This is a genomic window from Streptomyces sp. NPDC101227 (genome assembly GCF_044767545.1).
In the GTDB taxonomy this organism is placed as follows: domain Bacteria; phylum Actinomycetota; class Actinomycetes; order Streptomycetales; family Streptomycetaceae; genus Streptomyces.
Genome location: NZ_JBIWOD010000003.1, coordinates 296,971 through 409,069, shown reverse-complemented (window position 1 = coordinate 409,069; position 112,099 = coordinate 296,971). Strand labels below are relative to the sequence as shown.

Genomic DNA, 112,099 nt, shown 5'->3' with positions numbered 1-112,099 from the left:
GCCGGGGGCTCGCGCGGCGCATGGGCGAGGGCGCGCGCCGGATACGGCTGCCGCGGACCCGGCGCGGGTGGCGCCGCACCTATCAGGCCGTCGTGGCGCTGACGGTGCTGGCGCTGGCGCCCGCGACGTGGATGAACGCCACGGCCGGCCCCCGCATCCGTACGGTCGCCGAGGCACCCGCCGCGCCGGTTGCCGTGGTCTTCGGGGCGGGTCTGTGGAACGGCGAGCCGTCGCCCTACCTCGCCCACCGCCTGGACGCGGCGGCCGACCTCTACGCCCGCGGTACGGTCCGCGCCATCCTGGTAACCGGCGACAACAGCACCCACGACTACGACGAGCCGGACGCGATGCGCGGCTATCTGCTGCGGCACGGCGTCCCGTCCCGGAAGATCGTCAGCGATTACGCGGGCTTCGACACCTGGGACTCGTGCAGCCGCGCGCACCGGATCTTCGGCGTGAACCGGGCGGTGCTGGTCAGCCAGGGCTTTCACATCCGGCGGGCGCTGGCCCTGTGCGAGGCGGCCGGGATCGACGCGTACGGCGTCGGGGTCGCCGCCAAGCACGATGTGACCTGGGCCTATGGCGGCGTACGGGAGATCTTCGCGGCGGGGAAGGCGGCGGCGGACGCGGCGCTGCGGCCCGATCCGCACTTCCTGGGACCGCACGAGAAGGGTGTGGCGGAGGCGCTCCGCTAGGGCGTGTCCCATCGGACAGGTCCTGGCGCCTCCGCCGGCCCTTGTCAGCTCTCCTGGATGGCGCGGGCGTACAGGTCGAAGATGGCGGCGTCGAAATAGGGGCTGTAGGAGGTGCGGTCGCTGTGCGGGCCGGTCGGGCCGCCGCCGTTGAGGCCGCCGATCAGGCCGATGATCTGGCCCGTCCGGGTGCGCTCGTCGAAGTGCGTCAGCCAGGGGCTGCCCGAGGTGCCGCCGTAGAACCCGCCGCATTCCATGCGCAGTTGACGGGTGCCGGTCAGCCGGGTGGTGCGGGTGTCGCAGCGTACGGCGCGGTCCTGCGGGTCGTTGCGGACGCTGGGATAGCCGATGACGGTGACCTTGTTGGTGTAACCGGGGGTGGCGGCAAGGGTGTTGCCGCCGGTGACCGATTCGACGGTACGGCCCCGGGCATCCGGGGCGACGGTCGCGAACGCGAAGTCGAGGTCCGCGCCGTCCCCGGTGGTGCCGCGGTCGGCGTAGTCGAAGGTCTCGCCGATCGCCCAGATCCCGTACGGCTGGGTGGTCGCGCCGGACCGGTACTGCGGGACGAAGGCGGCGCGCGTGCCCGGGTTGCAGTGGCCCGCGGTGAGGATCAGATTGCCTTGCGGGCTGTGCACCACGCTGGCGGTGCAGTGGTGCGTCTTCGCGTCGGAGTCGACGGTGAACAGCACGCCGACGGAGGGGACGCCGCCGAAGTGGCGTGCGGTGGGCGCGAGTTGGGGCTTGGCCGGGGGCCGTGCGGCGGCCCCGGCGGGCGGTACGGGCGTGGTCCGGGGCCGGGCTCTGCCGGGCGCGTGCGCTATGGCGGCGGCCATCCGTTCGGGCGTCCAGTAGGCGGCGGCGTCCTTGCTTGTCCAGGAGGGGCGGGCGGGCGCGTCGTGGCCGCCGTCGGCCGGGGGGTCGAGCACTCCGTCCACCACTCCGTCGACCGGGCCGTCGGCCGTGCCGGCGGCCATGGCCACGCCGCCGACCGGTGCCGCCGCCAGGCCCAGCGTGACGCCGAGCGCCACCGCCGCCGTCCTCCCCCATCGCTGCCGCATCAGTTCGTCTCCTTCGCAACCCAGGCCAGGTAGCCGGCGCCGCCCCGAGCGATGGGGGTGGCGATGATCTCGGGCGTCTCGTAGTCGTGCGCGTCGAGGAGATAGGCCTCCAGCGCCTCGTACCGCGCGGCCGCCGTCTTGAACAGCACCTGCCATTCCTGGCCGGTCTCGACGGCGTTCTCCCACCGGTAGACCGAGGTCACCGGCGCACCGATCTGCGCACAGGCCGCGAGCCGGCCCTCGATCGCGCCGCGCGCCAGCCGCTCGGCCTTGCGCGCGCTGTCGATGGTCGTCATGACGGTCAGGAAACGGGCCGACGGCCCGCCCGGATCGGTCAGTTCGGCGGGCTGCAACGGCTCGGGGTCGGCCACGGGTGCGCATCCTTCGCGGTGGGGAACAGAAGCGGATCTCGGTCGACGGCGTACGGGTGATCGCCCGCAATCGTACGGACCGTGATCACCGCTGGGGCCATGACGGGCCGCCCTCTGGCGGGCATGCACCCGTACGCCCCTGTTTGCTCCGATCGCCCCGCCCATAGCGGAACGCCCCGGTTGCGGCAACCGGTGCAGCGGGAAGGATGGAAGGGGAGCGTGTCACCGGCTCACACGGAAAGGCCCGCGCCATGAACGACCTGAATGCCCTCACCCGTGACCAGCTCGACGACGCCAGGGCCTCCGCACACGGCCGCAGCGCCCATCTCTTCCTGCATGACGGCCCGCTGCGGCAGACCGTGATCGCGCTGATCGCGGGCGCCTCGCTGGACGAGCACAATGCGCCGCCGGCGGCGAGTCTGCAGGTGCTGAAGGGGCAGGTCCGGCTGGTCGGGCCGCACGGGAGCCAGGAGCTGAGAGCGGGTCAGGTCATCGCGATCCCGCACGAGCGGCACGGACTGCGGGCCCTCGAGGACTCGGTGGTGATGCTGACGGCCGTGACGGAGGTGGCGCCACGGGCGCGCGGCGCGGCGATGGCGGTGGCCGCACGGGGGTGAGGGGCGCACGCCCGGACCCGGCTCCGGCTCCGGGCCCCCACGGCCGCGCCCGCCCCCGCCTTACGAGATTCTCACTCTTCACGATTTTCTGAATGTTGTGTAGCATCGGCAACATGAACCCGAAGCCGGACACAAAGGTGCAGCTGACCGAGGAGAAGGAAACCCTCCTCGCCACTCTCTACGGCCGCGCGGTCGACAGCCGCGCGAAGAAGCCGATACTCGGCGACACCACGGCCGCCGACACCGTGCGGCGGCTCGACTACGACTTCGGCAAGCTGCGCATGGGCCCCGGCGACGCGGCCGGAGTGGCGCTGCGGGCCCGGCAGTTGGACGTATGGACCGCGCGCTTCCTCGCCGCGCACGACGAGGCCACGGTCGTCCACCTGGGCTGCGGGCTCGACACCCGCGTGCACCGCCTCGCCCCCGGGCCCGGCGTGCGGTGGTACGACGTCGACTACCCCGAAGTCATGGAGCTGCGCGCCACGTTGTACCCGGAGTACGCGGAGCGCGCGGGCTACGCCACCATCGCCTCGTCCGTCACCGACCCCGCGTGGCCGGCGGCCCTGCCCGCCGACCGCCCGACGATGATCGTCGCCGAGGGCCTGCTGATGTATCTGACCGAGGAGGACGGCACGGCCCTGCTGCGGCGGCTGATGGCACACGTACCGGGCGGGGAGCTGGCCTTCGACGCCTTCAGCAGGTTCGCCATCCGCACGCAGTGGCTCAACCGTGTGGTGGTCGACGCCGGCGCGACCCTGCACTGGGGCACGGACGCGGCGGGCGTGGCGGCGCTCAGCCCGGAGCTGGAGATCGTCGAGAACATCAGTGCCCTGGAGATACCCGGGACCGAGAAGCTGCCGACGGGCTACCGGACGGCGGCGCGGCTGACGGCGCTCCTGCCGGGCGTGCGGGACATGGCCCGGATGTACCGCTGCCGCTTCTGAGCGGGCGACCGCTCCCCCGGTCTCAGGCCAGCCACTGGTCGAAGGCCAGCTTGCACAGCAGCGCGATGACCACGGCCACCAGCACCCCCCGCACGAACCCGGCGCCACGCTTGAGGGCCATCCGGGCTCCCACCAGGCCGCCGACGAGATTGAACACCGCGAACAGCGCGCCCAGTTGCCACAGCACGGTGCCCTGAATCGCGAACATGGTCAGCGCGCCGATGTTGGTGCAGACATTGACGATCTTGGACATGGCGGAGGAGGTGACCAGGTCCATGTGCAGCACGGCGGTGAGGGCGACGACCAGGAAGGCACCGGTTCCCGGTCCGATCAGGCCGTCGTAGAAGCCGATGCCCAGTCCCGCGACGAGGATCGCGGCCGCCACCCGCCGCCGGGTGACCGGCTCCGAGGGCGCGGGCGCGGTCCCGAAGGCCGGCCGGAACAGGATGAACGCCAGCACCGCGAGGAGTACGACCATGATCAGCGGCCGCAGCACCGCGCTGCTGATCCCCGCCGCGAAGAACGCCCCGCCCAGCGATCCCGCCATCGCGGCCAGACCGATCCGCAGCGCCATCCGTACGTCGATCGGCGTCTTGCGGACGTAGGTGACGGCGGCCGCGGTGGTGCCGACGATGGCCGTGGACTTGTTGGTGCCCAGTACATAAGCGGCGGGGGTGTGCGGCAGTCCGACCAACAGGGCGGGAAGGAAGAGGAGTCCGCCGCCGCCCACCACGGCGTCGATCCAGCCGGCGGCGAGGGCGGCCACGGAGAGCAGGCTCAGGGTGAGCAGCGATATGTCATGGGGCACCGGTTGATCTTACGGACGGGGCGGCGTCGTCACCCGGGCCCGGCGATATCGGGTCCGGTACCGGCGCGGCGGTCGGGGCTCGGTGAGCGGCTACGGCGCGGCCTGCGGCTCGGGGGCGGTGTGGCCCGCAGGGGCCCGGTCCGGGGCGGGCGGGGCGGCGGGGGTCACCGTCAGGGAGAGCAGGGTGGCGGTGAGGGCGCTCACCCCCGCCAGGCAGGCGGCGAGCTGCCGGCGGGCCCGGAGGGTGGCGGCCGGGATGACCTGCGGTTTGCGGTGTCTGGCCATGGTGTCCAAGTCCTGGAGGAGCAGCGGCGGTTCAGAAGGCGAAGCGTTCCATGTGGATGCGGGGAGCGGGGACGCCCGCCCGTTTCAGGGCGCTGACGGCGGCCCTGGTCATGCCGGGCGGGCCGCACAGGTACACATCGTGTTCGGGCAGGTCGGGGACGAGGTTGCGCAGGGCGCGCGGGGCCAGGGGGTCGAAGGGGGCGTCGGAGGGGCCGAGGAGGTAGTGGAGGGCGGCGCCACGGGCGGCGGCGATGGCTTCGAGTTCGTCGCGCAGCACCAACTGGTCGGCGCTGCCGGCGCGGTAGAGCAGGGTGAGGTCGCCGGGGCCGCCGGGGAGGGATTCGAAGAGGGCGCGCATCGCGGTGATGCCGACGCCGCCGGCGAGGAGCAGGACCTTGCGGCGGGTGCGCCGGTGGGCGGTCATGGCGCCGAACGGGCCGGTGGCCAGCACCCGTACGCCGGGGCGCAGTCGGCGGATCCGGCGGGTGTGGTCGCCGCACACCTTGACGGTGATACGGAGCGTGTCGTTCCGGGGCGGGGCGGAGAGGGAGAAGGGCAGCGCCGTACGCCACAGGCGGCGGTCCAGGAAGCGCCAGCGGAAGAACTGCCCCGGCTCGGCGCGCAGCGCGTCCAGGGCGAGGCCCTGCATGACCACCGAGACGACGTCCGGCCCCTCGGTGCGGACCTCGACGATGCGCAGGCTGTGGCGCAGGGCCTGGCGTACGGGCACGATCAGCCGGTACCAGGCCAACAGGACCCCGACGCCGGTGTGCAGCAGCGTCCACAGCCAGGCGGCGAGCGGCCCGCCGGCCAGGTCGGGGCCGGCGAGCTGGTGGCCGAAGGCGAGGGCGGCGCCGAGATAGGCCAGCAGGTGGAGGGCGCGCCAGGTCTCGTGGCGGACGCGGCGGCGCAGCGCACGGGCGGAGGACAGGCCGACCGCGGCCAGCAGCGCCGTACCGGCGACGGACGCGGCCAGGGCCGGGTAGCTCAGCAGGTCGGCGGTGGCGGCGGGCAAGTCGGTGCCGGTGTGCGCGGTGTAGGCGCAGAGCGCGAGGGCCGCGTGCGCCAGGCACAGGGTGAGGACATAGCGTCCGCCGAGGGCGTGCAGACGGGCCAGCCGGTCGGCGCCGACGCCGTGTTCGAGGGCGGGTACGCGGGCCATCAGCAGCAGCATGACGAGGATGCCGTACGCCGCGAGCAGTCCGCTGAGGTGCGCGAAGGTGGCGAACAGCGCGTCGAGGCGCAGTGACGGGGCGGCCTGCGCCAGCCAGAGTGCGACGACCGTCCCGGCGCCCGCGGCCAGCCCGGTGAGCAGGGCGCGCGGCGAGGTACGCAGCGGCGGCGCGGGGGTGCGCGGCGCACGGGTGGGCAGGGGCGGTACGGCCTGGGGGATGAGCCGCGAGTACAGCGGATGGCGGGAGCTGGTGCGCGGCTGCGCGGTGTCGGGCTGGCTGGTCACACGCCGAAACTACGGCCGCGGACGGCGATGAAACAGCAGGTCAGGCCGTAATTCGCGATCCTTAAGGCGGCCTTGAGGAACGGCTGACCGCGCGTTAAGAACCGGGGGTGACGGTGGTCGCCGTCCGGGGTTTGCCGGTGGCGCGACGTCGGTACCGGTCCGTTGTCGGACCCCTGCGCCATGATCGGGGCAGGGAGAGCAGGGAGAGAGGAAAGGCGGACTTCAGAGCAGAATCACCGGACCACTCCCTGCCGGTCACCGCCCCGCATCTGCCAGACAGGAGCGCCCCGATGAACCTCCGCGACGACGCCCACGCCCTGACCGACGACCTCGTACGGATGCGCCGCACCCTGCACCGCACCCCCGAGCTGGGCCTTGACCTCCCCCGTACCCAGGAGGTGGTGCTGACCGAACTGGACGGCCTGCCGCTGGAGGTGCGTACCGGCGACGGGCTCAGCTCGGTGACGGCGGTGCTGCGCGGCGGGCGGCCCGGACCGGCCGTGCTGCTGCGCGGCGACATGGACGCGCTGCCGGTCGCCGAGCGCACCGGACTGGACTTCGCGGCCGACAACGGCCGGATGCACGCCTGCGGCCACGATCTGCACACGGCCATGCTCGCCGGCGCCGCCAAGCTGCTCTGTGCGCACCGCGACCAACTGGCGGGCGATGTGCTGTTCATGTTCCAGCCCGGCGAGGAGGGCCACGACGGCGCGCGGCACATGCTGGCCGAGGGGCTGCTGGACGCGGCGGGGCGGCGGCCGGTCGCGGCGTATGCGATCCATGTGCTGTCGGCCGGGCTGCCCGGCGGCGTCTTCCGCACCCGCGGCGGACCGGCGATGGCCGCGTCCAATGTGCTGCGGGTGACGGTGCGCGGCGAGGGCGGGCACGGCTCGATGCCGTACCGCGCCAAGGACCCGGTGCAGGCTGCGTGTGCGATGGTGACGGCGCTCCAGGCGTGGATCACCCGCAGCTTCGATGTCTTCGACCCGGTGGTCCTGACGGTGGGCACCTTCCACGCCGGGACGCAGACGAACGTCATCCCGGAGACCGCGGAGTTCCATGCGACCGTCCGCAGCTTCTCGGACGCCGCGCAGGCGCGGGTCAAGGACGGCACGGTGGAGGTGTGCCGGGGGATCGCTGCGGCGTACGGGGTGGGCGTGGACGCGGAGTTCGCCGAGCTGTATCCGGTGACCGTCAACGACCACGACGAGGCGGCCTTCGTGGGGGCCACGGTCCGCGAGGCGCTGGGCGAGGAGCGCTTCGCGCCGCAGGCGCAGCCGCTGCCGGGTTCGGAGGACTTCTCCCGTGTGCTCTCCGAGGTCCCCGGCGCGATGACCTTTCTGGGCGCGCCGCCGGCCGGCGCCGACCACGAGCGCAGCCCCAACAACCATTCCCCGCTCGCCGAGTTCGACGATGCCGTGCTGCCGGACGGGGCGGCGGTGTATGCGGAGCTGGCGGCGCGGCGGCTCGCCGCGGCTGCCGGTGGCGGCTCTTAGAAGGTTCTTAGCCCCGGTCACTATCCAGGACGCATGACATCCAAGATCACCCGAGCGGTCGCGGCGTCCCTCGCGCTGACCGCCACGACGCTGGGCCTGGCCGGCTGCGACAGCGCCGCCGCCGGGTCGCTCCGGGGCAGCCGTCTCGAACTCCCCGTCACCGGCGGCACCGCCGTCGTCGACACCGCTTCCCTGGCGGTGACCGCGCGCACCGGCGACGGACGGCGCATGGTGCTGTCGGAGGCGGCCGCCGGCGGGCTGGGCAAGCCCGGCCCGGTGACCCGTACGGCCGACGGGGCGCGCTGGAGCTATCCCGCCAAGGGGCTGAGCGTCCGGGCGCGTGCGGAGCACGGCCGGCTGCGGATCACGCTGCGGTCGGACCGCGACGGCTCCGTCAGCTGGCCGGTCACCGGCACCGACCGGGCCGCCTCCGCCGTCCAGCTCCCACGCGGCGAGGGCCTGGACATCCCCGTACGGGACGCCTTCTGGAACGGCGAGAAGGGCGGACTGGCGGGCAGCACGGTCGATGTGGGCGCCGATCTGGCCCTGCCCCTGTGGGGGTATTCCCTGAAGGGCGCGGAGAAGGGGACCACGGGCGGCCACGGCGTCAGCTACCTCACCCCCACCGACATCGGTACCTCGCTCCGCTTCGCCTCCACCGGCGGCCGGCTGCGCACCACCGCCGCGCACGCCTTCTCCGCCGGCGAGGGCACCCGCGACTACGACGTCTCCTTCGCCCTCACCGACGGCAACCCGGTCGCCGCCGCCGCCGACTACCGCTCCTACCTCTCGCAGCACGGCGAGCTCGGCAGCCTGCGCGAGAAGATCCGCCGCAATCCGGCCAACGGCAAGCTGCTCGGGGCCTTCCACGCGTATGTGTGGGGCGACGCCCGGACCGCCTCCGGCATCGCCCGCCTGAAGAAGCTGGGCGTGGACCGGATGTGGCTCGGTTATGACGCGGGCGCCCACCCGATGGACGCCCAGGCCGTCCGCGCCGCCGAGCAGGCGGGCTATCTGGCCGGCCCGTACGACTCGTTCGCCAACGGCCAGGACCCCGAGAGCGCCGACAGCCCCACCTCGGCGTGGCCGGACCGGGTCTACCCCGACTTCTGTATACGGAAGGCGGACGGCACCCCGGAGACCGGGTTCGGCGGCCGCGGCTGCTATCTCAGCTCGCGGGCCTTCGAGAAGGCCGAGCCGGGCAAGCACTATCTGGCCGACCGCACCCGCACGATGGTCGCCAACGGCGCGGACAGCTACTTCCTGGACGTGGACGCGACCGGCGAGGTGTTCCGCGATCACGGCAAGGGCCACGAGATGACCAAGGCCGGCGACCGCGCGAACCGGCTCGCCCGGATGCGGCGCCTGTCGCAGCGCCTCGTCCTCGGCTCGGAGTCCGCCCAGCCCTGGGCCAACCAGGTGCTGGCCTTCGACCACGGCTCGGGCACCCCGGTCGCCGACGGCCTGTGGAAGCTGGAGCGCGACAAGCGGAAGTGGGGCGGCTACTACCCCGAGAACGCCCCGAAGAACTTCTTCCAGCCGGTCCGGCTGCCCGCCGATCTGGCCACCGCGATGTACGACCCGAAGTACCGCGTGCCGCTCTACGAGACCGCGCTGCACGGCTCGCTCGTCAACGCGGAGCGCTGGGAGCTGTCGTACGACAAGCTGCCGCGGCAGAAGACCACCCGCGCGTTGCTCGCGATGCTCTACAACACCCCGCTCAACTACGTCCTGGACGGCCCGACGATCCAGCGGAACGGCCCCGAACTCGCGGCGCTGCAACGGTACTTCTCACCCCTGCACCGCGCCGCGGGCACCGACCGGATGACGTCGTTCCGGTGGCTCACGGACGACCGGACCGTACAGCGCACGGTCTTCGGCGACGGCAGCCTCACCGTCACCGCCAACTTCGGCACCGAGGCCCATGACGGCCTGCCGGGCGGCTGCGTCGACGCCAGGCTCCGTACGGACGCGCAGCCGCGGCGGCTGTGCCCGGCGCGGATCACCGGGTGACGGGCGCCGGCTACGGCAGTCGCCGGTGCCCCGCCCGCCCCGTGAGGCGTGCCTCCGGCCTCACAGGGCGGCCGCCCCGCCACTGAGGGCAGCGTTCCGCCGGGGAAACAGTGGGGATGCGGGCGGGTAACAGCCGGACCGCAGGCTGACGGACATGACCTTGGCACTGCGTGTGGTGGTGATCGGCGGCGGGCCGCTCGGCGTCTCGGCGGCCCGCGCGCCGGTCGGCGGCGACCTCCCGGGCGATCTCGGCGCCGTGGGCGCATTCGCCCGTACCCGGGAGGGCGCCGCCCGGCCGCCCGCCGCCCCGCTGCTCCACCCGCTCACCACCGACGGAGGCTTCTGATCATGGCCGCAGCCGCCAGCCCCACCAGCACCGGCACCACCCGCCCCACCATCGTCCTCATCGGGCACGGCATGGTCGGCCAGCGCTTCCTGGAGGAGCTCGCCGACCGGGGCGTCACCGAGCGGGCCCGGGTGGTCGTGCTCTGCGAGGAGCCCCGGCCGGCCTACGACCGCGTCCAGCTGACCTCGTACTTCGCCGGCCGCACCGCGGACGACCTGAGCGTGACCGCGCCGGACTTCATGGCCCGGCACGGCATCGAACTGCACCTGGGCGACCCGGCCACCGCCGTCGACCGCACCACCCGCACGGTCACCGCCCGCTCCGGCCTGACCGTCGGCTACGACACGCTGGTGCTGGCCACCGGCTCGTACCCCTTCGTCCCGCCGGTGCCCGGCAAGGACAGCGCGGGCTGCTTCGTCTACCGCACCATCGAGGATCTGCTCGCCATCGAGGAGTACGCCAAGAACGCCACCACCGGTGTGGTCGTCGGCGGGGGGCTGCTCGGCCTGGAGGCGGCCGGCGCCCTCAAGGGGCTCGGACTGCGCACCCACATCGTGGAGTTCAACGCCCGGCTGATGGCCCTCCAGGTGGACGAGGGCGGCGGCGCCGCGCTGCGCCGTACGGTCGAGGAGATGGGCCTGGAGGTGCACACCGGCGTCGGCGGCAAGGAGATCGTCACGGACGCCGCGGGCGCGACGGTGGCCATGGAGCTGTCCGACGGCTCCCGTGTCGACACCGACCTGGTCATCTTCTCCGCCGGGGTCCGCCCCCGCGACCAACTCGCCCGGGACTGCGGCCTCGCGGTCGGCGAGCGCGGCGGCATCGTCATCGACGAGCAGTGCCGCACCAGCGACCCCGCCGTCTACGCGATCGGCGAATGCGCGCTGGCGAGCGACGGCCGGGTCTACGGCCTGGTGGCGCCCGGCTACGACATGGCCCGTACGGCCGCCGACACCCTCGCGGGCGGGGCGGGCAGCTTCACCGGCGCCGACCTCTCCACCAAGCTCAAGCTGCTCGGCGTGGACGTGGCCTCTTTCGGCGACGCGCACGGCACCACCGAGGGCTGCCTGGACGTCGTCTACGCCGACTCCCGCAGCGGCGTCTACAAGAAGCTGGTCATCGGCCGGGAGGGCGAGCTGCTGGGCGGCGTCCTGGTCGGCGACGCGGAGGCGTACGGCATGCTGCGGCCGCTGACCGGCAGCGTCCCCCCGGTGGCGCCCGAGCAGCTGGTGATGCCCGCCGGTGCCGGCGCACCGGCCGCCCTCGGTCCCTCCGCGCTCCCCGACGACGCGGTGATCTGCAACTGCCACAACGTCACCAAGGGCGCGATCCGCGGCGCGGTCACCGAGCACTCCTGCACCACCGTGCCCGAGGTCAAGAAGTGCACCAAGGCCGGCAGCGGCTGCGGCTCCTGCGTCAAGGCGCTGACCACCCTGGTCAACGACGAGCTGGAGGCGAGCGGCGTCAGCGTCGACAAGGGCCTGTGCGGCTGCTTCCCGCACACCCGCGCCGAGCTCTACGAGGTCGTCCGCACCCTGCGGCTCACCTCGTACGAGGCGCTGCTGGCCTCGCACGGCCGCCCGGAGGCGCGCGCCGGCGACGGCTGCGAGATCTGCAAGCCCACCATCGGCTCCATCATCGCCTCCCTCGCGCCGTCCGTCGGCGCCGACGGCTACATCCTGGACGGCGAACAGGCCGCCCTCCAGGACACCAACGACCACTTCCTGGCCAACCTCCAGCGCAACGGCTCGTACTCGATCGTGCCGCGCATCCCCGGCGGCGAGGTCACCCCGGAGAAGCTGATCGTGATCGGCGAGGTGGCCCGCGACTTCGGCCTCTACACCAAGATCACCGGCGGCCAGCGGATCGACCTGTTCGGCGCCCGCGTCGACCAACTCCCGCTGATCTGGACCCGGTTGGTGGATGCCGGCTTCGAGTCCGGGCACGCGTACGGCAAGGCGCTGCGCACCGTGAAGTCCTGCGTCGGCCAGACCTGGTGCCGCTACGGCGTGCAGGACTCGGTCCGGATGGCCATCGATCTGGAGCTGCGCTACCGGGGCCTGCGCTCCCCGCACAAGCTCAAGTCCGCGGTCTCCGGCTGCGCCCGCGAGTGCGCGGAGGCGCGCGGCAAGGACTTCGGCGTCATCGCCACCTCCAACGGCTGGAACCTGTACGTCGGCGGCAACGGCGGCGCGGACCCGCGGCATGCGGATCTGCTGGCGCAGGACCTGTCCGACGCCGAGCTGATCCGCCTGATCGACCGCTTCCTGATGTTCTACATCCGCACCGCCGACCGCCTGGAGCGCACCTCCGCCTGGCTGGAGCGGATCGAGGGCGGCCTCGACCACGTACGCGATGTCGTCGTGCACGACTCCCTCGGCCTGTGCGACGAGCTCGAGGCACTGATGGCCGCCCATGTCTCCCACTACCGCGACGAATGGGCCGAGACCCTCAACGACCCCGAGCGACTGGCCCGCTTCGTCTCCTTCGTCAACGCGCCCGACTCGCCGGACCCCTCCGTCCGCTTCGTGCCCGAGCGCGACCAGGTCAAGCCGGACCTGACGGTGCTGGCCGGCCCGACCCTGCCCATTCGCACCCTGGAAGGGACTTCCGTCTGATGTCCACCGCCATCGACACCACCACCGAGACCACCACCGAGACCGCCACCGGGACCGCCACCGGGACGGCCACCGGGACGGCCACGGTCGAGATTCTCGGCCCCGACGGCTGGCTCGCCCTCTGCCCCCTGGGGGCCCTGATCCCCGGGCGCGGCGTCGCCGCCCTCCTCCCCGACGGCACCCAGGCCGCCCTCTTCATCGACCGCGGCGGCCGGGCCTACGCCATCGGCAACCGCGACCCGTTCACCGGCGCACAGGTCCTCTCGCGCGGCCTGACGGGCAGCGCATCCGACCGCCCCTTCGTGGCATCGCCGCTGCTCAAGCAGCGTTTCGACCTCGCCACGGGGGCCTGCCTGGACGACCCGTCGGTCTCCGTACCGGCGTATCGCGTGCGGACCCGCAGCGGGGACGCCGCCTGACGCCCAACGCGCAACCTAGCGGTTGCACCTCCCGCCGTAACGTGCAACCATCGAGTAGCACGTAAGGTTCGACGGAACGGCGGGAGGCCCCCTCATGACCACCAACAGCGGCAGCAACACCGACAGCGCCGACAACTCCGGAAACAACCAAAGCGGCGACGCCAAGGACCGCATCGAGCGGGAGATCACCATCGCCGCTCCCGTGGAACGGGTCTGGGCGGTGCTGACCGAGCCCGAGCACGTCGGCTCGTGGTTCGGACAGGGCGAGCCGACCCCCGTCGATCTGCGGCCGGGCGGCATCATGCACCTCGACCACGGCGAGTACGGCCAGTTCCCGACGGTGATCGTGAAGGTGGAACCGCCGCACCACTTCTCGTACCGCTGGGCCAGCGCGCACCCTGGAGACGTGGCGACCGAGCGCAACTCCACCCTCGTCGAGTTCACCCTCACCCCGGAGGGCGAGGGCACCCGCCTGCGCGTGGTGGAGTCCGGTTTCGCGGGCCTGCACATCCCGGAGGAGCGCACGAAGACCGCCTCGTACGAGAGCCACTCCGAGGGCTGGTCGGGGCAGGTCAAGAACATCAAGCAGTACGCGGAGCGGCTCACCGCATGACGCAGCGGCCCACCGCACACGAGGGCGCGGACACCGTGGCGGAGGTGCTGTCCGCGCTGGCGGATCCGACCCGCCGCCGGATACTCGACGCCCTCGCCGACCGCGGCGAGGCGACCGCCACGGCACTGGCGGCACAACTTCCCGTCAGCCGCCAGGCCATCGTCAAACACCTGGGCATCCTGGACCGGGCCGGCCTGGTCGCCGGACACCGGGAGGGCCGCGAGTCCCGCTACCGGGTCATACCGGAGCGGCTCGGGGTCACCGCCCGGTGGATGGACCGGGTCGCCGCCGACTGGGACTCCCGGCTGTCGGCCATCAAGCGCCTGGCGGAAGGCGAGTGACCACCGGCCCGGCCGAGGGCACCCGGCTCCCGGCCGGCCGACCACGCGTTCCCCCCGGGGCGTACGCTGATCCTCCCCTACCGAGGAGTACGGCGTGACCCGGTGGAACACCAGCCACATCCCCGACCAGACCGGCCGCTCGGTGGTCGTCACGGGCGCCAACAGCGGCATCGGATACGTCACCGCCCGCGAACTCGCGCGGCGCGGCGCCCGCGTGGTGCTGGCCTGCCGCAACGAAACGCGCGGCGCCGCGGCGCTGGACCGGCTGCGCACCGAAGTCCCCACCGCCGAGGCCGAGTTCCGGAAGCTGGACCTGGCCGACCTGTCCTCCGTACGGGACTTCGCGGCCGGGCTCGACAGCTTCGACGCCGAACGCCTCGACCTGCTCATCAACAACGCGGGCGTGATGGCGCTGCCGTACCGCACCACCGCCGACGGCTTCGAGATGCAGTTCGGCACCAACCACCTCGGCCACTTCGCGCTGACCGGCCTGCTGCTGCCCAGACTCCTCGCCACCCCGGGCGCGCGCGTCGTCACCGTCTCCAGCATGATGCACGCCCTCGGCAGGCTCGACCTCGCCGACCTCAGCGACGTCACCGGCCACGCCGATCTCTCCGGCCTCAGCAGCGAACGCACTTACCGCCGTTGGATCGCCTACGCCCGCTCCAAGAGCGCCAACCTCCTCTTCACCCACGAGCTGTCCCGCCGGCTGGCGGCGGCCGGCTCGGGGGTCGTCGCGGCGGCGTCGCACCCCGGCTACGCCGCCACGAACCTCCAGGCGGCGGGCGCCCGCATGGAGGGCCGCTCCTCCGCCGAGCGCTTCATGGACCTCGGCAACCGCCTCGTCGCCCAGCCCGCGGACGGCGGCGCCCTGGGCACGCTCTGCGCCGCCACCGCGCCCCATATGCGCCCGGATTCCTTCGTCGGGCCGAGGAGCGGTCTTCGGGGAGCCCCGGCGCCGTCGATCCGGGCGCCGTGGACGACGAAGGACGCGGTCGGCGAACGACTGTGGGCCGCGTCCGAGGAATGCACCGGTGTGCGGTACGCCTTCGAGGGGCGCGGGGCGTCGGCGCTGCACTAGGCCGTGCCCGATGGGTGGTGCCCGATGGGTCGTGCCCGATGGGTCGTGTGCGTGTTTCCCCACCAGGCGCCCGCGGACCGGTTCTTCGGTTCTCCTTGGCGTCTTTCCCCTGCTCACACCCGTGTTAGCCGGACGTTAGCGGAGCTGCAGCCCTGCGATAGCGGTCCCGGCCAAAGTGGTTGTCGTACCGAGGAAACAGCGACACCGACCGCCCTGGGGGACCCGAAATGAGCGCCAACACCACTGCCCGCACCGCCCGCCGCCGCACCCTGCGCATCGCCGCAGCGGCCCTGACCGCGGCCGCCGGCCTCACCCTGACCGCCTGCTCCGGCTCGGACGCCGCCACCTCCAAGCCCGCGGCCCACACGGACACGGGCACCGGCACGGCCGCCGAGTCGGGCGGCGCGGGCTCCTCCGCCGGAGCACAGGGCTCCGACACCAAGGCGGACGCCGGCGCCCAGGCGGACTCCGGTGCCAAGGGCGGCACGGACGCCGGCACCAAGGCCGGCACCAAGCCGGGCGCTGCGGGCAAGCAGTCGGGCGGCGCGCAGGCCACCGGCGGTGGCGGGGCGGCCTCGGGCGTCGAGCGCTGCCACACCTCCGGCCTGAAGGCGGCGTTCGCCACGGGCGACGACGCGGCCCCGGACCCCAACGCGAGCGGGGCGACGACCACCAGCGTCGTGCTGACCAACAAGGGCAGCCGCGCCTGCAAGATCGGCGGCTTCCCGGGTGTGGACCTCAAGTCCGTCAACGGCGGCGAGCGCTGGTCGCTGGTCCGCTCGTCGGCCAAGCACGGCTCGATCACCCTGGGGCCCGGCGACAGCACCGACTTCACGATCAACGTCGCCCTGACCAAGGAAGACAAGGGTTTCTACCAGCCCGCCTACGCGGACGTCACCCCGCCCAACGAGACCAAGTCGATCACCATCGAGTGGCCCTGGGGCACGCTCGTCGACCAGCGCAGCGCCACCCACCCGGCCACCTTCGTCAACCCCATCGGCTGACCGTCCCCGGCTCCGCCCTGGACATGAGCCGAGAACATCTCTGCCGCGGGACCGGCTCAGAACGCAGAGCCGGTCCGGCGGCACCCGGCCGGGCCGCGGCTCCTCGAAACCGACCGCGCGCCCGGCGCGACGACCGGCGCCCGCGCGTCGGGATGACCGGCGCCCGCGCGTCAAGAGTCCGTGAAAAACGCCCCCTCACCCGCCAAGGGCACGCCAGGACGGCGAGCGCACGGCATCCGTGCCCCACACGCTGAGCTGAACCAGCACCACACAGCACAGCACAGCCCAGTGCGGTACGGAGGTACGACGAACCATGTCGACGGTGTCCCAGTCCGACAGCCGGCCCGAAGAGCCGCCGGATACCGCCACCGAAGCCGGGGCACGAGGCGAACGGCTCGCGGACCCCGCGGACCGGCCGGCGCCCACCGCCGCCGGCCCCGGCGCACCCGACCCCGACGCCCGCTACCGGCTGACCGCGCTCCAGGGCCTGGCCGCCCTCTCGCTCGACGCGATGGCGTCCGTCGCGTACGGCCCCGAGTCGATCGTCCTGGTCCTGGCGGCCGCGGGCGCCTACGGCCTCGGATTCACCCTCCCCGTCACGCTGGCCATCGCCGCCCTCCTCGCCGTACTGGTCGCCTCGTACCGCCAGGTGATCGCCGCCTTCCCCAACGGCGGCGGCTCCTACGCGGTCGCCAGGACCCACCTCGGCCGCCGTACCGCCCTGGTGGCCGCCGCCTCGCTCATCCTCGACTACGTCCTGAACGTCGCCGTCTCCGTGACCGCGGGCGTAGCGGCCCTGACCTCGGCCTTCCCCACCCTCTACGACGACCGCGTCGGGATCTGCCTCGCCGTCCTCGTCCTCATCACCGGCATCAACCTGCGCGGCATCGTCGACTCGGCGAAGGCCTTCCTCGTCCCCACCGCCGTCTTCATCGCGGCCATCCTCACCATGGTCGTCGTCGGCCTCTTCCGCGACGCCCCGGCCTCCACGGTGACGGCCGACGGCCACCCCTCCGTCCTGGCGCACAACGCGACCGCCGTCGGCGCCCTGCTCCTCCTCAAGGCGTTCGCCTCCGGCTGCTCGGCGCTGACCGGCGTGGAGGCGGTCGCCAATGCGGTGCCCTCCTTCCGCGCCCCGGCCACCAAGCGCGCCCAGCGCACCGAGGTCGCCCTCGGCGCCCTGCTCGGCATCATGCTGATCGGCCTGTCCGTCCTCATCGGCCGCTTCCACCTCCAGCCGGTCGAGGGCGTCACCGTCCTCGCCCAGCTGGCGGACGCCTCCCTCGGCCACAACTGGGCGTTCTACGTGGTCCAGTTCGCCACCATGGTCCTCCTCGCCCTGGCGGCGAACACCTCCTTCGGCGGCCTGCCCGTCCTGATGGGCCTGCTCGCCCGGGACAACCACCTCCCGCACGTCTTCGGCCTGAAGGCGGACCGTCAGGTCCACCGCCACGGCGTCCTCGCCCTCGCCGCCGTGGCGGCGGCCCTCCTCGTCCTCTCCGGCGGCGACGTCAACACCCTCGTCCCCCTCTTCGCCATCGGGGTCTTCGTCGGGTTCACCCTCTGCCAGGTGGGCATGGTCCGGCACTGGCGCCGCGACCGCTCCCCCGGATGGCGCGCCAAGGCCGCCCTGAACGGCTTCGGCGCCCTCCTCACCGGCGTCTCGGCGGTCATCGTCACCGCCACCAAGTTCACCGAGGGCGCCTGGCTGATCGTCATCGCCCTGCCGCTCCTCGTCGTCGCCTTCGAGGCCGTCCACCGCGCCTACGCCCGGATCGGCGAGCGTCTCGGCCTGGGCCGCGTTCCCGAACCGCCGCGCGCCGCCCGCTCCCTCGTCATCGTCCCCGTCTCCCACCTCTCCCTCCTCACCTCCGAGGCCCTGAACGCGGCGGTGTCCCTGGGCAATGAGGTGGTGGCGGTCACCGTCACCCACGGCGACCCCGAGGACCGCCCGGCCACCGAGGCCCTGCGCCGCGACTGGGAACTGTGGAACCCCGGCGTGGAACTCCTCGAACTCCCCTCCCCCGCCCGCTCCGTCGGCCGCCCCATAGCCGAGTACGTGCGCGACCTGACCCACCGCCGGCCCGGCACCCGGGTCACCGTCCTCATCCCCGAGGCCGAACCCGCCCACCTGTGGCAGCGCCTGCTCCAGAACCAGCGCGGCGCGGTCGTCGCCCATGCGGTCCGCCGCAACACCGACGCGGTCATCTGCCGCCTGCGCTTCCGCCTCAAGACGTCGTCCCCCCGCGCGCGGTAGCGGCTTGCCCCTTGTGCCGACGGCCCATTGTCAGTGGCTCCCTTTACCGTGAGACACATGAATCTCACTCTGAGCTACGAAGACCACTGCGCCGAAATCACCCACCAGGCCGCCGCGCTGGCGTCCTCCCTCACGGACGGCGCCGACCTGTCCGCCTCGGTGCCGTCCTGCCCGGACTGGAACCTCGCCCAGCTGCTACGCCATCTGGGCGAGGCCCACCGCTGGGTCGAGGAGATCGTCCGCACCCGGGCCACCCAGCCCCCGCCCGACACCGCCCTGCGCACCCTCCCCCGCGAGACCACGACCACGCCCGCCGAGCTCGCCACCTGGCTCACCGAAGGCGCCCAACGGCTCTCCGACACCCTCCGCACCACCGGCCCCGACGCCCGCATCTGGACACCGCTACCCTCCGGTTCCCCCCGCTTCTTCGCCCGCCGCATGGCCCACGAAACGGTCATCCACCGCGCCGACGCCTCCCTGACCCTCGGCACGGATTTCACCGTCGGCCAACGCGTGGCCCTCGACGCCCTCGACGAATGGATGGAACTGGGCTCCCTGCCCGAAATGCTCGACTACCACCCCGAACGCCGCGAACTCCTCGGCCCCGGCCGCACCCTCCACTTCCACGCCACCGACACCCCGCCAGAAGCCACCGCCGACTGGCTCGTCGACCTCACCGGCACCACCCTCGCCTGGCGCCGCTCCCCCGAACCGGCCACCGTCTCGGTCCGCGCCCCCCTGACCGACCTCCTGCTCCTGATCTACGGCCGACGACCGGCCGACACGGCCACGTTCGAGATCCAGGGGGACACGGATCTGCTGGAGTTCTGGCTGGCAGAGGTCATCTTCGCGTGACGCTGCGGTAGACCCCCTGCGGGAGGCGGCAACCGGCGAATTGCTGCTTCCCCCCTTGGCCCGGCGGTGAACGGCCTTCCGAGGCTGTGGGCCCCTTCTTCCTCATCGGTCGGTGGTGGGGCGGGGCCGTCGTGATTGATGGCGCCACCGGAATGGTCCTGCGTGCCCAGGCTGAAGACGAGCCCGAGTCCTGGAGCCCGGGCAGGGTGACCGCTTCAAACCTCCTTTCGTTCGTGAGAATGCTGCAACTCCGCAAGCTCGCCTCACACTTCATGGCCATGGCACCGTGTGATCCCGAACAGCTGGATCTCCGCTATCAACTGGAAGACGGCCTGGCGGGGATCGACAAGAGAGGCGCCGGGTCGCCCGCCTGGATGCGGGGCCTGTTGCACGACTCCGTGTGGTGATGTGGGCGCTTGGTCGGCGATGCGCACAGGCGTCGACCCAACCGGCGTTGCCCACCGCCACCGTCCCCATGGCAGCCGGCGGGACGGCGAGGGCCCATGAGGTGATCGCGACCGGGGCGGGCGGGTGCGTCACCAGGTTTTCGGTGGAGTTGTCCGTGTCGCCGGATCTCGCGCCTTGTCCGTTCGCACAGAGCTTGGGGCTGTAGTGACAACGCGCTGACGGGGCGTAACCGGTCGTGGAATTCTGGATGTATGACGATGCCGCCCGAAGTGCCGTGTGAGGAGTGCCGGGGTGCCGGCACCGTCGAGTGGGAGACGCAGGACGGCAACCTCACCACGACGCAATGTTCCCGGTGCATGGGCACCGGGACGGTCCCGGCGTAGGAGGCGGACGACGACGTGGCGACTCCCCGTGAGGGCAACCGGCTGCATGCGCTGCCCCCCGAGTACGTCGACAGAGTGCGCTGTACACGCTGTGAGCTGCGGAATATGAAGTTGCCGGGGACGGCGGGGGGGTTGTGCATTCCCTGCTATGCGCTGGAGCGGCAGGCGGCTCCTCGGCGGACGAGCCAGGGGATGCAGCTGGCCAACTTCGTGTCCGATCCCTGCATGGGGTGCGGGTCGCATGCGGTGGATGCCAATGGGTGGGCGTTTTGGTGTGACTCGTGTGGGATGCAGGTCGCGGTGGCGTATCCGCTTCCGTGAGGCGGCTCTCCTTCGGTTGCTTGCAGCGGGTTTCGGAAGACGGATTCGCACAGTTGCCATGCGCCTTTCATGTGTCTGAGGCACAGTGGTCGGGCGCAGCACACCTTGATCGACGAGCACTGCGGGGCTACGACCACAGGGGGCGATATGCGGATGGGCGGAAGCAGCGGAAGCAGCGGAAGCAGCGGAAGTGGCGGGAGAATCGGGAGTGGTGGGAGTGATCAGAGTGGTGGGAGTAACCGGAGCGATTTAGGCGTCGGTAGGCGGCGGGTGTTGGCTGCGGGCGGGGGTCTGGTGGCCGGCGGGGCGTTGGCCGCATGTGGGTCCAACACCGGTCGTGGGGGTGGGGGTTCGGGGCCGGAGATCAGCCAGTGGTACCACCAGTACGGCGAGCCGGGGACGCAGGGTGCCGTGCAGCGCTATGCGGCCGCGTACAAGAAGGCCGATGTGCGGGTGCAGTGGCGGCCGGGGGACTACGACCGGCAGACGGCGGCCGCGTTGCTGACCGACTCCGGGCCGGATGTGTTCGAGGTCAACGGGCCGTTGCTGGAACAGATTCAGGGTGGGCAGGTCGAGGATCTGACCGCCGAAATCGAGTCGGTCAAGAACGACTTCAACCAAGCCGTGCTGGCGCCGAAGATCTGGCAGGACAAGGTCTGGGGCATTCCGCAAGTCGTTGACATGCAGATGCTCTATTACCGCAAGAGTTTGCTGAAGGAAGCCGGGGTTCGGCCTCCGCAGACGCTCGATGAGCTGGTGGATACGGCGAAGAAGCTCAGCAGCAAGAAGACCAAGGGGCTGTTCCTCGGGAACGACGGCGGGGTCGGGGTGCTTAGCGGGACGCCGTTGCACGCGGCGGGGCTGAGCCTGATCGATGAGGACGGCAAGGTCGGGTTCGATGATCCGGCGGCGGCGCGGGCGCTCGGCAAGATCCGGCAGTTGTATGCGGACAAGTCGTTGCTGCTGGGCGCGCCCACGGACTGGTCCGATCCGGCCGCCTTCGTCCAGGGGCTGACCGCGATGCAGTGGTCGGGGCTGTGGGCGCTGCCGGGGATCAAGAAGGCGCTGGGGGACGACTTCGGGGTGCTGCCCTTTCCGAAGGACGGCAGCGGGGGCAAGCCGGCCGTGCCGGTCGGTGCATACGGTTCCGCCGTCAGTGCACGGAGCAAGCGCAAGGCGGATGCAAAGGCTTTCGTGAAGTGGCTGTGGGTGGAGCGGAGGGACTTTCAGCAAGACTTTGCGCTGTCGTACGGGTTCCACATCCCGGCGCGGATCTCGCTTGCAAAGAAGGCCAAGCAGTTGCAGCAAGGTGCGGCGGCGGATGCGACGCGGTTCGCCACCGAGTACGGCCATGCCGAGCCGCTGCTGTGGACGACCGCCGCCCGTAACGCCTACCAGGACGCGCTGAGCCGGATCATCAAGGACGGCGCGAACCCGGAGAGCGAGCTGAAGAGCGTGGTGCGCAAGGTCAACGCCGAGCTGCAGCAGGTCAAGAAGAAGACGGCGAAGTGAGCGCACGGGCATCCGGGACCGCGGGGAGCGCCGCGCCCGGCTTCGTCGCCCGGCTGCTCGGGCCGCAGCGGCGGAATCTCTGGTTCTGGGTCTTCGTCGGGCCGTTCACGATCGGGCTGGGCCTGTTCACCTACGTACCGCTGCTGTGGAGCCTCTACCTCAGCCTCTTCGACGCGCACAACACCGTGACGCCCACGGGCAAGGACTTCGTGGGGCTGGGAAATTACACGGCGATGCTGGGTGACGATGCGTTCCTCGGCAGCCTGGGGACGTTCCTGCTGTTCACCGCGTTCATCGTGCCGGCGACCTATGTGCTGTCGCTCTCGCTCGCGCTGATGGTCAACCGGCTGCGCGTCGCCCAGGCGTTCTTCCGGTCGGTGTTCTTCCTGCCGACCGCGTGCTCGTATGTCGTCGCGGCGGTGATCTGGAAGCTGTCCATCTTCAACGGGGTGCGGTTCGGGCTGGCCAATACGGTGCTGGGGTGGTTCGGGGCCGATCAGACCGCTTGGCTGTCCACCACCGACCCGCCGTGGTACTGGCTCGTCATCGTCACCGTACGGCTGTGGCTGCAAGCCGGTTTCTACATGATTTTGTTTCTTGCGGGGCTGCAAAGGATTTCACCGCAGTTGTATGAGGCCGCGGCGGTGGACGGGGCGCGGCCGGGCCGGCAGGTCTTTCGGCACATCACCTTTCCGCAGTTGCGGGCCACGTCCGTGGCGGTGGTGCTGCTGCTGGTGATCAATGCGTTCCAGGCGTTCGACGAGTTCTACAACCTGCTGAGCGATGCGCGGGGCTATCCGCCCTATGCCCGGCCGCCGTTGGTCTACCTCTACTACACGGCGCTCGGGCGGGATCAGAACCTCGGGCTCGGCAGTGCGGGCGCGGTGATCCTGGCGCTGATCATCGCGGTGGCGACGGTCGTCCAGGCCCGTTGGTTCGGCCTCGGCCGGAAGGAGGACTGAGGATGCCGAAGCCGATGCCGAAGCAGGACACGCACGCTGCGCTGACCAAGGCCGGGCGTGCGCTGCGGGTGGTGATACTCATCGCCCTCGCGCTGCTGTTCCTCGTGCCGTTCTATCTGCTGGTACGGAACGGACTGGCGACCGAGCGGGAGATCACCTCGCCCGACTGGACGTTCTTCCCCCGCGAGCTCCGGTGGTCGAATCTGACCGAGGTGTTCCGGGACCCGAGCCTGCCCATGGCGCGGGCGCTGCTCAACTCGACGCTGATCGCGGTGTCGACGACCGTCGGCACGATCGTGCTCGCCTCACTGGCGGGGTACGGGCTGGCGCGGATTCCCTACCGCTACGCCAATGTCGTCTTCTACGTGATCCTGGGGACGCTGATGGTCCCGGCGGCCGTGACGTTCGTGCCGAGCTTTGTGCTGGTGTCGTCGCTCGGCTGGATCTCGACGTTGCGGGGGCTGGTGATTCCGACGCTGTTCAGCGCCTTCGCCTGCTTCATCTTCCGGCAGTACTTCCTGGGCTTCCCCAAGGAGCTGGAGGACGCGGCACGGGTGGACGGGCTCGGGTACTGGCGGACGTACTGGCGGATCGTCGTGCCCAACACGCGGCCGGTCTTTGCCGCGGTCGGGACGATCGTGTTCATCGGGGCCTGGAACGCGTTTCTGTGGCCGCTGGTGATCGGGCAGGACCAGGAGGCATGGACGGTACAGGTGGCGCTGTCCACGTTCACCACGGCGCAGAACCTGAATCTGCATGAGCTGTTCGTGGCGGCGGCCGTGTCGATCGCGCCGCTGGTGGTCGTCTTTCTGCTGCTCCAGCGGTACATCGTGGCGGGGGTGGAACGCAGCGGCATCGACGACTGACGGGCGGGGCGGGCGCGGCCTCGGCGGTCGTGGCCTCGGTGGTGTCCTGACGGTCGACGGACACCGCGGCGGCCGGACCCACCGGACCACAGCCGGACAGCTGAAGGGCTGGACGGCTGGACGGCTGGACGGCTGGACGGCTGGACGGCTGGACGGCTGGACGGCTGGACGGCTGGACGGCAGAACGGCTAGTGCACGCAGAACTCGTTGTCCTCCGGATCCGTCATGACCACCCACTCGCCGCCCTGCTCCTTGACGTGGCTCTGGATCCGGGCACCGAGGACGCGCAGGCGCTCAACCTCGGCGTCCCGCTCGCCCGCGGGGCCGTGCAGGTCGATATGCAGGCGATTCTTGGCCGTCTTCCGTTCCGACCCCGGTACGCGGTTGAAGAGCAGCCGACGCCCCAGCCCCGTGCCGCTCTCCGCGTCGTACGGGTCGTCGGGATGGCGTACCGCCGCCGCGTCCCGCCAGGCGCGCCGGTCGTGGTGGTCGATGAGGATCTCGGGCTGGATGGCGCCGAAACCGAGGAGCTTGCCGATGAGGGCGCCGTGGTCCTCGATTTCGTAGTGGAGTGCGGCCGCCCAGAAGTCGGCCTGGGCGTGCGGGTCTTGGGCGTCGATGACGAGTTTCCAGTGCAGCGGAGTCGAGGTCATGGTCACCACTTATAGACCCAGGCACTGACATCGGGGCCGCGGGACGGGGTGCCGCCCGCCTAGTCGGGCAGCGCGGCGCGCTCGGACGTGGTCATGAACACCGCGGCGGCACCGGTGGTCACGATGAGGACGACGGCCACCCAGAACGCGTGCCGGGCCCCGGCGGACGCGCCGGCGTGGAAGAAGACCGTGCCGAGCAGGGCGACGCCCAGGGTGCCGCCGAGTTGCTGGACGGCGTTGAGCAGACCGGCGGCCGAACCGGTTTCGTGCGGGCGGACCCGGTGCAGGGCGGTGGTGAAGTACGGGACGGCGAACAGCCCTTGCCCCAGGCCGCAGACGGCGAGCGCCACGGGCAGCGGCCACCGGAGGCTGCCGGCCGGGCTGGTGGCGTAGACGAGGATGGCCGCCAGCGCGCCGAGCAGGAGGACGGTGAGACCGGCGAACATCACGGGGGCACCGAAGCGCGGCACCAGGCGGCTGCCGGCGGTCCAGGACGCCACCGCCATCGCAGCGGACCACGGCAGCAGCGTCAGCCCGGCGGACCGGACGTCGAGGTGGAGCCCGAGCTCCAGCTGGAGGACGACGACGAGCGTCAGGCCGTTGACCACCGCGAAGAACAGCGTGGACGCGGCCAGTGCGGCGGGGAAGCCGTGGTGACGGAACAGACTGGCCTCGACCAGCGGGTTGCGGCCGCGCCGGGCGCGATGGCGCTGGTGGTACCCGAAGACCACGAGGACGGCGAGGCCGAGGACGAGGGCGGCCACGTTGCGGGCCGGCCATCCGGCCGTGCCGGCCTCGATCAGGGGGAACACGGTCAGGCCGATGGCGAGGACGGCGAGCGCCGTGCCGAGGAGATCGAGGCGCGGCCGGTGCGCGGACCGGTCCTCGCGCAGCAGCGACGACGCGATGAGTACGCCGACGCCGAGCGGAATATTGACCAGGAAGACCGATCGCCACGAGGACCCGAGCACATCGGCGTGCGTCAGCACCCCGCCGAGTACGGGGCCGCAGACCGCGGCCAGGCCCATGACCGGGCCGATGCTTCCCATGGCCTTGGCGAGCTCCCGGCCGTCGAACATGCCGCGGATCATGCCGATGGTCTGCGGGATCACCAGGGCGGCCGCGGCGCCCTGAACGGCCCGCGCGGCGATCAGCATCCCGGGCGAACCGGCCGCGGCGCAGGCCAGCGAGCCGAGCAGGAACCCCACGACGCCGATCCGGAAGACCCTCTTGCGCCCGGCCGTGTCCCCGAGGCGTCCCCCCGTGACCAGCAGCACCGCGAACGGCAGGGTGTAGGCGGCGCCGAACCACTGGATGTCGGATGCGGGCCCGCCGAGGTCGGCGTGGATCACCGGTGCGGCGACCGGGGTGATCGTGGCGTCGAGCAGATTCATCGCCTCGGCGATCAGCAGCGTCACCAGCGCGCCCCAGCGCCATCGGTACGGCACGGCCGACGCATCGGCCTCGTCGTGCACCGCGGCACCTTTCGCCGCACCCTGCTCCTCGTGCGCACCGTTCACCACATCCTGAGCATCCTGCGCATCGACTTTCTCCATGGGCCCTTCCCTTCGTGACGTTTCGGCGAGTGCACGACCGAGGGTGCCGAGCCACCTCGCACCCGTTCCATCTGTCACGTGGGATTCATTGGTTTCTTCCGCAGCGCCGTGGAGTGCAGAGGTTTTCTTCCATGCGGGAGCCGTCTCCGAGCCCGGTCCGAACCCCTCCGAGCCATACTCGAGCCATGCCGGACTCCCCACTGGACGACGTGGACCGCGGCCTGGTGCACGCCTTGCACATCGACGGCCGGGCGCCCTTCAGCCGGATCGCCGACGCGCTCGGCGTATCGACGCAGACCGTGGCCCGCCGCTACCGGCGGCTGCGGGCCGATGCCGGACTGCGGGTCGTCGGGCTGCCCGAACCGCATCGCGCGGGCCGGGCCCAATGGCTGGTCCGGCTCACCGCTGGCCCGCGCGCCGCCCAGGACCTCGCCCAGGCCTTGGCCCGGCGGGCCGACACCTCATGGGTCAAGCTCGCTTCCGGCGGCACCGAGATCGTCGCGGTCGTCGATACGTCGAGCGGCGCCGACGGCGGGCACTCGCTCGTACTGGACGACATTCCGCGGACCTCGGGCATCACAGCGGTCTCGTCCCACTATCTGCTGCACACCTACCTCGGCGGCCCCACCGCCTGGCGTGGGCGGGCCACCGCCCTCACCGATCGGCAGCAACGTCAACTCCGGCCGCCCGAGCGGGCCGACGCCGACCGCATCCCCGTCGACCGGCGGCGCGTGGCCGCCACCGACCATGACCTGTTGCGCGCGCTTGAACGGGACGGCCGCGCCGGGCAGGCCGAACTGGCCGCCGCCACCGGCTGGTCGCCGGCCACCGTCGCGCGCCGGCTCACCGAACTCCGGGCCTCCGGCGCGATCTTCTTCGATGTGGAGGTGGATGACGCGCTGTTCGGCGCGCCCACCCGGGCCCTGCTGTGGATGGCCGTCCCTCCGGCGCACCTCGAGTACGTCGCGACCGCCCTGGCCGAGCACGACGAGCTCGCCTTCGTCGCGGCCACCACCGGCCCGACGAATCTGGTCGCCCAGGCCCTGTGCCCCGATCCGGCCGCCTTGCACCGCTACCTCACCCGCCGCCTCGGCGCCCTCGAAGCGATCCACACCCTGGAGACCTCCCCCCTGCTGCGCACCGTCAAGGCGGCGGGTTCGTTCCTGCCCGGGGCAGTGGGCTCCCGCCGGGCGGACCGTGGCCGCCGCTGACGGCATGCGGTACGGTGCCTGGCATGAGCATGTACTCGATCTTCCGTGAGGCGGAGCCGCGCGACGGCGGCCCCCACGGCGAGTGCGCGCCCCGCGGCCTGACCTTTCTGCGCCGCCGCGGCCGGGTGGGATCTCCCCCGGCCGGTTGTCGCCGCACGTCCTGACGCCCCCGGCGTCCTCGGCCCCCTCGGCGACCCCACGGCGTTCCCCCGCCCGACGGCTTCCCTCTAGGACGCCACGTACGGCTTCCCCCGGGATCGTCCCGTACGACGGCTCCGCTACCTCCCCACACGTCTCCCCCCGTCTCTCCCCGTCTCTCCCCGCATCGCTTGCCGCATCCCTTGCCGCATCGCTTGCCATCTCTCCCGCCAGGAGGACCAGTTGACGGCCATTGCCAACCCCACCGCTCCCACGGCCCCCACGGCCCCCGTGGACTCCCCCACCCTCCGCCCCCACCGCATCCCCGCCGACGGGCTGTACGAGGGCCACCGCATCCTGCGCCGCACCCCCGGCGGCTGGACGGACCGGCCGTACGAGCTCTTCGAGGTGGTGCCGCAGGCCGCCACCATCGGGGCCGAAATTCGCGGTCTGGACCTCTCCGGGCCGCTGCCCGAGAAGCTTCGGGCGGAGCTGAACCGGGCGCTGCTGGAGTGGAAGGTGCTGTTCTTCCGCGGTCAGCATCTGGCCTCCGATGCACAGCGGGAATTCGCCCGTAATTGGGGAGAGCTGGAGACCAATCCGTTGCTCGCGCGGGGCGACGCGAAGGATGTGGTGCGGTTCGACAAGGCGGACGGTGCGGTGCCGACGTTCGAGAACGTATGGCACACGGATGTCACCTTCCGCGAACGGCCCGCGATGGGCGCGGTGTTGCAGCTGCGCGAGGTTCCACCGGCCGGCGGGGACACGATGTGGGCCGATATGGCCGCCGCGTACGACAATTTGCCGGAGAAAATCCGGGCACGGATTAATAAGGCGCGGGCGGTGCACGACTATCTCCCGGGGTTCGCGCGCTTCTACTCCGCCGCCCAACTGGCGCCATTTCAGGGGGAGTTCCCGCCGGTCGAGCATCCGGTGGTGCGCCGCCACCCCGAGACCGGGCGGCGGATGCTGTTCGTCAACGCGTCCTTCACCACGCGGATCGTGGGACTGACGGAGGCGGAGAGCGACCGGCTGTTGCGGGTGCTGTTCCAGCAAGCGCAGGTACCGGAGTTCCAGGTGCGGTGGAAGTGGCGGGCGGGGGACGTCGCGTTCTGGGACAACCGCGCCACGCAGCACTATGCGGTGAACGACTACGGGACGCACCGCCGGGTAGCCGAGCGGGTCGCCATCGCGGGCGACCGGCCGCACTGAGAAAGAGAACCGCCGCGCCGAGCAAGGGAACGGCCGTACCGGGCAAGGGCCCGGCCGCGATGAGCGAAGGAACGGCCGCGCCGTCCTCTCATCCCTGCATCTCCGCCGTGCGCGCCCCGCGCAACAGCGCCGCGCCCAGCGGGGTCAGGGTGTGGAGGACGGCGTTGCCCTGGCGCAGGGTGAGCAGGAGGCCGGCGTCGCGCAGTACGGTCGCGTGCTGGCTGGCGGAGGCCAGGGAGACATCGACGCGGCGGGCGAGTTCGCTGGTGGTGCAGCCGATGCCGATGCCCTGGAGGATCGCGGAACGGGTGTGGCCGACGAGCCGGCTCAGGGAGCGTTCCGGCGGTACGGGCGGCGTCAGGCGGGGCGTCTGGTGCTCGACGGGGTAGACCAGGACGGGTGTCAGGTCCGGGTTGTGGAACGTGACCGGGGTGCGGCGGCAGAAGTACGACGGCAGGAGGAGCAGGCCGCGGCCGTTCAGATGGAGGTCGCGGTCCACCGGGTAGTCGGCTTCCAGCACGGGCGCCCGCCAGCGCAGCATCGGCGGCAGCGAGGCGAGCAGCCGGTCCGCGCCGCCGTCCAGGAGGGCCCGGCCGCGGGCGGCCCGGTCGGCCTCGATACGGCCCTGGACGCGCGACCAGCACGGGGCGACCGCGGCCTCGTAATAGCGCTGGAGGACGCCCGCGAGGCGGCCGAGCGAGCGGCTGCTGCCCTCGGCCATGTCCCGTATCCAGCCCGGCAGCGGGCGGGCGGCGGTGGGCAGGCGGGAGAGCTCGTCGTGCAGCCGGGCCGCTGGGGTTTCGCGCAGCGCGGCGAGCGCCTCGTCCATGCCGAGGAGCCCTTCGGCGGGCGTGAGGAAATCGGGGAAATAGCCGCGGGTGGGCACCAGCGGAGCCAGCAGCCGCGTTTCGCCATTCAACCTTCCCCGCGTTTCCGATCGCCATCTGCCGAATGCGGAATCGTCGCGTCTGTCTCGCAGTCGGTGAAAGCTCAAAACGGTCTCCCACAGTGCGTCCGGGCGTGCGGCAATGCGCACCCGAGCCAGGTCGAGTCCACTGAAATGGACGCGTAGCACCGAACCCCCACCTTGCTTTCCTCGGTTGACCCCCCGGTACGCCCTGAGTATGCACGCCAACACGCGCGGTCACCATGCCCTTTTGGCCAGAGTTGAAAAGGGTCGCGCCACCGGCCGGGCGACCGGAATGCTGTAGTCAATTCAACGGCGGTGCGAACGGAACGGATTGCTCGATCCCGTGGGGGGTGATGGGCAAATAACCGGCCGCTCAGCGTTCCGTTGAAGAGCCGCCTTCCCACGCCGACAGGGGTGGCGGCAGCTCCCGAGGGGGGAGCCCGGAGAAAGAGTGAGGGCGGTACCTCCGCACAGGTGCCGCCCTTGCCCTCCGTCCGCGGCGAGTTGGGATCATGCGGGGCATGCCCCGCAGCCCGACCCGCATCCTGACACACATCGATCTGCCGGCCGTCCTCGATCCCGCGTCCGGTACGGCCGCCCTGCGCGAGGGCTTCTGCCGCGCGATTCCGCCTCGGTCGTCGGGCAGCGGGTGCGCACCGATCTGCCGTCCCCCGGTACGGCCACGGCCCTGATGCCCGGTGTACTGCCAGGAGTCGAGGCGTACACGGTCAAGGTCAACGCCAAGTTCCCGGGCGCCCGGCCCGCGTTGCGCGGCGTGATCTGCCTGCACGGCGGCGCCGATGACGCCCTCGGCGAGGTCCTGCGCGGCGCACACCCCGGCCGTACGACGGCCGCGGCCCGCGCCGTCTGCGCGCCCGTCGGCCTCCCCTGGCAGGACCTCGCGCTCGCCTGGACCGCGCACCGGCGGGCGGAGCGGCTGGACATCGGGGCCACGGTCGATCCGCTCGGGTGAGAACGGGATACGCGAACGGACCGGCAGAGGGGCACAGCGCCAGACGCCCACACCGGCACAGCGCCGGCCCAAGCCCCGGGAAAGGCTGAGGGCGGCACCTCCGCACAAGGTGCCGCCCTCATTGGGGTGCCGGAGCCGACAGCCAGGCGGCTGAGGGTGAGGTGCCGGGCGGGGCCGGCTCCGGTGGTCGAGCGGGGTGGTGCCGCGGACGTTGGGGCGTCCGCGGCACCCGTAGGGTCAGCGGCTGTCGCTGCCCTGGGACTCGGCTGCCGCGCGGCCCGCCTCCAGGCGCGCGACCGGGATGCGGAACGGGGAGCAGGAGACGTAGTCCAGGCCGACCTCGTGGAAGAAGTGGACCGACTCCGGGTCGCCGCCGTGCTCGCCGCAGACGCCGAGCTTGAGGTCCGGGCGGGTGGCCCGGCCGGCCGCGGCGGCGTTGCGGACGAGCGCGCCCACGCCGTCCCTGTCGATGGTCTCGAACGGGCTGACGCCGAAGATGCCCTTCTCCAGGTACGCGGTGAAGAAGCTGGCCTCGACGTCGTCGCGGGAGAAGCCCCAGACCGTCTGCGTGAGGTCGTTCGTACCGAAGGAGAAGAAGTCGGCCGACTCGGCGATCTGGCCGGCCGTCAGGGCGGCGCGGGGCAGCTCGATCATCGTGCCGAGGGTGAGCGAGAGGCTGACACCGGAGGCCTTTTCGACCTCGGCGATGACCTGCTCGGCCTCCTCGCGGACGATCTCCAGCTCCTGGACCGTGCCGACCAGCGGGATCATGATCTCGGCGCGCGGGTCGCCGCCCGCCTTCTTGCGCTCGGCCGACGCCTCGGCGATCGCCCGTACCTGCATGGCGAACAGGCCGGGGATGACCAGGCCGAGACGGACGCCGCGCAGACCCAGCATCGGGTTCTGCTCGTGCAGCTTGTGCACGGCCTGGAGGAGGCGCAGGTCGTTCTCGTTGGCGTCCTTGCGGGCCTCGGCGAGCGCGACCCGGACCGACAGCTCGGTGATGTCGGGCAGGAACTCGTGCAGCGGCGGGTCCAGCAGCCGCACGGTCACCGGCAGCCCGTCCATCGCCTCGAACAGCTCGGTGAAGTCGGACTGCTGGAGCGGCAGCAGCTCGGCGAGCGCGGCGTCCCGGTCGGCTTCGGTGTCGGCCAGGATGAGGCGCTCGACCATCTCGCGGCGCTCACCGAGGAACATGTGCTCGGTGCGGCACAGGCCGATGCCCTGGGCGCCGAACCGGCGGGCGCGGGCGGCGTCCTCGGCGTTGTCGGCGTTGGTACGCACGGCCAGCCGGCGCTGCGAGTCCGCGTACGTCATCAGACGGTGCACGGACCGCACCAGCTCGTCGGCGCCCTCCGCTTCCGTGTCGACCTTGCCCTCGAAGTACTCGACGACCGGGGACGGCACGACCGGCACCTCGCCGGCGTAGACCTTGCCGGTGGAACCGTCGATGGAGACGACGTCGCCCTCCTCTATGACGGTCCCCTCGCGGGTCGTCATCCGGCGCGACTTGGTGTCGACCTCCAGCTCCTCGGCGCCGCAGACACAGGTCTTGCCCATGCCGCGGGCGACGACGGCGGCGTGCGAGGTCTTGCCGCCGCGGGAGGTGAGGATGCCCTCGGCGGCGATCATGCCGTTGAGGTCGTCCGGGTTGGTCTCGCGGCGGATCAGGATGACCTTCTCGCCCGAACGCGACCACTTGACGGCGGTGTACGAGTCGAAGACGGCCTTGCCGACCGCCGCGCCCGGGGAGGCGGCGATGCCGCGGCCGATCGTGGTGGACTTCGCGTCCAGGTCGAAGCGGGGGAACATCAGCTGCGCCAGCTGCCCGCCGGTGACCCGCTGGAGGGCCTCGGCCTCATCGATCAGGCCCTGGTCGACGAGCTGGGTGGCGATGCGGAAGGCGGCACCGGCGGTGCGCTTGCCGACCCGGGTCTGCAGCATCCACAGCTTGCCGCGCTCGATGGTGAACTCGATGTCGCACAGGTCCTTGTAGTGCGTCTCGAGCGTCTCCATGATCTGCATCAGCTGGTCGTACGAGGCCTTGTCGATCCCCTCGAGATCGGCCAGCGGCACGGTGTTGCGGATACCGGCGACGACGTCCTCGCCCTGGGCGTTCTGCAGGTAGTCGCCGTAGACGCCCTGGTGGCCGCTGGCGGGGTCGCGGGTGAAGGCGACGCCGGTGCCGGAGTCGGGGCCGAGGTTGCCGAAGACCATGGAGCAGACGTTGACGGCCGTGCCGAGGTCGCCCGGGATCCGCTCCTGGCGGCGGTAGAGCTTCGCCCGGTCGGTGTTCCACGAGTCGAAGACCGCGCGCACCGCGAGGTCCATCTGCTCGCGCGGCTCCTGCGGGAAGTCGCGGCCGGTCTCCTTGGCGACGATGTCCTTGAAGTGCCCGACGAGGCCCTGAAGGTCGGCCGCGTCCAGATCGACGTCGATGACGACGCCCTTGGCGCGCTTGGCGTCGTCGAGCGCCTCCTCGAAGAGCTCGCCGTCCACGCCGAGCACGGTCTTGCCGAACATCTGGATGAGGCGGCGGTAGGAGTCCCACGCGAACCGCTCGTCACCGGCCTGCGTGGCAAGGCCGGAAACCGATGCATCGGAGAGGCCGATGTTGAGGACGGTGTCCATCATGCCGGGCATGGAGAACTTCGCACCGGAACGCACCGATACGAGCAGCGGGTCGTCGGCCTGGCCGAGCTTCTTGCCCATCTGCCGCTCAAGCGCGTCGAGGTGCTCGGAGACCTCGGCACGCAGTGCCGCGGGCTCGGAGCCGCTCTCGAGGTAGACCTTGCAGGCTTCGGTGGTGATCGTGAAGCCGGGAGGGACGGGAAGTCCCAGGTTGGTCATCTCCGCGAGGTTGGCGCCCTTGCCACCGAGGAGGTCCTTGAGGCCCTTGTGGCCCTCGGTGAAGTCATAGACGAACTTCACCGGCGTCGACACGGACGCGGACTGGCTTACGTGGGGATCTTGTGTTTCCGGCACGGGACTGGCTCCTCGCCGACGGGCTGCCCTGACGGCGAGGAACATACCCAGATCGAAGGCGTATGGGTACGTCCACTTGGTCGACATACGTGCGTAACCGGGTGTCGGCCAGCGGATCGAAAGTGATCTGGCCTTCTGGCTTAACTTCAATACCTGAACACATGATTCCGCTGTGCAGTCAGGAGAGCGCCATTGCGTTACTCATTGCGACCGTTCACTTGATCAGTCGAACACACTGAGCGTGGCACCCAGTGCCATCATTGGAGAGGTGGAGCCGGACCGTGAACGCTCATGTGAGCGGACCCCCTATCAGGGGTGGCGAGAATCACGCGCTCATGTGTGACGCGGTTCCATCATTTGGACCCTCTTCGACTAAACGATCAAGGGGTGACTTCGCCTCGACTCCCCCTCAGCTCCACCTCGATGCGGTCGCCCCTTCCCCACCACGAAGCGTGAGCGTCGGGATCCGGCCATTAGTTCGGAGCCGAAGGGACCCCCGCCCGGTCCGGCCGGCTTCGTATACGGCGCGGCGCCCTGTTCCTCGGCCGCGGGCGCCCCGGCCGCCTCAGGCGCGCCTGCGCAGCAGCGGCACCACCGCCAGCGCACTGACCAGCGTTCCGGCCGCGATGGGCAGCGCGGTCATATAGAGGGCGTGCGCGGACGAGGCCCGGTCGGCCGTGGCCAGGAACACGCTGCCGTACGCCGCGACGCCGACCACCTGGGCGATCTGCGGCACGGTCGTGAGCACCCCGCTGGCGTCGGAGGCATCGGCGGGATCGACCCCGGACAGGGCGAGGGTCAGCAGCGGGCTGGTGGTGTAGCCCATGCCGAGACCGACGACGAGTTGGAGGGCGGGGAGCGCGAGGCCGCCCTGGGTGCCCGTCCGCATGACGAGGGCGATGCCGAGATAGCCGGCCGCAGCGAGCGCCCAGGCCGCGGCGATCATCGCCCGGTGGCTGCGGGCGGGCAGCTTCTGCCAGGTGAGGCTGCCGACGGCGACGCCGACGGCCAGCGGGACGAAGGTCAGTCCGGCGCGGGTCGGTGACTCGCCGAGCCCCGACTGCAGATGCTGGGAGAAGGCGAAGAGGAAGCCCGCGTAGCCGGCCATGCCGAAGAAGAGCGAGCCGGCGCCGCACACCAGGTCCCGTGACCCCAGTACCCGGCCGGGCACCAGCGGTGCGCCGCCCCGGCGCGCGACCGCCCGTTCCACCAGCACGAACACCCCGAACACCGGGGCCGCGGCGGCCAGGCAGAGCCGCGTCCACAGCGGCCAGTGCTGCTCATGGCCGAGGACCAGCGGTACGACCAGCAGGAGCAGCGCCGCGGTCAGCGTGAGCACGCCGGGCAGGTCCAGGCCCTTGGGCGACGGGGCCACCTCGCGCGGCAGCAGCCGCGCCGCCGCGGCCAGCAGCGCCAGACCGACCGGCACATTGATCAGGAAGACCGGCCGCCAGCCGGTGCCCCACAGATCGGCGCTGACCAGCAGCCCGCCGGCCACCTGGCCGACCACCACGGCCAGCGCGACCACCGCCGCGTACAGGCTCAACGCCCGTGCCCTGGCGGCCCCTTGGAACGACAGCTGAATCAGGCTGTAGATCTGCGGGATCATCAGCCCCGCGCCGATTCCCTGCACCACGCGGGCGCCGATCAGCGGGCCCGCGCCGGGCGCGAGACCGCAGGCGAAGGAGGCCGCGGTGAAGAGGGCGAGGCCGGTCAGGAATATCGCCCGGTATCCGTTGCGGGCGCCGAGCCGGGCCCCCGTAATCAGCAGCGCGGCGTAGGAAATCGTATAGCCGGAGACGATCAACTGCAGTGCGGAGCCGGTGGTGTGGAGATCGGTCCGCATGGCGGGAGTGGCGACATTGACGATCGTCGAGTCCAGCAGGGCCATGAATACCGCGCCGAGGACGACGAGGAGGATGCCGTTGTTGTTGCGGCCGTTTTTGTTGCCGCCGCCGTCCGGCCGTTTCCGTGGAGCGGCCGGAGTGTGTTCGGGTACCGGAATTCGGGTGGAAAGGGAGTCCCGGCCGGATGCGGGAATGGGGTCCGGTGCGGGATTCGGGTCGTACGTCGTCTCGCTCATGACGGCGATCTTCGCGACCCGCTTATGGGGGTACCAGTATCCAGCGATCCTGGTACCGGCGGTATCTGGCACCGCGCCACGGCGTCCCGCAAGATGGTCCGGTGCCGACCACCACCACGAGGACCACCGCCCGTACCGCAGCCGCCCGTTCCGCGGCCGCCGCGTCCACGCGGCGCGGCGAACTCGCCGCGTTTCTGCGGCTGCGCCGGGAGCGCATCGCGCCCGAGGACGTGGGCCTGCCCGCCGGACCACGGCGCCGTACGCCGGGGCTGCGCCGTGAGGAGGTCGCCGAGCGTGCCGGGGTCGGAGTGGCCTGGTACACCTGGCTCGAACAGGGACGGGCGATCAACCCGAGCGTTCAGGTGCTCGACGCCATCGCCCGCGCGCTGCTGCTCGACGCGGCGGAGCGCGAGCATCTGCACCGCCTCGCGGACGTCCCCGGAGCCGCCCCGCCGCCGCCGGCGCCACAGCCACCGCCGGGGGCGCTGCCGCCCGAGGCCCAGACCATTCTGGATTCACTGACGCCGTTGCCGGCGAGCATGGTCTGCGCCCGCTATGACGTACTCGCTTTCAATGACGCATACGCCGCGCTCGATCCCCGTATGGCGATCCTGCCGCCGTCGGACCGCAATGTGCTGTGGCGCCTCTTCACCGAGGATGCGGAATCCCAGCCGCTGGTGGACTGGAAGTGCGAGGTCGCTTTTATGGTCAGCCATTTGCGGGGCGAATACGGGCGGCGGCTGGGCGACCCGCGCTGGCGGGCGTATATCCGCAAACTCTCCGACGCCAGCCCGCTGTTCGCGGAGATGTGGGCCCGGCATGAGGTGTCCGCGCCGGTCACGCACCGCAAGAAGTTCCGGACGGTGTACGGCGACGAGGTCGCCATTACCGCGACCGGCTTTACGACGACCGCCGCCCCCGGCACCAAAATGTGGATCTATACGCCGGCGGACGAGAACGCGGTCCGCGCGATCGATGAACTCCTGTGCCGGTTCCGGGAGATCGGGGCGGCGGGGATGGTGGCCGCGGCCACTCGGTGACCCCCGCGGGCCGGCCCGGCCGCCAGGGCCGTCATCAGCCCTTCGGCCGGCGGCCGCTGCGCCGCGGGTGGGGGTCCTGGCCGTTCAGGAGCTCCAGCCGACGATCCTCGCCGTGCGTCTCGACCTGCACGACGATGCGGCGCAGCAGATCCGCCAGGCTCACCGCCTCCTCGTCGCTCAGCGGGTCCGTGACAAAGCCTTCCTCCGCGTTGAACTGCGGGAAGACCTGCGTCATCAGCGCCTCGCCCGCGGGGGTGAGCGCGAGCAGCGCGAGCCGTCCGTCCGTCGGGTGGGTGCTGCGCGCCACCAGGCCGCGGCCCTGGAGCGTGCGGGCGACGCCGGTGAGCGTGCCCTTGGAGATCCCGGCCTCCTCGGCCACCCGGCGGGTCTCCATCTCGCCCCAGATCCACACCACCCACAGCACGACGAAGGACGTCCAGGTCAGCTCGACCCCGCGCAGCACGGAGTTCTCGAAGTGCTGCCGTACGGTGGCCGCGGCGCGGTAGATGTTGGCCACCGCGGCCATCTGCTGGTGGTGGACGGGAAGGTCGCCGAGCTTGGCCCGGACGGCCTTCTCCGTGTCCCCGATGGAACGGTGTCCGCTGACCACGGCGTCTCCCTCGATCGCGCCCGGTCCCCTGTCGGGACCCGTACGGGCTCCATCGATATCGCGGCCGAGGCCTCGCGGGCCGGATCACCCGCCCGATGTCACCCGCCCGACGTGTCCAGCTCCGCGTCCTCGCTGACGCCGGCGCAGTCGTAGGGGTCCTTGAGCCAGCCGTCGGGCAGCACGACCCGGTTGTTGCCGGAGGTACGGCCGCGGGGGCCGTCCGCGCCCTGCGGCCAGGGCTGGTCGAGGTCGAGCTCGCCGAGGCCGTCCTCGAGCTCGGCCAGCGAGCCCGTCATGGCCAGCCGCTTGCGCATGTCGGAGCCGACCGCAAAACCCTTCAGGTACCAGGCGACGTGCTTGCGGAAATCGATGACGCCGCGTTTCTCGTCGCCGATCCATTCGCCGAGGAGCGCGGCGTGCCGCAGCATGACGGCGGCGACCTCGCGCATGCCGGGCGCCTTGGGTGCGCCGCTGCCCTCGAAGGCGGCCACCAGATCGCCGAAGAGCCAGGGGCGGCCGAGGCAGCCGCGGCCCACGACCACGCCGTCGCAGCCGGTCTCGCGCATCATCCGGAGGGCGTCGCCGGCGGACCAGATGTCGCCGTTGCCGAGCACCGGGATCTCCGGGACATGCTCCTTCAGGCGCGCGATGGCGTCCCAGTCGGCGGTGCCGCCGTAGTGCTGGGCGGCGGTGCGGCCGTGCAGGGCGATGGCGGTGACGCCTTCCTCGACGGCGATCCGGCCGGCGTCGAGGAAGGTGATGTGATCGTCGTCGATGCCCTTGCGCATCTTCATCGTGACGGGCAGGTCGCCGGCGCCGGTGACCGCCTCGCGCAGGATGGCGCGCAGCAGATTGCGCTTGTACGGGAGCGCGGAGCCGCCGCCCTTGCGGGTGACCTTGGGGACCGGGCAGCCGAAGTTCAGATCGATGTGGTCGGCCAGGTCCTCTTCCGCGATCATGCGGACGGCCTTGCCGACGGTGGCCGGGTCGACGCCGTACAGCTGGATCGAGCGCGGCTTCTCGGTCGCGTCGAAGTGGATCAGCTGCATGGTCTTCTCGTTGCGTTCGACCAGCGCGCGGGTGGTGATCATCTCGCTGACGAACAGCCCCTTGCCGCCGGAGAACTCCCGGCACAGCGTCCGGAACGGGGCATTGGTGATCCCGGCCATCGGCGCGAGCACCACGGGGGGCTGCACCGTATGCGGACCGATTCGCAGCGAAGTCATGGGGTCCATTGTCCCGCACCGCTCGGGTGCCCCTGCCAGGGCCGGAAGTCCCGGATCGTTGTAGCGTTCAACCATGGCCGAGCTCAACCGCCGACGACGTCTGCTGGTGCTGGCGATCTGCTGTATGAGCCTGCTGATCGTCAGCCTCGACAACACCGTCCTCAATGTCGCCCTGCCGTCCATGCAGCACGAGCTGGGCGCCTCGGTGTCCGGTATGCAGTGGACGATCGACGCCTACACGCTGGTCCTGGCGTCGCTGCTGATGCTGTCGGGGTCGACCGCGGACCGGCTGGGGCGGCGGCGGATCTTCCTGGTCGGGCTGGTGGTGTTCTCGATCGGTTCGCTGCTGTGCAGCCTGGCGCCCGGCCTCGAGTGGCTGGTGGCGTTCCGGATGCTGCAGGCGGTGGGCGGCTCGATGCTCAATCCCGTCGCGATGTCGATCATCACCAATACGTTCACCGAACCGCGCGAGAGGGCGCGGGCCATCGGGGTGTGGGGCGGGGTCGTCGGCATCAGCATGGCGGCCGGGCCGGTGATCGGCGGGCTGCTGGTGCAGTCCGTCGGCTGGCGCTCGATCTTCTGGGTGAACGTCCCGATAGGCGCCCTCGCGCTCTTCCTCACCCTGCGCTACGTCCCCGAATCGCGCGCCCCCAAGCCGCGCCGCGTCGACCCCGTGGGTCAGCTGCTGGTGATCGCGCTGCTGGGCTCGCTGACGTACGCGATCATCGAGGCGCCGGGGGCGGGCTGGGCGTCGCCGGAGATCCTGGCGTTGGTGGTGGTGGCGCTGGTGTCGCTGGTGGCCCTGGTCGGCTACGAGCGCCGGCGCCGCGAGCCCCTCGTCGATCTCCGGTTCTTCCACAGCGCGCCGTTCAGCGGGGCCACCGTCATAGCGGTCTGCGCCTTTGCCTCGCTCGCCGGCTTCCTCTTCATCAACACCCTGTATCTGCAGAACGTGCGCGGGCTGTCCGCCCTGGATGCCGGGCTCTACATGATCCCCATGGCGGGCATGTCGCTGATCTTCGCGCCGCTGTCGGGGCGGCTGGTCGGCGCCCGCGGGCCCCGGCTCCCGTTGCTGCTGGCGGGGACGTTCATGGGGGCGAGCGGGCTGCTCTTCGCGGCGTTCGACGCGCAGGCGACGACGGCGCTGCTGTTCACCGGGTATGTGGTGTTCGGTATCGGGTTCGGGCTGGTCAACGCGCCGATCACCAACACCGCGGTATCGGGGATGCCGCGCACCCAGGCCGGGGTGGCGGCCGCGGTCGCCTCGACCAGCCGCCAGGTGGGGCAGTCGCTGGGCGTTGCGGTGATCGGCGCCGTACTGGCGGGTGGGGCGCGGGCCGGCGCCACCGGGGAGGAGTTCCTCGCGGCCGGACGTCCGGCCTGGTGGATCATCGCCGGGTGCGGCGCGGCCATTCTGCTGCTGGGCGCGCTGACGACCGGGCGCTGGGCGCTGGGGACGGCGCGGAAGACCGCGGAGCTGTTCGAGGACGAGCCCCCGCGGGGCGGGCATGCGACGGCGCGTACGGGGGCCCAGTAGCCGGGTGGCGCGCCGGGCCAACGCACACGGGGCGCCCGTCCGCATCGGAACGGCGGATCGGGAGGGCGGATCGGAGCGGCGGACCGGAACCGCGCACCAGCCTGTCCGCGTCCCTCCCGGCATCCGCAAGATCGATGCTGACAGAGGATCTCGCCCATGACCGGGACGGCCCCCCGCTATCTGTACCTGGCGCGACACGGTGAGGCTTCACCGGATGAGACAGAGCTGACGGACAACGGCCGACGTCAGGCGGTACTGCTCGGTGAACGGCTTCGGCGCAGCCCTCTCTCGGCGATCCGGCACGGCCCGCTGCCGCGAGCGGAGCAGACCGCGCGGCTGATCTGCGACCAGCTCGACGACGTTCCCCTGCAGGCGTCGGAACTGGCCGGCGACTACATCCCCTACCTGCCGCAGAAGGGGGAACTGCCTTCGGAGTCGGCCGATGCGATGCTCCGCCGCCTGGCGCAGTTCCCGGCGGAAGAGCGCGAACGGGGTCCGGAGCTGGCTCGGGGAGCCCTCGCACGGTTCACCGGACCCGTTGCCGGTGACGAGCCTCGCCACGAACTCGTCGTCACCCATAACTTCCTCATCGGCTGGCTCGTCCGGGACGCGCTCGATGCTCCGAAGTGGCGTTGGATGGGTCTTCACCACGCCAATGCCGCGCTGACCGTCATCCACTACGCGCCCGGCCGGCCCGCTTCCGTGCTCTTCTACAACGACCTGGGGCACCTTCCCGCAGAGCTCCGCTGGACCGGCTTCCCGCCCGGTCTCCGCATCTGAGCAGCGGCCACATCCAAATCCGAGGGGCGGACCCGTCCGACGTGTACGCTGCGGGATCGATCTTGCGTCGACGGCATCGGGGGATGGGCAATGGACAGCATGTCGGGCATACGTCAGATGCGGGCCGTGACACGGGTGGTGGGCCGGCGTACCGCGTTGCGGTACCTGGCCGTCGGTGTCGGAGCGTCGCTCCTCGCCGCGTGCGGCAAGGAGCAGGACAACGGCAGGGATCGGGACAACGGCGGGGGCGCCGGTCCCGCGCCCGGGGCGGGGGCCGGTCCGGTCGGGCAGGCGGTGAGCGCCTTCCTGCGGGGCAAGTGGCGGGTCGAGGTCGTCCCGGCGGGGCACGGTTCGGCCGGCACCCTCTTCGCGGAGATCACGGCGAGCAGCTGGACCATCGGGAAGAACCCGCGGGATTCCTCGTGGGGCGGCCAATGGGCCCTCCTGGGCGACAAGCTGGCCATCCAGGGCCCGGAATCCCCCACTGACCTGGACGAACTGGTGGAGGTGGCCGCGCTGAACGTTCCCCGCAAGGTCGGCCCGACCGAGTCGTTGCTGCTTCCGTGGCGGCCCCCTGGCGACAGCTCCGCCGACGCGGGCCAGAAGCTGAAGGTCACGTACGCCAAGGGCACCTTGCACATCGCCCATATCGAAGGCGAGAGCCGTACGGAGTTCACCTGCACGCGGATGTAGGCGGGCGGGCCGACCGGCCGCCGTCGATCGTGGCTCGGCGTCCGGGACGCCCCGAACGAGCTTGGTCAGGCGGCCGGTTCTCGCGCGTCGGAGTAGATCACCAGCGTTTGTTCCGGCTGTTCGGCCAGGTGGAATGCGGTGTAGGCGAATTCGACCGGCGCGCCTCCGGGGCACCGTAGCCGCTTTCGTCCGCTGTGCCGGGGCTGTACGTCGTACCGCGGCCACCAGTCACGCACTTGCGGGCTGGCCGCGTTGAGTTCGTCGATCAGCTGGGTGTAGCGGGGGTCGCCGGGGTGGCGTCCGGCCAGCGTCCGCAGCCGGGCGAGCAGGCCGCGTGCCTCGGGCTCCCAGTCGACCAGGACGTCACGGGCCGCGGGTTCGAGGAACACCCAGCGCGCGAAGTTCGCCGGCCGGCCGGCCGCCGCGGTGAGGTTCACGAACAGCTCGTCGGCCGCCTGGTTGTGGCTGAGCACGTCGTAGTTGCCGTCGATGATGTACGCCGGGTGGGGCTGGAGCAGGAGCGGTACGGCGGCGGCCTCGGCGGCGAGCGGCTCCGGTTCCCCGGTCTCGGCCACCGGCGCGTGACCGGCGAGCTGGAAGAGGTGCCCGCGCTCGTGCGGGCTGAGCCGCAGCGCCGAGGCGAGGGCGTCGAGCACCTGGTCCGAGGCCCGGATGTCCCGGCCCTGCTCCAGGTAGGTGTACCAAGTGGCGCTGATTCCGGCGAGCAGCGCGAGCTCCTCCCGGCGGAGCCCCGGCGTCCGGCGTCGGCCGGTCGACGGGAGGCCCGTCTCTTCGGGGGTGATCCGCTCTCTGCGAGTGCGCAGGAAGGCGCCCAGCTCGCGGCGTTGATCCGGCTGCTTCGGCATCGTGGATGGCACCTCTGGTTCCAGAATAAATGCGCTCTGGATACCAGGCTAAATCTCCAACAGGCTGGTGGCCGAACGGGGTTGCGACCCTCACCGAGGGCCGGGACGGCTCATGCCGGCGCCGGTCGGCCCGGCCCTGGCGCGCGGAGGGATTTCGGGCAACCGACCGCACCCGGTACCGAGAAGCGGAGGAAGAAATCATGGCGGGAATCGACGGCAAGGTCGTGGCGATCACGGGGGCCGGCAGCGGCATCGGCGAGGCGACCGCGCTGCTGCTGGCGGAGCGCGGTGCGCGGCTCGTCCTGGGGGCGCGCCGGTCCGAGCGCCTCGCGGATCTGGTGGCCCGGATCGAGGAGGCGGGTGGCGCGGCCGTGCAGATCCGCACGGACGTGACCCGGCGGGAGGACCTGCGCTCCCTGGTCGCGTTGGCGGGTGAACGGTTCGGCCGGCTCGACGTGCTGGTCAGCAACGCCGGGGTCGGGACGGTCTCGCCGCTCGACGATCTGCGCGTCGACGAGTGGGACGAGATGGTCGACGTCAACATCAAGGGTGTGCTGCACGGAATCGGCGCCGCGCTGCCGGTCTTCCGGGCGCAGGGCACCGGTCACTTCATCACCACTGCCTCCACGGCCGCGTTCCGCATCGTGCCGGCGATGGCGGTCTACGCCGCTACGAAGTTCGCGGTCCGCGCCCTCTGCGAAGGCCTGCGCCAGGAGGCCGGTGACGCGCTGCGGGTGACGACCGTATCGCCCGGCGCAGTCGCCACCGACTTCGCCGAGGCATCGGCGAACGAGCAGGTCAGGGCGCGGATCATGGAAACCCGGGACCGGATCGCGATCCCGCCGGAGGCGATCGCGCGGGCCATCGCGTTCGCGATCGAGCAGCCGGCCACCGTCGATGTGAACGAGATCGTCGTCCGGCCCACCGCCCAGAGTTGAGCATCGCTCCACGGACCCTCCGCCGGCTCACACCGATGCGGTGTCGCAGCAAGGGGGTTGGGACTCCGCGCGAGAGCCTCGGACGCTCCGGCCCCGGCCGCTCACCCCGCGCCGAGCACCAGCTTCTGCAGCTGTTCGAGGCGCTCCTGGGTCGTGTCGTCGGCCGGGGCGTAGGTCAGCACCTTCGGCCCGGGGTTGGGGCCCGTCCACAGGCTGCTGGCGGAGAGCTGGAGGATCCCCACCTGGGGGTGCCGGATGACCTTGATGGAGCTCACCGGGCGGACCACCTCGTGCTGGGCCCAGATCTCGCGGAACTCCGACGACGCCTCCGTCAGCCGCGCGAGCAGCGCCTTCCAGGCGGGTTCCGCGACATGTTCGGCCATCGCGGCCCGGAACTTGGCGGCCATCACCCGCTTCGAGGCCTCCAGATCGACGGTCCTCGCCCGCCACTCGGCGTTGGTGAACGCCAGCCACATGCAGTTGCGGTCCTCTTCCGGCAGCTCGTCGAAGTCGCACATCAGCCGCCCGTAGGTGCTGTTGTAGGCGAGGACGTCGAACCGGCTGTTCTGGACGACCGCCGGGAACGGAGCGAGCTGGTCCAGGACCTGCCGCAGGGCACGCGGCACGCCCGTGCACTCGGTGCCGCGCAGCGGGTCGACGGCTCCGGCGAGTGCGAAGAGGTGGCTGCGCTCGGCGCGGTCCAGCAGCAGCGCGCGGGCCACCGCGTCCAGGACCTGGGGCGATACGTGGATGTCCCGGGCCTGTTCGAGCCAGGTGTACCAGGTGACGCCGACGGCGCCGAGGTGTGCGACCTCCTCACGGCGAAGCCCGGGGGTGCGGCGGCGGGCGCCCCGCGGCAGGCCGACCTGTTCGGGTGTGATCCGTTCCCGCCGGCTGCGCAGAAAGGCGGCCAGTTCGGCCCGGCGGGCGGCGTCGTCGCGCGGGGCGACGCCGTACGGCGGGGCGGCGGGGGCGCCCTGCGGTGTGGCAGCCTGCACCGGGGCCGTCTCGACGGTCATGCTTCCGCTCATGCCTCCAGCGTGCCGCAGGCCGCAGCCCATTGCCAGGTAGCACCGGTACCAGGATAAGAACACTCTGGTACCCGTCTGAGCTGTCCACGATCGTCGGTGTCGTGAGCGATACCCGAGTTCCGACCACCGCCCCCGCAGCCCCACCCGCGACTGCCCGGACCCGGCCGGCGGCCACCCCGCTGCTGACCCCGACAGGCCTGCTGACCGTCCTCCTGGGCGCGGCCCTGCCGATGATCGACTTCTTTATCGTCAATGTCGCGCTGCCGACCATCGACCGCGATCTGCACGCGGGCCCCGCGCTGCTGGAGATGGTGGTGGCGGGTTACGGCGTCGCCTACGCCATGCTGCTGGTCCTCGGCGGCCGGCTCGGCGACATGGTCGGCCGCCGCCGGCTGTTCCTGTGGGGCCTGGCCGCCTTCGGGCTGACCTCGCTCGCCTGCGGGCTGGCCCCGGACGCCTGGACGCTGGTGGCCGCGCGGGTGGCCCAGGGCGCCGCGTCCGCGCTGCTGCTGCCGCAGGTGCTGGCCACCATCCAGGCCACGACCACCGGCAAGCGCCGCGCCAGGGCCCTCAGCCTGTACGGCGGGACGGCGGGCGTCTCCAGCGCGGTGGGCCAGGTGCTCGGCGGGCTGCTGGTCTCCGCCGATCTCGCGGGCACCGGCTGGCGCGCGGTGTTCCTGGTGAACGTCCCGATCGCCGCCGTGGCCTGGCTGCTGGCCGCCCGTACGGTCCCCGAGACCCGCTCCCCGCATCCGAGCCGGGTCGACGGACCGGGCACCGCGCTGCTCGCCGTCACCCTGATCACCCTGCTGCTGCCGCTGACCGAGGGCCGCGCGGCCGGCTGGCCGCTGTGGTCGTGGCTCCTCCTGGCCGTCTTCCCGTTCGCCGCCACGGCGTTCGTCCTCTTCGAGCGCCGGGCCGAACGCGCCGGCCGCACCCCGCTCGTGCCGCCCTCCCTGCTGCGCATCCCGTCGGTCCGCAGCGGTCTGACCATGATCGTCCCGTTCTCGATCGGCTTCGGCGGCTTCATGTTCGTGGTGGCCGTGGCCCTCCAGAACGGCCTGCATTACGGCCCGTTCGCGGCCGGCCTGTCCCTCGTCCCGCTCTGCCTCACCTTCTTCTTCGCCTCGCTCGCCGGGCCGCGGCTGGTGCAGCGCTTCGGGCGGCGCGTGGTGATCGCCGGTTCGATGATCCAGGGCGCCGGGCTGATCGCCCTGGCGCTGACCGTGCACGCGGGCTGGCCCGGCGTCTCGGTGCTGGGCCTCGCGCCGAGCATGGCGGTGCTGGGCGTGGGCCAGGGCATGGTGCTGCCGATATTGCTGCGCATCGTGCTGAGCGAGCTGCCGGCGGCGCAGGCGGGCGTGGGCGGCGGCGTCATGGTCACCACCCAGCAGTCCGGTCTCGCCCTCGGCGTGGCCACCCTCGGCACGCTCTTCCTCGCGCTGCTGCCGTCGGTCGGCATCCGCGATGCGCTGCTCGCCGCGCTGCTGACTCAGCTGGTGATCGTCGTGGGGACGACCGTGCTCGCGCTACGACTGCCGCGCACACTGCGCTGACCTGCGGGAACACGCTGGGAGACAACCGGCTCACATATGACGACTGACAGATATTGAAATCTGTCAGTCGTCATGCCATAGTGAGTGCACCGGCCGACCGAGGCCTCCGCTTCGACCGCCGCCGTCCCCTCCCGCACCCCTTCAGGAGCCCGCCGTGCAGACCCGCACTCTTGGCACCACCGGCCCGCAGACCTCCACCCTCGGCCTCGGCTGCATGGGCATGTCCGCCCTCTACGGCGACGCCGACCGCACCGAATCCATCGCCACGATCCACGCCGCCCTCGAAGCGGGCATCACCCTGCTCGACACCGGCGACTTCTACGGCATGGGCCATAACGAACTCCTCCTCAACGAAGCCCTCAGGACGGCCCCCGCCGCCGCCCGCGAAAAGGCCCTGACCAGCGTCAAATTCGGTGCCCTGCGTACCGTCGAAGGCGGCTTCACCGGCTACGACGGCCGGCCGAACGCGGTGAAGAACTTCGCCGCGTACTCCCTCCAGCGCCTGGGCCGCGACCACATCGACATCTACCGCATCGCCCGGATCGATCCGGACGTCCCGGTCGAGGAGACCGTCGGCGCCATCGCCGAGCTGGTCGAGGCCGGACACGTCCGCCATATCGGCCTCTCCGAGGTCGGCGCCGAGACCCTGCGCCGGGCCGCCGCCGTCGCCCCGATCTCCGACCTCCAGATCGAGTACTCCCTCATCTCCCGCGGCATCGAGGACGACATCCTGCCCACCGCCCGCGAGCTGGGCATCGGCATCACGGCATACGGCGTCCTCTCCCGGGGCCTGATCAGCGGCCATTTCGCCCGCGACCGCAAGCTCGCCGCCAACGACTTCCGCGGAATGTCGCCGCGGTTCCAGGGCGAGAATCTGGAGCGCAACCTCGATCTGGTGGATGCGCTCCGCAAGATCGCGGAGCAGAAGGGCGTCTCGGTCGCCCAGACCGCGATCGCCTGGGTTCTCTCGCGCGGTGAGGACATCGTCCCGCTGGTCGGCGCCCGCCGCCGCGACCGCCTGACCGAGGCGCTCGGCGCCGTGGACGTGACGCTGGACACCGACGACCTGGCCTCCATCGAGCGAGCGGTCCCGGCCGACGCCGCCGCGGGCGAGCGCTACCCGGCCGAACAGATGGCCCACCTGGACAGCGAGCGATGACCGCCCGGGACGGCGGGCGCGGCCGCCAGGTACGGTCCGTAGTACCTGGCGGGCACGTACCCGGTGCGCCGGCGCCCGGCGTGCGCATGCCCGATGCGGACGTACGCGGCGGGTGCCGTGCATGCGGTGTACGCCGTGTACTCGGTGTACGCGCCCATCGGGCGCCTGCCAGGCGTCCCCGCCCGTCGTCCCCGCCCGCTCCCCCGAAAGGCCGGCCCGTCCCATGGCCCCCGAGACACTGACCCCCGAGCGCATCCTCGAAGCCACCGAGGAGGTGCTGCGCCGCTACGGCCCGGCCAAGGCCACGGTCGTGGACGTGGCACGCGCCCTGGGGGTGAGCCATGGCAGCGTCTACCGCCACTTCCGCACCAAGGCGGCGCTGCGGGAGGCGGTCACGGCGCGCTGGCTGGACCGCACGAGCCAGCAGCTGTCCGCCATCGTCACGGACGAGGGCCCGGCCGACGACCGGCTGCGCCGCTGGCTGGCCGCCCTCTTCGAGGCCAAGCGGCACAAGGCCGGCGACGACCCCGAACTCTTCGCCACATACATGGCGTTGATCGGCGAGAGCGGCGGCGTGGTCGACCGCCATGTCACCGATCTCGAATCCCAGCTGTCCACCATCATCGAAGCCGGCGTCTCGCAGGGCACCTTCCACACCCCCTCCCCCGCCACCGCCGCGCACGCCGTCTTCTCCGCCACCGGCCGCTTCCACGACCCCTGCTACGCCGCCGAATGGTCCCGCCCGGACATCACCGCCGACTTCGAGGCCGTACGCGATCTGGTCCTGCGGGGTTTGCAGGCCTAGGCGGGCAGGGAGGTAAGAGGGGCAGGAGGGTTGGTGAGGGGGTCGTCATAGCCTCCTTGGGAAACCTTGTGGTCATGCCCCCCGCCGGCCCATAGCATCCGTGCGTGATCCGGAACGCGACGCAAGAGACGCCGGAAGGAACGGCAGCGGGGGCAGCGATGGAGACGGCGGCGAAGATAACCCGAGAGGTGACCTGGCGGGGGCGGGGAGTCGGCCTCGTCCCGCTCGAGGCCGATGACACCGAGCTGATGGGGACCTGGCGATCCGACCCGACGGCCGCCCATGCGATCGGGTTCTGGCCGCGTCCCCTCTCCTCCCTCCGCGAACGCATCGAGCGCGACATCGACGACGCGGACCGCGACGACTTCGTCGTGGTCCTCCCCGACGGCACCCCGATCGGCCATATCGCCCTCGCCAACCAGAACTTCGCCGACGCCACGGCGGAGGTCCACCTGATGCTGGACGCGCAATACCGCGGCCAGGGTCACGGCACCGACGCCCTCGACGCACTGACCGACCTGGCCTTCGGCGAACTACCCCTGCACCGCCTCCAGGCGGACACCCACACCGACAACACCGCCGCGCTCACCGTCCTGGCCAGGTCGGGCTACGTCCGGGAGGGCGTGGCCCGCTCGGCGTGCCTGCACCGCGGGCGCCGCTATGACATGGCGATGCTGTCCCTGCTGCGCGAGGAGTGGGAGGGGCTGGACCGGCCCAGGTCATGGGAGCTGTGACCGCTCCGGGGGCGTGACCACACCGATCCGCCCCACCCCCGCCCCATCCCTGCCCTGCCCACCTTTGCCCCGCCCTGCCGTCTACCCCCGCCCCCCGACCCCCAGGAACTGCAACACCGCCAGTACCCGCCGGTGGTCCGCGTCCGCCTTCGGCAGGTCCAGCTTGGCCAGGATGTTGTTGATGTGCTTGGCCACCGCGCTCTCGCTCACCACCAGCTGCGCGGCGATCCCCGCATTCGACCGGCCCTCGGCCATCAGGGCCAGGACGTCGCGCTCGCGGCCGGTGAGGCGTTCCAGGGGATCGCTGGAGCGCCGTACCAGAAGCTGGGCGACGACCTGCGGGTCGAGGGCCGTACCGCCCGCCGCGACCCGCCGCAGCGCGTCGATGAACTCCTCGACGTCCGCGACCCGTTGCTTGAGGAGATAGCCCACACCGCTGGTGTTCGTCGCCAGCAGATCGGCGGCGTAGCGCTCCTCGACGTACTGGGAGAGCAGCAGCACCGAGGTGCCGGGCCACCGCTGCCGGATCGACAGGGCGGCCCGCACCCCCTCGTCCGTGAAGCCCGGCGGCATCCGGACATCGACCAGCGCAATGTCCGGCCGGTGCTCCTCGACCGCCGCCAGCAGCCCCTGCGCCTCCCCCGCCTCCGCCGCCACCTCGAAGCCGGCCATTTCCAGCACCTTGACCAGCCCGATCCGCAGCAGCACGGAGTCCTCGGCGATCACGGCACGCCGCACGGCGGTCTCCCTCTGCGGGCTCACATCGGGCACGGCAGCTCCACGCTCATCATCGTCGGGCCCCCCACAGGGCTGCTCATCCGGAATGTTCCGTCCACGGACCCCACCCGCTGCGCGAGCCCCTTGAGACCGGTCCCCTTGGACGGATCGGCCCCGCCCACACCGTCGTCGGCGATCACCACCCGCAGTATCCCGCCGAGCCGGGTGACCGTCACATCGGCGCGGGTCGCCTCCCGCGCGTGCTTGGCGATATTGGTCAGCGCCTCGGAGACCACGAAGTACGCGACCGCCTCGATGGCCGGTGAGGTGCGCTGCGGGAGGTCCGCCGGTATGTCGACCCGCAGGCGTACGGGCAACGGGGCGCGGGCCGCCAGCCCCGACAGCGCCGCGTCCAGCCCGAGTTCGTCGAGGACCGAGGGGTGCAGCCCGCGGACGAGGCTGTTCAGCTCCTCGATCGCGTCCTTCGCCTCGCGGTGCGCCGCATCGATGACCTCCCGCGCCGCAGGAGGCAGGTCGGACAGGGTCGCCTTGGCCAGGCCCAGGTTCAGGGCGAGGGAGACCAGCCGCTGCTGGGCGCCGTCATGCAGATCCCGCTCGATTCGGCGGCGTTCGGCATCGGCGGCGTCCACGGCGCCCGCCCGGCTCTCGGTCAGGTCCTCGACCCGCCGCGTCAGCTCCTCCTCCCTGCTGCGCCCCAGCAGCGTGGGCACCAGCCGGGTCTCCAGCCGTACGAGGCCCCCGGCCAGGCCCGGTACGGCCGCCAGCGCGGCCAGCCCCGCCGCGGAGACGTACCCCACCTGGGTCGCATAGCCGAGGTGCGCGATCCGCCACTGCCAGGGCAGCGCGTAGATCCACACACAGCTCAGCGACGCGACCAGCCCGGCCACCAGCAGCCCCACCACCAGCGCTTCGAGCGCGCCCAGCAGCGGCGCGGCCAGACAGTGGTAGCGGTACTGCTGACGCGCATGCCCTTTCCCCGGCCGGGGCATGTCGATGCCGCACAGCTGCCGGAAGCGCCAGCGCTGGGCCTGGGTCAGCACGTAGTTGGAGGACAGCACGAGGACGACCGGCACCGGCACGATGAGCGTGGTGGGGTCGTCGTCGCCGTGCACGATGTCGCCGAGGAGCACCACGAGCCAGTAGAAGAGCGCGGCGGTCACGAGGTGCAGCGGCACTCCGGCGGCGATGAAGAGGATGTCGCGCCGCAGCCGCACCGCAGCGCGTCGCAGCCGGGGTGAAATGGTCATGATCACAACGGTATGCGAGCGCGGTGCCCGGCAGCCATGAAGAAGCTGCCCGGAACGGGGGTGTAGCCAGTGCCACCCCAGGTCGGAAAGCGGCGTTACTGACTGTGGCCGCCGCGAAATGGAGTGTTGATCTCGAACCCGACGGCCGGGTTCGCGACAGCCGAAAGAGGCACATTCCATGGCGCTCATCGCGTTCAACACCCCTGCTGCGGAAGGCAGTTCACTCACCCGTGCGGCCGCGCGGATCGCCCCCTCCCGCCGCCGGCAGGGCCGGATCCTCACCGGCGCCGGACTCCTCCTCCTGCCCTGGCTCGGCTACCTCGCCGGCACCCTGCCGCCCGCCGAGGCGGCGGCCTGGGTCGCCCTGGACGCCCTCGAGGCCGCCTGCCTGCTGGCCGCCGGCACCCGCCTCCTGCGCGGCGACGCCCGATACCGCGCCCCCGCGGCGGCCGCGGCCGTCCTCCTCCTGGCCGACGCCTGCATCGACATGGCGACGGCCGCCCCCGGTACGGAACTGGCCACCGCGATAGCCATGGCGATCGGCGCGGAGCTGCCGCTGGCGGCGCTGTGCGGGACACTGGCGGCGCGCCCGGCGAAGGCTGTGCGCGCCGGCCACTGACCGTCAACCGCCCTGGACAGCGGGCCGCTTGTCAGTGCCGGGAGTTACCTTCGGGGCATGGACACCGTGGGCACGGACACCGTCGCGGTCAGCGAGTCCGCACGCGAACCGGCAGGCCTGGCCCTCCAGTTCTACTGGGAAGGCGCCGCGCACGAGCCACCGGAGGACGCGGCGCTGACGGAGCTGGAGGCGGAGATACGGATGCACTGCGCCGCCCTCCGGCGGGCCGCCCCGGACGACACCTCCCCCGCCACCCTTCTGGTCTTCCTCGCCCTCGGCAAGCTGCGCGCCCATCTGGACGAGCCGGTGGATCACTCCGGCCACTGGCGCGCCGCCCCCGTCCGCCTGGCCGACGCTGACGCCACCGGCCGCGCCCTGGCCACCGAGGTCGTAGGGGCGGCCCGGCGCGCCCTCGCCCTCCGCACCGAGGACAACATCGCCGCCTTCTCCCTCGCCTGCGCCCTGGAGTGGCTCGGCGATGCCGAGGCGGCGGTTGCCGCATACGTCGACGCCTTCCGACTCGACCCCCAGGACGTCATCGCCGGGGCCCGCGCGGAGGTCCTCGAAGAGGGGCTCAAGCTGCCCTGTCCCGTACCCGGCCGCCGCGCTCTCCAGCCGTACGGCTTCTACCACTTGGAGCGGACCCGGCCCGTCGGGCCGAGCGGGGGCACCCGGAGCGCGGAGTGGCTGTCGAGCGACCGCGCCGCGATACGGCGGGCCGCGGAGGACCAGCTCGACGCCTGGCCGTCCGCCACCGCCACCGCCACCGGCACCGGCATCGGCATCGGCACCGGCATCGGCATCGGCACGGGCCCGGCCGGGGACTTCGCGCTACGGACCTGGCTGCCCGGGGAGACACCGGAGCCGTCGCCCGGCGAGCTGTTGGGCGTCGATGTGCGCGCGGCGCTGACACGGACACCGGACGGCGGTCGGGCCATCGACTGGTCGAAGATCCCCCTGCCCGCCCTCCGCAACCCGCTCCCCGCCGGCCTCCCGATCCGCTGGTACGGCCGTTGGCGCTTCTACGGCGACACCGAACACCACGCCTGACCGCTCCGAGCACCACGGCTGACGCATCGAACACCACGCCTGACCGCTCCGAGCACCACGGCCCACCGCCCCCGCCATCTGCGCACAACCGTCCGACGACGCACCCCGGCCGGGCCGCCGGCACGCACAAAAGCGCCGGCCGGGCCCGAAAGATCCGAGCCCGACCGGCGCCTGAGGTGGTCACCGAGCGGGAGCATCGCCCGCGCCCATCCGGCCGCGGCGCCCCCGCAAGGAGCTAGCAGCCGAGCAGACGCCCGCCCAGGTACGACTGGATCTGGTCCAGGCTGACCCGCTCCTGCTTCATCGTGTCGCGCTCGCGCACCGTGACGGCGTTGTCGTCGAGGGTGTCGAAGTCGACGGTGACGCAGAACGGCGTGCCGATCTCGTCCTGACGACGGTAGCGGCGGCCGATGGCGCCCGCGTCATCGAAGTCGATGTTCCAGTTCTTGCGCAGGTCGGTGGCGAGCCCCTTGGCCTTCGGGGAGAGCTGCGGGTTGCGCGACAGCGGCAGGACCGCGACCTTGACCGGCGCCAGGCGCGGGTCGAGGCGCATGACCGTGCGCTTCTCCATCTTGCCCTTGGCGTTGGGGGCCTCGTCCTCGGTGTACGCGTCGAGCATGAAGGCGAGCATCGCGCGGTTCACACCGGCCGCGGGCTCGATGACGTACGGGGTGTAGCGCTCGCCGGCCTCCTGGTCGAAGTAGGAGAGGTCCTGGCCGGAGGCCTTGGAGTGAGCGGTGAGGTCGAAGTCCGTGCGGTTGGCCACGCCCTCGAGTTCGGAGAACTCGGTGCCGCCGAAGTTGAAGCGGTACTCGATGTCAGCGGTCCGCTTGGAGTAGTGGGACAGCTTCTCGGCGGGGTGCTCGTACCAGCGGATGTTCTCCTCGCGGATACCGAGGTCGCGGTACCAGTTCCACCGCTGCTCCATCCAGTATTCCTGCCACTGGTCGTCCTCGCCCGGCTTGACGAAGAACTCCATCTCCATCTGCTCGAACTCGCGGGTGCGGAAGATGAAGTTGCCCGGAGTGATCTCGTTCCGGAAGGACTTGCCCATCTGCGCGATGCCGAACGGGGGCTTCTTGCGCGAGGTCTGCTGGACCTGGGCGAAGTTGGTGAAGATGCCCTGGGCGGTCTCGGGGCGCAGGTAGGCGACCGAGGCGGTGTCCTGGGACGGGCCGAGGTGGGTTGAGAGCAGACCGGAGAACTGCTTGGGCTCGGTGAAGCCGCCCTTGTTGCCGCAGTGCGGGCAGTTGATGTCGGCGAGGCCGTTCTCGGGGAGCTTGCCGTGCTTGGCCTCGTACGCCTCCTCCAGGTGGTCGGCGCGGAAGCGCTTGTGGCAGGAGGTGCACTCGGTGAGCGGGTCGGTGAAGGTAGCGACGTGGCCGGACGCCTGCCAGACCTCGGGAGCCAGGATCACGGAGGAGTCGATACCGACGACGTCTTCACGCGAGGTGACCATGGCGCGCCACCACTGGCGCTTGATGTTCTCCTTGAGCTCGACGCCCAGCGGACCGTAATCCCAGGCAGCCCGGGAGCCGCCGTAGATCTCACTGCAGGGGTAGACGAAGCCACGGCGCTTGCTCAGGCTGACGATGGTATCGATCTTGTCGGCGGCCACGGTGCTCTCTTCATTACGACGACGAACGATGAATAGGGCGGCGCCCAGCGCCTCCGCGGGGGGTGGTGATCCGGAGGCGGGCGGGCGAATAGCTCAGGGTACCGGCGGTCATGCCCCCCGGATCAAATCGATACCTGGCCACTGTCTGGCCGCTCACACCCACCCCCAACGCTGTTGACAATCGTTTCCACTATTGTTGAAAATGACTGTCATGAACGTACGCCGTCAGATATCCATCGCCGCGGTAGCCGGAGCCACGGCGCTCGGCCTGCTGGCCCTCTCCTCCTGCTCCACCGCCGGCAGCGGCCGCACCGCCGACGGCAGGCTGCGGGTGACGGCGTCGTTCTATCCCATGCAGTTCCTGGCCGAGCAGATCGGCGGCAAGCACGTCCAGGTGGCCAACCTCACCAAGCCGGGCGTCGAGCCGCACGACCTGGAGCTCACCCCGAAGCAGACCGCCCAGCTCGGCGAGTCCGGCGCGATCGTCTACCTCAAGGGCCTGCAGCCCGCCGTGGACGAAGCGATCAAGCAGTCCGGCGTCAAGAACGTCGCCGACGCGGCCTCCCTCACCCGCCTCGAAGAACACGGCAACGAGGTCGACGGCCACCACCACACCACGGGCGACAACCACAGCGGCCACTCCGAAGAAGGCGAAGAGGGCGGCAACGACCCGCACATCTGGCTCGACCCGGTGAAGTTCGCCGAGGTCGCCAAGGGCGTGGGCAAGACCCTCACCAAGGCCGACCCGGCCCACAAGGCCGACTACCGAAAGAACACCGACGCCCTGGTGGCGAAGCTGAACGGGCTGAACAACGACTTCCGGGACGGGCTGAAGAACAAGGCGTCCGACACCTTCCTCACCACCCACGCGGCCTTCGGCTATCTCGCCGAGCGCTACGGGCTGACCGAGGAGGCCATCAGCGGCGTCGACCCCGAGTCCGAGCCCAGCGCCCACCGCATCAAGGACCTGCACACCCTCGCCGTCAAGCACCACGTCTCCACGGTCTTCTTCGAGACGATCGCCAACCCGGCCACGGCCCAGGCGCTGGCCGGCGATCTGCATCTGAAGACCGATGTCCTCGACCCGCTCGAGGGGATCACCGACAAATCGCGCGGCAAGGACTACTTCGGCGTGCAGCGGGCCAACCTCGCCGCCCTCCAGAAGGCACTCGGCAGCAAATGACGGAGGTCACCGTGAACGAGCCGCTCCCGGCGCAGATCATCAATCTGCGCGCCGCCACCGCCTCGCTGGGCGCCCGCCCCGTGCTGCGCGGCGTCGACCTGACCGTCCGCTCCGGCGAGGTCGTCGCGCTGCTCGGCGCCAACGGCTCCGGCAAGTCGACCGCCGTGCGGTCCGTCATCGGCCAGGTCCCGCTCACCGGCGGCGAGCTGTCCCTCTTCGGTACGGAGTTCCGCCGCTTCAAGGACTGGGCCCGCATCGGCTACGTCCCCCAGCGCACCACCGCCTCCAGCGGCGTCCCCGCCACCGTCCGCGAGGTCGTCACGGCCGGCCGGCTGGCCCGTACGAAGCTGGGCATCCTGCGCAAGGCCGACCGGGCCGCCGTCCACCACGCCCTGGAGCTGGTGGGCATGGCGGACCGCGCCAAGGACTCCGTCAACGCGCTCTCCGGCGGGCAGCACCAGCGGGTGCTGATAGCCCGCGCCCTGGCGGGCGAACCGGAACTGCTGATCATGGACGAGCCGATGGCCGGCGTCGACCTCGCCAGCCAGGAGGTGCTCGCGAGCGCGCTGCGCGAACAGGTCTCCCGCGGCACCACCGTCCTTCTCGTCCTGCACGAGCTGGGCCCGCTGGAGCCGCTGATCGACCGCGCGGTGGTGCTGCGCGACGGCTGCGTCGTCCACGACGGCCCGCCGCCGGAGGCCGTGGGCCAGCACGCGCTGCCCGGCCATGACCATGTCCACCCGCACGCCGACCCGGCCGCGGAACCGATCCGGACGGGGCTGCTGACCTGATGGAAATCCTCGACTACGCCTTTATGCAGCGGGCCCTGCTGGCCGCCCTGATCGTCGGCGTCACCGCACCCGCCATCGGCATCTACCTCGTCCAGCGCCGCCAGGCCCTGATGGGCGACGGCATCGGCCATGTCGCCCTCACCGGCGTCGGCCTCGGCTTCCTGCTCAACACCAGCCCGGTCTGGATGGCCACCCTCGTCGCCGTCGCCGGCTCGGTCGTCATGGAGCTGATCCGCTGGTACGGCAAGACCCGCGGCGACCTCGCGCTGGCCATGCTGTTCTACGGCGGTATGGCGGGCGGCGTGATGCTGATGAACCTCTCCGACGCGGGCTCCAACGCCAACCTCAGCACGTACCTCTTCGGTTCGATCACCACGGTCTCGCCGCAGGACATGACCACGATCTGCGTGCTCGCCGCCCTGGTCCTGGCGATCACCGTCGGGCTGCGCCGCCAGCTGTTCGCGGTCTGCCAGGACGAGGAGTTCGCCCGTGTGACGGGCCTGCCCGTGCGGCTGCTGAACCTCCTGGTCGCCGTCACCGCCGCGGTCACCGTCACCGTCGCCATGCGCGTCGTCGGCCTGCTGCTGGTCAGCGCCCTGATGGTGATCCCGGTCGCGGCCGCCCAGCAGATCAGCCGCAGCTTCGCGGTGACCTTCGCGGCCGCCCTCGGGATCGGCGTGACGGTCACCCTCACCGGCACCGCCACCTCGTACTACGTCGACGTCCCGTCCGGCGCGACCATCGTCCTCTTCGCGATCGGCCTCTTCGTGATCTTCACGGCGCTCGCCGCGCCGCTGGCAAAAAAGCGCGCGAGGGCTGCCGCGAGTACGGGCGAGGGGTGCACCCTGGAGGTACCCGGCAGCCGCACCTCTGCCGCGGACGATGTCAGCGTGTGACGGAGAGATCCAAGAGCTGTAGACGGAACGACCCGATCGCTCCGGACGGAGAGACTCGATAGCTGTAGGTGTAAGCGTCCACCCAAGGTTCCAGTCATCACCTGGCACAATGGCCGACGCACGTGCAGGGGGAATTCCTGACAGTCCTGACGTCCTAGGGAGGCAACGGTGGCGACGAGCGCGGGATCTCCGGTACGCGGCCGGTCGACGCGGCAGCGAACCGCGGTGTCGGCCGCACTCGACGAGGTCGACGAGTTCCGCAGCGCCCAGGAGCTGCATGACATGCTCAAGCACCGGGGCGATTCGGTCGGGCTGACCACCGTCTACCGGACGCTCCAGTCGCTCGCGGACGCCGGCGAGGTCGACGTACTGCGCACCAGCGAGGGCGAGGCCGTCTACCGCCGGTGCAGCACCGACGATCACCATCACCACCTGGTGTGCCGCGCCTGCGGCAAGGCCGTCGAGGTGGAGGGCCCGGCGGTCGAGAAGTGGGCCGACCAGATCGCCGCCGAGCACGGCTTCCGCGATGTCGCGCACACCATCGAGATCTTCGGGACGTGCGGGGACTGCGCGCAGCGCGCGGCGCAGGGGACCGCGGACCAGAAGAAGTAGCGGCAAGCACACGAGCGAAGGCCGCCTCCCACGGGAGGCGGCCTTCGCTGTGTCTCACCGGTCTCAGGTGGCGGACTCGCCCGCCGCCAGCTGTGCGCCGCCGAACCGGCGGTCCCGCTTCGCGTACTCCAGGCACGCCTCCCACAGGTTCCGGCGGTCGAAGTCCGGCCACAGGATGTCCTGGAAGACCATCTCGGCGTAGGCGCTCTGCCAGATCAGGTAATTCGAGGTCCGCTGCTCACCGGACGGCCGCACGAAGAGATCCACATCCGGCATGTCCGGGTAGTACATGTACTTCGCGACGGTCTTCTCGTTCACCTTCGACGGGTCCAGCTTTCCGGCCCGTACGTCCGCGGCGATGGCCGCCGCCGCGTCCGCGATCTCCGCGCGACCGCCGTAATTCACGCAGAAATACAGCGTCATCGCGTCATTGTCCTTGGTCTGCTCCTGGGCGATCTGGAGCTCCTGGACCACGGACTTCCACAGCTTCGGCATCCGCCCGACCCAGCGGATACGAATACCGAGCGCATCCATTTCGTCACGGCGCCGGCGGATGACGTCCCGGTTGAAGTTCATGAGGAACTTGACCTCGTCGGGCGACCGCTTCCAGTTCTCCGTGGAGAAGGCGTAGAGCGAGAGGTTCTTCACGCCCATTTCGATGCAGCCCTTGAGGACATCCAGGACGACGCCCTCGCCGACCTTGTGGCCCTCGGTACGCGGCAGCCCGCGCTCCTTGGCCCAGCGGCCGTTGCCGTCCATCACGACCGCCACGTGATTCGGGACGAGTTCGCCGGGAATCTTCGGCGGACGCGCACCGGACGGGTGCGGCTCGGGCGTCTCGTACTCGCGCCGCTTACGCCCCAGAATCCCGCGTCGTGCCATGCGCCCCACAACTCCTATGTCGTTCGCTACTTCTCTACGTACCGGAGGGAGCGCAGGCCCCGCTCCAGGTGCCACTGCAAATACGCCGCGACCAGCCCGCTGCCCTCCCGGACATGCCGCGCCTCACACGCATCAGCCGTCTCCCAGTCACCCGTGAGCAGCGCGCCGAGGAGGACGATGGCCTCCGAGGAGGGTACGACGCTCCCCGGCACCCGGCAGTCGCCGCAGATCACGCCGCCGGACGCGACCGAGAAGAACCGGTTGGGACCGGGCATTCCGCACCGCGCGCAGCTGTCGAAACTTGGCGCATAACCGTTCACGGCGAGCGAGCGCAGCAGGAACGCGTCCAGCACGAGGTGCGCCGCATGCTCGCCGCGGGAGAGCGTCCGCAGCGCGCCGACGAGCAGCAGGTACTGCTGTACGGCCGGCTCGCCCTCGTGATCGGTGAACCGCTCGGCCGTCTCCAGCATCGCCGTACCGGCCGTATAGCGGGCGTAGTCCGTCACGATCCCGCCGCCGTACGCCGCGATCGTCTCGCTCTGCGTACACAGCGGCAGCCCGCGGCCGATCAGCTCGCCGCCCCGCGCGAAGAACTGCACATCGACGTGCGAGAACGGCTCCAGCCGCGCCCCGAACTTCGACTTCGTCCGCCGTACGCCGCGGGCCACGGCCCGCACCCGCCCGTTGCCCCGGGTCAGCAGCGTGATGATCCGGTCCGCCTCACCCAGCTTCTGGGTGCGCAGCACGATGCCGTCGTCGCGGAACAGACTCATGGCGTCATTCTCGCGCATGGGCGCGCGGGCGCCCGCACCGGAGGGATTTCACTGTTCGTATCTTCGCGGTGACGCAGCGGCACTAGCCTGCCTCGGGAAAGGAATGGTGATGCCCATGTCCAAACGCCGACCTCGCGAGTCGCAGGAGGCCGGGTGGGAGTTCCTGGCCTCGGAACTCAGAGATCGCCGACTGGCGGCCGGCTTGACGCAGGAGGAGTTGGGGGAGCGGGTTTTCGTCTCCGCCTCCTACATCGGCGCATTCGAGGCGGTACGGCGCAGGCCGTCGCCGGAATTGGCGGCCCAGATCGATGCTGCCCTGGAGACGGACGGATTTTTTGAGCGGCTGTCCCGCAAGCTGCTCGATGAATCGCCGTACGAGTCCTACTTCACGAAGATCGCCGAGCTGGAAACCCTCGCCACCAAGATCTGCGAGCACGAGGTCACGCTCGTACCCGGCTTGCTGCAAACGCCGACATACGCCAGAGCGGTGATGCAGGCGGCCGCCCCGTACGCCTGCGGCGAGGAGCTGAGCAAAAGGGTCGCAGCGCGGATGGAGCGTGCACGGATCTTCAAGGGCCCGGGAAAGCCCGAGCATTGGGCGATCGTGCACGAGAACGCGTTACGCATCCCGGTCGGCGGCGCGGCCTGCATGGCCGAGCAGCTGGATCACCTCGCGGCCCTCGTCCGCGGTCGGCAGACGGTGATTCAGGTGATCCCCTGTGCGCAAGGCGCACACGCTGCCATGTCCCACCCCATGAAGCTCATGCACTTCGCGGACGGACCGCCCATCGTCTATACGGAGGCCCTGTTTTGGGGCCGACCGTTCGAAGAGCCAGCAATGGTGAGACGCGCCACGGCGACTTACGATCTCCTCAGGGCCGCCGCGCTGTCGCCGGAGGCGAGCCTGTCTCTGATCGAGTCGGCGGCGGAGAGCTACAGGGCCACATGAGTCGATACACCCTGGCCACCGTCCAGTGGCGCAAGAGCAGCTACAGCGACCACAACGGCGGAGACTGCATCGAGGTCGGCCACGACTTCCCCGGCGCCGTCCGCTGGCGCAAGAGCAGCTACAGCAGCGGCGCCTCCGACAACTGCGTCGAGGTCCGTGACGACATACCCGGCGTCGTCCCCGTCCGGGACAGCAAGGACCCCCACGGCCCGGCCCTGGTCATCCCGGCCGCCGGCTGGACCGCCTTCGTCACGTCCGTCAAGAACGGTGCGTTGCACGCGAGTTAATGGTGCATCAAGAAAGAAACCGGCCCCGCCGTCGCCCTTACGACCGCGGGGCCGCATCACGTATTCGTCCGCCCACACGGGGCGGAATGCGACCTTCGGCATTTCTCACGCAGGCCTTACCGAGGGCCTCACAGGACGTCATGTCCCCGGTAGCATCGCGTGATGATCGGCAACACAACGCTGTGGGCCGGCCACCACATTCCCCCACCCGAGGATCCCGATGACATCCATACCCGAGGCGCTGTTGTGGTGCCTCAGCGCTGGAACGGCCGCCGCCCTGGTGCTCGCGGCCTTTGTGATCCGCGCGAGGATGCACAGCGCCGCCTTGAGACAACGCCTCAGCACGGCTGAGGAGCAGAACTCGACCTCACTGCACGCCAACACGGAGCTGACGGCCCGTCTGCGGGCGACCGAGGCCGAGATCCGGCATCTGGCGGGGGCCCGCCTCCCCGATCTGACCCTGGCGCTGGCGCATCCGCATGTGCCCGTACGGGGGCTGCTGGACTCGCGGTTCGCCGGGTCGGAGACCGACCAGGCACTGAACACCGTGCTGGAGCAGATCGCGGAGGCGGTGACGAAGGAGCGGGAGCGGGTCGACGCCGCCGCCCAGTCCACGCTGCGGGGCGCGACCACCACCATCCAGGCGCTGCTCTACCAGCTCCAGACCCAGCTCCAGGGAATGCAGCACCGTTACGACGACCCGAACGTCGCGCAGGACCTGCTGGCGGCGGACTTCCTCAACGAGCAGGCGCTGCGGCGCATTCAGGCGACGGGTGTGGTCTGTGCCGCCTGGCCGGGGCTGACCCGTGAGGACTCCTATCTCGCCGAGCTGGTCGTCGGCGCCACCTCCCGGCTGCGCGGCTATGAGCGCGTGCAGATCACCAACCAGCTGCGCGACCCGATCGCCGTCGTGGCCCGCGCGGTCGAGCCGATCGCGATCACCGTCACCGAGCTGCTGGCCAACGCGCTGCACCACTCGCACCAGGAACTGCCCGTCAACGTCATCCTCCAGCAGGGCAACCGCGGTGCCTCGGTCATCATCGACGACTACGGCGTCGGCATGCACGAGGAGGAGCTCAAGCACGCCGCGAAGCTGCTGTCCGGTGACGAGGAGCTGCTGCTCACCACGCTCGGGGACCCGCCGCGCACCGGGTTCGCGGCGGCCGGACAGCTGGTCCGGCAGTACGGCTACCGGGTGCACATCGAGGCCTCCCCGTACGGCGGGGTGCGCGCGATCGTCTACATCCCCGGCGACCCCCTGCTCACCATCCTCGACGAGAGCCGGCAGCCCATGTCCGTAATGGCTCCTGTTCCCCACCGTTCCGGCGCACAGGACCGGGGCACGCTGCCGACCCGCAACCCGGGCCGCGCCGCGCACCAGTCCCCGGCCCCCGTTTCCTCGCCGGCGGCCCCGCCCGCGTCCCCCGTCTCGTCCGCGTCACCCGTATCGGCTCCGGCGCCCAACCCGGCGGATCTGTACGACACCAGCGCCCTCGGCGTCGCCGCTCCCGCCGCCGGACCCGCTGCGGCGCCCGCCTCGGCGCCCGCTCCCGGGTTCGGTTCCGAGTTGGGTTCCGGGCCCGGCATGGGGGACGAGCCCGAACTTCCGCGCCGGCGCCGCCGCAATCCGGTGTCCGAGCTCGACCAGAACGCCCCCCGCAGCGAACCGCAGTCCGCACGCACCCCGGAGGAGACCGCCTCCCGCTGGGCCGCACTCCAGCACGGCACCGAATCCGGGCGGGCCGCAGCACAACAGTCACAGCCCCCTCGCAGTACCGAAGGGAACGCCCAGTCATGAACACCCCCGCCCCCGCTCGCCGCCGCAGCATCGAGGACAAGTCCTGGGTGCTGGCGCCTCTTCTGGAGCTGCCGCATGTTATCCACGCCGCCGTTATCTCCGGTGACGGTTTCATCGAGGGCTCCTCGCCCGGTCTCCAGCGGGATGCCGCAGAGGGCGTAGCGGCCATGATGTCCGCACTCCAGGGCGCCGGACGGGCGGTGACCGCGGCCTTCGCCGAGCAGCACGACGCCAAGCTGCGGCAGACCGTGATCGAGTCCGAGGAGGGCTGGGTCTTCGCGATACCCGCAGGTGAGAACACCTGCCTGGCGGTCTTCGCGGCGCCCGACGTGAACATGGGGGTCGTCGCGCACCATATGCAGATCCAGGTGTCGACCCTGGGCGCCAAGGTCATGAACAGCCCGGCGCGAGATCTGGGCAACTCCGCATGACCCCCCGCCAGAGCAACAGGCGCCTCGTACCGGCCTATCTGGCCACCGGTGGCCGCGCCCGCCCCAGCCGCAACACCCTGGACCGGCTCTCGCTGCTGCACAGCGCGTCGATGCCGATCACCAGTGAGGTCCGCCCCGAAGAGCGGCGCATCCTGGAGTTGTTGCAGCCCGGGGCCTTGTCTCTGGCGGAGGTCGCCGCCCACCTTCAGCTGCCCGTCAGCGTGGTGAAGGTGCTGGTGGCCGATCTCGTCGATGCCGGGCGGCTGTTCGCCCGTGTCCCCATTCCCGAAGCCGAGCAATTCGACCGGCAGATCCTGGAGAGGGTTCTCGATGGACTCCGCTCTCTCAAGTCCTAGCACCGGCGGCATGTATCTTTCCGGCGCCGACCAGACACTCGTCAAACTCCTGGTCGCGGGGCCTTTCGGAGTCGGCAAGACCACGCTCATCCGTACGCTGTCCGAAACCCCGCCGCTGCACACCGAAGAGGTCATGACGCAGACCGGCGCGGTCGTCGACGATCTCGCCGGCGTCCGGGACAAGACCACCACCACCGTCGCGATCGACTTCGGGCGGCTGACGCTGCCCGGAGACCTGGTGCTGTATCTCTTCGGCACCCCTGGGCAGAAGCGTTTCCGGCCCCTGTGGGCGGATATCGCGCGCGGCGCGCTGGGGGCCCTCGTCCTCGCGGACACCCGCCGGCTGGCGGACTCCTTCGAGGTGATGGACATCATCGAGGAGGCCGGGCTGCGCTATGCGGTCGCGGTCAACACCTTCCCCGACGCGCCGCATTACGACGTCGACAAGCTCCGCGAGGCGCTCGATCTGCACCCGGACACGCCGCTGGTGCTGTGCGACGCCCGGGACCGGGGCCAGTCCGTCGACGCGCTGATCGCGCTGGTCACGCATGTGCTGGCGCATACGCCCCAGGAAAACCAGTAGGGCGCACGACAACCGGCCAGGGCTTCACGTCCCCGCGACGGCCCCGACGCGGCCTCTGGCATGCCCCTGACACCACCGTCGTCCAGGAGAACTCGTGACTTCCCCGCACCCCCCCGGTGCCACTCCCCCGCCCGGCTGCCCGGCGCACGCGCACGGCGGCGCCGACAGCACCGGCGGCGGCATTGACACCGGCGGCTGGCAGCAGCCCGCCCACCACCCGCTGGGCCGGCCCGATCCCTACGCCCCCCTCAAGCTGTACGGGCCGGAGTTCGCCGCCGATCCGAACCGGTTCTACGACTATCTGCGCCAGTACGGCGCGCTGGCGCCCGTCGAGATCGCCCCCGATGTGACGGCGATGCTGGTCATCGACTACCGGGCCGCGCTGGATCTGCTGAACGACACCGCCACCTGGTCCAAGGACTCCCGGGACTGGCAGAAGACCGTAGCGCCCGACTCCCAGGTCATCCCGATGCTGGGCTACCGGCCCAACGCCCTGTTCAACGACGGCGAGACGCACCGGCGCTACCGGCAGGTCATCTCCGACAGCTTCGAGCTCGTCGAACCGCACATCCTGCGCGCGAAGGTCCGGCACGCGGCGGACACCCTCATCCAGGCGTTCGGCGCCAACGGCGAGGTCGACCTCATCGGCGAGTACGCCCGGCTGCTGCCGCTGATGATGTTCAACGACCTCTTCGGGATGCCGGACTCCTACAGCGAGCGGCTGATCTCCGCGATCGCCGGGCTGATGGAGGCCGCCGACCCCGAGTCGGCCGCCACCGCGGACGCCGCGTTCACGACCTACATCATGGAACTGATCGCGGCGAAGAAGGCCCAGCGCGGCCCGGACCTCACCTCCTGGTTCATGGACCACCCCAACGGGCTGTCCGACGAGGAAGTGATCCCGCAGATCGTGCTGACGATGGCGGCGGGCAACGAACCGCTGACCAACCTCATCGGCAACGCGCTCTCCCGGATGCTGTCCGACGACCGTTACTACAACACCCTCTCCGGCGGCGCCCTCACTGCGCGGGACGCCATCAACGAGGTGCTGTGGAACGACCCGCCGATGGCCAACTACTCCGCGCACTACCCCCGCCGTGATGTCTTCTTCCACGGCACCTGGGTACGCCAGGGCCAGTTGGTGCTGGTCTCCTACGCGGCAGCCAACGGCCAGTTCGGCGCCACCACCCTCGACCAGAACCGTACGGGCGGCGGCTCGCATCTGGCATGGGCCTCGGGCCCCCACGCCTGCCCCGTCCAGCGGCACGCCATGGTGATCGTGACCACCGCGATCGAGCGGCTCACCGCATGGCTCTCGGACATCGAACTCGCCGTGTCACCGGACCAGTTGGAGTGGCGTCCCGGCGCCTTCCAGCGCGCCCTCACCGCTCTTCCGGCCCGTTTCACCCCCATCACCCCCGATCAGGCAGGAGCTACCCCATGGGACAGCAGCCCGTCGTCATCGACCCGACCGGAGCCGATATCCACGGAGAGGCAGCCCGCCTCCGCGAGCTAGGCTCCGCGGTCCTGATAGAGATACCCGCCGGCGTACACGCCTGGGCCATCACCAGTCACTCCCTCCTCAAGGACCTGCTGACCGACCCCCGGGTCTCCAAGGACCCGCGCCAGCACTGGCCCGCCTGGCAGCGCGGCGAATACCACGACAGCTGGCTGCAGACCTGGGTCGGCGTCACCAATATGTTCACCGCGTACGGCGCGGACCACCGCCGGCTGCGCAAGCTGATCGCCCCGGCGTTCACCGCGCGCCGCACCGACGCGATGCTCCCGCGCGTCGAGCGGATCACCGCCGCACTGCTGGACAAGCTCGCCGCCGCGCCGGCGGGCGAGGTCGTCGACCTCCGCGGAGACTTCGCCCACCCCCTCCCCATGCAGGTCATCTGCGAGTTGTTCGGCGTACCGGACGGTGACATGCGCACCGAGCTGTCCCGGCTCTCCGACGCGATCATGGACCCCACTCTCACCCCCGAACAGGCCGGTCAGACGGCCGTCGACATCCATACGCTGCTCAGCAATCTGGTCGCCCTCAAGCGGGAGAACCCCGACGACGACCTGACCAGCCTGCTGGTCAGCGGCCGGGACGACGACGGCGAGCGGATGACGGAGACGGAGCTGGTCGACACCCTCCTTCTGGTCATCGTCGCCGGTCACGAGACCACCGTCGACCTGATCGGCAACGCGGTGCACGCCCTCCTCACGCACCCCGAGCAGCTCGAGCTGGTCCGCAACGGCAAGGCCTCCTGGAACGACGTCATCGAGGAGACGCTCCGCTGGGACCCCAGCATCGCCAATCTCCCGCTGCGCTTCGCGGTCGAGGACATCGAGATCCCGGGCGGCCCCACCATCCGCAAGGGCGAGGCGATCGTGCCGTCGTACGTGGCCGCCGGCCGCGACCCCGAACAGCACGGCACCACGGCCGCCGACTTCGACATCCAGCGCCCCGGCCAGGAACACCTCGCCTTCGGCCACGGCGTCCACCACTGCCTGGGCGCCCCGCTCGCCCGCATGGAAGCCCGGATCGCCCTGCCGGCCATCTTCGACCGCTTCCCCGACCTGGAACTGGCCGTCCCGACCGAGCAGCTGGTGCCGATCGAAGGGTTCATCTCCGGCGGCTACCGGGCCCTCCCCGTCAGGCTCACGTCCGGGGCCGAGTCCGTGGCCGGGGCCGAGGCCGATTCGGCGGCGTCGCTGCCGGCGTCGGCCTGATAGGTATCTCGTCGTCGGTCATCGTCGCTCCCCCCGTACCCCCGGTACCGCCAGTACCCCTGGTACCTCCGCATTTCGCTTCTGATATCTGAAACACCATGGCCGGCCGCTCGGTTGCATCGAGCGGCCGGCCGCTTCACGCGTCAACCCGCCGCACCCCGCTCGCGTACGCCCTGCACCCTGCGCCCGCGCATTCGCCCCGTCCTCGCCGCGTGTTCGCCCCGTCCTTGCCGGCGTCTTCGCCAACGCGCCCGCACCGAGATTTCGCCGTGCACGCGCGGGGACGGGACCAGGTACCGAGAACCCTCGACGGCCGGCAGCTCCGCCTCCCGAGCGGCCTCAGGACGGCCTCAGGGCGGCCTCAGGACGGCCTCAAGGCAACCGCAGGACAGCCCCAGGACGGCCTCAGAAAGCCCCAGGACGGCCTCAGAAAGGCCTCAGGACGGCGTCCGCGCCGCCGCCAGCAGCCGGTTGACGTCGGCCGGGCAGAGCATCAGCGCGGCGCCGACGGTCGCCAGCACCTCGCGTTCGGCGGGCGTGTACGAGCCGTCGGCGAGGGCGATCCGGGCGCCCTGGAGGAGAAGGGATTCGCGGCCGGCCGGGGCGAGATGGGGGGCCAGCGGCTCCAGGGACTCATGGAGCTCTATGGCCAGGGCGGTGCCGCACGGGTCGAGGCCGTGGTGGCCGCAGTCGCCGCCGGTCACCGCGTCGTAGGTGCCGGTCAGCCGCCCGGTGTCGGCGGCCAGCGCGGCGAGGAGGGTGAGCAGCTGGTCCTCGGAACAGTCGGCGAACCCGGACGCCCGGACCGTGGCGACGGCGCTCTTGCGGACCGCATGGGAGGAGGTGCCACCGGCGGCAAGGAGGGCGAGCGTCATGGTGTGGACGGCGTCCCGGAGCATCGCGGAGAGCCGGACGGTGGTGGGGTGATCGAGGGCGTCCAGACCGAAGTGCCCATGACAGGCGGAACATTCGAGGACCGGGCCCGCGGCGCCGCGCGAGAGGAGGGGGACGCCGAGGACGGTGAGCCGGCGGCGGCCGGCCCTGCGGAGGTAGTTGCGGTCCCCGCCGCAGTCCGGGCAGAAGAATTCCCCGTCGGCGACGGTACGCCAGGACGTGCGCACGCCCATCACACACATCTTGTGCATCACGTCAGCCCTCCGTCACCCTGCGGCCCCGTTGCCGTCATGGGACGTGATGTTAGCCACATCGTTGATGCGCCGTCAGTACCTTGTGCCGGGTAACTGGCCGGATGACAGGGGGCCGCTACCCGGCGGCGCGCCCAATCACCGGCGGCAACGCCTTCCAACGAGGACGGCGGTCTTGGCCGGAACGCAAGGGGTCACCGCTCACCAGGCGGACAACGCACGGCGCCCCGCCGCTCTGCGCGAGCGGCGGGGCGCCGTGACGAGCCGGTCCGGTCAGCGCGCCGCGCGGTTGACCGCCGAGACGACGGCCTTGATCGAGGCGCGGACGATGTTGGCGTCGATACCGACGCCCCACAGCACCTTGTCACCGATCGCGCACTCGATGTACGCGGCGGCCTGGGCGCCGGCGCCCTCGCTCATGGTGTGCTCGACGTAGTCCAGCAGGCGCACGTCCACGTCGATGGCGTGCAGCGCGTCGAAGAACGCGGCCAGCGGGCCGTTGCCGGAGCCGGTCAGCACCGTGTCGTCGCCGTCGACCACGGCCTCGACGGTCAGCGCGTCCGTGCCGTCGCTGGTGGACGAGGTCTGGGCGCTGCGCAGCGCGATCCGGCCCCAGGGGTTCTCCGGGGTGGGCAGGTACTCGTCCTGGAAGACGGACCAGATGGCGGCCGGGGTGACCTCGCCGCCCTCGGAGTCGGTCTTCTCCTGGATGATCCGGGAGAACTCGATCTGCATCCGGCGCGGCAGGTCCAGCTTGTGGTCGTTCTTCAGGACGTAGGCGATACCGCCCTTGCCGGACTGGGAGTTGACGCGGATGACGGCCTCGTAGGAGCGGCCGACGTCCTTGGGGTCGATGGGCAGGTACGGGACCGCCCACTCGATCTCGTCGACGGTCTTGCCGACGGACGCCGCCTGGGCCTCCATCGCGTCGAAGCCCTTCTTGATGGCGTCCTGGTGGGAGCCGGAGAAGGCGGTGTAGACCAGATCGCCCGCGTAGGGGTGGCGGGGGTGGACCTCCATCTGGTTGCAGTACTCGGAAGTCCGGCGGATCTCGTCGATCTGGGAGAAGTCGATCTGCGGGTCGACACCCTGCGAGAACAGGTTCATGCCCAGCGTCACCAGGTCGACGTTGCCGGTGCGCTCGCCCTGGCCGAACAGACAGCCCTCGATCCGGTCCGCGCCGGCCATGATCGCCAGCTCGGCGGCGGCCACGGCCGTACCGCGGTCGTTGTGCGGGTGTACGGACAGGCAGACGTGCTCGCGACGCGACAGATTGCGCGACATCCACTCGAAGCGGTCGGCGTGCGTGGAGGGCGTGGAGCGCTCGACGGTGGCGGGCAGGTTCAGGATGATCTCGCGGCCGGGCTCGGGCTGCCAGACGTCCATCACGCCCTCGCAGACCTCCAGCGCGAAGTCCAGCTCGGTGTCGGTGAAGATCTCCGGGCTGTACTGGTAGCCGAAGGCGGTCTCGTCGCCCAGCAGCTTGTCGGCGTACTCCATGACCAGCCGAGTGCCGTCCACGGCGATCTGCTTGACCTGGTCCTTCGAGCCGCGGAAGACGACCCGGCGGAAGACCGGCGCGGTGGCGTTGTAGAGGTGCACGGTGGCGCTGTGGGCGCCGCGCAGCGACTCGACGGTGCGCTCGATCAGTTCCTCGCGCGCCTGGGTCAGGACGGAGATGGTCACGTCCTCGGGGATCGCGCCCTCTTCGATGATGGAACGGACGAAGTCGAAGTCCGTCTGGCCCGACGAGGGGAAGCCGACCTCGATCTCCTTGTAGCCCATGCGCACCAGCAGGTCGAACATCTCGCGCTTACGGGCCGGCGACATCGGGTCGATCAGCGCCTGGTTGCCGTCGCGGAGGTCGGTGGACAGCCAGCGGGGCGCGACGGTGATCCGGTTGTCCGGCCACGTGCGGTCGGGGATCTCGACGGCCTCGTAGCGGCCGTACTTGTGGATCGGCATCCCGGAGGGCCGCTGCCGCTGCGTCGCGGTCGTGAGGGGGGTACGGCGACCGACGGCGTTCTCGGCGGGGCTCGACGGATTCGACATGATGCGTGGGGCTCCTCGTGTGTCCACTAGAGGATGGGTGTTCCCCCTGCTCCTCAAGAGCCGGGAGAGGCCGACGGGGCGGATTTCCGCAACACCGAACTCCGCGGGGAGGGGGTCGGCCTACGACTACAGGCCCTCGCCGCGGCAGCTAAGGAGAAGCAGCCCGAAACGCATGATGCTCAGCAGCGTAACCGAGGATCGCGATGACCGGTCGTCGCGTATCAGTATGCGGGACCGGACGGACGTAACGGCCTAAGTGCGACGAACCACACGTTTTCGGGAATCTCGGCCGCCGGGAGTGACAACTGAGTTACAGAGTGCCACCTTTTTGTTCATGGACCTCACTCACATGGACCGCACCCAGATGCCCGCCACCCCGGTCTTCTGCACCATCGTCCCGCCGCACATCCTCAGCAACCTCGCGGATGCGCACGAGCACGCCCGCCGCACCCTGGAGCACGACGACACCCACCGCGCCCGCCGCCTCGACATCGTCGCCCGCGGCCTGACCCCCGGCGAGCCCGACGCCGCAGCGGACAAGCCGAAGCGCACCATCTACGACGCCGGGCACCAGGAGACGGTGCCCGGCAAGAAGGTGCACGCGGAGTCCGACAAGCCCGCCAAGGACGTCTCCGTCAACCGCGCGCACGCCGGCCTGGGCGCCACCTTCGAGCTCTATCTGAAGGTCTACGGCCGCAAGTCCATCGACGGCGCCGGGCTGCCGCTGAACGCCACCATCCACTACGGCCAGAAGTACGACAACGCCTTCTGGGACGGCGAGCGGATGGTCTTCGGCGACGGCGACGGCGACCTGTTCCTGGACTTCACCATCCCGGTCGACGTGATCGGCCATGAGCTCACCCACGGCGTCACCCAGTACACCGCCAACCTTGACTACCAGGGCCAGTCCGGGGCGCTCAACGAATCCATCTCGGACGTCTTCGGCTCCCTGATCAAGCAGTACGCGCTGGGCCAGAGCACGGACCAGGCCGACTGGCTGATCGGCGCCGGGCTCCTGGGCCCGAACGTCACCGGCAAGGCACTGCGCTCCATGAAGGCGCCGGGGACCGCGTACAACGACGATGTGCTGGGCAAGGACCCGCAGCCCGCGACGATGAAGGGCTATGTGGAGACCGCCGACGACAACGGCGGCGTGCACCTCAACTCCGGCATCCCCAACCACGCCTTCTATCTGGCCGCCACCGCCCTCGGCGGCAACGCCTGGGAGAAGGCGGGACAGGTCTGGTACGACGTGCTGACCGGCGGCGATCTCGCCAAGGACGCCAAGTTCGCCGATTTCGCCGCGCTCACCGTGGGCGCCGCCCGCGCCCGCTTCGGCGCCGGGGACGAGCACGAGGCCATGGTCAAGGCGTGGACCCAGGTCGGGGTGAGCACCGAGTAGGGCACGCACGCGCGTGAGCGCATAAGGGCGAGGAAGGTCCCGTGCGGGCGGTGCTCCGCGTCCTACGGGGTAGGAGGCCACCATGCGTATTGAGATCCGGCGCACCGGTGGCTTCGCGGGCATCGAGCGCCGCGCCGAGGTCGACACCTCGGCGCGGTCCGATGCCGACGAGTGGCACACCCTGGCCGAACAGTCCCTCGCCGACGCCCATGACACCCCGCCCGTCGGGGTGCCGGACGGCTTCCGCTATCAGCTCACCGTCGACGGGCGGACGGTGTACTGCGCCGACCCCCGGCTGACGGACGAGCAGCGGGAGCTGATCACGCGGGTGCTGAAGGAAGGCGGGTAGGGCCGCTCCGCCGCGGGGCCCGCCCCGATGGCGGCCGGACCCCGCGGCGCCCGCGTCACAGCACGCGGTCGGCGCGCGGCAGGGAGCGGACGGCGTAGGCGACGGCCCAGCACAGCGGCAGGGCCAGGGCGGCGACGAGCGCGAACTTGGCCGCCGCCGGAGCGTGCAGCCAGCGGAACGCGTAACCGAGGCCGACGAGCACGGGCGCGTGGATCACGTACACCGCGAAGGCGTGGCGGGAGAGGAACGCCGCGCCGGCTCCCTGCCGGTTGAGGCGCTCGCGGAAGAGGACGGTCAGTCCGAGCACGATGCCGATGGCGAACGTCGATTCCCATGCGGCCCCCGCCAGCGACTGCCAGCTGCCGTGCCCGTCCAGCTCGCCCGGCTTCGCGGCGACGACGACCGGCAGATAGGCGAGCGTCGCGACGGTGGCGACGGCGAAGCCCATGCGGCCCGCCGCGCGGGAGAGCGTCCCCGGCCAGCCACGGCGGTGGGCGAGCACCCCGAGGACGAAGAAGCTCGCGTACTGAGGGAGGAAGCTGGGCGTGGGCAGGCCGACGTAGGGGAGATAGCTGCCGTTGGGCACCAGGAAGCGCCACAGGTAGGTGGCGAGGGCCAGGGCGACGGTGAAGAGCACGATGGCGAGCGGCCGCAGGGGCCGCGGGGCCCGCACCGGCGCGCGGCCGGGGTCGCTGACGGCGTCGCTGACGGCGGCGCCGTCGGCAGCCAGGAGGCGGCGCGTTCGGCGGCGGCGTACGAGGGCGTAGAGCGCGGCGAACACGAGGAGTACCTCGACGAACCACAGCGGGCCCGCGTCCCAGCTCAGCAGGTAGTAGAGCCAGTAGGGCAGGTCCTTGCCCTGGGCGGCGAACTCGGCCCGCAGGTCGAGGTACCCGCCGACGCCCGTCAGGGGACGTATCAGCAGCAGGAAGGCGAGCAGCGGGATGCCGAGCCGTTTGAGGCGGTCCCGGACGAACGGCCGGGCGCCCTTGCGGTCGTAGGAGGCCGGCGTGAAGAACCCGGCGATCATGAAGAAGAAGCCCATGAAGAACGCCTGGTTGAGCATGACGAAGAGGTCCAGGACCAGCCCGGAGCCATCCCGTGCGGGCTCGGTGTAGTACCAGGCGGGGATGTTGCCGTAGGTGACGGCGGTGTGGTGCAGCACCACCAGCGCCGTCAGCGCGATGCGCAGGTTGTCGACGTAGAGCATGCGGGCGCGCGGCGGGCGCGCGGCGACGGGCTCGGGTCCCGTCCGCACGGTCGTTCGCTCTGGTTCGTCCGTCATCAACTACTCCCCCGTTGAGTGCAGGTCAGTGCAGGTCAGGCAGTTCGGTTGGTTCGGTGCGATCGGGTGCGGTGTCGTGCGGTTCGGGTTCGGGTTCGGTGCCGGGCTGGGCGGCCGGCGCGCGCGTGGCGTGCTCGAAGAGGGTGGCGAGTTCGCGGGCGTGCGCCGCCAGATCGTGCTCGGGGTGGGCGCTCCAGTACGCGAACATGTCGTCGATCCCGGCCTGGAGGCTGACGGCCATGACGCGGTCGTCGAACGCGCGGAACTCGCCGCGGCTCCGGCCCTCCCGGAAGGCGTTCTCCAGAGCTGCGTAGAGCGGTTCGCTCGAGGCGATGCCGTAGTGCGGGGCCCCGTCGGCGGTGCGGAAGTTGCTGAAGATCTCGCCGAGCGCGGCGAGCCGGCTCGGGTGGTCGTACATGTACGCGGCGACCGACTCGATGTAGACGCGCAGCCATCCGGACGCCTCGGCGCGCTCCGCGAGCCGGGCGCCGACGAACGCGCCGACGTCCCCGTAGACCTGCTCGACGAGCCGCTCGATCAACTCGGCCTTGCCCGCGAAGTGGTACGAGATCACGCCCTTGCTGATCCCCGCCCGCTCCGCGATCTGCGCCAATGAGGCCTTCGCGAACCCCCGTACCGCGATGGTCTCGACGGCGGCGTCGATGATCTGGGCGCGCCGCGCCTTCTCGATGAACGAGCGCTCCGGCTCCCGCTCCGGTGACGCCCGTTCACCCTCCCCGAGGCCGTCCTGGCCACCGGGATTATTTTTTGACCGCATGGCCAAATTATGGGCCGACCGGCCAGCCGTTGTCCAGCGGCGCCGCCTCAACTCCCGGGACGGTGCGACCTCTTGACGCTGTTACCGGCGGTAAACGAAGATCCGGCGCATGACAACCGAGCCCGCGGCCTCGCCCCTCCCCCGGTTCCCCCGCGACTTCCTGTGGGGCGTGTCGACCTCCGCCGCCCAGATCGAGGGCGCGGTGGACGAGGACGGGCGGGGGCGCTCCGCCTGGGACGCGTTCGCGGCGGAGACCGGGCGGATCAAGGACGGGTCCGACGCCCGGGTCACCACCGACCACTACCACCGCTACCGCGAGGACGTCGCGCTCCTGCGGCAACTCGGCGTCGGCGCCTACCGCTTCTCGGTGGCCTGGCCCCGGGTGGTGCCGGACGGCAGCGGGGCGGTCAACGCGGCCGGGCTGGACTTCTACGACCGGCTGGTGGACGAACTGCTGGCGGCCGGGGTCGCGCCCGTGCCGACGCTGTTCCACTGGGACACCCCGCAGGCCCTGGAAGAGGGCGGCGGCTGGCTCGTACGGGAGACCGCGGAGCACTTCGCGGCGTACGCGGACGCCGTGGCGGCGCGGCTCGGGGACCGGGTGGAGCGCTGGATCACGCTCAACGAGCCCGCCGAACTCACCTTGCTGGGCTACGGGCTGGGCCAGCACGCGCCCGGCCGGACGCTGCTCTTCGACGCGCTGCCGGCCGCCCACCACCAGCTGCTCGGCCACGGCCTCGCCGTCCAGGCGCTGCGCGCCCGCGGCGCCACCAGCATCGGCATCGCCAACTCCCACGGCCCCACCTGGAAGGCCTCTCAATCCGCGGCCGACACCGAGGCCGCCGACTTCTACGACCTCCTCCTCAACCGGCTGTTCGCGGACCCCGTCCTGCTCGGCCGCTATCCGGACGAGGGCATCGCCGCGATGCTCCCGGGACCCGTCGCCGACGACCTGAAGCTCATCTCCCAGCCGCTGGACTGGTACGGGATCAACTACTACCAGCCCACCCTGGTCGGCGCCCCGCAGCCGGACGCGGCCGAGCCCGCGGACTTCGCCGGGATCGCGCTGCCCCCCGAACTGCCCTTCTCGCCAAGGGAGATCGAGGGCTACCCCCGTACCGACTTCGGCTGGCCCGTGGTCCCGCACGCCCTCACCGAACTGCTCCTCTCCTTCCGGGAGCGCTACGGCGCGAGCCTGCCGCCGGTCGTGATCACCGAGAACGGCTGCTCCTACCAGGGCATCGAGGACACCGACCGGATCGCCTTCCTGGACGGGCATCTGCGGGCGCTGCACGACGCGATGGCCGCCGGGGCCGACGTCCGCGGCTACTTCGTCTGGTCACTGATGGACAACTTCGAATGGGCCGAGGGCTACGCCCGGCGCTTCGGCCTCGTGCACATCGACTACGCGACGCTGGCCCGTACGCCGAAGGCCTCGTACCACTGGCTGCGGGACGCCCTGCGGGACCAGGCCAGGGGGTGAGCGCCCCCGCGCCCCTGGCGGAACCGACCGAGCGGGTCGGCCGCGGCTGGACGGCGTCCCTCTCGCTGGCCAACGGCGCCATCTGGGTCGGCTGGTACGGCCCGATCCAGATCCTGCTCGCCCTCCAGGCCGCCGAACTCGCGCCGCCCGGCACCTCCAAGGAATCGGTGCTGGCATGGGTGACCGGCCTCGGCGCCGCGGTCTCGCTCCTGTCCAACCCGCTGTTCGGCGCGCTCTCGGACCGTACGACCTCGCGGTACGGGCGCCGTACGCCCTGGATCCTGGCCGGTGTGCTGGGCGGGGCGGCGGCGCTGGTACTGCTCGCCGGGGCGCGTACGGTCTTCGCGATGGCGGTCGGCTGGTGCCTGGTCCAGCTGACCCTCAACGCGGCGTTCGCGGCGATCACCGCGGCCGTCCCGGACCGCGTCCCGCACCTCCAGCGCGGCGCGGTGGGCGGCTGGCTGGGCGCGGCCCAGATCCTCGGCGTCGTCGTCGGCACGGGCCTGGCGACCGTGACGGGCGGAATCACCGCCGGCTACCTGGCCTGCGCCGCCTTCACCGTGCTGGCCACGCTCCCCTACCCGCTCCTCCACCGGGACCCGGTGCTGCCGCGCGCCGCCCGCCCGCCGCTGACCCGGCGCGCCTTCCTCGCCGGCTTCTGGCTCGCGCCGCGCCGCCACCCCGACCTCGGCTGGGCCTGGCTGACCCGCTTCCTGATCAACCTCGGCAACGCGCTGGCGCTGCTGTATCTCCTGTACTACCTGCGGGACGCGCTGCACCATCCGGACCCGGACGGCGGGGTGCTGATCCTGACCGCGCTCAACGGCGTGACCCTGCTGGCCACCGTGGTCGTCGGCGGCATCTGGTCGGACCGGGTGGGCCGCCGGCAGCCGTTCGTCCTGTGGGCGGGGGTGATCATGGCGGCGGCCACCCTGCTGCTCGGCACCTGGCAGACCTGGACCGGCGCGCTGTGCGCCGCGGCGCTGCTCGGCATCGGCTTCGGCGTCTTCACCTCCGTCGACCTCGCCCTGATGACGGACGTCCTGCCGGCCGCCGCCCATCGCGGCAAGGACCTCGGCATCATCAACATCGCCAACTCGCTGCCCCAGGTGGCCGCTCCGGCGCTGGCCGCGCCGATCGTGAACCACCTCGGCGGCTACCGGGTGCTGTACGCGGTGGCGGCGGCGATCGGGCTGGTGGGGGCGGTGCTGGTACGGCGGATCCGGGGCGTGGCGTAGGGCACCGGTCCGCCGGCAGGGGCGGCGGTTCCGGCGGGCCGCGGGCTCCTTCTAGAAGCCGAGCTTGCGCAGCTGCTTCGGGTCGCGCTGCCAGTCCTTGGCGACCTTGACGTGGAGGTCGAGGAAGACGGGCGTACCGAGCAGCGCCTCGATGTGCTTGCGGGACTTCACGCCGACCTCCTTCAGGCGCTTGCCCTTGGGGCCGATGATGATGCCCTTCTGGCTGGGGCGCTCGATGTAGACGTTCGCGTGGATGTCGAGGAGGGGCTTGTCGGCCGGGCGGTCCTCGCGCGGGAGCATCTCCTCGACGACCACCGCGATGGAGTGCGGCAGCTCGTCCCGTACGCCCTCCAGCGCGGCCTCGCGGATCAGCTCGGCGACCATGACCTGCTCGGGCTCGTCGGTGAGGTCACCCTCGGGGTAGAGCGCGGGGCTCTCGGGAAGGAGCGGGACCAAGAGGTCGGCGAGGAGAGAAACCTGCTGGTCGCCGACGGCCGAGACCGGGATGATCTCCGCCCACTCGATGCCCAGCTCCCTGCCGAGCTGGTCGATGGCGATCAGCTGGGTGGCCAGCGCCTTGGAGTCGACGAGGTCGGTCTTGGTGACGATGGCGACCTTGGGGGTCTTCTTGATGCCGGCCAGCTCGGTGGCGATGTAGCGGTCGCCGGGGCCGAGCTTCTGGTCGGCGGGCAGGCAGAAGCCGATGACGTCGACCTCGGCCCAGGTGGTGCGCACGACGTCGTTGAGGCGCTCGCCGAGCAGCGTGCGCGGCTTGTGCAGACCGGGGGTGTCCACGAGGACCAGCTGGGCCTCGGGGCGGTGCACGATGCCGCGGACGGTGTGGCGGGTGGTCTGCGGCCGGTTGGAGGTGATGGCCACCTTCGTGCCCACCAGAGCGTTCGTAAGGGTGGACTTACCCGCGTTCGGACGGCCGACGAAGCAGGCGAAGCCGGCGCGGTGCGGGGCGGAGGAGTCTGTACGGACGCTCATGGCGCCCATTCTCCCTGATCGCCGGAGCCGCGCCGACCATCGCCGGGGGGTCAGGCCCCGGGCCCGCCCGCGGGGACGGTGCTGCGCAGGGTGCCGTCCGGGCCCGCGACGAGGACCGGGGTCTCGGGCCCGCCGAGGTCCCGTACGGCCGCACGGTCGGTGTCCGCGGCCCGCTCGGCCTCGGTGACCACGGCCGCGGCCTCCAGGGACGTGGCGCCGCTGGCGACGGCCATCGCCACGGCCGTCTGCAGCGCACTCAGCTTGAGCGAGTCCAGGGCGACGGTCCCGGCGACGTAGGTGCGGCCGGTCTCGTCCCGTACGGCTGCCCCCTCGGGCACACCGTTACGGGCCCGCGCCGAGCGCGCGAGCGTGATGATCTTGCGGTCTTCGGGGTCCAGCGGTGCGGAGTCGGTCATACCGGGGAGCATATGCGGGGCGGTCCGTCGGCCCGCCACCGAGTACTCGAGGCTGAAGACGGCGGTTGCCCCGCTCCCCTGCGCCGGGGCAACCGCTCTTCAGCAGGCAGCAGCCATCAGGTGGCGCCGCTGCAGTCCACAACGAGGGAGGGGCCGGTGCCGGTGCCCGAATCCTCGTCGACGAGTTTTCCGGAAACCTGCATTTCGCACCTCACTTCCCCCTTTTTGGCGGCGTCCACCGGCGCCACCGAAACGCCCGGATAGCGGCCCTTTTCCACCTTTACGGTCTTGGACCACGGAGTCTTGACCTTCTTGAATTCCTCGATATGTCCACCGGAATCCCGGGTACCGGTCATGGAGATATTCAGCGGAAGGTTCGACTCCACCTTGAACCGGACGGAAACCTTCCCGTCATCGCTCCGTGCGGAGCCGTCCTTGCTTTCCGAACTGCCGGAACAGCCGGCCAACAGCGCCGCGACGGCGACCGCACCAACCGCCGCATTGAATGCACGCATTCCTCGCAAGCTTCCTCTCGGACATCGCGGTTGGCGCGCTGTCGGCAACCGGCCAGAGCGATCTTTCCATGGTCATCGGGGCGGAATCCACCTTCCCGAAACATGGAATGCAGAAAACTTGCAGTGCACTCGGGATCAGTACGCGAGAACGGAAAGGCGGCGGCCGCCCGCGCGGGCGGCGCCCGTCGGCGGACGCGGGGTCAGTTCTCGGAGCGCTGTTCGTCGGCGCCGCTGCCGCCCTCCTGGCGGACCGGCTCGCAGAGCACCGTGATGATCTTGTTGCGGCGGCCGGCCGGGGACTCGGCGGTCAGCCGCAGGGCCTTGAGCCCGGGATCGTGGGTGTCGCCGGAGAGATCCATCTCGGCCGTGGCGCCCGCGATCGGCACCCGTCCCAGGAGCTTGGCGAGCAGCCCGCCGACCGTCTCGACGTCCTCGTCGTCGAGCTCGGCCAGGCCGTAGAGCTCGCCGAGGGCGCCGATGTCCAGCCGGGCGGTGACGCGGTAGCGGCCGTCGCCGAGCTCCTCGACGGGCGGCAGCTCGCGGTCGTACTCGTCGGTGATCTCGCCGACGATCTCCTCCAGGATGTCCTCGATGGTGACGATGCCGGCCGTGCCGCCGTACTCGTCGATCACCACCGCGACGTGATTGCGGTCCTGCTGCATCTCGCGCAGCAGATCGCCGGCGTTCTTGGTGTCGGGCACGAAGACCGCAGGACGCATCGCCGACGACACCAGCTCGGTCTCCGCGTCCCGGCTGATGTGCACCTTGCGGGCGAGGTCCTTGAGGTAGACCACACCGACGACGTCGTCTTCGTTCTCGCCGGTCACCGGGATCCGGGAGAAGCCGGACCGCAGCGCCAGCGTCAGCGCCTGACGGATGGTCTTGAATCGCTCGACGGACACCAGGTCCGTACGCGGCACCATCACCTCCCGCACGAGGGTGTCGCCGAGCTGGAAGACGGAGTGCACCATGCGGCGCTCCTCGTCCTCGATCAGCGACTCCTGCTCGGCCAGGTCCACCAGGGAGCGCAGCTCGGCCTCGGAGGCGAACGGGCCCTTGCGGAAGCCCTTTCCGGGGGTGAGGGCGTTGCCGATGAGGATCAGCAGCTGCGGGATGGGGCCCATGATGCGGGCCAGCGGCAGCAGGACGTAGGCGGCGGCGGTCGCGGTGTTGAGCGGGTGCTGGCGGCCGATGGTGCGCGGGGAGACGCCGACGGCGACATAGGAGACCAGCACCATCACGGCGATGGCGACGGCCAGCGCCTGCCAGGTCTCCTCGAAGGAGCGCAGGCAGGCGTAGGTGACCAGGACGCCGGCAGCCATCTCGCAGCCGACCCGCACCAGCAGCGCGACGTTCAGATAGCGGGTGGGATCGGCGGCGACCTGGGCGAGCTTGGCGCTGCCGCGGCGGCCGGAGCGGACGGCTTCCTCGGCGCGGAAGCTCGTCGTACGGGCCAGGCCCGCCTCGGCGCAGGCGGCGAGCCAGGCGATCACGACGAGGAGGACCGCGACCGCGATCAGCTGTGTGGTCATCGTGGGCGTCCGGCTACGACATGGTGGGGGCCGGCGAGGGGCCGGTCAGGCCCCGCTCGGCCCGCCAGCCGTCGATGATCGCCGCCTGGAGGCCGAACATCTCGGCCTTCTCGTCCGGCTCCTCATGGTCGTAACCGAGCAGATGCAGCACGCCGTGGACGGTGAGCAGCTGGAGCTCCTCGTCCATGCTGTGGCCGGTCGGGGCCTCCTCGCCCTGCTTCTTGGCGACCTCGGGGCACAGCACGATGTCACCGAGGAGCCCCTGCGGGGGCTCCTCGTCGTCCTTGGCCGGCGGACGGAGCTCGTCCATCGGGAAGGACATGACATCGGTCGGACCCGGCAGGTCCATCCACTGGATGTGGAGCTGCTCCATGGCCTCGGCGTCCACGACGATGACGGACAGCTCGGAGAGCGGGTGAATGCGCATCCGGGCAATGGCATAGCGGGCGACGTCCAGGACGGCCTGCTCGTCGATGTCCGTTCCGGACTCGTTGTTGACGTCGATCGACATGGGAGGTGTTTCGTCTCGCTTCTCGCGCTGAGCGGATCGGTGCTGACCGGCCGTGCGGCTTACTGGCCGTTTCGGCCGTTGCGGCTGTCGTACTTCTCGTAGGCGTCGACGATACGGCCCACGAGCTTGTGCCGGACCACGTCCTTGCTGGTGAGGAGGGAGAAATGGACGTCCTCGACGCCGTCGAGGATCTCCCGGACCTGGCGCAGACCGCTCTTCGTGCCGCCCGGCAGGTCGACCTGGGTGACGTCACCGGTGATGACGATCTTCGATTCGAAGCCGAGGCGGGTGAGGAACATCTTCATCTGCTCGGGGTTGGTGTTCTGCGCCTCGTCGAGAATGATGAAGGCGTCGTTGAGCGTCCGGCCCCTCATGTACGCCAGCGGCGCCACCTCGATCGTGCCCGCCGCCATCAGGCGCGGGATCGAGTCGGGGTCGAGCATGTCGTGCAGCGCGTCGTAGAGCGGGCGCAGATACGGGTCGATCTTCTCGTAGAGGGTGCCGGGCAGGAAGCCCAGCCGCTCGCCGGCCTCGACCGCGGGGCGGGTGAGGATGATGCGGTTGACCTGCTTGGCCTGGAGCGCCTGGACGGCCTTGGCCATGGCCAGGTACGTCTTGCCGGTGCCGGCCGGGCCGATGCCGAAGACCACGGTGTGGTTGTCGATGGCGTCGACGTAGCGCTTCTGGTTGAGGGTCTTGGGGCGGATCGTGCGGCCCCGGTTGGAGAGGATGTTCTGGGTCAGCACCTCGGCGGGCGTCTCGCCCACCGCGCCCTCGCCGTCCTCCGCCGCGCGCAGCATGGCGATCGAGCGTTCCACCGCGTCCTCCGTCATCGGTTGTCCGGTGCGGAGCACCAGCATCATCTCGTCGAACAGACGCTGTATGAGGCCCACTTCCCGGGCATCTCCGACAGCGCTGACTTCGTTGCCCCGGACATGGATGTCGGTCGCCGGGAAGGCCTTTTCGATCACCCGCAGCAGCGAGTCTCCCGATCCGAGGACCGTCACCATCGGGTGCTTGGCCGGAACGGTGAACTGGGCGCTCGCCTGCGGTTGCATGGGTGTCTGCGTCATGGGCCGGCTCGGTAGCCTGCTCAACCCCCATCCTTTGCTCTTCGGAGGCGCCTGCGCTCGCGAAAGGGGCGCCGGTGGCCTGACCTCTCCTTGGGATACAAGAGTACGACGGGGCACTGACAAGGCCGAAGGCTTTTCCCGGGCGGGCGGGAGCGGGGCGGGCGGAGCGGTGGCCGGAGCGGCCGGCCGGCCGCGCTCAGGCCGGGCGCCGGAAGCCGATCGTGGGGACCGCGCGGGCCAGCGGGGCGGGCCGGTAGGCGGCGGGCAGCACATCGTCCAGGAATCCGTACTGGCGGCGCAGCGCGGCCTGCGCCGCGGCGTCACACGTCCGCACCCCCTGCCACCAGGCCGCGATCTCGGCCCAGCCGGGTGCGGAGAGCGAGCCGCCGAATTCCTGCACGGACAGGGCGGCGCTCAGGCCCGCGAAGGCGAGCCGGTCGGCGAGCGGCCAGTCGGCGAGGGTGCCGGTGACGAACCCGGCGACGAACACGTCTCCGGCGCCCGTGGGGTCCAGCGCCTCGACGGCGATGGCGGGCACCTCGGCGCTCTCCCCGGTCCGCCCGTCGGCGGCGCAGGCGCCCTCCGCGCCCATGGTGACCACCGCGAGCGGGACGCGTTCGGCCAGCTTCCGGGCGGCGGCGCGGGGACAGTCGGTGCGGGTGTAGCGCATCGCCTCCTCCGCGTTGGGCAGGAAGGCCTCGCAGTGTTCGAGGTCGGTGAGGTCGGCCGGGTCCCAGCGGCCGCTGTCGTCCCAGCCCACGTCCGCGAAGATCCGGCTGCCGCGGCCGGCCGCGCAGCCCAGCCAGCCCTCGCGGCGGCCGGGCACCAGCGAGGCGACGCAGGCGCGCGACGGCGGCGGACAGCCCGGGGCATGGGCGCCGTCGAAGGCGGACTCGGGCGGCGGCGCCTCATGGCCGTGCGAGACCATCGTGCGCTCGCCCTCGTAGGCCATGGAGACCGTCACCGGGGAGTGCCAGCCGGGGACCGTACGGGACATCGTCAGGTCGATGCCCTCGCCGACGGAGAGCGCCTCCCAGCAGTACTCGCCGTACATGTCGTCGCCGAAGGCGGCGGCCAGGGACGTGCGCAGCCCGAGCCGGGCCAGCGCGGTGGCCATGTTGGCGACGCCGCCGGGGCTGGAGCCCATGCCGCGGGCCCAGGACTCGGTCCCGCGGACCGGGGCGGAATCCAGGCCGGTGAAGATGATGTCCAGGAAGACCGTGCCGGTCAGATAGACGTCGGTGTGCGGATCGCCCGCGCGGCGCACCTCGGCGAGCGGGTCGAGGGCCGTCGGCACGGGAGCCGGGCCCGCAGGCGGTTGGACATCGCGTCGGCCACTGCTCACCGCGCTCGCCCCTCTCATCTCGGCACGTGCCGCCAGTGTGCCTGATGCTGCGGTACGTTCCGCCTCATGAGGCTCACGATTCTCGGCGGAGGCGGTTTCCGGGTGCCGCTGGTCTACCGCGCGCTGCTGGCGGACCCGGCACGCTCCGTCTCCGAGGTGACCCTGTACGACACCGACGCGCGGCGGTTGGCCGTGATCGCCGATGTGCTGGCGCGGCTGGCGCAGGACCGTCCCGATCCGGTGACCGTACGCCTCGCCCGCGACCTGGACGAGGCCGTGACCGGGGCCGACTTCATCTTCTCCGCGATACGGGTGGGCGGTACGGCGGGCCGGATCCGCGATGAGCGCATTCCGCTGGCCGAGGGGGTGCTGGGGCAGGAGACGGTCGGCGCGGGCGGTGTCCTGTACGGCCTGCGGACCATCCCGGTGGCGCTGCGCATCGCCGAGCGGGTCGCGGCGCTCGCCCCGGCGGCGTGGGTCATCAACTTCACCAACCCGGCGGGCATGGTGACCGAGGCGATGGCGCAGGTGCTGGGCGACCGCGTCATCGGGATCTGCGACTCCCCGGTGGGGCTGGTACGCCGGGCGGCCCGCGCGGCCGGTGCGGATCCGGACCGCGTGGCGTACGACTACGTCGGCCTCAACCACCTCGGCTGGCTGCGGTCGTTGACGCTCGACGGCGCCGAGCTGCTGCCCGGGCTCCTGGAGGACGTCGCCGCGCTCGGCTCCTTCGAGGAGGGACGGCTCTTCGGTGCCGACTGGCTGCACACCCTGGGCGCGCTCCCCAACGAGTATCTGCACTACTACTACTTCCGCCGCGAGACCCTCGCCTCCGTGCTGGACACCCCCGAGACCCGCGGCGAGTTCCTCGACCAGCAGCAGGGCGGCTTCTTCGAGCGGGCCGCGGCGGCGGGCGGGCCCCGGGCGGCGTACGACCTGTGGGAGCGCACCCGGCTGGAGCGCGAGGAGACGTACATGGCGCACAGCCGGAAGGCGAGCGGCGGCTGGCAGCGCGACAGTCACGACCTGGAAGGCGGCGGCTACGACCGGGTCGCGCTGGCCCTGATGCACGCCATCGCGGGCAACCGCGGCAGCCGGCTGATCCTCAATGTCCGCAACGGTTCGACGGTGCCGCAGCTGGCGCCGGACGCGATCGTGGAGACGGTGTGCGAGGTGACGTCCAAGGGCGCCCGCCCGCTGCCCTGCGCGCCGTTGCGGGAGGATCAGTTGGGGCTGATGTTGCAGGTCAAGGCGGTGGAGCGGGCGACGGTGGAGGCCGCGACGTTCAAGGACCGGGGCGCGGCGCTGCGGGCGCTGGCGCTGCATCCGCTGGTGGACTCCCCCGCGGTGGCCGCCCGCATCCTGGAGCGGGCGGCCGGCGCCGGGGCGGCCTGACGGAGCGGGCCCCGGTCCCGGATCGCTACAGATCCACCTGCTCGCCCGGCTTCAGCAGGTGGAGACGGTCCGCCAGCCCCGCCTTCTCGAAGGCCGGACGGAGGGTGTCGGGCCCCTGGGTGAAGTGCGCCCAGTGCTCCATGTGCAGCGGTACGACGTGCCGGGCGCCGAGGATCCCCGCCGCCTCCGCCGCGCCGGCGCTGGGGAGGGTGAGGAAGGCGTCCCCCAGGAGCGGCGTCTGCGCCCCGCCCGCGAAGAGGACGGCGATGTCGACGGGCCCGCAGCGGTCGGCGACCTGGCGCACGACGTCGAGCGAGGCGTTGTCGCCGCTGACGTAGACGGTCGGCAGGTCCTCGCCCTTCAGCACGAAGCCGGTCACCTCACCGACCACCGGCTCGCTTCCGTCGGGGCCGTGCCGGGCGGGGACACCGGTGACGCTCAGCCCGTCCGCCACCTCGTACGACGCCCAGTTGGCCAGCGCCCGGACCGGCCCGCCCAGTCGCTCCTGGGCGGATGCCGTGGACAGGACGAGGGGCGCCTGGGCGGCGTAGGCGCGACCGGCGTGGTCCAGGTTGTCCGGGTGCTGGTCGTGGGAGAGCAGCACGGCATCGACACGGCCGATCTCCGCTGCGGCCAGGGCCGGTCCGGCGGTCTTCACCAACTTGCGCTGTCCGATGGGGTAGTCACCGGGCGCGTCGAACGTCGGGTCGGTGAGCAGACGGATGCCGCCGAACTCGATGAGCGCGGTGGGGCCACCCAGATAGCGAATGATCGTCATGCCGGTGCCAAGCCCGGGAACGGGCCGGCTATTCCTCGCCGGCCGCCTCCGCCGAAGAGCACGTCCAGGGTCTGTCCCTAGTGCCCTCTCCTGATCCACTCCTCCAGATGCGGGGCCTCGTCCCCGATGGTCGTCGCCTCGCCGTGGCCGGTGCGGACCTCGGTCCGGGGTGGCAGGGTCAGCAGCCGGTCCCGGATCGATTCGATGATCGTCGGGAAGTCCGAGAAGGACCGGCCGGTGGCGCCGGGGCCGCCTCGGAAGAGGGTGTCGCCGCTGAAGACCGTGCCCAGGTCGGGCGCGTAGAGGCAGACGGCGCCCGGCGCGTGCCCCGGGGTGTGCAGCACCGTCAGGTCCGTGCCGGCGATGGTGAGGACCTGCCCGTCGGTCAGGCGTGCGTCCGGGGCGTGGTCGGGGTGGGTCTGCTTCCAGAGCGGCAGGTCGCCGGGGTGCAGATGGATCTGCGCGCCGGTACGGGCGGCGAGCGCCGGGGCGGCGTCGATGTGGTCGTTGTGCCCGTGGGTGCAGATGATGGCGCGCAGCGTCCGGCCGCCGAGGGCTTCAAGGATGGCCTCGGCGTCGTGCGCGGCGTCGATGACGACCGCCTCGACGTCGTCACCGACGATCCATACGTTGTTGTCGACGTCCCAGGTGCCGCCGTCCAGCGAGAACGTGCCTGAGGTGACCAAGTGATCGATTCGGGCCGTCATCAGAGCGTCACCACCGAGCGCAAGACGTCGCCCGCGTGCATCCGCTCGAAGGCCTGCTCGACGTCCTCGATGCCGATGGTCTCGGTGACGAATGCGGCGAGGTCGATCCGGCCCTGCTGATGCAGGTCGATCAGCATCGGGAAGTCGCGGGAGGGCAGGCAGTCGCCGTACCAGGAGGACTTGAGGGCGCCGCCGCGCCCGAACACGTCCAGCAGGGGAAGTTCCAGGGTCATCTCCGGGGTGGGGACGCCCACCAGGACGACGGTGCCGGCGAGATCCCGGGCGTAGAACGCCTGTTTGTACGTCTCCGGGCGGCCCACCGCGTCGATGACCACATCCGCGCCGAATCCGCCGGTCAGCTCGCGGATCGCGGCAACGGGGTCGGCGGAACGGGAGTTGACGGTGTGGGTGGCGCCCATGGACCGGGCCTGGTCGAGCTTCCGGTCGTCGATGTCCACCGCGATGATCTTCGCCGCGCCCGCCAGCCGCGCGCCCACGACGGCGGCGTCCCCCACCCCGCCGCAGCCGATGACCGCCACCGAGTCGCCGCGCCCCACCCCGCCGGTGTTGATGGCCGCGCCGAGGCCCGCCATCACCCCGCAGCCCAGCAGCCCGGCCACGGCCGGTGAGACCTCGGGGTCGACCTTGGTGCACTGCCCTGCGGCGACCAGCGTCTTGTCGGCGAACGCCCCGATGCCCAGCGCGGGGCTCAGCTCGGTCCCGTCCTTCAGGGTCATCTTCTGCTTGGCGTTGTGCGTGTCGAAGCAGTACTGCGGACGCCCGCGCAGACAGGCCCGGCACGCCCCGCACACCGCCCGCCAGTTGAGGACGACGAAGTCCCCCGGCGCCACGTCCGTGACGTCCGGACCGACGGACTCGACCACGCCCGCCGCCTCGTGTCCCAGCAGGAACGGGAACTCGTCGTTGATCCCGCCCTGCTTGTAATGCAGATCGGTGTGGCACACCCCGCAGGCCTGGATCTTCACCACGGCCTCGCCCGGACCGGGGTCCGGCACCAGGATCGTCTCCAGCCGGACCGGTTCGTTCTTCCCCGGCGCAATGACGCCGCGCACTTCCTGTGCCATGGAACAGCCCCTTTCAAAGATCACCTACGGGACCACTGTGGCGTACCGCCACTGAGCCGTGCCACACCGTACGCGGAAGGGGGGTGGTTGGGGAGGATTGGGCGCATCGTCATCATCCGGGAAGGGCCGCGCGGCGGGGCGGTTCCTCGCGCGGGTGTCCCGTACGGTGCGCGACCTGCGGCGTGTCCGTACCGCGCGCGCCGCTCTCACCAGCGCGGAACCACGGGAGTGACCCACTGGGGATCGGCCACCCGCATCGCCGCCGCGTCATCGCGGGAGCGGTAGGTGCCGTCGTCCTCCTGCCAGCGGCGGTGCAGGGCGGCGAGCCGGTGGTGGTCGAGGGCGACGCCCAGGCCGGGGGCGTCACCGACGTCCAGGTGGCCGTCGCGGAAGGTGAGGCGTTCGGTGAGGACGTCCTCGGACTGCCAGGGGTAGTGGGTGTCGCAGGCGTGGCCGAGGTGCGGGACGGTCGCCGCGACCTGGGTCATGGCGGCGAGGCTGATGCCCAGGTGGGTGTTGGAGTGCATCGACAGGCCGACGCCGAAGGTGTGGCAGACGGCGGCGAGTTCGCGGGTGCTGCGCAGGCCGCCCCAGTAGTGGTGGTCGCAGAGCAGGACCTGCACGGCGCCGCGGGTGAACGCCTCGGCGATCTCGTCGAAGGTCGTGACGCACATGTTGGTGGCCAGCGGCAGGTCCGTACCCGCCGCCACCTCCGCCATCCGTGCGATGCCGCTCGCCGGGTCCTCCAGGTATTCGAGGACGTCGCCCAGCTCGTGCGCCACCTCGAGCGAGGTGTCCACGCTCCAGGCGCCGTTGGGGTCGAGGCGGAGCGGGCGGCCGGGGAATGCGGCGGCCAGCGCCCTGACCGCCGCGATCTCCTGTGCGGGCTCGAAGACGCCGCCCTTGAGCTTGAAGGACGTGAAGCCGTAACGGTCCGCGAAGCGGCGGGCCTGGGCGACGATGCCGGCCGGATCGAGCGCCGCGCCCCAGTCGTCGCGTTCGCCGCGGCCGCCCGGGTGGGCGGCCCACCGGTAGAAGAGGTATCCGCTGTATTCGACGCGGTTGCGTACCTTCCCGCCGAGCAGGGCGTGTACGGGCAGTCCGGTGGCGTGTCCCCAGGCGTCCAGGCAGGCCACCTCGAAGCCGGAGAGCACCGAGAGCCGCAGTTTGCCGGCGGTCTGTACGCCGCGCAGTCCGCCGGCGTCGATGGCGTCGGCGCCCGTGGCGGCGGGCGAGTCGCCGCACACCTGGGCGGCCAGTGCGGGCAGTCCGTTCAGATCCGTGACCTTACGGCCGACCAGCGCGGCGGCCAACGGGCGGGCCGGGTCGAGGTACTTGGTGTCGCCGTAGGTCTCGCCGAGCCCGGTGGCACCGCTCTCCGTCACCGCTTCGATGATCAGCCGGGGGGTGTAGGGCTGGTGTACGCCCTGGGTGTTGAGCAGGGGCGGGTCGGCCACCAGGACCGGGGTGAGCCGGACCTCGGCGATGGTGAGGCTGTCCATGCGGGGTGACTCCTGCACTGTCGAGGGCCGTTTGCATATGTGGGTGACGTCCTCATATGCAGTCGGAGGCTAGGGAGCGGGGCGGCGACCGTCAACACCCCCTGTTCCGCGAGGCTTTACCAACCATTGAATCTTCGCGCGTAGATACCGAATTGGCCGCTCTTGTTAGATCTATCTGAGTGTCATCTGAGCCTGTTCATGTCATCCGAAGGAGCCGCGCATGCCCCGTCCCGCCCTCTCCCGTCGCGCCCGCCTCGGCGCCGCGACGGTCGCCGCCCTCGCCACCGGCACCGCCGTCTTCGGCATCGGCCAGGCGACCGCCGAGCACTCGGTCCCCCGCACCGACAAGGAGATCCCCAACCTCACCCAGGTGCAGGACCAGATCAAGGCGTACTACGGCGACACGGTGACGGCCGACGGCCGGCACTACGCCTCACCGCACAGCAACTACGCCCGCCAGGTCCGCGGCATCGAGGCCAGGGCCCGCGGCTATCTGGCCAAGGTGCTCGCGAAGTCCGCCGGCCGGTCCGCCGAGCAGGCGAAGTCCAGCAAGACCGCCAAGCACGCCAAGCACGCCATCGTCCTGGACATGGACGACACCACCCTGCTCACCTACAACTACGAGCTTCAGGTGGGCTTCCACTTCACCCCCGAAAGCCAGGACAAATACCTCGAGTCCACCGACATGGACCCGGTCTTCGGCATGAACCGGCTGGTCAACTGGGCACACGACCACGGCGCCGAGGTCTTCTTCATCACCGGCCGCAAGGAAGCGCAGCGCGAGTGGAGCGTGCGCAACCTCAAGAACGTCGGCTACGGGGTACCGCTGGACCCGACGCATGTGTTCCTGAAGAACAAGGAGAACCCGCCCCCGTACCTCCCCTGCGGGACGAACTGCTCGACCGTCGAGTACAAGTCGGGCACCCGCCGGCACATCGAGTCGCTCGGCTACGACATCGTCGCCAACTTCGGGGACCAGTACAGCGATCTCCAGGGCGGCGCCGGTAACCGGACGTTCAAGCTGCCGAACCCGATGTACTACCTGCCGTAGGCGCGACCGGCGCTCCCTGAGGGAGCGAGGGTCAATTCCTCTTGGGCAGCGGCACGCGCATCAGGTCCTGCGCGATGGTGAGTTCGCCGGCGAATCCGGCTGCGCGTGCCTGCCGCTCGAACTCCCCGGGGTCGGAGTAGCGCTGCGAGAAGTGGGTCAGGACGAGATGCCGTACGCCCGCGTCCACGGCCACACCGGCGGCCTGCCCGACCGTCAAGTGACCGTGATCGATGGCCAGTTGGAGATCCTCGTCCAGGAACGTCGACTCGATGACGAGCATGTCCACGCCCGCCGCGAGCGCGTAGACGCCCTCGCACAGCCTGGTGTCCATCACGAAGGCGAACTTCTGGCCGGGGCGCAGCTCGCTGACCTCGTCCAGGCGGACGCCGTTCCACTCGCCGGTCCGCTGCAGCCGGCCGATGTCGGGGCCGGCGATGCCGTGCGCGGCCAGCCGGTCCGGGAGCATCCGCCGGGCGTCCGGCTCCACCAGGCGGTAGCCGTACGACTCGACCGGGTGGGAGAGCTTGCGCGCCTCCAGGGCGTAGGACTTCGAGCGGTCCAGTTCGCCGTCGGCGGCCACCGGGCGCTGCTTGAGCCGGACCGTCTCGCGGTAGGCGGTGGCGTACCGCAGCCGGTCGAAGAAGTGCTCGCCGCTGGCCGGGTAGTGGGCGGTGATGGGATGCGGCACGCGGTCCAGGTTGATCCGCTGGATCACCCCGGCCAGGCCCAGCGAGTGGTCACCGTGGAAGTGCGTGACGCAGATCCGGTTGATGTCGTGCGCGGCGACCCCGGCGCGCAGCATCTGACGCTGGGTGCCCTCACCGGGGTCGAAGAGCAGCCCCTGGCCGTCCCAGCGCAGCAGATAGCCGTTGTGGTTGCGGTGCCGGGTGGGGACCTGGCTGGCGGTGCCGAGGACGACCAATTCACGTACGGACATGGCGGGTTGTCCGGACTATCCGGGAGGCCACTGGAGGCCACGGCCACCGAGGACGTGCAGATGGGCGTGGAAGACGGTCTGGCCTGCGCCGGCTCCGGTGTTGAAGACGACCCGGTAGCCCGTCTCCTCGACCGTGTCCCCGGCGGCCACCTCACGGGACTCGCGCAGTATGTCGGCGACGATCCCCGGTTCGGCGGCGGCGAGGGACGCGGCGTCCGGGTAGTGCACCTTGGGGATCACCAGGACGTGGGTCGGGGCCTGGGGGTTGATGTCACGGAACGCGACGGTGGTCTCGGTCTCCCGGACGATGGTCGCCGGCACCTCCCCCGCCACGATCTTGCAGAACAGGCAGTCGGCCTGCGGTTCTCCCGCCACCGGTGGGCTCCTTAGGGTTGCGCGGCGCGCGCCCTACGCACACGCCGTACGCACGGTGCGTACCGTCTCGGATGCTACCGGGCGGCGGCCCGATCGCCCGGTCGCGGGGCCCGGGGATCACTAAGCTTGCCCGGCAGACTCTTTTCGCCCACAACCGGGAGTTATCCACCATGGCAACCACGCGCACCGCCACCACCCACTGGGAAGGCAACCTCCTGGAGGGCAAGGGCCAGGTCGCCCTGACGTCCTCCAACGTCGGTACGTACGACGTGAACTGGCCCGCCCGCGCCGAGCAGCCCAACGGCGTCACCAGCCCCGAGGAGCTGATCGCGGCGGCCCACTCCTCCTGCTACTCCATGGCCTTCTCGCACGGCCTGGCGGGCAAGGGCTACACCGTCGCCGCGCTCGACACCAAGGCCGATGTCACCTTCCAGCCGGGCGAGGGCATCACCGGCATCGTGCTGACCGTCAGGGCGAGCGTCCCGGGGCTGTCCGAGGAGGACTTCCAGGCGGCGGCCGCGGACGCCAAGGCCAACTGCCCGGTCAGCCAGGCGCTGGCGGGGGTCAAGAACATCACGCTGGATGCGCAGCTGGTCTGAGGCGGCGGTCCGCGGCGGCCGGTCCGATGCGACCGGCCCGACGCGGGCGGTCCGGCGTACGGCCGGATGAAGTGAACGGCGGTGCGCCGGTGCGGCCCTGACGGGCGGCCGGCGCACCGCTGCGTTGTCAGTGGGGTCTGCCACGATCTTTTGTACGAGCGGGTGTCCCCGTCACGCACCCGGCCGCCGCCGACGCGCTCACCGAGCTGATATCGACCGCGGGGGCGATGACCCGGGTGTGAGCGTCGTCCGGGGTCAGCTCCAGCGTCCGGTACGGCCCAGCAGCAGCGCCGTCGCGGCCGTACCGGCGGTGGAGGTGCGCAGGACGGTCCGGCCGAGGCGGTAGGGCTTGGCGCCGGCCTGGGCGAAGACGGCCAACTCTTCCGGGGAGACGCCACCTTCGGGGCCGACGACGAGCACGATCGAGCCCTCGTCGGGGAGTTCGGCGGTGGCCAGCGGAGCGCTGCCCTCCTCGTGGAGGACGGCGGCGAAGTCGGCGTCGGCGAGGAGGGCGGCGACCTCCTTGGTGGACAGCGGGTCGGCGACCTCCGGAAAGGTCAGGCGGCGCGACTGCTTGCCCGCCTCGCGGGCCGTGGCGCGCCACTTGGCCAGGGATTTGGCGGCCCGCTCGCCCTTCCACTGGGTGACGCAGCGCGCCGCCGGCCAGGGGACGATGGCGTCGACGCCGGTCTCGGTCATCGTTTCGACGGCCAGTTCGCCGCGGTCGCCCTTGGGCAGCGCCTGGACGACGGTGAGGGTGGGTGTCGGCCGGGCCTCGGTGTGGACGTCGCCGATCTCGACGGTGAGGCGGTCCTTGCCCTCGACGGCGGCGACCGCGCCGGAGGCGCCCGTTCCGTGACCGTCCGTCAGCACGATCTCCTCGCCCACCCGCAGCCGCCGCACCGACACCGCGTGCCGGCCCTCCGGCCCGTCCAGGGTCAGCGTCCCGCCGGCCCGTACGTCCGCGAGCGAATCGACGAGAAAGACGGGGGCGGTCATGACGCGGTACCGGCGCCCGCGCCGTCGCCGGGGCGGCTCAACGCGGCGCGTGCCAGGTCCAGTTCGGCCGACAGCACCTCGACCAGCTGCCCGGCCGGCAGTTCGCGGGCCATCCGGTGGCCCTGCCCGGCCCACAGCGCCATGCCCTGCGCATCGCCCGCCTTGGCCGCGGCCTTGCGCAGCCCGGACGTGAGGTGGTGGACGGCGGGGTAGGCGGCCGGGGCGTACGGGCCGTGCTCGCGAAGGAAACGGTTCACCAGCCCGCGGGCCGGGCGCCCGGAGAACGCCCGGGTCAGCTCGGTACGGGTGAACAGCGGGTTGGTCAGCGCCTGCTTGTGCAGGGGGTTGGCACCCGATTCGGGCGTCGCGAGGAAGGCCGTGCCGAGCTGCGCCATCGCGGCACCGGCGGCCAGTGCGGCGGCGATCTGCGAGCCGCGCATCAGGCCGCCCGCGGCGATGATCGGGATCTGCACCGCCTCGTAGACCTGGGCGACGAGCGAGAGCAGCCCGATGCCCGCGCCGGTGCCGTCGGACTGCGGGTCGTCGCGGTGGGTGCTCTGGTGACCGCCCGCCTCGATGCCCTGGACACAGACCGCATCCGCGCCCGACCACTGCGCGGCCTGCGCCTCGGCCGCGGTGGTGACCGTCACGACGGTGTACGTACCGACCTTGGCGAAGGCGTCGAGCACCGCGCGGGAGGGGCAGCCGAAGGCGAACGAGACCACCGGCACCGGGTCCTCACGCAGGATCGCCAGCTTGGCCTCGTAGCCGTCGTCGGAGCCGCCGTACGGGTCGAGTTCGGCGATCGGGCTCTCGTACCAGGCCGCTTCGCCCGCGAGCTGCTCGCGGTAGACCTCGACCGGGGTGGTGTCGGCGAGGCTGGGCTGCGGCATGAACAGGTTGACGCCGAAGGGCCGGCCGGTCAGCCCGCGCAGCTGTTTGATCTCCTGATACATGCCGTCGGCGGTTTTGTACCCGGCGGCGAGGAAGCCGAGACCGCCGGCTTCACTGACGGCGGCGGCGAGCTCCGGGCGAGCGGCGCCGCCCGCCATGGGGGCCTGCACGATCGGGTAGCGGCAGAGATCGGTCAGCGGGGTGGGCATAACCACATCGTGTCACGCCCACCGCCACACTCCGAACCAGGGCCGGACCAAGATCCAGGCTCCGCCTGCGCCCCAGCCCCCAACGGCCTACCGCCCGTTGAACGCATCCTTCAACCGCGAGAACAACCCCTGCTGCCCCGGCTGACCGCGCCTGCCCGGGGACAACCCCCGGACCCCCGGCCGACTCACCTACCGCCCGTTGAACGCATCCTTCAACCGCGAGAACAACCCCTGCTGCCCCGGCTGGAACTGCCCCGTCGGGCGTTCCTCGCCGCGGAGCTTGGCCAGCCGGCGCACCAGCTCCTCCTGCTCGGGGTCGAGCTTGGTGGGCGTCTGCACCTCGACATGGACGATCAGGTCGCCGCGGCCGCCGCCGCGCAGATGTGTCACACCGCGCTGGTGCAGCGGGATCGACTGGCCGGACTGGGTGCCGGGCCGGACGTCGATCTCCTCCACCCCGTCGAGCGTCTCCAGCGGGCATTTGGTGCCCAGTGCCGCCGCCGTCATGGGGATGGTGACCGTGCAGTGCAGATCGTCGCCGCGCCGCTGGAAGACCGGGTGCGCCAGCTCGTGGATCTCGACGTAGAGGTCACCTGCCGGGCCGCCGCCGGGGCCGACCTCGCCCTCGCCCGCAAGCTGGATCCGCGTCCCGTTGTCGACACCGGCGGGGATCTTCACCGTCAGCGTGCGGCGGGAGCGGATCCGGCCGTCGCCGGCGCACTCGGGGCACGGCGTCGGCACGACCGTACCGAAGCCCTGGCACTGCGGGCACGGCCGCGATGTCATGACCTGGCCGAGGAAGGACCGGGTGACCTGCGAGACCTCGCCGCGGCCGCGGCACATGTCACAGGTCTGCGCGGAGGTGCCGGGCGCCGCGCCCTCGCCGGTGCACGTCGTGCAGACGATGGCGGTGTCGACCTGGAGGTCCTTGGTCGTGCCGAAGGCCGCTTCGTTCAGCTCGATGTCGAGCCGGATCATGGCGTCCTGGCCGCGGCGGGTGCGCGAGCGCGGGCCCCGCTGCGAGGCCGTGCCGAAGAAGGCGTCCATGATGTCGGAGAAGTTGCCGAAGCCGGCGCCGAAGCCGCCCGCGCCACCGCCGCCGCCCGACTGCGAGAGCGGGTCGCCGCCGAGGTCGTAGACCTGCTTCTTCTGCGGGTCCGACAAGACCTCGTAAGCGGCGTTGATCTCCTTGAACCGCTCCTGGGTCTTCGGGTCCGGGTTCACGTCCGGGTGCAGCTCACGCGCCAGCCGACGGAAGGCCTTCTTGATCTGGTCCTGCGAGGCATCGCGACTGACGCCGAGAACCGAGTAGTAATCCGTGGCCACTTTTACGACTCCGCGAGGATTTGTCCGACGTAACGTGCCACTGCGCGTACCGCTCCCATCGTTCCGGGGTAGTCCATGCGGGTCGGTCCGACCACGCCGAGTTTGGCGACTGCCTCGTCGCCCGAACCGTAACCGACCGCGACGACCGATGTGGACGTCAGGCCTTCGTGGGCATTCTCATGCCCGATACGTACGGTCATGCCCGAGTCCTTGGCCTCCCCCAGCAGCTTGAGCAGCACCACATGCTCCTCAAGGGCCTCCAGCACCGGGCGGATGGTCAGGGGAAAATCGTGCCCGAAGCGCGTGAGATTGGCCGTTCCGCCGATCATCAGCCGCTCTTCGGTCTCCTCCACCAGAGTTTCCAGCAACACCGACAGCACTGTCGAGACCGTGCCGCGGTCGTCCTGCTCGAAGGACTCCGGGAGATCCTGCACCAACTGCGGCACATCCGCGAACCGGCGCCCCACCACCCGGCTGTTGAGCCGCGCCCGCAGATCCGCGAGCGAGGTCTCGCCGAACGGCGCCTGGCAGTCGATCAGCCGCTGCTCGACCCGTCCGGTGTCCGTGATCAGTACGAGCATCAGCCGGGCCGGGGCCAGCGCCAGCAGCTCGACATGCCGGACCGTGGACCGGGTCAGGGACGGGTACTGCACGACGGCCACCTGGCGGGTCAGCTGCGCCAGCAGCCGGACCGTGCGGCCGACGACGTCATCGAGGTCGACGGCGCCGTCGAGGAAGTTCTGGATGGCCCGCCGCTCCGGGGAGGACAGCGGCTTGACGCCCGCCAGCTTGTCGACGAAGAGGCGGTAGCCCTTGTCGGTGGGGATCCGGCCGGCGCTGGTGTGCGGCTGGGCGATGAAGCCCTCGTCCTCCAGGGCCGCCATGTCGTTGCGGACCGTGGCCGGGGAGACGCCCAGCTGATGGCGCTCGGTGAGCGCCTTGGAGCCGACCGGCTCCTCCGTCCCGACATAGTCCTGGACGATGGCGCGCAGCACTTCGAGCCTGCGTTCACTGAGCATCCTGCGCACCTCCAGTCCAGCCGTGTTGCCGTCTCGTCACTCCTGGCACTCGCACGGGCCGAGTGCCAGACCCGGAAGCCAGTGTACGGCCGGGTAGCACAGCTGCGGCAAGAGCGACCGCAACGATCGACTGCCAATGCGCCGCCCGATGACCGTGATCGGCCGTTGTGGCCGGTCTCTGACGCGTTCCGTCAGGCAACGCTATCGCGATGGAGCTAGCGTCTCGGTATGCGCACTGCTTGGGAAGAGGCCGGGTGGGAACCGCTCGGTGAAGGCGTCGCCCGGCGCCGGATGCCGGGCTGGGACGAGACGATCGGCGTGATCGCCGGATCTGCCGGGGTGATGATCGTCGACACCGGCGCATCCATCCGCGACGGCGCCGATCTACGCCGCGCGATCCGCGGCGTGCTGGGCCGGGAAGTGACGCATATCGCGCTCACCCACCCGCATTTCGATCACGTCCTGGGCACCGCCGCCTTCGCTGGCGTCGAGGTGTTCGGCGCGGCCGGGCTGAGCGATCTGCTCCGGCGCGACCGGGACGAGCTGCGGCGGGACGCGGTACGGCACGGCCTGGACCCGGAAGCCGCCGCGGAGGCCGCGGATCTGCTGGTCCGCCCGCACCATCACGTCCACGGCGAACTGACCGTCGACCTCGGCGACCGGCAGGTGCTGCTCGCCAATGTCGGCCCCGGCCACACCGCCCACGACCTGGCCGTTCTCGTACCGGGCCGGGGCGGCGCCCCCGAGATCGTCTTCTGCGGCGACCTGGTCGAGGAGTCCGGGGAGCCGAACGCCGGCCTGGACTCGCTGCCCCAGCAGTGGCCGGCGGCCCTGGACCGGCTGCTGGCCCTGGGCGGCGAGGACGCCCGGTACGTACCGGGGCACGGGGCGGTCGTGGACGCCCGCTTCGTGCGCGCCCAGCGGGAGGCCCTGGCCATCCGCTTCGGCGTGCCGCCGGCCTCCTGAGAGAACCTCCCGCCCGCCCCTCACGAGAACAGGACCCTGACGCCTCCATGCGCAGCAAGCAGTACGGACCGGACCTCACCCCGCCCTGGAAGAAGCAGCGCCCCGCCCCCGAGGTACCGGCCGAGCCCGACCTCGTCGTCGAGGAGGTCACCACCGGCTTCTGCGGCGCCGTGATCCGCTGCGAGAAGACCGCCGAGGGCCCGGTCGTCACCCTTGAGGACCGCTTCGGCAAGCACCGGGTCTTCCCGATGACGCCGCGCGGCTTCCTGCTGGAGGGCCGTGTCGTCACCCTCGTACGGCCCCAGGGCCGCCCGGCGCCGGCCGGTCCGGCCCGTACCGCGTCGGGCTCACTCGCCGTGCCCGGCGCCCGCGCCCGGGTCGCGCGCGCCGGGCGCATTTATGTGGAGGGGCGGCACGACGCGGAGCTGGTCGAGCGGGTGTGGGGCGACGATCTGCGCATCGAGGGCGTGGTCGTGGAGTACCTGGAGGGGATCGACGACCTGCCGGCGATCGTGCGGAGCTTCGCGCCGGGGCCGGATGCGCGGCTGGGGGTGCTGGTGGATCACCTGGTGCCGGGCTCGAAGGAGTCGCGGATCACGGCGGCGGTGACCGGGGAGCATGCGCTGGTGGTGGGCCACCCGTACATCGACGTGTGGGAGGCGGTGAAGCCGGCGTCGGTGGGGATCGCGGCGTGGCCGAGGGTCCCGCGCGGCCAGGACTGGAAGACGGGCGTGTGCCGGGCGCTGGGCTGGCCGGAGAACACGGGAGCGGCGTGGCAGCGGATTCTGGGCTGCGTGCGGTCGTACAAGGACCTGGAGCCGGCGTTGCTGGGGCGGGTGGAGGAGCTGATCGACTTCGTTACGGTCGGCGGTGCGGCCTGACGTTCGGGAGGGTGCCGAACTCTGAGGTGTCCAGTTCGATGCCGAGGAGGTCCAGTGGCACGGATTCGCCGAACTTGTAGATCGACTGGACCCGGTAGTCGGCATCCTCCCCGGTGCCGGTGGGCTCGGTAAGCAGTACGCACTGCGCCATGATGGGGTCGATGATCAGGTAGGCGGGAATGCCGCCCGCCGCATAGATCGAGCGCTTGACACCGTAATCACGGTCGACGCTGTTTTTCGAGACGACCTCGACCAGCACCGTGATCATCTGGGCCGGTAGCAGACGACCCGAATCCGGCCCCGCGTCGCGCTCCAGGACGACGAGATCCGGCTGTGGCTCGCTGGTTTCGTTCAGCAGATCGATGTCCTGGGTCTGGAGACAGTCCCATTCCTGGTCTGGGATCTGTCGGAGAACCCTCAGCACGATCCGGTTGTGCACCAGATCCGGCCCGGCCATCATCACGATTTCCCCCCGCAGGAGTTCCGCCTTGAAACCCTCCGGTACCTCAAGGTCCTCGTAGAGCTCGACGATGCGCGTGATCGGCCGGTCATCCACCGCGGTCATCTCCGTGGCCCTCCGCTTCCCGCCATCGTTCTCTTTCGACAGCAGCCTGGCACCAGGGTAAGCAAGCGTTCCTGGAATCTGCAGGAGTTCACTCGTTCGAGCATCAGTCCACCAGATCCCGCACCACCGCGTCGGCCAGCAGCCGCCCCCGCAGCGTCAGCACGGCCCGGCCGTCCGCATACGGCCCGGCCGCCAGCAGCCCGTCGGCCAGCGCCCGCTCCGCGGCCTTCGCCCCCGCCGGCGCGAGGATGTCGAGCGGGCAGCCGTCCACCAGCCGCAGCTCCAGCAGGATGCGCTCCACCCGGCGGTCCTCGGCCGGCAGGATCTCGCGGCCCGCGCCCGGGGAGCGGCCCTCGGCCAGGGCCTGGGCGTAGGCGCCGGGGTGCTTGACGTTCCACCAGCGGACGCCGCCGACGTGGCTGTGCGCTCCGGGGCCCGCGCCCCACCAGTCGGCGCCGGTCCAGTACAGCTCGTTGTGGCGGCAGCGGGCGGCCTCGGTGGTGGCCCAGTTGGAGACCTCGTACCAGGTGAAACCGGCGGCGGCGAGGCGTTCGTCGGCGATCAGATAGCGGTCGGCGTGGACGTCGTCGTCGGTCATCGGGACCTCGCCGCGGCGGATCCGGCGGGCGAGCTGGGTGCCCTCCTCGACGATCAGGGCGTAGGCGGAGACGTGGTCGGGGCCGGCGCCGATGGCGGCGTCGAGGGAGGCCCGCCAGTCGTCGTCGGTCTCGCCCGGGGTGCCGTAGATCAGATCGAGGTTGACGTGGTCGAAGCCGGCCGCGCGGGCCTCGGCGACGCAGGCCTCGGGGCGGCCGGGGGTGTGCGTGCGGTCGAGGATCTTCAGGACGTGCTGCCGCGCGCTCTGCATGCCGAAGGAGACGCGGTTGTAGCCGCCCTCGCGGAGTTCGGTGAGGTAGCGGGGGTCGACGGATTCCGGGTTGGCCTCGGTGGTGATCTCGGCGCCCGGGGCGAGGCCGAATTCGTCGCGGATGGCGGCCAGCATGCGGCCGAGGTCGGCGGCGGGCAGCAGGGTCGGGGTGCCGCCGCCGACGAAGACCGTCTCCACGGGGCGGGGGTCGTCGCCCAGGACCTTGCGGGCCAGCCGGATCTCCTCGACGACGTGGTCGGCGTAGTTGTCGCGGGAGGCCAGGGCGCCGCCGGAGCCGCGCAGCTCGCTCGCGGTGTAGGTGTTGAAGTCGCAGTAGCCGCAGCGGGTGGCGCAGTACGGCACATGCAGATAGAAGCCGAGGGGCCGCTCGGCCGCCCCTGTCAGCGCATGGCGGGGCAGCGCCCCGTCCTCGGGCATCGGCTCACCATCAGGCAGTGCGGAAGGCATGGGGTCCATTGTCCGTCATGACGGAGGTGGTCCGGCCTCCGTCATGGCAGGGGCGGTCCGGGCGGGGCCGCCGCGCCCGCCCCGGCCGCCGCCGTCGCCGGTCCCGCGGCCTGGAGCACCAGCAGCGCCAGGTCGTCGTCCGGCGGCGTCGGCGCGAACGCATGGACCGTGCTGCGGATGTGTTCGGCGATCGCGGTGGCACCCAGACCCGTGCAGGCGGCGAGGGCCGTGGTCAGGCCGTCCTCGTCGTCGAAGAGCCGGCCGTCCGAGCGGCGCTCGGTCACGCCGTCGGTCACGCACAGCAGCGTCTCCCCCGCGCAGAGGTCGAAGGACTCGCTGACGTACGCCGCGTCCTCGACCACCCCCAGCAGCATCTGGGGCGCCGCGACGACCCGGACCGCGCCGTCGGCGCCCAGCACCAGCGGGAGCGGATGGCCGGCGCTGGCGAGGGTGCAGCGGGCGCCGCCGGAGCCGCCGTGGTACGGCACGATCTCGCCGTAGAGGAGGGACAGGAAGCGGGCCTGTTCGCCCTCGTCGCGGATCTCGACGGGGGCCTCGGCGCCCGCGCCGGCCGCCGCGACCGCGGCCGCGACCGCCGCGACGGAGTCCGCGGCCTCCCGGGCCATCGTCTTGTTGAGGCGGTCGAGGACCTCGGCGACGCCGAAGCCGTCGCGGGCCAGCAGCCGCAGCACCGGGCGGGCCAGGCCCGTCACCGCGGCCGCCTCCGGGCCGCTGCCGCACACATCGCCGAGGGCGAAGCACCAGCGGCCGTCACCGGCGTCGAAGAGGTCCCAGAAGTCGCCGCCCGCCCAGGCGCCCTCGCGGGGCTCGTAGACCACCGCCGACTCCACACCGGGGACCTGGGCGCGCCCCCGGGGCAGCAGCCGGCGCTGGAGGACCTGGCTGATGCGCTCCTGGCGGCTGTAGGCACGGGCGGTGGCCATGGCGCGGGCGACCCGGCGGCACAGGTCCTCCACCAGGCCGATCACCTCGTCGGGGAAGCGGAGCAGGCCGGACCGGCCGAGCAGGAGGGTGCCGAGCCGGCGGCCGCCGGCCACCAGGGGGCAGGCCAGGGCCGCGCCGCCGGGGCCGTAGCCGCCCGGCTCCGGCGGCCAGGGCCAGCGGACCGCGGTGGGGGTGCTGCTCAGGCCGGTGTCGCCGCCCGCCATCGGCGGCGGGTCCTTCTCCAGGACGGTGCGCAGCGAATCGATCCGGCTCTCGCTGGAGTGCCAGACGCGGGCGAGCCGCTGTGCCTCGCCGTCCGCCTCGATGCCGCGTCCGGGCGCACCGCCGTCGCCGTCGTACAGCCACACCGCGCACCAGTCGGCGAGCCGCGGCACCGTCAGCTGGGCGGCGAGCGAGGCGACCTGGTCGGCGTCGAGCTGGCCGGAGAGCAGGTCGGAGGCCTCGGCCAGGAAGGAGAGGGCGCCCTGGTGCACCCAGTCGCCCTCGGACGCCTGACGGACGGCCCGCCGCGGGGTGGGCGCGAGGAGTTCGGCGGCGCGCAGTCCGCGCTGCAGCAGCTGGTTGTCGACGGCGCCCTCCGGCTCCGGCCGGGCGGTGCCGTCCGGATCCGCGGGCAGCCGGAACCACACGGTCTTCATGGCGCGGCGGTAGGTGATGCCCCAGGACTCGGCGACCGCGCTGATCAACTGCAGGCCATGGCCGCCGCCTTCGGACGCCGGGGCCTCCTCGCGGGCGCGCACCGGCCGGGCCGGGTGGTGGTCGGAGACCTCGATGACCACGCCGGTGCGGGCCGTGCCGTCGGGGTCGTCGAGGCCGTCGGGGTCCGCTTGCGGGTGGTCGTAGGGGCCGGGACCGGCTGACGGTTCCAGGCGGCAGCGGAGTTCGACGGCGGTGCCGGCGTGGACCACGGCGTTGGTGACCAACTCGCTGACGAGCAGCACCGCTTCGTCCGCGAGGCGCTCGGTGAGGTCCGGTGAGCCGGGAAGCGCCTGGGCGGTCCAGTCGGCGAACACCGTGCGGACGAACTGCCGGGCGGCGGCCGCGGCGCGCGGGTCACCGGGCAGGCAGGCGGCGCGGGAGTAGCCGCCACCGGGGCGGCCGGCGGCCTCCGCAGACGCGGGCGGGACGCCGTCGCGTGACGAGTCCGGTGGTGAGTCCGGTGGTGATGAAGTTGTCGTCCTCATAGACCAACTCCCGAGCAGCTCCGCGTCAGCGCCGGATGCGCCACCGACAGAGTGACAGACCGAGGGCAGCCATAAGCGCGGAGTCACCGAAGTTGGTGCTCAAGGGGGGCGATTCGGCTGACTCGCCCGGAGAGTTGGCCGACATGCGCGGGATGTCCGGCCGTACACCTGCATGGACAACCGGAGGGAGGACGTCCGTACGAGGACCGGGGCGGTCCGGACGGCGTTCACGCCACCCCGGACCACCCCGCCCCGCCGCCGCTACGCCTCGCGCGCCCCGGCGTACATCTCGTCGAGCAGGTCCTTGAACGTCCGCTCCACCACCGGCCGCTTGACCTTGAGGCTGGGGGTGACCTCGCCGTGCTCGATGTCCAGGTCGCGCGGCAGCAGCCGGAACTTGCGGATCTGCTGCCAGCGCTGCAGGCCCTCGTTGACCCGCTCGACATAGCCGTCGATCAGCGCGCGCACCTGGTCGGTGGCGACGACCTCGGCGTACTTCTTGCCGTCCAGGCCGTGCTCCTTGGCCCAGCCCATGATCGTCGGCTCGTCGAGGGCGATCAGCGCCGTGCAGAAGTTCCGGTTGGCGCCGTGCACCAGCACATTGGAGACGAACGGACAGACCGCCTTGAACTGACCCTCCACCTCGGCCGGCGCGATGTACTTCCCGCCGGAGGTCTTGATCAGGTCCTTCTTGCGGTCGGTGATCCGCAGATAGCCGTCGGCGGACAGCTCGCCGATGTCGCCGGTGTGGAACCAGCCGTCCTCCTCCAGGACCTCGGCGGTCTTGTCCGGCAGGCCGTGATAGCCCTGCATGATGCCGGGGCCGCGCAGCAGGATCTCGCCGTCCTCGGCGATGCGTACCTCGGTGCCGGGCAGCGGCTTGCCGACCGTGCCGGTGCGGTAGGCCTCGCCCGGGTTGACGAAGCTGGCGGCGCTGGATTCCGTCAGGCCGTAGCCCTCGAGGATGTGAATGCCGGCGCCGGAGAAGAAGTAGCCGATCTCCGGGGAGAGCGCGGCCGAGCCGGACACCGCGGCGCGCAGCCGGCCGCCGAAGGCCTCCCGCAGCTTGGCGTAGACGAGGGCGTCGGCGACCTTGTGCTTGGCGCCGAGCGCGAACGGCACCGAGGCGTTGCCGGTGCGCTGGAAGTTGTCCTGCGAGACCTTGGCGTATTCGCGGGACACCCCGGCCGCCCATTGGAAGATCTTGTATTTCGGGCCGCCGCCCGCACGGGCCTTGGCCGCGACGCCGTTGTAGACCTTCTCGAAGATCCGCGGTACGGCGGCCATGTACGTGGGCCGGACGACCGGCAGATTCTCGATGATCTTGTCGACCCGGCCGTCCACGGCGATCACATGGCCGACCGAGATCTGCCCGGCGGTGAGCACCTTGCCGAAGACATGCGCCAGCGGCAGCCACAGGTACTGCACATCGTCATCGGTGACCAGCCCGGTCGCCTGGATCGCGCGGGCCATGTACGACCAGCAGTCGTGCGGCAGCCGTACGCCCTTGGGGCGGCCGGTGGTCCCGGAGGTGTAGATCAGCGTCGCCAGCTGGTCGGCGCGCAGCGCGGCGACCCGCTCGGTGACGCAGTCCGGGTTCTCCTCCAGATGGGCGGCGCCGCGCTTCTCCAGGTCGGCGAGCGAGAGCACCCAGCCGTCGGGGTCCCCCTCGGCGGGCTGCGCGTCCGCCTCGTTGATCACCACGACATGCGCGAGCTCGGGCAGCTCGGCGCGGTTCTCGCGGGCCTTGGCGAGCTGGCCGGCGTCCTCGGCGATCAGCACCCGGCTGCCCGAGTCGGCCAGGATGTAGGCCGTCTCCTCGGTGTTGGTGCTGGGGTAGATCGTGGTGGTGGCGGCGCCGGAGCACAGCACACCGAGGTCGGCGAGGATCCATTCGACGCGGGTGTTGGCGGCCAGCGCCACCCGCTCCTCCGGCCGTACGCCCAGGGCGATCAGCCCGGCGGCCGTGGCGTAGACGCGTTGCGCGGCCTCGCCCCAGGTGAGCGCCTTCCAGGCATCGGGGCCGCTCCCCGAGGCGGCGGGGACCGGATAGCGATAGGCCTCGATATCGGGCGTGGCCGCCACCCGCTCCAGGAAGAGGGTCGCCACCGAGGGCGGCCGGTTTTCGATCAGCGTGTGGGTGTCCGTCACGGCATCCTCCGGGGCCCGCTTCGTTGCTGGTGACTCGCGAGTAACCTTTGAGCAGTGATCAGGGTAGAGCGCGTTGCGCCGCCGCGTAAGGGGCTACGGCCGACTGGTTCACGATGTGACCAGTGCGATAGGTGCACATAGCACCCACAGCCGCCCACCGCGACGCTTCGCCGACCGCGAAACCGTGTAAAACTCCAGGTCACACCCCGTATCACGGCGCGCACGGACCGGAGGCGCAACGCTCCGCACGTCCCGGAGACACACCCCGCATACGCGCCGGTACCCACCCGGACGGATGCACCCGGCCACCGGGACACGCGACAGGGCGCCGGTCCCTGGGGACCGGCGCCCTGTTACGCGCCAACCGGCTGCCGCCTCGCGAGCGCCGCTCCGGCGGGCTCACGCGTTCCTTCGTGCGGCAGCTTCCTGCGGGATCGTCCGTGCGGCTTCGTCCGTGCGGCTACTTCTTCTTGTCGCCGTCGGAGTCCGAGGACAGCACGGCGATGAAGGCCTCCTGCGGGACCTCCACGCTGCCGACCATCTTCATCCGCTTCTTGCCTTCCTTCTGCTTCTCCAGCAGCTTCCGCTTACGGGAGATGTCACCGCCGTAGCACTTGGCGAGGACGTCCTTGCGGATGGCGCGGACCGTCTCACGGGCGATGACCCGGGCGCCGATGGCGGCCTGGATCGGCACCTCGAAGCCCTGCCGCGGGATCAGCTCGCGCAGCTTGGCGACCAGCCGCACGCCGTAGGCGTAGGCCTTGTCCTTGTGGGTGATCGCGGAGAACGCGTCCACCTTGTCGCCGTGCAGCAGGATGTCGACCTTGACCAGGTCGGAGACCTGTTCGCCGGTGGGCTCGTAGTCCAGCGAGGCGTAGCCGCGGGTCTTGGACTTGAGCTGGTCGAAGAAGTCGAAGACGACCTCGGCGAGCGGCAGGGTGTAGCGGATCTCGACGCGGTCCTCGGAGAGGTAGTCCATGCCGAGCAGGGTGCCGCGGCGGTTCTGGCACAGCTCCATGATCGCGCCGATGAACTCGCTCGGGGCGAGGATCGTGGCCCGTACGACCGGCTCGTGCACCTGGTCGATCTTGCCGACGGGGAACTCGCTGGGGTTGGTGACGATGTGCTCGGTGCCGTCCTCCATGTCCACGCGGTAGACCACGTTGGGCGCGGTGGCGATCAGATCGAGGCCGAACTCGCGCTCCAGGCGCTCGCGGACGACCTCGAGGTGCAGCAGACCGAGGAAGCCGACACGGAAGCCGAAGCCGAGGGCCGCGGAGGTCTCCGGCTCGTAGACCAGCGCCGCGTCGTTGAGCTGGAGCTTGTCCAGCGCCTCGCGCAGCTCCGGGTAGTCCGATCCGTCGAGCGGGTACAGCCCCGAGAACACCATCGGCTTGGGGTCCTTGTAGCCGCCCAGCGCCTCCTCGGCACCCTTGTTGAGCTGGGTGATCGTGTCGCCGACCTTCGACTGCCGGACGTCCTTCACGCCGGTGATGAGGTAGCCCACCTCACCGACGGACAGGCCGTCGGCGGCCGTCATCTCGGGAGAGTTGGTGCCGATCTCCAGCAGCTCGTGCGCGGCGCCGGTGGACATCATCCTGATGCGCTCGCGCTTGCCGAGCGTGCCGTCGACGACCTTCACATAGGTCACGACGCCGCGGTAGGCGTCATAGACCGAGTCGAAGATCATCGCGCGGGCGGGCGCGTCCTTGACGCCGACCGGGGCCGGGACATCGCGGACCACCTTGTCCAGCAGCTCGGGCACGCCGACGCCGGTCTTGGCGGACACCCGCAGGACGTCCTCGGGCTCACAGCCGACGAGGTTCGCCAGCTCGGCGGCGAACTTCTCGGGCTGCGCGGCCGGCAGATCAATCTTGTTCAGTACGGGGATGATCGTGAGGTCGTTCTCCATCGCCAGGTAGAGGTTGGCGAGGGTCTGGGCCTCGATGCCCTGGGCGGCGTCGACGAGGAGGATGCAGCCCTCGCACGCGGCGAGGGAGCGGGAGACCTCGTAGGTGAAGTCGACGTGGCCCGGGGTGTCGATCATGTTGAGGATGTGAGTGGAACCACTCTTCTCCTCGCCCTCGGAGGGCGACCAGGGCAGCCGGACCGCCTGGGACTTGATCGTGATGCCACGCTCGCGCTCGATGTCCATGCGGTCGAGATACTGCGCGCGCATCTGCCGCTGGTCGACGACACCGGTGAGCTGGAGCATCCGGTCGGCGAGCGTCGACTTGCCGTGGTCGATGTGCGCGATGATGCAGAAGTTACGGAGGAGGGCCGGGTCGGTACGGCTCGGCTCCGGCACGTTCGTAGGGGTCGCGGGCACGCAGGGTCCATTCAGTGAACGCGGGTAGGCGGGACTCGGATATGTGACGTCTCCCCCATGGTCCCATGCGCGACGGGCGCGAGTGGGTTTGGGCGGGGCGGGGCGGAGCGGGACGGGCTCCCGAGCGGGCCGGAGTCACCGGGAGCCGGGCGAGGGGGCGGCCGGGGGACAGGGCCGGGGCGATCGGGGACGGGGCGCGGGGTGGCCTGGAGGGGCGGCCGGGGCGGTTCGAGGGGCGGCCGGGGCGTTCGGGCGGCGTCCCGCAGGCGGCGGCCCTGGGCCGGTTTGGGACGCCGTAGACCCTGCTGGTAGCCTGGTCCACTGCGCTTCGTGCCCTCTCTCGTACGCGGCGCAACTCGAAACTCCAACGAACCTGAAAAGGCTCTTTCGTGGCGAACATCAAGTCCCAGATGAAGCGGATCAAGACCAACGAGAAGGCTCGTCAGCGCAACAAGGCTGTCAAGTCCTCCCTGCGTACCGCGATCCGTCGCACCCGCGAGGCCGTGGAGGCCGGTGACCTGCAGAAGGCCACCACCGCCCAGGCCGAGGCTGCCAAGAAGCTCGACAAGGCCGTCAGCAAGGGTGTCATCCACAAGAACGCCGCCGCCAACAAGAAGTCGGCGCTGGCCAAGAAGGTCGCCGGCCTCCAGGGCTGAACCTTCGCTTGACCGTATGACCTGCACCACCCCTGCCGACAGGGACTCAGCGGCCCCTCTCTCCGCTCTCTGATCGGTGCAGCACCGCGCCGCACACGGCCTGCGTTCGCCACGCGGGTGCGGCGCACCCGGCCCGGCCGGCGGATTCCGCCGACGAAGCCGCGCATGCTTGAAGGCCCCGCCTTCGCCCCTTCCCCGGGGCGGCGGCGGGGCCTTTTGCTGTATCGGTGGGGCGGGCGGGGGGCTCGGTTCTCCGGCGCGTCCGGTCGGGGGATCGGGGGTGGAGTCGGGGGCGGGGTCGGAGTCGGGGTCGGGGGCTGGATCGAGGGAGATCGTGCACTGGCCCGGTAGCGCGAGGTCCTTGGGGTCCGCCCGCCGGGGTGCAGTCTTTCGGCCATCCGCTAATCTGCGGCCATGTCGCTCTCGGGGGATCAAAACAGCCCGTACTCCGCCTATGGCACACCTGGGATACCTGGGGCGCCCGGGACACCCGGCACTCCGGGTGCGCCGCAGGCCAATCCGTATGGAGGGGTGCCGGGCGGATACGGCGGCCAGGCACCCGGCAGTTACGGCTACCCGCCGGCGCCGCCGACGGGCGGCGCGGAACGGGGCGTGTCCGGCTGGATCTGGGCGATCGGCGGGGCGGTCGCCGCCTCCGCGATCTGGGCCTCCATGATGTTCGCCACCGGCGCCTTCTCCGGGCCCAGTCCTGACCTGGCGGGCTACTCGTACACCGACGACCTGTGCGCGGCCACGTCGATGACGCCGTTCAAGAACGCCGACTTCACCATCGCGGCGAACAAGGCATCCGCCGCCTCGGACACCGACACCGCCAATCCCCAGCACAGCGGGTCCCGGCAGGACGCGGTGGACACCATGTGGTGCAACACGTCGCTGAAGGCGAAGAGCGCAAGCAGCTCCGGGTACTCCTCGACCTGGCTCTACAACACCGCCACCCTGCACAAGAAGACCGACCCCGGCCCGGAGTTCGCGGCCGGCTACCGGGCGTACGAGAAGCAGGCGAGCTCGATCGACTACCGGGTCGAGCGGGTGACCGGCATCGGCGACGAGGCCTATCTGGTGACCCAGAAGAAGAAGGACGGCAGCACCGACGCCTCGTACATGCTGCTCGGGGTGCGGGACGGCTGGCTGACGTATCAGTCGACCTGGTCGAACTACGCCTCGAGCGGCGCCTCCGGCACCCAGCCGACCGGCGATGAGGTGGCGACGATGTTGAAGACCAGTGCAAAGGAGACGCTTCAGCGCTTGCGGGACGCCGAATCGCGCTGAGGCCGGCGCCGCCTTGGCCTGGGCGGCGGTCTTGGTATCTGCTCGCGGTCCTGGAATCTGCTCGCGGTCTTGGCGTCTGCCCGCGGTCCCGGCGTCAGCGGTCAGCCATGGGCTGTCGCCGATTGGCCGTCAGTCATCACTGATCAGCTGTCATCGATCAGCTGTCAGCCGTCGCCCGTCAGCCGGCGTCCGTAATCCACCGTTCGTCACCCATCGTCCGTCATCCGTCCTCCGTCCTCCGTCATCGATGCGACCGGGCCGCGCGGGCGATGGCGACGACGGCCTTCTCCAGGGCGTACTCGGGGTCGTCACCGCCGCCCTTGACGCCCGCATCGGCCGCGGCGACCGCGCGGAGGGCCGTGGCGACGCCGTCCGCCGACCAGCCGCGCATCTGCTGCCGCACCCGGTCGATCTTCCACGGCGGCATCCCCAGATCGCGGGCGAGATCGCCGGGGCGGGCGCCGCGCGGGGCGGAGGCCAGCTTGCCGATGGCGCGTACGCCCTGGGCGAGCGCGCTCGTGATCATGACGGGGGCCACGCCGGTCGCCATCGCCCAGCGCAATGCCTCCAGCGCCTCGGCGGCGCGGCCTTCCACGGCGCGGTCCGCGACCGTGAAGCTCGACGCCTCGGCCCGGCCCGTGTAGTAACGCGCGACGACGGCCTCGTCGATCGTGCCCTCGATATCGGCGGTCAGCTGCGAACAGGCCGAGGCCAGCTCGCGCAGATCGCTGCCGATCGCATCGACCAGCGCCTGGCACGCCTCCGGCGTCGCCGAGCGCCCGATCCCCCGGAACTCGCCCCGTACGAACGCCAGCCGGTCCGCGGGCTTGGTCATCTTGGGGCACGCCACCTCGCGCGCACCCGCCTTGCGGGCGGCGTCCAGCAGGCCCTTGCCCTTGGCGCCGCCGGCATGCAGGAGGACGAGCGTGATCTCCTCGGCAGGCGCACCGAGATACCCCTTGACGTCCTTGATCGTGTCCGCCGACAGGTCCTGGGCGTTGCGCACCACCACGACCTTGCGCTCGGCGAAGAGCGAGGGGCTGGTGAGCTCGGCGAGCGTGCCGGGCTGCAGCTGGTCGGAGGTGAGGTCGCGTACGTCGGTGTCCGCGTCGGCGGCGCGGGCGGCCGCCACCACCTGCTGCACGGCGCGGTCGAGGAGCAGGTCTTCCTGGCCCACGGCGATCGTGACGGGGGCGAGAGGGTCGTCGTTAGCTGTCTTCCTGGCCATCGCGGTCCAGCATCCCACGCGCCACTGACACCGCCGTCCCGGCCTGCGCTCCGCTGCCGGACAATGGTCCGGTGAGCGATGCACAACACCTACGACATGTCCTGGTGCTGCCCGACCGCGATGCGGCGGAGGAGCTGGCGGAGCAACTGACCGAACGCTTCGGCCTCGCCCAGGAGCCCCTGCTCGTGCGGGACGCGCTGGCCGGCGAGGACGACGCGGAGGACGCGCAGTGGCTCGTGGTGGTCGAGGACCCGGACGCCTCCTACGACCCGGCGCGGCTGGACGGGCTCGCGGCGGAGTACGAGGGGTGGCGGGAGGCGGAGTAGGCGCGCCGGACGCACGGCGCCGATGCGACACCGCTAGGCGTCGGTGCCCCTATCCGGTGCGGTGCTCATCGGCGGGGTTCATCGGCGGGGTTCACCCGCTGGGCGTCCGCTCCGCGGCGAACCAGCGGCGGGTGCGTTCGGCCACCGCGGCAGGGGTGCCGGCGACCACATCGGCGATGGTCTGTGCGGCAAGCTCGCGGCGCCACGCCAGCTCGGCCTTGCGCATCGCCGTCGCGATACCGCAGGGCCGTCCGTACTCCCTGCCCGGCGCCTCGGCACCGGCCCCCTGACGTCGGATCTCGGTGCACCGGAACGCGTCCTCGGTCCCCTCGATCGCCGCGACGACATCCATCAGACTGATCCGCTCCGGTGGCCGGGCGAGACGGAACCCGCCGCGGGCGCCAGGGGTGGAGCTGAGGATTCCGGCACGTACCAACGCCTGCAGCCGCTTGTTCAGATAGGCCTGCGGAAGCTCGAAGGAAGCCGCGAGCCGAGCGGTCGACACGGGACCCTCGTCGTCCAGCCAAGCCAGCGTCACACAGCAGTGCAGGCCCCATTCGACGCCCTCACTCATCCTCATGGCCGGAAGTCTACCGAATCTGGAGATTGAGAGTCCTGGTTCAGCCCCTGCCGTCGTTTCAGTGGGCCGGCGCCCAGCGCGGGCCGCCCGAGGGGTGAGGCGCGGGCCCAGGACCGTACCGCGCCCGCCGCCGGCCGGGGCGCCGAGGGGGCGCATGCCGCAATCAGCGAAATTACCGAAATTGCCTGGGCGCTTCTGAGCGCGAGTGGCGCCGGGCAGACGGGAAAGGGCCTCTTGCGCGATTCGCTGGACGATGGATGAACCTTTGATGACCGGCTGCCGAAGCCCCATCGGGGTCTGTTGCGCCTCCCTACAGTGCAGTCATCCCAACGTCCGATCATCTGTGCGAGGTTGCCGTGGCTCTGCCGGACACCGAGACGATCCTGACCGCGGCCGGGCTCGCGGCGACGGCCGTCGTCTGGGCCGTCGAGCGCTTTCTGCCGGGCCGGAAGCGGATCGGCTACCGCGTCCAGATGGACACCGCGATCGGCATGAACCCCCAAGATGCGCACAGCCTGGTGCAGTTGCGGCTGCTGCGACAGGACCAGGAGATAAGCGACGCGACGCTGGCGCTGCTGCGGTTCGAGAACGACGGCGGCAAGGACATCGTCCGGCAGGATTACCAGGAGCCGCTGACCGTGGAGTTCGCCGGTCGCACCGTGATCGGGGTGGAGGTGCCGGACGCCAACCCGACGGATCTGGTGGGCATGCTGACCCGCAACGGCGGCGGGCTGCGGCACGACGGCGGCCGGCTGTTCGTCCCCAAAGTGCCGTTGAACAAGCGCAATCACTTCAAGCTGCTGGTGCTGCTCTCGGGCCCTGGAGACGGGACGGGGGCCGCCACGGGCTCCGGACCCGGTGGCGGCCCCGGCGAGGTGACCGTCGGCGGGTTCATCAGCGGCGGGCGGATCCGGCGCAACGCCCAGCGCTGGGGACCGCGCAAGCTCAGCCTCGCCCTGGGCGGCACCTTCATCGTCCTGCTGGGCCTGCTCGGCGGGCTGCTGCTCAACGGCCGTACGGCGCCGATGCCCAGCGAATGCGCGGCCGGGCGGCTGACCATCGACGGGTCCACGGCCTTCGCGCCGCCGATGCGGGAGATCGCCCGGCAGTACCGGGCCCGGTGCGCCGGCGCCGACATCACCGTCCTGGAGAGCGGAAGCCTCTCCGGCCTGGGCAACCTCAACCGGGAGGCGAAGCCCGCAACCACCGAGGGCCCCGGCTTCATCGCCGTATCGGATGTGCCGGCACCGTCCCTCTACCGGCGGCTCGAGGGGGAGCGGGTGGGCGTCATCCTGCTCAGCCTGGTGGCGAACGAGAAGACCGGCATCGACGACCTCACCCTCGACCAGGTCCGCAAGATCTACGACGGGACGTACACCAACTGGAAGCAGCTGCACGGCAACGACCTGCCGATCCACCTCGTCAGCCGGGACGCCGGCTCGGGCACCCGCCGGGCGTTCGAGACGTCCGTACTGCACCGCTCGGAGCCGGGGGTGGTGTCGTCGTACGACTGCGGCGACAAGGACCGCGACGAGCGAGCGCGTCTGACGCGCTGCGAGGTGAACAGCACCAAGGGCCTGCTGGACGCGGTGGACCGGGTGCCGGGCGCAATCGGCTACGCCGAGGTCTATGCGGCGGCGAAGCGACCGCACCTGGTCAGCGTGCGGCTGGAGGGACATGAGCCGGACATCGAATGGGGACGGCAACGCGATTACCCCTTCTGGACGGTGGAGTACCTCTACGCATACGGGCGGCCCGAAGACGGCTCACTGACCGCGAAGTTCCTGGCGTTCATGGACTCGGACACGGCGAAGAACATCATGCGGATGTACAAGCACGTGCCGTGCGCCGACCGGCAGAGCCTGCCGGACGACGTCTGCCGCCCCTGAGCCCGCACCCCTTCCGCCGGCGGCCGCAGGAGCGGCGGCCACGTGAGCGGCGGCCGCGGACCGTCGCGGTCAGCCGGTCCCGGGTTCCCAGCACCGCGATGGATCCGTCGGTGTCGGTGCGCAGCACCCGGGCGCCCTGGGCGCGCAGCGCCGAGACGGTGCGGGGCGCCGGATGGCCGTAGGGGTTGCCGGCGCCGACGGATATCACCGCCAGCCGCGGCGCCAGCCGCCGTAGCAGCTGCGGGTCCTGGTAGGCGGAGCCGTGGTGCGCCACCTTGAGGACGTCTACGGAGGACAGCTCCGGGTGGGCGGTCAACAGGGCCTGCTGAGCGGGAGGTTCGAGGTCGCCGGGCAGGAGGAGGGTCAGCCCGCCGGTACGGACGAGCAGGGTGACGCTGGCATCGTTGGGGCCGGGCATGACGGGACCCGCGGCCGGCACCCCCGGAGTCCCGGGAACGGGCGGCCAGAGGACTTCCCAGGTCAATGGGCCCAGCCGACGGCGCTCCCCCGGTACGGCGCGGATGATCGGCACCCCGGCGTCCGCGGCCCGGCGGCGTACGAACTCGGCCTGCCCCGGGGGCTCTTGGAGCGTGGTGGTCTCGATGACTCCGACCTCGCGGCCGTGCAGCGCGCCGGGGAGGCCGTCCACGTGGTCGGCGTGGAAGTGCGTCAACACGAGGAGCGGGATACGGCGAATGCCCAGGTCGGACAGGCAGCGGTCGATGGCGCGGGGCTCGGGGCCGGTGTCGACGACGAGTGCCGTACCGTCGCCGGCGGCCAGGACCAGGCCGTCGCCC

The 112,099-nt window shown here is 71.2% G+C and carries 106 protein-coding genes (2 of these 106 running past the window's edge); 58 read left to right on the top strand and 48 right to left on the bottom strand.

Features of this window, described 5'->3' with window-relative positions:
- On the top strand, positions 1-695 hold the 3' portion of the coding sequence (locus ACIRPT_RS08640; protein WP_403824197.1) for a vancomycin high temperature exclusion protein. Its footprint begins 19 nt before the window's first position; 695 of the gene's 714 nt are visible here — the last part of the coding sequence; its start codon lies off the left edge, out of view; the stop codon is at positions 693-695.
- 44 nt (positions 696-739) lie between these two features.
- Here the strand turns inward: ACIRPT_RS08640 and ACIRPT_RS08635 are convergent, their stop codons facing one another.
- Entirely contained in the window at positions 740-1,753 is a 1,014-nt protein-coding gene (locus tag ACIRPT_RS08635; protein WP_403824195.1) for a trypsin-like serine peptidase, read from the bottom strand.
- Complete coding sequence (gene cutA, locus ACIRPT_RS08630) at positions 1,753-2,124, bottom strand: divalent-cation tolerance protein CutA (RefSeq protein WP_403824192.1); 372 nt, start codon at positions 2,122-2,124, stop codon at positions 1,753-1,755. Before cutA ends, ACIRPT_RS08635 begins: the two co-directional genes overlap by 1 nt.
- Before the next feature lie 251 nt (positions 2,125-2,375).
- On the opposite strand from cutA, the gene ACIRPT_RS08625 reads away from it, so the two are divergent.
- Together ACIRPT_RS08625 and ACIRPT_RS08620 are read left to right on the top strand one after the other, a co-directional pair.
- Positions 2,376-2,741 (top strand): cupin, encoded by a 366-nt coding sequence (locus ACIRPT_RS08625; RefSeq protein ID WP_403512146.1) that lies wholly within the window; start codon positions 2,376-2,378, stop codon positions 2,739-2,741.
- Positions 2,742-2,854: 113 nt separating this feature from the next.
- Complete coding sequence (locus ACIRPT_RS08620; protein WP_403824189.1) at positions 2,855-3,685, top strand: class I SAM-dependent methyltransferase; 831 nt, start codon at positions 2,855-2,857, stop codon at positions 3,683-3,685.
- 22 nt (positions 3,686-3,707) lie between these two features.
- Here ACIRPT_RS08620 and ACIRPT_RS08615 read toward each other — a convergent pair whose 3' ends face one another.
- The 3 genes from ACIRPT_RS08615 to ACIRPT_RS08605 form a co-directional block, all read right to left on the bottom strand.
- A complete protein-coding gene (locus tag ACIRPT_RS08615) occupies positions 3,708-4,493 on the bottom strand; it encodes a sulfite exporter TauE/SafE family protein (RefSeq protein ID WP_403824187.1) in 786 nt (261 codons plus the stop codon).
- 90 nt (positions 4,494-4,583) lie between these two features.
- Complete coding sequence (locus ACIRPT_RS08610) at positions 4,584-4,778, bottom strand: hypothetical protein (RefSeq protein ID WP_403824184.1); 195 nt, start codon at positions 4,776-4,778, stop codon at positions 4,584-4,586.
- 31 nt (positions 4,779-4,809) lie between these two features.
- Positions 4,810-6,114: a ferric reductase-like transmembrane domain-containing protein gene (locus ACIRPT_RS08605; protein WP_403824637.1), complete on the bottom strand. Its 1,305-nt coding sequence runs from the start codon at positions 6,112-6,114 to the stop codon at positions 4,810-4,812.
- A gap of 413 nt (positions 6,115-6,527) precedes the next feature.
- Between ACIRPT_RS08605 and ACIRPT_RS08600 the strand changes: the two genes are divergently transcribed.
- From ACIRPT_RS08600 to ACIRPT_RS08530, 15 genes are all read left to right on the top strand, one after another.
- Complete coding sequence (locus ACIRPT_RS08600) at positions 6,528-7,733, top strand: M20 family metallopeptidase (RefSeq protein WP_403824181.1); 1,206 nt, start codon at positions 6,528-6,530, stop codon at positions 7,731-7,733.
- Positions 7,734-7,766: 33 nt separating this feature from the next.
- Positions 7,767-9,746, top strand: coding sequence for a glycoside hydrolase (locus ACIRPT_RS08595; RefSeq protein ID WP_403824178.1), 1,980 nt, complete (start codon positions 7,767-7,769; stop codon positions 9,744-9,746).
- Between the two features lie 154 nt (positions 9,747-9,900).
- On the top strand, positions 9,901-10,092 hold the full coding sequence (locus ACIRPT_RS08590; protein WP_403824176.1) for a hypothetical protein: 192 nt from the start codon (positions 9,901-9,903) through the stop codon (positions 10,090-10,092).
- Positions 10,093-10,094: 2 nt separating this feature from the next.
- The gene (gene nirB / locus ACIRPT_RS08585; protein ID WP_403824173.1) at positions 10,095-12,710 is read left to right on the top strand and encodes a nitrite reductase large subunit NirB; all 2,616 of its coding nucleotides are present in this window, start codon (positions 10,095-10,097) and stop codon (positions 12,708-12,710) included.
- The gene (gene nirD, locus ACIRPT_RS08580) at positions 12,710-13,129 is read left to right on the top strand and encodes a nitrite reductase small subunit NirD (protein WP_403824171.1); all 420 of its coding nucleotides are present in this window, start codon (positions 12,710-12,712) and stop codon (positions 13,127-13,129) included. The genes nirB and nirD overlap by 1 nt, the downstream gene beginning before the upstream one ends.
- Before the next feature lie 94 nt (positions 13,130-13,223).
- Positions 13,224-13,742, top strand: coding sequence for an SRPBCC family protein (locus ACIRPT_RS08575; RefSeq protein WP_403824168.1), 519 nt, complete (start codon positions 13,224-13,226; stop codon positions 13,740-13,742).
- On the top strand, positions 13,739-14,083 hold the full coding sequence (locus ACIRPT_RS08570; RefSeq protein WP_403824165.1) for an ArsR/SmtB family transcription factor: 345 nt from the start codon (positions 13,739-13,741) through the stop codon (positions 14,081-14,083). The genes ACIRPT_RS08575 and ACIRPT_RS08570 overlap by 4 nt, the downstream gene beginning before the upstream one ends.
- Before the next feature lie 94 nt (positions 14,084-14,177).
- Entirely contained in the window at positions 14,178-15,164 is a 987-nt protein-coding gene (locus ACIRPT_RS08565; RefSeq protein ID WP_403824162.1) for an oxidoreductase, read from the top strand.
- Between the two features lie 227 nt (positions 15,165-15,391).
- Positions 15,392-16,168, top strand: a complete 777-nt coding sequence (locus ACIRPT_RS08560) for a DUF4232 domain-containing protein (protein ID WP_403824159.1) — start codon at positions 15,392-15,394, stop codon at positions 16,166-16,168.
- Between the two features lie 313 nt (positions 16,169-16,481).
- Positions 16,482-18,425 carry an APC family permease gene (locus tag ACIRPT_RS08555; protein WP_403824156.1) on the top strand — a complete coding sequence of 648 codons (1,944 nt, stop codon included), beginning with the start codon at positions 16,482-16,484 and terminating at the stop codon, positions 18,423-18,425.
- A 57-nt stretch (positions 18,426-18,482) separates the two neighbouring features.
- Positions 18,483-19,280, top strand: a complete 798-nt coding sequence (locus tag ACIRPT_RS08550) for a maleylpyruvate isomerase family mycothiol-dependent enzyme (protein WP_403824153.1) — start codon at positions 18,483-18,485, stop codon at positions 19,278-19,280.
- A 239-nt stretch (positions 19,281-19,519) separates the two neighbouring features.
- Positions 19,520-19,687 carry a hypothetical protein gene (locus tag ACIRPT_RS08545; protein WP_403824150.1) on the top strand — a complete coding sequence of 56 codons (168 nt, stop codon included), beginning with the start codon at positions 19,520-19,522 and terminating at the stop codon, positions 19,685-19,687.
- A 975-nt stretch (positions 19,688-20,662) separates the two neighbouring features.
- Entirely contained in the window at positions 20,663-21,904 is a 1,242-nt protein-coding gene (locus ACIRPT_RS08540; protein WP_403824634.1) for an ABC transporter substrate-binding protein, read from the top strand.
- Entirely contained in the window at positions 21,901-22,866 is a 966-nt protein-coding gene (locus tag ACIRPT_RS08535) for a carbohydrate ABC transporter permease (protein ID WP_403824147.1), read from the top strand. Before ACIRPT_RS08540 ends, ACIRPT_RS08535 begins: the two co-directional genes overlap by 4 nt.
- A gap of 2 nt (positions 22,867-22,868) precedes the next feature.
- On the top strand, positions 22,869-23,732 hold the full coding sequence (locus tag ACIRPT_RS08530) for a carbohydrate ABC transporter permease (protein WP_403824145.1): 864 nt from the start codon (positions 22,869-22,871) through the stop codon (positions 23,730-23,732).
- Between the two features lie 188 nt (positions 23,733-23,920).
- On the opposite strand, the gene ACIRPT_RS08525 is transcribed toward ACIRPT_RS08530, so the two are convergent.
- Positions 23,921-24,385, bottom strand: a complete 465-nt coding sequence (locus ACIRPT_RS08525) for a VOC family protein (RefSeq protein WP_403824142.1) — start codon at positions 24,383-24,385, stop codon at positions 23,921-23,923.
- Positions 24,386-24,444: 59 nt separating this feature from the next.
- Positions 24,445-25,941 carry an MFS transporter gene (locus ACIRPT_RS08520; RefSeq protein WP_403824139.1) on the bottom strand — a complete coding sequence of 499 codons (1,497 nt, stop codon included), beginning with the start codon at positions 25,939-25,941 and terminating at the stop codon, positions 24,445-24,447.
- 185 nt (positions 25,942-26,126) lie between these two features.
- On the opposite strand from ACIRPT_RS08520, the gene ACIRPT_RS08515 reads away from it, so the two are divergent.
- The 3 genes from ACIRPT_RS08515 (at position 26,127) to ACIRPT_RS08505 (ending at position 28,502) form a co-directional block, all read left to right on the top strand.
- Positions 26,127-27,152 carry an Lrp/AsnC family transcriptional regulator gene (locus ACIRPT_RS08515; RefSeq protein ID WP_403824136.1) on the top strand — a complete coding sequence of 342 codons (1,026 nt, stop codon included), beginning with the start codon at positions 26,127-26,129 and terminating at the stop codon, positions 27,150-27,152.
- A gap of 23 nt (positions 27,153-27,175) precedes the next feature.
- Positions 27,176-27,316: a hypothetical protein gene (locus tag ACIRPT_RS08510; RefSeq protein ID WP_403512201.1), complete on the top strand. Its 141-nt coding sequence runs from the start codon at positions 27,176-27,178 to the stop codon at positions 27,314-27,316.
- Between the two features lie 226 nt (positions 27,317-27,542).
- Entirely contained in the window at positions 27,543-28,502 is a 960-nt protein-coding gene (locus tag ACIRPT_RS08505) for a TauD/TfdA dioxygenase family protein (RefSeq protein WP_403824631.1), read from the top strand.
- An 88-nt stretch (positions 28,503-28,590) separates the two neighbouring features.
- On the opposite strand, the gene ACIRPT_RS08500 is transcribed toward ACIRPT_RS08505, so the two are convergent.
- Positions 28,591-29,421, bottom strand: a complete 831-nt coding sequence (locus ACIRPT_RS08500; protein WP_403824133.1) for a helix-turn-helix domain-containing protein — start codon at positions 29,419-29,421, stop codon at positions 28,591-28,593.
- Positions 29,422-30,103: 682 nt separating this feature from the next.
- Between ACIRPT_RS08500 and ACIRPT_RS08495 the strand changes: the two genes are divergently transcribed.
- Positions 30,104-30,385 (top strand): hypothetical protein, encoded by a 282-nt coding sequence (locus ACIRPT_RS08495; protein ID WP_403824130.1) that lies wholly within the window; start codon positions 30,104-30,106, stop codon positions 30,383-30,385.
- Between the two features lie 237 nt (positions 30,386-30,622).
- Here the strand turns inward: ACIRPT_RS08495 and ppdK are convergent, their stop codons facing one another.
- Together ppdK and ACIRPT_RS08485 are read right to left on the bottom strand one after the other, a co-directional pair.
- The gene (gene ppdK / locus ACIRPT_RS08490; RefSeq protein WP_403824127.1) at positions 30,623-33,370 is read right to left on the bottom strand and encodes a pyruvate, phosphate dikinase; all 2,748 of its coding nucleotides are present in this window, start codon (positions 33,368-33,370) and stop codon (positions 30,623-30,625) included.
- A gap of 565 nt (positions 33,371-33,935) precedes the next feature.
- Positions 33,936-35,453 (bottom strand): MFS transporter, encoded by a 1,518-nt coding sequence (locus ACIRPT_RS08485; RefSeq protein WP_403824124.1) that lies wholly within the window; start codon positions 35,451-35,453, stop codon positions 33,936-33,938.
- 101 nt (positions 35,454-35,554) lie between these two features.
- On the opposite strand from ACIRPT_RS08485, the gene ACIRPT_RS08480 reads away from it, so the two are divergent.
- Positions 35,555-36,493: a helix-turn-helix transcriptional regulator gene (locus ACIRPT_RS08480; protein ID WP_403824121.1), complete on the top strand. Its 939-nt coding sequence runs from the start codon at positions 35,555-35,557 to the stop codon at positions 36,491-36,493.
- A gap of 34 nt (positions 36,494-36,527) precedes the next feature.
- Here ACIRPT_RS08480 and ACIRPT_RS08475 read toward each other — a convergent pair whose 3' ends face one another.
- A complete protein-coding gene (locus ACIRPT_RS08475; protein ID WP_403824118.1) occupies positions 36,528-37,103 on the bottom strand; it encodes a MarR family winged helix-turn-helix transcriptional regulator in 576 nt (191 codons plus the stop codon).
- A gap of 98 nt (positions 37,104-37,201) precedes the next feature.
- Positions 37,202-38,329 carry a tRNA dihydrouridine synthase DusB gene (gene dusB, locus ACIRPT_RS08470; RefSeq protein ID WP_403824115.1) on the bottom strand — a complete coding sequence of 376 codons (1,128 nt, stop codon included), beginning with the start codon at positions 38,327-38,329 and terminating at the stop codon, positions 37,202-37,204.
- 73 nt (positions 38,330-38,402) lie between these two features.
- Between dusB and ACIRPT_RS08465 the strand changes: the two genes are divergently transcribed.
- The 3 genes from ACIRPT_RS08465 to ACIRPT_RS08455 all read left to right on the top strand — a co-directional run bounded on the left by ACIRPT_RS08465 (position 38,403) and on the right by ACIRPT_RS08455 (position 41,339).
- Complete coding sequence (locus ACIRPT_RS08465) at positions 38,403-39,866, top strand: MFS transporter (protein ID WP_403824113.1); 1,464 nt, start codon at positions 38,403-38,405, stop codon at positions 39,864-39,866.
- Positions 39,867-40,022: 156 nt separating this feature from the next.
- Entirely contained in the window at positions 40,023-40,646 is a 624-nt protein-coding gene (locus tag ACIRPT_RS08460) for a histidine phosphatase family protein (protein WP_403824110.1), read from the top strand.
- A gap of 90 nt (positions 40,647-40,736) precedes the next feature.
- Positions 40,737-41,339 (top strand): hypothetical protein, encoded by a 603-nt coding sequence (locus ACIRPT_RS08455; RefSeq protein WP_403824107.1) that lies wholly within the window; start codon positions 40,737-40,739, stop codon positions 41,337-41,339.
- Positions 41,340-41,404: 65 nt separating this feature from the next.
- Here ACIRPT_RS08455 and ACIRPT_RS08450 read toward each other — a convergent pair whose 3' ends face one another.
- Positions 41,405-42,205 carry a helix-turn-helix transcriptional regulator gene (locus ACIRPT_RS08450; RefSeq protein ID WP_403824104.1) on the bottom strand — a complete coding sequence of 267 codons (801 nt, stop codon included), beginning with the start codon at positions 42,203-42,205 and terminating at the stop codon, positions 41,405-41,407.
- Positions 42,206-42,405: 200 nt separating this feature from the next.
- Here ACIRPT_RS08450 and ACIRPT_RS08445 point away from each other — a divergent pair, with 200 nt between their 5' ends.
- On the top strand, positions 42,406-43,143 hold the full coding sequence (locus tag ACIRPT_RS08445; protein WP_403824101.1) for an SDR family oxidoreductase: 738 nt from the start codon (positions 42,406-42,408) through the stop codon (positions 43,141-43,143).
- Positions 43,144-43,244: 101 nt separating this feature from the next.
- Here the strand turns inward: ACIRPT_RS08445 and ACIRPT_RS08440 are convergent, their stop codons facing one another.
- Entirely contained in the window at positions 43,245-44,174 is a 930-nt protein-coding gene (locus tag ACIRPT_RS08440) for a helix-turn-helix transcriptional regulator (protein WP_403824098.1), read from the bottom strand.
- 101 nt (positions 44,175-44,275) lie between these two features.
- On the opposite strand from ACIRPT_RS08440, the gene ACIRPT_RS08435 reads away from it, so the two are divergent.
- The 4 genes from ACIRPT_RS08435 (at position 44,276) to ACIRPT_RS08420 (ending at position 48,428) form a co-directional block, all read left to right on the top strand.
- Positions 44,276-45,730 (top strand): MFS transporter, encoded by a 1,455-nt coding sequence (locus tag ACIRPT_RS08435; protein WP_403824095.1) that lies wholly within the window; start codon positions 44,276-44,278, stop codon positions 45,728-45,730.
- Between the two features lie 154 nt (positions 45,731-45,884).
- Positions 45,885-46,889: an aldo/keto reductase gene (locus ACIRPT_RS08430; RefSeq protein WP_403824092.1), complete on the top strand. Its 1,005-nt coding sequence runs from the start codon at positions 45,885-45,887 to the stop codon at positions 46,887-46,889.
- A 223-nt stretch (positions 46,890-47,112) separates the two neighbouring features.
- Positions 47,113-47,694 carry a TetR family transcriptional regulator gene (locus ACIRPT_RS08425; RefSeq protein WP_403506780.1) on the top strand — a complete coding sequence of 194 codons (582 nt, stop codon included), beginning with the start codon at positions 47,113-47,115 and terminating at the stop codon, positions 47,692-47,694.
- A 104-nt stretch (positions 47,695-47,798) separates the two neighbouring features.
- Positions 47,799-48,428, top strand: a complete 630-nt coding sequence (locus tag ACIRPT_RS08420; RefSeq protein ID WP_403824088.1) for a GNAT family N-acetyltransferase — start codon at positions 47,799-47,801, stop codon at positions 48,426-48,428.
- An 81-nt stretch (positions 48,429-48,509) separates the two neighbouring features.
- On the opposite strand, the gene ACIRPT_RS08415 is transcribed toward ACIRPT_RS08420, so the two are convergent.
- Together ACIRPT_RS08415 and ACIRPT_RS08410 are read right to left on the bottom strand one after the other, a co-directional pair.
- Positions 48,510-49,154 carry a response regulator gene (locus ACIRPT_RS08415; RefSeq protein WP_403824628.1) on the bottom strand — a complete coding sequence of 215 codons (645 nt, stop codon included), beginning with the start codon at positions 49,152-49,154 and terminating at the stop codon, positions 48,510-48,512.
- Positions 49,155-49,186: 32 nt separating this feature from the next.
- Positions 49,187-50,413, bottom strand: a complete 1,227-nt coding sequence (locus ACIRPT_RS08410) for a sensor histidine kinase (protein WP_403824085.1) — start codon at positions 50,411-50,413, stop codon at positions 49,187-49,189.
- A gap of 178 nt (positions 50,414-50,591) precedes the next feature.
- Here ACIRPT_RS08410 and ACIRPT_RS08405 point away from each other — a divergent pair, with 178 nt between their 5' ends.
- Positions 50,592-51,032: a hypothetical protein gene (locus ACIRPT_RS08405; RefSeq protein WP_403824082.1), complete on the top strand. Its 441-nt coding sequence runs from the start codon at positions 50,592-50,594 to the stop codon at positions 51,030-51,032.
- Between the two features lie 57 nt (positions 51,033-51,089).
- Entirely contained in the window at positions 51,090-52,082 is a 993-nt protein-coding gene (locus tag ACIRPT_RS08400) for a hypothetical protein (protein ID WP_403824079.1), read from the top strand.
- 235 nt (positions 52,083-52,317) lie between these two features.
- On the opposite strand, the gene ACIRPT_RS08395 is transcribed toward ACIRPT_RS08400, so the two are convergent.
- Positions 52,318-53,700, bottom strand: coding sequence for a glycine--tRNA ligase (locus tag ACIRPT_RS08395; protein ID WP_403506765.1), 1,383 nt, complete (start codon positions 53,698-53,700; stop codon positions 52,318-52,320).
- Positions 53,701-53,911: 211 nt separating this feature from the next.
- Between ACIRPT_RS08395 and ACIRPT_RS08390 the strand changes: the two genes are divergently transcribed.
- The 4 genes from ACIRPT_RS08390 to ACIRPT_RS08375 all read left to right on the top strand — a co-directional run bounded on the left by ACIRPT_RS08390 (position 53,912) and on the right by ACIRPT_RS08375 (position 57,182).
- Positions 53,912-54,883: a metal ABC transporter substrate-binding protein gene (locus ACIRPT_RS08390; protein WP_403824076.1), complete on the top strand. Its 972-nt coding sequence runs from the start codon at positions 53,912-53,914 to the stop codon at positions 54,881-54,883.
- Complete coding sequence (locus ACIRPT_RS08385; protein WP_403824073.1) at positions 54,880-55,674, top strand: metal ABC transporter ATP-binding protein; 795 nt, start codon at positions 54,880-54,882, stop codon at positions 55,672-55,674. Before ACIRPT_RS08390 ends, ACIRPT_RS08385 begins: the two co-directional genes overlap by 4 nt.
- On the top strand, positions 55,674-56,570 hold the full coding sequence (locus tag ACIRPT_RS08380; RefSeq protein WP_403824070.1) for a metal ABC transporter permease: 897 nt from the start codon (positions 55,674-55,676) through the stop codon (positions 56,568-56,570). Before ACIRPT_RS08385 ends, ACIRPT_RS08380 begins: the two co-directional genes overlap by 1 nt.
- Before the next feature lie 168 nt (positions 56,571-56,738).
- A complete protein-coding gene (locus tag ACIRPT_RS08375; protein ID WP_403506753.1) occupies positions 56,739-57,182 on the top strand; it encodes a Fur family transcriptional regulator in 444 nt (147 codons plus the stop codon).
- Between the two features lie 63 nt (positions 57,183-57,245).
- On the opposite strand, the gene ACIRPT_RS08370 is transcribed toward ACIRPT_RS08375, so the two are convergent.
- Together ACIRPT_RS08370 and recO are read right to left on the bottom strand one after the other, a co-directional pair.
- On the bottom strand, positions 57,246-58,064 hold the full coding sequence (locus ACIRPT_RS08370) for an isoprenyl transferase (RefSeq protein ID WP_403506750.1): 819 nt from the start codon (positions 58,062-58,064) through the stop codon (positions 57,246-57,248).
- A 26-nt stretch (positions 58,065-58,090) separates the two neighbouring features.
- Positions 58,091-58,837 (bottom strand): DNA repair protein RecO, encoded by a 747-nt coding sequence (gene recO / locus ACIRPT_RS08365; RefSeq protein ID WP_403824066.1) that lies wholly within the window; start codon positions 58,835-58,837, stop codon positions 58,091-58,093.
- A gap of 109 nt (positions 58,838-58,946) precedes the next feature.
- On the opposite strand from recO, the gene ACIRPT_RS08360 reads away from it, so the two are divergent.
- From ACIRPT_RS08360 to ACIRPT_RS08325, 8 genes are all read left to right on the top strand, one after another.
- On the top strand, positions 58,947-59,786 hold the full coding sequence (locus ACIRPT_RS08360; RefSeq protein ID WP_403824063.1) for a Scr1 family TA system antitoxin-like transcriptional regulator: 840 nt from the start codon (positions 58,947-58,949) through the stop codon (positions 59,784-59,786).
- The gene (locus tag ACIRPT_RS08355) at positions 59,783-60,073 is read left to right on the top strand and encodes a DUF397 domain-containing protein (RefSeq protein WP_403824060.1); all 291 of its coding nucleotides are present in this window, start codon (positions 59,783-59,785) and stop codon (positions 60,071-60,073) included. Before ACIRPT_RS08360 ends, ACIRPT_RS08355 begins: the two co-directional genes overlap by 4 nt.
- A gap of 220 nt (positions 60,074-60,293) precedes the next feature.
- A complete protein-coding gene (locus tag ACIRPT_RS08350) occupies positions 60,294-61,871 on the top strand; it encodes an ATP-binding protein (protein WP_403824058.1) in 1,578 nt (525 codons plus the stop codon).
- Positions 61,868-62,302 carry a roadblock/LC7 domain-containing protein gene (locus tag ACIRPT_RS08345; RefSeq protein ID WP_403824055.1) on the top strand — a complete coding sequence of 145 codons (435 nt, stop codon included), beginning with the start codon at positions 61,868-61,870 and terminating at the stop codon, positions 62,300-62,302. Before ACIRPT_RS08350 ends, ACIRPT_RS08345 begins: the two co-directional genes overlap by 4 nt.
- Complete coding sequence (locus ACIRPT_RS08340) at positions 62,299-62,658, top strand: DUF742 domain-containing protein (RefSeq protein WP_403506735.1); 360 nt, start codon at positions 62,299-62,301, stop codon at positions 62,656-62,658. Before ACIRPT_RS08345 ends, ACIRPT_RS08340 begins: the two co-directional genes overlap by 4 nt.
- A gap of 10 nt (positions 62,659-62,668) precedes the next feature.
- On the top strand, positions 62,669-63,241 hold the full coding sequence (locus ACIRPT_RS08335; RefSeq protein ID WP_403506732.1) for a GTP-binding protein: 573 nt from the start codon (positions 62,669-62,671) through the stop codon (positions 63,239-63,241).
- Positions 63,242-63,335: 94 nt separating this feature from the next.
- Entirely contained in the window at positions 63,336-64,757 is a 1,422-nt protein-coding gene (locus tag ACIRPT_RS08330) for a cytochrome P450 (protein WP_403506729.1), read from the top strand.
- A complete protein-coding gene (locus ACIRPT_RS08325; RefSeq protein ID WP_403824051.1) occupies positions 64,682-65,965 on the top strand; it encodes a cytochrome P450 in 1,284 nt (427 codons plus the stop codon). Before ACIRPT_RS08330 ends, ACIRPT_RS08325 begins: the two co-directional genes overlap by 76 nt.
- Before the next feature lie 437 nt (positions 65,966-66,402).
- Here ACIRPT_RS08325 and ACIRPT_RS08320 read toward each other — a convergent pair whose 3' ends face one another.
- Both ACIRPT_RS08320 and leuA read right to left on the bottom strand, forming a co-directional pair.
- Complete coding sequence (locus tag ACIRPT_RS08320) at positions 66,403-67,110, bottom strand: TerB family tellurite resistance protein (RefSeq protein ID WP_403824625.1); 708 nt, start codon at positions 67,108-67,110, stop codon at positions 66,403-66,405.
- 273 nt (positions 67,111-67,383) lie between these two features.
- Positions 67,384-69,162, bottom strand: coding sequence for a 2-isopropylmalate synthase (leuA, locus tag ACIRPT_RS08315; RefSeq protein WP_403506723.1), 1,779 nt, complete (start codon positions 69,160-69,162; stop codon positions 67,384-67,386).
- 334 nt (positions 69,163-69,496) lie between these two features.
- Between leuA and ACIRPT_RS08310 the strand changes: the two genes are divergently transcribed.
- Together ACIRPT_RS08310 and ACIRPT_RS08305 are read left to right on the top strand one after the other, a co-directional pair.
- Positions 69,497-70,564 (top strand): M4 family metallopeptidase, encoded by a 1,068-nt coding sequence (locus ACIRPT_RS08310; protein ID WP_403824048.1) that lies wholly within the window; start codon positions 69,497-69,499, stop codon positions 70,562-70,564.
- A gap of 82 nt (positions 70,565-70,646) precedes the next feature.
- Positions 70,647-70,913, top strand: coding sequence for a protealysin inhibitor emfourin (locus tag ACIRPT_RS08305; RefSeq protein WP_403506718.1), 267 nt, complete (start codon positions 70,647-70,649; stop codon positions 70,911-70,913).
- Positions 70,914-70,968: 55 nt separating this feature from the next.
- On the opposite strand, the gene ACIRPT_RS08300 is transcribed toward ACIRPT_RS08305, so the two are convergent.
- Together ACIRPT_RS08300 and ACIRPT_RS08295 are read right to left on the bottom strand one after the other, a co-directional pair.
- Entirely contained in the window at positions 70,969-72,198 is a 1,230-nt protein-coding gene (locus ACIRPT_RS08300; protein ID WP_403824044.1) for an acyltransferase family protein, read from the bottom strand.
- 25 nt (positions 72,199-72,223) lie between these two features.
- On the bottom strand, positions 72,224-72,976 hold the full coding sequence (locus ACIRPT_RS08295; protein WP_403824041.1) for a TetR/AcrR family transcriptional regulator: 753 nt from the start codon (positions 72,974-72,976) through the stop codon (positions 72,224-72,226).
- Between the two features lie 109 nt (positions 72,977-73,085).
- On the opposite strand from ACIRPT_RS08295, the gene ACIRPT_RS08290 reads away from it, so the two are divergent.
- Both ACIRPT_RS08290 and ACIRPT_RS08285 read left to right on the top strand, forming a co-directional pair.
- The gene (locus ACIRPT_RS08290; protein WP_403824038.1) at positions 73,086-74,459 is read left to right on the top strand and encodes a GH1 family beta-glucosidase; all 1,374 of its coding nucleotides are present in this window, start codon (positions 73,086-73,088) and stop codon (positions 74,457-74,459) included.
- Positions 74,456-75,697, top strand: coding sequence for an MFS transporter (locus tag ACIRPT_RS08285; protein ID WP_403824035.1), 1,242 nt, complete (start codon positions 74,456-74,458; stop codon positions 75,695-75,697). Before ACIRPT_RS08290 ends, ACIRPT_RS08285 begins: the two co-directional genes overlap by 4 nt.
- A gap of 51 nt (positions 75,698-75,748) precedes the next feature.
- Here ACIRPT_RS08285 and era read toward each other — a convergent pair whose 3' ends face one another.
- The 7 genes from era to ACIRPT_RS08250 form a co-directional block, all read right to left on the bottom strand.
- Positions 75,749-76,687 (bottom strand): GTPase Era, encoded by a 939-nt coding sequence (era, locus tag ACIRPT_RS08280; protein WP_403506703.1) that lies wholly within the window; start codon positions 76,685-76,687, stop codon positions 75,749-75,751.
- Positions 76,688-76,737: 50 nt separating this feature from the next.
- Complete coding sequence (locus tag ACIRPT_RS08275) at positions 76,738-77,103, bottom strand: cytidine deaminase (protein ID WP_403824032.1); 366 nt, start codon at positions 77,101-77,103, stop codon at positions 76,738-76,740.
- A gap of 116 nt (positions 77,104-77,219) precedes the next feature.
- Positions 77,220-77,618, bottom strand: coding sequence for a hypothetical protein (locus tag ACIRPT_RS08270; protein ID WP_403824029.1), 399 nt, complete (start codon positions 77,616-77,618; stop codon positions 77,220-77,222).
- Positions 77,619-77,818: 200 nt separating this feature from the next.
- Positions 77,819-79,150, bottom strand: a complete 1,332-nt coding sequence (locus tag ACIRPT_RS08265) for a hemolysin family protein (RefSeq protein ID WP_403824026.1) — start codon at positions 79,148-79,150, stop codon at positions 77,819-77,821.
- Between the two features lie 13 nt (positions 79,151-79,163).
- Positions 79,164-79,661, bottom strand: a complete 498-nt coding sequence (gene ybeY / locus ACIRPT_RS08260) for an rRNA maturation RNase YbeY (protein WP_400061305.1) — start codon at positions 79,659-79,661, stop codon at positions 79,164-79,166.
- Positions 79,662-79,720: 59 nt separating this feature from the next.
- Positions 79,721-80,734, bottom strand: a complete 1,014-nt coding sequence (locus ACIRPT_RS08255; protein ID WP_403824022.1) for a PhoH family protein — start codon at positions 80,732-80,734, stop codon at positions 79,721-79,723.
- A 196-nt stretch (positions 80,735-80,930) separates the two neighbouring features.
- Positions 80,931-82,079: a carbohydrate kinase family protein gene (locus tag ACIRPT_RS08250; protein WP_403824020.1), complete on the bottom strand. Its 1,149-nt coding sequence runs from the start codon at positions 82,077-82,079 to the stop codon at positions 80,931-80,933.
- A 66-nt stretch (positions 82,080-82,145) separates the two neighbouring features.
- On the opposite strand from ACIRPT_RS08250, the gene ACIRPT_RS08245 reads away from it, so the two are divergent.
- Positions 82,146-83,474 carry a 6-phospho-beta-glucosidase gene (locus ACIRPT_RS08245; protein WP_403824017.1) on the top strand — a complete coding sequence of 443 codons (1,329 nt, stop codon included), beginning with the start codon at positions 82,146-82,148 and terminating at the stop codon, positions 83,472-83,474.
- A 25-nt stretch (positions 83,475-83,499) separates the two neighbouring features.
- Here the strand turns inward: ACIRPT_RS08245 and ACIRPT_RS08240 are convergent, their stop codons facing one another.
- The 4 genes from ACIRPT_RS08240 to ACIRPT_RS08225 form a co-directional block, all read right to left on the bottom strand.
- A complete protein-coding gene (locus ACIRPT_RS08240; protein ID WP_403824015.1) occupies positions 83,500-84,252 on the bottom strand; it encodes an MBL fold metallo-hydrolase in 753 nt (250 codons plus the stop codon).
- 77 nt (positions 84,253-84,329) lie between these two features.
- On the bottom strand, positions 84,330-84,959 hold the full coding sequence (locus ACIRPT_RS08235) for an MBL fold metallo-hydrolase (RefSeq protein ID WP_403824012.1): 630 nt from the start codon (positions 84,957-84,959) through the stop codon (positions 84,330-84,332).
- Positions 84,959-86,044: an S-(hydroxymethyl)mycothiol dehydrogenase gene (locus ACIRPT_RS08230; protein WP_403824009.1), complete on the bottom strand. Its 1,086-nt coding sequence runs from the start codon at positions 86,042-86,044 to the stop codon at positions 84,959-84,961. Before ACIRPT_RS08230 ends, ACIRPT_RS08235 begins: the two co-directional genes overlap by 1 nt.
- A gap of 206 nt (positions 86,045-86,250) precedes the next feature.
- Entirely contained in the window at positions 86,251-87,546 is a 1,296-nt protein-coding gene (locus ACIRPT_RS08225) for an enolase C-terminal domain-like protein (protein WP_403824006.1), read from the bottom strand.
- A gap of 220 nt (positions 87,547-87,766) precedes the next feature.
- Here ACIRPT_RS08225 and ACIRPT_RS08220 point away from each other — a divergent pair, with 220 nt between their 5' ends.
- On the top strand, positions 87,767-88,597 hold the full coding sequence (locus tag ACIRPT_RS08220; protein ID WP_403824003.1) for an HAD family acid phosphatase: 831 nt from the start codon (positions 87,767-87,769) through the stop codon (positions 88,595-88,597).
- A gap of 31 nt (positions 88,598-88,628) precedes the next feature.
- Here the strand turns inward: ACIRPT_RS08220 and ACIRPT_RS08215 are convergent, their stop codons facing one another.
- The gene (locus ACIRPT_RS08215) at positions 88,629-89,534 is read right to left on the bottom strand and encodes a ribonuclease Z (protein ID WP_403824000.1); all 906 of its coding nucleotides are present in this window, start codon (positions 89,532-89,534) and stop codon (positions 88,629-88,631) included.
- Between the two features lie 15 nt (positions 89,535-89,549).
- Positions 89,550-89,909: a histidine triad nucleotide-binding protein gene (locus ACIRPT_RS08210; RefSeq protein WP_403506661.1), complete on the bottom strand. Its 360-nt coding sequence runs from the start codon at positions 89,907-89,909 to the stop codon at positions 89,550-89,552.
- Between the two features lie 170 nt (positions 89,910-90,079).
- On the opposite strand from ACIRPT_RS08210, the gene ACIRPT_RS08205 reads away from it, so the two are divergent.
- Positions 90,080-90,508, top strand: a complete 429-nt coding sequence (locus tag ACIRPT_RS08205; RefSeq protein ID WP_403823996.1) for an OsmC family peroxiredoxin — start codon at positions 90,080-90,082, stop codon at positions 90,506-90,508.
- A 255-nt stretch (positions 90,509-90,763) separates the two neighbouring features.
- Here ACIRPT_RS08205 and ACIRPT_RS08200 read toward each other — a convergent pair whose 3' ends face one another.
- The 4 genes from ACIRPT_RS08200 to hrcA all read right to left on the bottom strand — a co-directional run bounded on the left by ACIRPT_RS08200 (position 90,764) and on the right by hrcA (position 94,955).
- On the bottom strand, positions 90,764-91,507 hold the full coding sequence (locus tag ACIRPT_RS08200; protein ID WP_403506656.1) for a 16S rRNA (uracil(1498)-N(3))-methyltransferase: 744 nt from the start codon (positions 91,505-91,507) through the stop codon (positions 90,764-90,766).
- Positions 91,504-92,610 (bottom strand): nitronate monooxygenase, encoded by a 1,107-nt coding sequence (locus tag ACIRPT_RS08195; protein WP_403506653.1) that lies wholly within the window; start codon positions 92,608-92,610, stop codon positions 91,504-91,506. The genes ACIRPT_RS08200 and ACIRPT_RS08195 overlap by 4 nt, the downstream gene beginning before the upstream one ends.
- A 189-nt stretch (positions 92,611-92,799) precedes the next feature.
- Entirely contained in the window at positions 92,800-93,936 is a 1,137-nt protein-coding gene (gene dnaJ / locus ACIRPT_RS08190) for a molecular chaperone DnaJ (RefSeq protein WP_403823992.1), read from the bottom strand.
- A gap of 2 nt (positions 93,937-93,938) precedes the next feature.
- A complete protein-coding gene (gene hrcA / locus ACIRPT_RS08185; protein ID WP_042154694.1) occupies positions 93,939-94,955 on the bottom strand; it encodes a heat-inducible transcriptional repressor HrcA in 1,017 nt (338 codons plus the stop codon).
- Positions 94,956-95,183: 228 nt separating this feature from the next.
- Between hrcA and ACIRPT_RS08180 the strand changes: the two genes are divergently transcribed.
- On the top strand, positions 95,184-95,921 hold the full coding sequence (locus tag ACIRPT_RS08180) for an MBL fold metallo-hydrolase (protein ID WP_403823989.1): 738 nt from the start codon (positions 95,184-95,186) through the stop codon (positions 95,919-95,921).
- A 47-nt stretch (positions 95,922-95,968) separates the two neighbouring features.
- On the top strand, positions 95,969-96,802 hold the full coding sequence (locus ACIRPT_RS08175) for a DUF3097 domain-containing protein (RefSeq protein ID WP_403823986.1): 834 nt from the start codon (positions 95,969-95,971) through the stop codon (positions 96,800-96,802).
- On the opposite strand, the gene ACIRPT_RS08170 is transcribed toward ACIRPT_RS08175, so the two are convergent.
- The 5 genes from ACIRPT_RS08170 to lepA form a co-directional block, all read right to left on the bottom strand.
- Entirely contained in the window at positions 96,780-97,367 is a 588-nt protein-coding gene (locus ACIRPT_RS08170; protein WP_403823983.1) for a Uma2 family endonuclease, read from the bottom strand. The two genes, ACIRPT_RS08175 and ACIRPT_RS08170, sit on opposite strands and share 23 nt — an antisense overlap.
- A gap of 103 nt (positions 97,368-97,470) precedes the next feature.
- A complete protein-coding gene (gene hemW / locus ACIRPT_RS08165; RefSeq protein ID WP_403823980.1) occupies positions 97,471-98,703 on the bottom strand; it encodes a radical SAM family heme chaperone HemW in 1,233 nt (410 codons plus the stop codon).
- A gap of 41 nt (positions 98,704-98,744) precedes the next feature.
- Positions 98,745-100,853, bottom strand: coding sequence for a SpoIIE family protein phosphatase (locus ACIRPT_RS08160; RefSeq protein WP_403823978.1), 2,109 nt, complete (start codon positions 100,851-100,853; stop codon positions 98,745-98,747).
- 261 nt (positions 100,854-101,114) lie between these two features.
- Positions 101,115-103,004, bottom strand: a complete 1,890-nt coding sequence (locus ACIRPT_RS08155; RefSeq protein ID WP_403823976.1) for an AMP-dependent synthetase/ligase — start codon at positions 103,002-103,004, stop codon at positions 101,115-101,117.
- A gap of 460 nt (positions 103,005-103,464) precedes the next feature.
- Positions 103,465-105,333 carry a translation elongation factor 4 gene (gene lepA / locus ACIRPT_RS08150; RefSeq protein WP_403506629.1) on the bottom strand — a complete coding sequence of 623 codons (1,869 nt, stop codon included), beginning with the start codon at positions 105,331-105,333 and terminating at the stop codon, positions 103,465-103,467.
- Between the two features lie 389 nt (positions 105,334-105,722).
- Here lepA and rpsT point away from each other — a divergent pair, with 389 nt between their 5' ends.
- Both rpsT and ACIRPT_RS08140 read left to right on the top strand, forming a co-directional pair.
- The gene (gene rpsT, locus ACIRPT_RS08145; RefSeq protein ID WP_403506626.1) at positions 105,723-105,989 is read left to right on the top strand and encodes a 30S ribosomal protein S20; all 267 of its coding nucleotides are present in this window, start codon (positions 105,723-105,725) and stop codon (positions 105,987-105,989) included.
- Between the two features lie 531 nt (positions 105,990-106,520).
- A complete protein-coding gene (locus ACIRPT_RS08140; RefSeq protein WP_403823972.1) occupies positions 106,521-107,279 on the top strand; it encodes a hypothetical protein in 759 nt (252 codons plus the stop codon).
- 241 nt (positions 107,280-107,520) lie between these two features.
- On the opposite strand, the gene holA is transcribed toward ACIRPT_RS08140, so the two are convergent.
- Positions 107,521-108,507 carry a DNA polymerase III subunit delta gene (gene holA / locus ACIRPT_RS08135; RefSeq protein WP_403506620.1) on the bottom strand — a complete coding sequence of 329 codons (987 nt, stop codon included), beginning with the start codon at positions 108,505-108,507 and terminating at the stop codon, positions 107,521-107,523.
- A 71-nt stretch (positions 108,508-108,578) separates the two neighbouring features.
- Here holA and ACIRPT_RS08130 point away from each other — a divergent pair, with 71 nt between their 5' ends.
- Positions 108,579-108,833, top strand: coding sequence for a hypothetical protein (locus tag ACIRPT_RS08130; protein ID WP_403823969.1), 255 nt, complete (start codon positions 108,579-108,581; stop codon positions 108,831-108,833).
- Positions 108,834-108,924: 91 nt separating this feature from the next.
- Here ACIRPT_RS08130 and ACIRPT_RS08125 read toward each other — a convergent pair whose 3' ends face one another.
- On the bottom strand, positions 108,925-109,413 hold the full coding sequence (locus ACIRPT_RS08125; protein WP_403823966.1) for an RrF2 family transcriptional regulator: 489 nt from the start codon (positions 109,411-109,413) through the stop codon (positions 108,925-108,927).
- Positions 109,414-109,769: 356 nt separating this feature from the next.
- Here ACIRPT_RS08125 and ACIRPT_RS08120 point away from each other — a divergent pair, with 356 nt between their 5' ends.
- Entirely contained in the window at positions 109,770-111,302 is a 1,533-nt protein-coding gene (locus tag ACIRPT_RS08120; protein WP_403823963.1) for a PstS family phosphate ABC transporter substrate-binding protein, read from the top strand.
- Here the strand turns inward: ACIRPT_RS08120 and ACIRPT_RS08115 are convergent.
- Positions 111,232-112,099, bottom strand: partial view of a ComEC/Rec2 family competence protein gene (locus ACIRPT_RS08115; protein WP_403823960.1) — the 3' end only. Its footprint extends 1,796 nt past the window's final position; only the last 868 of its 2,664 coding nucleotides appear in the window; its start codon lies beyond the right edge, outside the window; it ends in the stop codon at positions 111,232-111,234. The genes ACIRPT_RS08120 and ACIRPT_RS08115 overlap by 71 nt on opposite strands.

What these genes read in the sequence shown, in the direction of transcription:
- ACIRPT_RS08635 (WP_403824195.1), bottom strand. Translation starts at nt 1,753, where the DNA reads ATGCGGCAGCGATGGGGGAGGACGGCGGCGGTGGCGCTCGGCGTCACG.
- ACIRPT_RS08625 (WP_403512146.1), top strand. Translation starts at nt 2,376, where the DNA reads ATGAACGACCTGAATGCCCTCACCCGTGACCAGCTCGACGACGCCAGG.
- ACIRPT_RS08620 (WP_403824189.1), top strand. Translation starts at nt 2,855, where the DNA reads ATGAACCCGAAGCCGGACACAAAGGTGCAGCTGACCGAGGAGAAGGAA.
- ACIRPT_RS08610 (WP_403824184.1), bottom strand. Translation starts at nt 4,778, where the DNA reads ATGGCCAGACACCGCAAACCGCAGGTCATCCCGGCCGCCACCCTCCGG.
- ACIRPT_RS08600 (WP_403824181.1), top strand. Translation starts at nt 6,528, where the DNA reads ATGAACCTCCGCGACGACGCCCACGCCCTGACCGACGACCTCGTACGG.
- ACIRPT_RS08595 (WP_403824178.1), top strand. Translation starts at nt 7,767, where the DNA reads ATGACATCCAAGATCACCCGAGCGGTCGCGGCGTCCCTCGCGCTGACC.
- ACIRPT_RS08590 (WP_403824176.1), top strand. Translation starts at nt 9,901, where the DNA reads ATGACCTTGGCACTGCGTGTGGTGGTGATCGGCGGCGGGCCGCTCGGC.
- nirB (WP_403824173.1), top strand. Translation starts at nt 10,095, where the DNA reads ATGGCCGCAGCCGCCAGCCCCACCAGCACCGGCACCACCCGCCCCACC.
- nirD (WP_403824171.1), top strand. Translation starts at nt 12,710, where the DNA reads ATGTCCACCGCCATCGACACCACCACCGAGACCACCACCGAGACCGCC.
- ACIRPT_RS08575 (WP_403824168.1), top strand. Translation starts at nt 13,224, where the DNA reads ATGACCACCAACAGCGGCAGCAACACCGACAGCGCCGACAACTCCGGA.
- ACIRPT_RS08570 (WP_403824165.1), top strand. Translation starts at nt 13,739, where the DNA reads ATGACGCAGCGGCCCACCGCACACGAGGGCGCGGACACCGTGGCGGAG.
- ACIRPT_RS08560 (WP_403824159.1), top strand. Translation starts at nt 15,392, where the DNA reads ATGAGCGCCAACACCACTGCCCGCACCGCCCGCCGCCGCACCCTGCGC.
- ACIRPT_RS08555 (WP_403824156.1), top strand. Translation starts at nt 16,482, where the DNA reads ATGTCGACGGTGTCCCAGTCCGACAGCCGGCCCGAAGAGCCGCCGGAT.
- ACIRPT_RS08550 (WP_403824153.1), top strand. Translation starts at nt 18,483, where the DNA reads ATGAATCTCACTCTGAGCTACGAAGACCACTGCGCCGAAATCACCCAC.
- ACIRPT_RS08545 (WP_403824150.1), top strand. Translation starts at nt 19,520, where the DNA reads ATGCTGCAACTCCGCAAGCTCGCCTCACACTTCATGGCCATGGCACCG.
- ACIRPT_RS08530 (WP_403824145.1), top strand. Translation starts at nt 22,869, where the DNA reads ATGCCGAAGCCGATGCCGAAGCAGGACACGCACGCTGCGCTGACCAAG.
- ACIRPT_RS08525 (WP_403824142.1), bottom strand. Translation starts at nt 24,385, where the DNA reads ATGACCTCGACTCCGCTGCACTGGAAACTCGTCATCGACGCCCAAGAC.
- ACIRPT_RS08520 (WP_403824139.1), bottom strand. Translation starts at nt 25,941, where the DNA reads ATGGAGAAAGTCGATGCGCAGGATGCTCAGGATGTGGTGAACGGTGCG.
- ACIRPT_RS08515 (WP_403824136.1), top strand. Translation starts at nt 26,127, where the DNA reads ATGCCGGACTCCCCACTGGACGACGTGGACCGCGGCCTGGTGCACGCC.
- ACIRPT_RS08510 (WP_403512201.1), top strand. Translation starts at nt 27,176, where the DNA reads ATGAGCATGTACTCGATCTTCCGTGAGGCGGAGCCGCGCGACGGCGGC.
- ACIRPT_RS08495 (WP_403824130.1), top strand. Translation starts at nt 30,104, where the DNA reads ATGCCCGGTGTACTGCCAGGAGTCGAGGCGTACACGGTCAAGGTCAAC.
- ACIRPT_RS08485 (WP_403824124.1), bottom strand. Translation starts at nt 35,453, where the DNA reads ATGAGCGAGACGACGTACGACCCGAATCCCGCACCGGACCCCATTCCC.
- dusB (WP_403824115.1), bottom strand. Translation starts at nt 38,329, where the DNA reads ATGACTTCGCTGCGAATCGGTCCGCATACGGTGCAGCCCCCCGTGGTG.
- ACIRPT_RS08465 (WP_403824113.1), top strand. Translation starts at nt 38,403, where the DNA reads ATGGCCGAGCTCAACCGCCGACGACGTCTGCTGGTGCTGGCGATCTGC.
- ACIRPT_RS08460 (WP_403824110.1), top strand. Translation starts at nt 40,023, where the DNA reads ATGACCGGGACGGCCCCCCGCTATCTGTACCTGGCGCGACACGGTGAG.
- ACIRPT_RS08455 (WP_403824107.1), top strand. Translation starts at nt 40,737, where the DNA reads ATGGACAGCATGTCGGGCATACGTCAGATGCGGGCCGTGACACGGGTG.
- ACIRPT_RS08450 (WP_403824104.1), bottom strand. Translation starts at nt 42,205, where the DNA reads ATGCCGAAGCAGCCGGATCAACGCCGCGAGCTGGGCGCCTTCCTGCGC.
- ACIRPT_RS08445 (WP_403824101.1), top strand. Translation starts at nt 42,406, where the DNA reads ATGGCGGGAATCGACGGCAAGGTCGTGGCGATCACGGGGGCCGGCAGC.
- ACIRPT_RS08440 (WP_403824098.1), bottom strand. Translation starts at nt 44,174, where the DNA reads ATGAGCGGAAGCATGACCGTCGAGACGGCCCCGGTGCAGGCTGCCACA.
- ACIRPT_RS08425 (WP_403506780.1), top strand. Translation starts at nt 47,113, where the DNA reads ATGGCCCCCGAGACACTGACCCCCGAGCGCATCCTCGAAGCCACCGAG.
- ACIRPT_RS08410 (WP_403824085.1), bottom strand. Translation starts at nt 50,413, where the DNA reads ATGACCATTTCACCCCGGCTGCGACGCGCTGCGGTGCGGCTGCGGCGC.
- ACIRPT_RS08405 (WP_403824082.1), top strand. Translation starts at nt 50,592, where the DNA reads ATGGCGCTCATCGCGTTCAACACCCCTGCTGCGGAAGGCAGTTCACTC.
- ACIRPT_RS08400 (WP_403824079.1), top strand. Translation starts at nt 51,090, where the DNA reads ATGGACACCGTGGGCACGGACACCGTCGCGGTCAGCGAGTCCGCACGC.
- ACIRPT_RS08390 (WP_403824076.1), top strand. Translation starts at nt 53,912, where the DNA reads ATGAACGTACGCCGTCAGATATCCATCGCCGCGGTAGCCGGAGCCACG.
- ACIRPT_RS08385 (WP_403824073.1), top strand. Translation starts at nt 54,880, where the DNA reads ATGACGGAGGTCACCGTGAACGAGCCGCTCCCGGCGCAGATCATCAAT.
- ACIRPT_RS08380 (WP_403824070.1), top strand. Translation starts at nt 55,674, where the DNA reads ATGGAAATCCTCGACTACGCCTTTATGCAGCGGGCCCTGCTGGCCGCC.
- ACIRPT_RS08370 (WP_403506750.1), bottom strand. Translation starts at nt 58,064, where the DNA reads ATGGCACGACGCGGGATTCTGGGGCGTAAGCGGCGCGAGTACGAGACG.
- recO (WP_403824066.1), bottom strand. Translation starts at nt 58,837, where the DNA reads ATGAGTCTGTTCCGCGACGACGGCATCGTGCTGCGCACCCAGAAGCTG.
- ACIRPT_RS08360 (WP_403824063.1), top strand. Translation starts at nt 58,947, where the DNA reads ATGCCCATGTCCAAACGCCGACCTCGCGAGTCGCAGGAGGCCGGGTGG.
- ACIRPT_RS08355 (WP_403824060.1), top strand. Translation starts at nt 59,783, where the DNA reads ATGAGTCGATACACCCTGGCCACCGTCCAGTGGCGCAAGAGCAGCTAC.
- ACIRPT_RS08350 (WP_403824058.1), top strand. Translation starts at nt 60,294, where the DNA reads ATGACATCCATACCCGAGGCGCTGTTGTGGTGCCTCAGCGCTGGAACG.
- ACIRPT_RS08345 (WP_403824055.1), top strand. Translation starts at nt 61,868, where the DNA reads ATGAACACCCCCGCCCCCGCTCGCCGCCGCAGCATCGAGGACAAGTCC.
- ACIRPT_RS08340 (WP_403506735.1), top strand. Translation starts at nt 62,299, where the DNA reads ATGACCCCCCGCCAGAGCAACAGGCGCCTCGTACCGGCCTATCTGGCC.
- ACIRPT_RS08335 (WP_403506732.1), top strand. Translation starts at nt 62,669, where the DNA reads ATGTATCTTTCCGGCGCCGACCAGACACTCGTCAAACTCCTGGTCGCG.
- ACIRPT_RS08325 (WP_403824051.1), top strand. Translation starts at nt 64,682, where the DNA reads ATGGGACAGCAGCCCGTCGTCATCGACCCGACCGGAGCCGATATCCAC.
- ACIRPT_RS08320 (WP_403824625.1), bottom strand. Translation starts at nt 67,110, where the DNA reads ATGCACAAGATGTGTGTGATGGGCGTGCGCACGTCCTGGCGTACCGTC.
- leuA (WP_403506723.1), bottom strand. Translation starts at nt 69,162, where the DNA reads ATGTCGAATCCGTCGAGCCCCGCCGAGAACGCCGTCGGTCGCCGTACC.
- ACIRPT_RS08310 (WP_403824048.1), top strand. Translation starts at nt 69,497, where the DNA reads ATGGACCTCACTCACATGGACCGCACCCAGATGCCCGCCACCCCGGTC.
- ACIRPT_RS08305 (WP_403506718.1), top strand. Translation starts at nt 70,647, where the DNA reads ATGCGTATTGAGATCCGGCGCACCGGTGGCTTCGCGGGCATCGAGCGC.
- ACIRPT_RS08300 (WP_403824044.1), bottom strand. Translation starts at nt 72,198, where the DNA reads ATGACGGACGAACCAGAGCGAACGACCGTGCGGACGGGACCCGAGCCC.
- ACIRPT_RS08295 (WP_403824041.1), bottom strand. Translation starts at nt 72,976, where the DNA reads ATGCGGTCAAAAAATAATCCCGGTGGCCAGGACGGCCTCGGGGAGGGT.
- ACIRPT_RS08290 (WP_403824038.1), top strand. Translation starts at nt 73,086, where the DNA reads ATGACAACCGAGCCCGCGGCCTCGCCCCTCCCCCGGTTCCCCCGCGAC.
- era (WP_403506703.1), bottom strand. Translation starts at nt 76,687, where the DNA reads ATGAGCGTCCGTACAGACTCCTCCGCCCCGCACCGCGCCGGCTTCGCC.
- ACIRPT_RS08275 (WP_403824032.1), bottom strand. Translation starts at nt 77,103, where the DNA reads ATGACCGACTCCGCACCGCTGGACCCCGAAGACCGCAAGATCATCACG.
- ACIRPT_RS08270 (WP_403824029.1), bottom strand. Translation starts at nt 77,618, where the DNA reads ATGCGTGCATTCAATGCGGCGGTTGGTGCGGTCGCCGTCGCGGCGCTG.
- ACIRPT_RS08265 (WP_403824026.1), bottom strand. Translation starts at nt 79,150, where the DNA reads ATGACCACACAGCTGATCGCGGTCGCGGTCCTCCTCGTCGTGATCGCC.
- ybeY (WP_400061305.1), bottom strand. Translation starts at nt 79,661, where the DNA reads ATGTCGATCGACGTCAACAACGAGTCCGGAACGGACATCGACGAGCAG.
- ACIRPT_RS08255 (WP_403824022.1), bottom strand. Translation starts at nt 80,734, where the DNA reads ATGACGCAGACACCCATGCAACCGCAGGCGAGCGCCCAGTTCACCGTT.
- ACIRPT_RS08245 (WP_403824017.1), top strand. Translation starts at nt 82,146, where the DNA reads ATGAGGCTCACGATTCTCGGCGGAGGCGGTTTCCGGGTGCCGCTGGTC.
- ACIRPT_RS08240 (WP_403824015.1), bottom strand. Translation starts at nt 84,252, where the DNA reads ATGACGATCATTCGCTATCTGGGTGGCCCCACCGCGCTCATCGAGTTC.
- ACIRPT_RS08235 (WP_403824012.1), bottom strand. Translation starts at nt 84,959, where the DNA reads ATGACGGCCCGAATCGATCACTTGGTCACCTCAGGCACGTTCTCGCTG.
- ACIRPT_RS08230 (WP_403824009.1), bottom strand. Translation starts at nt 86,044, where the DNA reads ATGGCACAGGAAGTGCGCGGCGTCATTGCGCCGGGGAAGAACGAACCG.
- ACIRPT_RS08225 (WP_403824006.1), bottom strand. Translation starts at nt 87,546, where the DNA reads ATGGACAGCCTCACCATCGCCGAGGTCCGGCTCACCCCGGTCCTGGTG.
- ACIRPT_RS08220 (WP_403824003.1), top strand. Translation starts at nt 87,767, where the DNA reads ATGCCCCGTCCCGCCCTCTCCCGTCGCGCCCGCCTCGGCGCCGCGACG.
- ACIRPT_RS08215 (WP_403824000.1), bottom strand. Translation starts at nt 89,534, where the DNA reads ATGTCCGTACGTGAATTGGTCGTCCTCGGCACCGCCAGCCAGGTCCCC.
- ACIRPT_RS08205 (WP_403823996.1), top strand. Translation starts at nt 90,080, where the DNA reads ATGGCAACCACGCGCACCGCCACCACCCACTGGGAAGGCAACCTCCTG.
- ACIRPT_RS08200 (WP_403506656.1), bottom strand. Translation starts at nt 91,507, where the DNA reads ATGACCGCCCCCGTCTTTCTCGTCGATTCGCTCGCGGACGTACGGGCC.
- ACIRPT_RS08195 (WP_403506653.1), bottom strand. Translation starts at nt 92,610, where the DNA reads ATGCCCACCCCGCTGACCGATCTCTGCCGCTACCCGATCGTGCAGGCC.
- hrcA (WP_042154694.1), bottom strand. Translation starts at nt 94,955, where the DNA reads ATGCTCAGTGAACGCAGGCTCGAAGTGCTGCGCGCCATCGTCCAGGAC.
- ACIRPT_RS08180 (WP_403823989.1), top strand. Translation starts at nt 95,184, where the DNA reads ATGCGCACTGCTTGGGAAGAGGCCGGGTGGGAACCGCTCGGTGAAGGC.
- ACIRPT_RS08175 (WP_403823986.1), top strand. Translation starts at nt 95,969, where the DNA reads ATGCGCAGCAAGCAGTACGGACCGGACCTCACCCCGCCCTGGAAGAAG.
- ACIRPT_RS08170 (WP_403823983.1), bottom strand. Translation starts at nt 97,367, where the DNA reads ATGACCGCGGTGGATGACCGGCCGATCACGCGCATCGTCGAGCTCTAC.
- hemW (WP_403823980.1), bottom strand. Translation starts at nt 98,703, where the DNA reads ATGCCTTCCGCACTGCCTGATGGTGAGCCGATGCCCGAGGACGGGGCG.
- ACIRPT_RS08160 (WP_403823978.1), bottom strand. Translation starts at nt 100,853, where the DNA reads ATGAGGACGACAACTTCATCACCACCGGACTCACCACCGGACTCGTCA.
- holA (WP_403506620.1), bottom strand. Translation starts at nt 108,507, where the DNA reads ATGGCCAGGAAGACAGCTAACGACGACCCTCTCGCCCCCGTCACGATC.
- ACIRPT_RS08125 (WP_403823966.1), bottom strand. Translation starts at nt 109,413, where the DNA reads ATGAGGATGAGTGAGGGCGTCGAATGGGGCCTGCACTGCTGTGTGACG.